Source organism: Flavobacterium kingsejongi, from assembly GCF_003076475.1.
In the GTDB taxonomy this organism is placed as follows: Bacteria; Bacteroidota; Bacteroidia; order Flavobacteriales; family Flavobacteriaceae; genus Flavobacterium; species Flavobacterium kingsejongi.
Genome location: NZ_CP020919.1, coordinates 1 through 115,343 on the forward strand (window position 1 = coordinate 1; position 115,343 = coordinate 115,343).

Annotated in this window: 92 protein-coding genes, 6 tRNA genes and 2 pseudogenes; 30 read left to right on the forward strand and 70 right to left on the reverse strand. The window is 38.2% G+C overall.

Annotated features, from left to right (window positions below; all coding sequences use genetic code 11):
* Positions 1-1,428: a chromosomal replication initiator protein DnaA gene (dnaA, locus tag FK004_RS00005; protein WP_108735398.1), complete on the forward strand. Its 1,428-nt coding sequence runs from the start codon at positions 1-3 to the stop codon at positions 1,426-1,428.
* A 6-nt stretch (positions 1,429-1,434) separates the two neighbouring features.
* Positions 1,435-1,893 carry a low molecular weight protein-tyrosine-phosphatase gene (locus FK004_RS00010; RefSeq protein ID WP_108735399.1) on the forward strand — a complete coding sequence of 153 codons (459 nt, stop codon included), beginning with the start codon at positions 1,435-1,437 and terminating at the stop codon, positions 1,891-1,893.
* A gap of 158 nt (positions 1,894-2,051) precedes the next feature.
* Here the strand turns inward: FK004_RS00010 and FK004_RS00015 are convergent, their stop codons facing one another.
* Entirely contained in the window at positions 2,052-2,495 is a 444-nt protein-coding gene (locus FK004_RS00015) for a cysteine peptidase family C39 domain-containing protein (RefSeq protein ID WP_108735400.1), read from the reverse strand.
* Between the two features lie 452 nt (positions 2,496-2,947).
* On the opposite strand from FK004_RS00015, the gene FK004_RS00020 reads away from it, so the two are divergent.
* Positions 2,948-3,313, forward strand: coding sequence for a helix-turn-helix domain-containing protein (locus FK004_RS00020; RefSeq protein WP_108735401.1), 366 nt, complete (start codon positions 2,948-2,950; stop codon positions 3,311-3,313).
* A gap of 34 nt (positions 3,314-3,347) precedes the next feature.
* Complete coding sequence (locus FK004_RS00025) at positions 3,348-4,070, forward strand: SAM-dependent methyltransferase (protein WP_108735402.1); 723 nt, start codon at positions 3,348-3,350, stop codon at positions 4,068-4,070.
* A gap of 53 nt (positions 4,071-4,123) precedes the next feature.
* Here FK004_RS00025 and FK004_RS00030 read toward each other — a convergent pair whose 3' ends face one another.
* The 4 genes from FK004_RS00030 to dapF form a co-directional block, all read right to left on the reverse strand.
* Positions 4,124-4,765, reverse strand: coding sequence for a peptidoglycan-binding protein LysM (locus FK004_RS00030; RefSeq protein WP_108735403.1), 642 nt, complete (start codon positions 4,763-4,765; stop codon positions 4,124-4,126).
* Positions 4,766-5,076: 311 nt separating this feature from the next.
* A complete protein-coding gene (gene mltG, locus FK004_RS00035; RefSeq protein ID WP_108735404.1) occupies positions 5,077-6,117 on the reverse strand; it encodes an endolytic transglycosylase MltG in 1,041 nt (346 codons plus the stop codon).
* A 12-nt stretch (positions 6,118-6,129) separates the two neighbouring features.
* A complete protein-coding gene (locus FK004_RS00040; protein ID WP_108735405.1) occupies positions 6,130-6,663 on the reverse strand; it encodes a GNAT family N-acetyltransferase in 534 nt (177 codons plus the stop codon).
* A 2-nt stretch (positions 6,664-6,665) separates the two neighbouring features.
* Positions 6,666-7,445, reverse strand: coding sequence for a diaminopimelate epimerase (gene dapF, locus FK004_RS00045; RefSeq protein ID WP_108735406.1), 780 nt, complete (start codon positions 7,443-7,445; stop codon positions 6,666-6,668).
* A gap of 229 nt (positions 7,446-7,674) precedes the next feature.
* Here dapF and FK004_RS00050 point away from each other — a divergent pair, with 229 nt between their 5' ends.
* Both FK004_RS00050 and FK004_RS00055 read left to right on the forward strand, forming a co-directional pair.
* Complete coding sequence (locus FK004_RS00050) at positions 7,675-9,072, forward strand: trypsin-like peptidase domain-containing protein (RefSeq protein WP_108735407.1); 1,398 nt, start codon at positions 7,675-7,677, stop codon at positions 9,070-9,072.
* A gap of 152 nt (positions 9,073-9,224) precedes the next feature.
* Entirely contained in the window at positions 9,225-10,673 is a 1,449-nt protein-coding gene (locus FK004_RS00055) for a glyceraldehyde-3-phosphate dehydrogenase (RefSeq protein ID WP_108735408.1), read from the forward strand.
* A 171-nt stretch (positions 10,674-10,844) separates the two neighbouring features.
* Here the strand turns inward: FK004_RS00055 and FK004_RS00060 are convergent, their stop codons facing one another.
* The 5 genes from FK004_RS00060 to FK004_RS00080 all read right to left on the reverse strand — a co-directional run bounded on the left by FK004_RS00060 (position 10,845) and on the right by FK004_RS00080 (position 18,754).
* The gene (locus tag FK004_RS00060) at positions 10,845-13,112 is read right to left on the reverse strand and encodes an aconitate hydratase (protein WP_108735409.1); all 2,268 of its coding nucleotides are present in this window, start codon (positions 13,110-13,112) and stop codon (positions 10,845-10,847) included.
* Positions 13,113-13,496: 384 nt separating this feature from the next.
* Positions 13,497-14,450 (reverse strand): AAA family ATPase, encoded by a 954-nt coding sequence (locus FK004_RS00065; RefSeq protein WP_108735410.1) that lies wholly within the window; start codon positions 14,448-14,450, stop codon positions 13,497-13,499.
* An 89-nt stretch (positions 14,451-14,539) separates the two neighbouring features.
* Positions 14,540-15,970, reverse strand: a complete 1,431-nt coding sequence (locus FK004_RS00070; protein ID WP_108738689.1) for a peptidylprolyl isomerase — start codon at positions 15,968-15,970, stop codon at positions 14,540-14,542.
* Positions 15,930-16,748 carry a hypothetical protein gene (locus tag FK004_RS00075; RefSeq protein ID WP_227871734.1) on the reverse strand — a complete coding sequence of 273 codons (819 nt, stop codon included), beginning with the start codon at positions 16,746-16,748 and terminating at the stop codon, positions 15,930-15,932. The genes FK004_RS00070 and FK004_RS00075 overlap by 41 nt, the downstream gene beginning before the upstream one ends.
* Before the next feature lie 29 nt (positions 16,749-16,777).
* Entirely contained in the window at positions 16,778-18,754 is a 1,977-nt protein-coding gene (locus FK004_RS00080; RefSeq protein ID WP_108735412.1) for a peptidylprolyl isomerase, read from the reverse strand.
* 338 nt (positions 18,755-19,092) lie between these two features.
* Here FK004_RS00080 and FK004_RS00085 point away from each other — a divergent pair, with 338 nt between their 5' ends.
* Positions 19,093-20,682: a peptide chain release factor 3 gene (locus tag FK004_RS00085; protein WP_108735413.1), complete on the forward strand. Its 1,590-nt coding sequence runs from the start codon at positions 19,093-19,095 to the stop codon at positions 20,680-20,682.
* Between the two features lie 169 nt (positions 20,683-20,851).
* Here the strand turns inward: FK004_RS00085 and FK004_RS00090 are convergent, their stop codons facing one another.
* From FK004_RS00090 to FK004_RS00180, 19 genes and pseudogenes are all read right to left on the reverse strand, one after another.
* Complete coding sequence (locus FK004_RS00090) at positions 20,852-24,778, reverse strand: fibronectin type III domain-containing protein (RefSeq protein ID WP_170108532.1); 3,927 nt, start codon at positions 24,776-24,778, stop codon at positions 20,852-20,854.
* 516 nt (positions 24,779-25,294) lie between these two features.
* Complete coding sequence (locus tag FK004_RS00095) at positions 25,295-25,600, reverse strand: DUF3467 domain-containing protein (RefSeq protein WP_108735415.1); 306 nt, start codon at positions 25,598-25,600, stop codon at positions 25,295-25,297.
* A 5-nt stretch (positions 25,601-25,605) separates the two neighbouring features.
* Positions 25,606-29,910, reverse strand: a complete 4,305-nt coding sequence (gene rpoC, locus FK004_RS00100; RefSeq protein ID WP_108735416.1) for a DNA-directed RNA polymerase subunit beta' — start codon at positions 29,908-29,910, stop codon at positions 25,606-25,608.
* A 62-nt stretch (positions 29,911-29,972) separates the two neighbouring features.
* Complete coding sequence (rpoB, locus tag FK004_RS00105; RefSeq protein ID WP_108735417.1) at positions 29,973-33,785, reverse strand: DNA-directed RNA polymerase subunit beta; 3,813 nt, start codon at positions 33,783-33,785, stop codon at positions 29,973-29,975.
* Between the two features lie 128 nt (positions 33,786-33,913).
* Positions 33,914-34,282 (reverse strand): 50S ribosomal protein L7/L12, encoded by a 369-nt coding sequence (rplL, locus tag FK004_RS00110; protein WP_108735418.1) that lies wholly within the window; start codon positions 34,280-34,282, stop codon positions 33,914-33,916.
* 60 nt (positions 34,283-34,342) lie between these two features.
* The gene (gene rplJ, locus FK004_RS00115; RefSeq protein ID WP_108735419.1) at positions 34,343-34,852 is read right to left on the reverse strand and encodes a 50S ribosomal protein L10; all 510 of its coding nucleotides are present in this window, start codon (positions 34,850-34,852) and stop codon (positions 34,343-34,345) included.
* A 25-nt stretch (positions 34,853-34,877) separates the two neighbouring features.
* Entirely contained in the window at positions 34,878-35,567 is a 690-nt protein-coding gene (gene rplA / locus FK004_RS00120; RefSeq protein ID WP_108735420.1) for a 50S ribosomal protein L1, read from the reverse strand.
* 13 nt (positions 35,568-35,580) lie between these two features.
* Positions 35,581-36,018 (reverse strand): 50S ribosomal protein L11, encoded by a 438-nt coding sequence (rplK, locus tag FK004_RS00125; protein ID WP_108735421.1) that lies wholly within the window; start codon positions 36,016-36,018, stop codon positions 35,581-35,583.
* 65 nt (positions 36,019-36,083) lie between these two features.
* On the reverse strand, positions 36,084-36,635 hold the full coding sequence (gene nusG, locus FK004_RS00130; RefSeq protein WP_108735422.1) for a transcription termination/antitermination protein NusG: 552 nt from the start codon (positions 36,633-36,635) through the stop codon (positions 36,084-36,086).
* Between the two features lie 10 nt (positions 36,636-36,645).
* Positions 36,646-36,843 carry a preprotein translocase subunit SecE gene (secE, locus tag FK004_RS00135; protein ID WP_108735423.1) on the reverse strand — a complete coding sequence of 66 codons (198 nt, stop codon included), beginning with the start codon at positions 36,841-36,843 and terminating at the stop codon, positions 36,646-36,648.
* A 16-nt stretch (positions 36,844-36,859) separates the two neighbouring features.
* Positions 36,860-36,930: transfer RNA gene (locus FK004_RS00140), tRNA-Trp, on the reverse strand.
* A 61-nt stretch (positions 36,931-36,991) separates the two neighbouring features.
* Positions 36,992-38,179 (reverse strand): elongation factor Tu, encoded by a 1,188-nt coding sequence (tuf, locus tag FK004_RS00145; protein WP_108735424.1) that lies wholly within the window; start codon positions 38,177-38,179, stop codon positions 36,992-36,994.
* Positions 38,180-38,232: 53 nt separating this feature from the next.
* Positions 38,233-38,304, reverse strand: a tRNA-Thr gene (locus FK004_RS00150).
* A 57-nt stretch (positions 38,305-38,361) separates the two neighbouring features.
* Positions 38,362-38,442: transfer RNA gene (locus tag FK004_RS00155), tRNA-Tyr, on the reverse strand.
* A gap of 32 nt (positions 38,443-38,474) precedes the next feature.
* Positions 38,475-38,548 (reverse strand) — tRNA-Thr (locus FK004_RS00160).
* Positions 38,549-38,637: 89 nt separating this feature from the next.
* A complete protein-coding gene (hpf, locus tag FK004_RS00165; RefSeq protein ID WP_108735425.1) occupies positions 38,638-38,940 on the reverse strand; it encodes a ribosome hibernation-promoting factor, HPF/YfiA family in 303 nt (100 codons plus the stop codon).
* A gap of 30 nt (positions 38,941-38,970) precedes the next feature.
* Positions 38,971-39,867, reverse strand: a complete 897-nt coding sequence (locus FK004_RS00170; protein ID WP_108735426.1) for a tyrosine-type recombinase/integrase — start codon at positions 39,865-39,867, stop codon at positions 38,971-38,973.
* Between the two features lie 70 nt (positions 39,868-39,937).
* The gene (rpsU, locus tag FK004_RS00175) at positions 39,938-40,132 is read right to left on the reverse strand and encodes a 30S ribosomal protein S21 (protein WP_108735427.1); all 195 of its coding nucleotides are present in this window, start codon (positions 40,130-40,132) and stop codon (positions 39,938-39,940) included.
* 71 nt (positions 40,133-40,203) lie between these two features.
* Positions 40,204-41,061, reverse strand: a pseudogene (locus tag FK004_RS00180) (alpha-amylase domain-containing protein); the annotation flags it as partial.
* Between the two features lie 152 nt (positions 41,062-41,213).
* On the opposite strand from FK004_RS00180, the gene FK004_RS00185 reads away from it, so the two are divergent.
* Positions 41,214-42,425, forward strand: coding sequence for an IS256 family transposase (locus tag FK004_RS00185; RefSeq protein WP_108735429.1), 1,212 nt, complete (start codon positions 41,214-41,216; stop codon positions 42,423-42,425).
* Positions 42,426-42,457: 32 nt separating this feature from the next.
* On the opposite strand, the pseudogene FK004_RS00190 reads toward FK004_RS00185, so the two are convergent.
* The 6 genes and pseudogenes from FK004_RS00190 to FK004_RS00215 all read right to left on the reverse strand — a co-directional run.
* A pseudogene (locus FK004_RS00190) lies at positions 42,458-42,967 on the reverse strand (alpha-amylase family glycosyl hydrolase); the annotation flags it as partial.
* Between the two features lie 213 nt (positions 42,968-43,180).
* On the reverse strand, positions 43,181-44,323 hold the full coding sequence (locus tag FK004_RS00195) for an acyl-CoA dehydrogenase family protein (protein WP_108738690.1): 1,143 nt from the start codon (positions 44,321-44,323) through the stop codon (positions 43,181-43,183).
* A gap of 16 nt (positions 44,324-44,339) precedes the next feature.
* A complete protein-coding gene (locus FK004_RS00200) occupies positions 44,340-45,206 on the reverse strand; it encodes a ComEA family DNA-binding protein (RefSeq protein WP_108738691.1) in 867 nt (288 codons plus the stop codon).
* A 36-nt stretch (positions 45,207-45,242) separates the two neighbouring features.
* Entirely contained in the window at positions 45,243-45,470 is a 228-nt protein-coding gene (locus tag FK004_RS00205) for a PspC family transcriptional regulator (RefSeq protein WP_108735431.1), read from the reverse strand.
* Positions 45,471-45,511: 41 nt separating this feature from the next.
* Positions 45,512-46,783, reverse strand: coding sequence for a DUF2851 family protein (locus tag FK004_RS00210; RefSeq protein WP_317046958.1), 1,272 nt, complete (start codon positions 46,781-46,783; stop codon positions 45,512-45,514).
* 94 nt (positions 46,784-46,877) lie between these two features.
* Positions 46,878-47,366 carry a 3'-5' exonuclease gene (locus FK004_RS00215; RefSeq protein WP_108735433.1) on the reverse strand — a complete coding sequence of 163 codons (489 nt, stop codon included), beginning with the start codon at positions 47,364-47,366 and terminating at the stop codon, positions 46,878-46,880.
* 483 nt (positions 47,367-47,849) lie between these two features.
* On the opposite strand from FK004_RS00215, the gene FK004_RS00220 reads away from it, so the two are divergent.
* Positions 47,850-49,529 carry a GLPGLI family protein gene (locus tag FK004_RS00220; protein ID WP_108735434.1) on the forward strand — a complete coding sequence of 560 codons (1,680 nt, stop codon included), beginning with the start codon at positions 47,850-47,852 and terminating at the stop codon, positions 49,527-49,529.
* Positions 49,530-49,603: 74 nt separating this feature from the next.
* Here FK004_RS00220 and FK004_RS00225 read toward each other — a convergent pair whose 3' ends face one another.
* The 9 genes from FK004_RS00225 to FK004_RS00265 form a co-directional block, all read right to left on the reverse strand.
* Positions 49,604-50,965 (reverse strand): pyridoxal-phosphate dependent enzyme, encoded by a 1,362-nt coding sequence (locus tag FK004_RS00225; RefSeq protein ID WP_108735435.1) that lies wholly within the window; start codon positions 50,963-50,965, stop codon positions 49,604-49,606.
* 175 nt (positions 50,966-51,140) lie between these two features.
* Entirely contained in the window at positions 51,141-53,075 is a 1,935-nt protein-coding gene (locus tag FK004_RS00230) for a putative porin (protein WP_108735436.1), read from the reverse strand.
* Positions 53,076-53,219: 144 nt separating this feature from the next.
* Positions 53,220-54,680 (reverse strand): SusD/RagB family nutrient-binding outer membrane lipoprotein, encoded by a 1,461-nt coding sequence (locus tag FK004_RS00235; RefSeq protein ID WP_108735437.1) that lies wholly within the window; start codon positions 54,678-54,680, stop codon positions 53,220-53,222.
* A gap of 16 nt (positions 54,681-54,696) precedes the next feature.
* The gene (locus tag FK004_RS00240; RefSeq protein WP_108735438.1) at positions 54,697-57,873 is read right to left on the reverse strand and encodes a SusC/RagA family TonB-linked outer membrane protein; all 3,177 of its coding nucleotides are present in this window, start codon (positions 57,871-57,873) and stop codon (positions 54,697-54,699) included.
* 577 nt (positions 57,874-58,450) lie between these two features.
* Positions 58,451-60,304 carry a S8 family serine peptidase gene (locus FK004_RS00245; protein WP_108735439.1) on the reverse strand — a complete coding sequence of 618 codons (1,854 nt, stop codon included), beginning with the start codon at positions 60,302-60,304 and terminating at the stop codon, positions 58,451-58,453.
* A 66-nt stretch (positions 60,305-60,370) separates the two neighbouring features.
* Positions 60,371-60,658: a hypothetical protein gene (locus FK004_RS00250; RefSeq protein ID WP_108735440.1), complete on the reverse strand. Its 288-nt coding sequence runs from the start codon at positions 60,656-60,658 to the stop codon at positions 60,371-60,373.
* Between the two features lie 72 nt (positions 60,659-60,730).
* Positions 60,731-61,180, reverse strand: a complete 450-nt coding sequence (locus tag FK004_RS00255; RefSeq protein WP_108735441.1) for a hypothetical protein — start codon at positions 61,178-61,180, stop codon at positions 60,731-60,733.
* A 16-nt stretch (positions 61,181-61,196) separates the two neighbouring features.
* Complete coding sequence (locus FK004_RS00260) at positions 61,197-62,684, reverse strand: RagB/SusD family nutrient uptake outer membrane protein (RefSeq protein WP_108735442.1); 1,488 nt, start codon at positions 62,682-62,684, stop codon at positions 61,197-61,199.
* A gap of 14 nt (positions 62,685-62,698) precedes the next feature.
* Complete coding sequence (locus FK004_RS00265; protein ID WP_108735443.1) at positions 62,699-65,740, reverse strand: SusC/RagA family TonB-linked outer membrane protein; 3,042 nt, start codon at positions 65,738-65,740, stop codon at positions 62,699-62,701.
* A gap of 195 nt (positions 65,741-65,935) precedes the next feature.
* Here FK004_RS00265 and FK004_RS00270 point away from each other — a divergent pair, with 195 nt between their 5' ends.
* Complete coding sequence (locus FK004_RS00270) at positions 65,936-66,547, forward strand: ribonuclease HII (protein ID WP_108735444.1); 612 nt, start codon at positions 65,936-65,938, stop codon at positions 66,545-66,547.
* Between the two features lie 8 nt (positions 66,548-66,555).
* Here FK004_RS00270 and lipB read toward each other — a convergent pair whose 3' ends face one another.
* Positions 66,556-67,275: a lipoyl(octanoyl) transferase LipB gene (gene lipB / locus FK004_RS00275; protein WP_108735445.1), complete on the reverse strand. Its 720-nt coding sequence runs from the start codon at positions 67,273-67,275 to the stop codon at positions 66,556-66,558.
* Positions 67,276-67,528: 253 nt separating this feature from the next.
* Here lipB and lysS point away from each other — a divergent pair, with 253 nt between their 5' ends.
* Both lysS and FK004_RS00285 read left to right on the forward strand, forming a co-directional pair.
* Positions 67,529-69,235 (forward strand): lysine--tRNA ligase, encoded by a 1,707-nt coding sequence (gene lysS / locus FK004_RS00280; protein ID WP_108735446.1) that lies wholly within the window; start codon positions 67,529-67,531, stop codon positions 69,233-69,235.
* A gap of 151 nt (positions 69,236-69,386) precedes the next feature.
* Positions 69,387-69,722 carry a hypothetical protein gene (locus FK004_RS00285; protein ID WP_108735447.1) on the forward strand — a complete coding sequence of 112 codons (336 nt, stop codon included), beginning with the start codon at positions 69,387-69,389 and terminating at the stop codon, positions 69,720-69,722.
* 97 nt (positions 69,723-69,819) lie between these two features.
* Here the strand turns inward: FK004_RS00285 and FK004_RS00290 are convergent, their stop codons facing one another.
* The 5 genes from FK004_RS00290 to FK004_RS00310 form a co-directional block, all read right to left on the reverse strand.
* Positions 69,820-70,752: a glycerophosphodiester phosphodiesterase family protein gene (locus FK004_RS00290; RefSeq protein WP_108735448.1), complete on the reverse strand. Its 933-nt coding sequence runs from the start codon at positions 70,750-70,752 to the stop codon at positions 69,820-69,822.
* 167 nt (positions 70,753-70,919) lie between these two features.
* Positions 70,920-71,879, reverse strand: coding sequence for a transporter family protein (locus FK004_RS00295; protein WP_108735449.1), 960 nt, complete (start codon positions 71,877-71,879; stop codon positions 70,920-70,922).
* 5 nt (positions 71,880-71,884) lie between these two features.
* Positions 71,885-72,931 carry a cytochrome-c peroxidase gene (locus tag FK004_RS00300; RefSeq protein ID WP_108735450.1) on the reverse strand — a complete coding sequence of 349 codons (1,047 nt, stop codon included), beginning with the start codon at positions 72,929-72,931 and terminating at the stop codon, positions 71,885-71,887.
* Positions 72,932-72,989: 58 nt separating this feature from the next.
* Positions 72,990-73,799, reverse strand: coding sequence for an MbnP family protein (locus FK004_RS00305; RefSeq protein ID WP_108735451.1), 810 nt, complete (start codon positions 73,797-73,799; stop codon positions 72,990-72,992).
* 105 nt (positions 73,800-73,904) lie between these two features.
* Positions 73,905-74,279, reverse strand: a complete 375-nt coding sequence (locus FK004_RS00310) for a hypothetical protein (protein WP_227871644.1) — start codon at positions 74,277-74,279, stop codon at positions 73,905-73,907.
* A 122-nt stretch (positions 74,280-74,401) separates the two neighbouring features.
* Between FK004_RS00310 and FK004_RS00315 the strand changes: the two genes are divergently transcribed.
* Positions 74,402-74,863: a hypothetical protein gene (locus FK004_RS00315; protein WP_108735452.1), complete on the forward strand. Its 462-nt coding sequence runs from the start codon at positions 74,402-74,404 to the stop codon at positions 74,861-74,863.
* Positions 74,864-74,939: 76 nt separating this feature from the next.
* Positions 74,940-75,263, forward strand: coding sequence for a hypothetical protein (locus FK004_RS00320; protein ID WP_108735453.1), 324 nt, complete (start codon positions 74,940-74,942; stop codon positions 75,261-75,263).
* A 98-nt stretch (positions 75,264-75,361) separates the two neighbouring features.
* Here FK004_RS00320 and hemL read toward each other — a convergent pair whose 3' ends face one another.
* The 4 genes from hemL to FK004_RS00340 form a co-directional block, all read right to left on the reverse strand.
* Positions 75,362-76,648, reverse strand: a complete 1,287-nt coding sequence (gene hemL, locus FK004_RS00325) for a glutamate-1-semialdehyde 2,1-aminomutase (RefSeq protein WP_108735454.1) — start codon at positions 76,646-76,648, stop codon at positions 75,362-75,364.
* Positions 76,649-76,827: 179 nt separating this feature from the next.
* Complete coding sequence (locus FK004_RS00330) at positions 76,828-77,733, reverse strand: glucosaminidase domain-containing protein (RefSeq protein WP_108735455.1); 906 nt, start codon at positions 77,731-77,733, stop codon at positions 76,828-76,830.
* Positions 77,720-78,631 (reverse strand): 1-aminocyclopropane-1-carboxylate deaminase/D-cysteine desulfhydrase, encoded by a 912-nt coding sequence (locus FK004_RS00335; RefSeq protein WP_170108533.1) that lies wholly within the window; start codon positions 78,629-78,631, stop codon positions 77,720-77,722. The genes FK004_RS00330 and FK004_RS00335 overlap by 14 nt, the downstream gene beginning before the upstream one ends.
* A gap of 54 nt (positions 78,632-78,685) precedes the next feature.
* Positions 78,686-79,027: a hypothetical protein gene (locus FK004_RS00340; RefSeq protein ID WP_108735456.1), complete on the reverse strand. Its 342-nt coding sequence runs from the start codon at positions 79,025-79,027 to the stop codon at positions 78,686-78,688.
* Positions 79,028-79,054: 27 nt separating this feature from the next.
* Between FK004_RS00340 and FK004_RS00345 the strand changes: the two genes are divergently transcribed.
* From FK004_RS00345 to FK004_RS00355, 3 genes are all read left to right on the forward strand, one after another.
* Complete coding sequence (locus tag FK004_RS00345) at positions 79,055-79,240, forward strand: C1orf53 family protein (RefSeq protein WP_108735457.1); 186 nt, start codon at positions 79,055-79,057, stop codon at positions 79,238-79,240.
* A gap of 60 nt (positions 79,241-79,300) precedes the next feature.
* Complete coding sequence (locus FK004_RS00350; protein WP_108735458.1) at positions 79,301-81,343, forward strand: urocanate hydratase; 2,043 nt, start codon at positions 79,301-79,303, stop codon at positions 81,341-81,343.
* A 72-nt stretch (positions 81,344-81,415) separates the two neighbouring features.
* Complete coding sequence (locus FK004_RS00355; RefSeq protein WP_108735459.1) at positions 81,416-81,964, forward strand: DUF4136 domain-containing protein; 549 nt, start codon at positions 81,416-81,418, stop codon at positions 81,962-81,964.
* Positions 81,965-82,080: 116 nt separating this feature from the next.
* Here the strand turns inward: FK004_RS00355 and FK004_RS00360 are convergent, their stop codons facing one another.
* On the reverse strand, positions 82,081-82,914 hold the full coding sequence (locus tag FK004_RS00360) for a hypothetical protein (RefSeq protein ID WP_108735460.1): 834 nt from the start codon (positions 82,912-82,914) through the stop codon (positions 82,081-82,083).
* A 207-nt stretch (positions 82,915-83,121) separates the two neighbouring features.
* Positions 83,122-84,063, reverse strand: coding sequence for a hypothetical protein (locus FK004_RS00365; protein WP_108735461.1), 942 nt, complete (start codon positions 84,061-84,063; stop codon positions 83,122-83,124).
* Between the two features lie 330 nt (positions 84,064-84,393).
* On the opposite strand from FK004_RS00365, the gene FK004_RS00370 reads away from it, so the two are divergent.
* From FK004_RS00370 to FK004_RS00385, 4 genes are read left to right on the forward strand one after another with little or no spacing between them, the layout of a single operon-like run.
* Positions 84,394-86,151 carry an aromatic amino acid hydroxylase gene (locus tag FK004_RS00370; RefSeq protein ID WP_108735462.1) on the forward strand — a complete coding sequence of 586 codons (1,758 nt, stop codon included), beginning with the start codon at positions 84,394-84,396 and terminating at the stop codon, positions 86,149-86,151.
* Between the two features lie 49 nt (positions 86,152-86,200).
* A complete protein-coding gene (locus tag FK004_RS00375) occupies positions 86,201-87,301 on the forward strand; it encodes a hypothetical protein (protein ID WP_108735463.1) in 1,101 nt (366 codons plus the stop codon).
* A gap of 11 nt (positions 87,302-87,312) precedes the next feature.
* Positions 87,313-87,873 (forward strand): LemA family protein, encoded by a 561-nt coding sequence (locus tag FK004_RS00380; RefSeq protein WP_108735464.1) that lies wholly within the window; start codon positions 87,313-87,315, stop codon positions 87,871-87,873.
* 13 nt (positions 87,874-87,886) lie between these two features.
* Positions 87,887-88,231, forward strand: a complete 345-nt coding sequence (locus tag FK004_RS00385; protein WP_157955990.1) for a hypothetical protein — start codon at positions 87,887-87,889, stop codon at positions 88,229-88,231.
* A gap of 2 nt (positions 88,232-88,233) precedes the next feature.
* Here the strand turns inward: FK004_RS00385 and FK004_RS00390 are convergent, their stop codons facing one another.
* Genes FK004_RS00390 through alaS form a run of 3 tightly spaced genes read right to left on the reverse strand, consistent with a single transcriptional unit; the run spans position 88,234 to position 92,548 of the window.
* The gene (locus FK004_RS00390; RefSeq protein ID WP_108735466.1) at positions 88,234-88,845 is read right to left on the reverse strand and encodes a DUF4230 domain-containing protein; all 612 of its coding nucleotides are present in this window, start codon (positions 88,843-88,845) and stop codon (positions 88,234-88,236) included.
* 49 nt (positions 88,846-88,894) lie between these two features.
* A complete protein-coding gene (locus tag FK004_RS00395) occupies positions 88,895-89,860 on the reverse strand; it encodes a GSCFA domain-containing protein (protein ID WP_108735467.1) in 966 nt (321 codons plus the stop codon).
* Positions 89,861-89,920: 60 nt separating this feature from the next.
* Positions 89,921-92,548, reverse strand: coding sequence for an alanine--tRNA ligase (gene alaS / locus FK004_RS00400; RefSeq protein WP_108735468.1), 2,628 nt, complete (start codon positions 92,546-92,548; stop codon positions 89,921-89,923).
* 239 nt (positions 92,549-92,787) lie between these two features.
* Between alaS and FK004_RS00410 the strand changes: the two genes are divergently transcribed.
* The 5 genes from FK004_RS00410 to FK004_RS00430 are packed head-to-tail and all read left to right on the forward strand — an operon-like array spanning position 92,788 to position 95,971.
* Positions 92,788-93,765 carry a M23 family metallopeptidase gene (locus tag FK004_RS00410; RefSeq protein WP_108735470.1) on the forward strand — a complete coding sequence of 326 codons (978 nt, stop codon included), beginning with the start codon at positions 92,788-92,790 and terminating at the stop codon, positions 93,763-93,765.
* Positions 93,765-94,094: a MerR family transcriptional regulator gene (locus FK004_RS00415; protein WP_108735471.1), complete on the forward strand. Its 330-nt coding sequence runs from the start codon at positions 93,765-93,767 to the stop codon at positions 94,092-94,094. Before FK004_RS00410 ends, FK004_RS00415 begins: the two co-directional genes overlap by 1 nt.
* A 58-nt stretch (positions 94,095-94,152) precedes the next feature.
* Positions 94,153-94,737, forward strand: a complete 585-nt coding sequence (locus FK004_RS00420; RefSeq protein ID WP_108735472.1) for a LemA family protein — start codon at positions 94,153-94,155, stop codon at positions 94,735-94,737.
* A gap of 11 nt (positions 94,738-94,748) precedes the next feature.
* Entirely contained in the window at positions 94,749-95,186 is a 438-nt protein-coding gene (locus FK004_RS00425; protein ID WP_108735473.1) for a TPM domain-containing protein, read from the forward strand.
* Positions 95,186-95,971 (forward strand): TPM domain-containing protein, encoded by a 786-nt coding sequence (locus tag FK004_RS00430; protein ID WP_108735474.1) that lies wholly within the window; start codon positions 95,186-95,188, stop codon positions 95,969-95,971. The genes FK004_RS00425 and FK004_RS00430 overlap by 1 nt, the downstream gene beginning before the upstream one ends.
* Before the next feature lie 154 nt (positions 95,972-96,125).
* Here the strand turns inward: FK004_RS00430 and FK004_RS00435 are convergent, their stop codons facing one another.
* The 4 genes from FK004_RS00435 to der form a co-directional block, all read right to left on the reverse strand.
* Positions 96,126-97,664, reverse strand: a complete 1,539-nt coding sequence (locus FK004_RS00435; RefSeq protein WP_108735475.1) for an IS1182 family transposase — start codon at positions 97,662-97,664, stop codon at positions 96,126-96,128.
* A 203-nt stretch (positions 97,665-97,867) separates the two neighbouring features.
* The gene (locus FK004_RS00440) at positions 97,868-100,675 is read right to left on the reverse strand and encodes an outer membrane beta-barrel protein (RefSeq protein WP_108735476.1); all 2,808 of its coding nucleotides are present in this window, start codon (positions 100,673-100,675) and stop codon (positions 97,868-97,870) included.
* A 551-nt stretch (positions 100,676-101,226) separates the two neighbouring features.
* A complete protein-coding gene (locus FK004_RS00450; protein WP_108735478.1) occupies positions 101,227-103,542 on the reverse strand; it encodes a hypothetical protein in 2,316 nt (771 codons plus the stop codon).
* Positions 103,543-103,652: 110 nt separating this feature from the next.
* Positions 103,653-104,963 carry a ribosome biogenesis GTPase Der gene (gene der, locus FK004_RS00455; protein WP_108735479.1) on the reverse strand — a complete coding sequence of 437 codons (1,311 nt, stop codon included), beginning with the start codon at positions 104,961-104,963 and terminating at the stop codon, positions 103,653-103,655.
* A gap of 577 nt (positions 104,964-105,540) precedes the next feature.
* Here der and FK004_RS00460 point away from each other — a divergent pair.
* A complete protein-coding gene (locus FK004_RS00460; protein WP_108735480.1) occupies positions 105,541-106,038 on the forward strand; it encodes a hypothetical protein in 498 nt (165 codons plus the stop codon).
* 83 nt (positions 106,039-106,121) lie between these two features.
* Here the strand turns inward: FK004_RS00460 and era are convergent, their stop codons facing one another.
* Entirely contained in the window at positions 106,122-107,006 is an 885-nt protein-coding gene (gene era / locus FK004_RS00465) for a GTPase Era (RefSeq protein WP_108735481.1), read from the reverse strand.
* Positions 107,007-107,123: 117 nt separating this feature from the next.
* On the opposite strand from era, the gene FK004_RS00470 reads away from it, so the two are divergent.
* Positions 107,124-107,196: transfer RNA gene (locus FK004_RS00470), tRNA-Met, on the forward strand.
* A gap of 76 nt (positions 107,197-107,272) precedes the next feature.
* Positions 107,273-107,345: transfer RNA gene (locus FK004_RS00475), tRNA-Met, on the forward strand.
* A 254-nt stretch (positions 107,346-107,599) separates the two neighbouring features.
* On the opposite strand, the gene FK004_RS00480 is transcribed toward FK004_RS00475, so the two are convergent.
* From FK004_RS00480 to FK004_RS00490, 3 genes are all read right to left on the reverse strand, one after another.
* Positions 107,600-108,304: a M23 family metallopeptidase gene (locus tag FK004_RS00480; protein ID WP_108735482.1), complete on the reverse strand. Its 705-nt coding sequence runs from the start codon at positions 108,302-108,304 to the stop codon at positions 107,600-107,602.
* 2 nt (positions 108,305-108,306) lie between these two features.
* The gene (locus FK004_RS00485; RefSeq protein WP_157955991.1) at positions 108,307-109,035 is read right to left on the reverse strand and encodes a hypothetical protein; all 729 of its coding nucleotides are present in this window, start codon (positions 109,033-109,035) and stop codon (positions 108,307-108,309) included.
* Between the two features lie 96 nt (positions 109,036-109,131).
* Complete coding sequence (locus FK004_RS00490) at positions 109,132-110,277, reverse strand: helix-turn-helix domain-containing protein (RefSeq protein ID WP_227871645.1); 1,146 nt, start codon at positions 110,275-110,277, stop codon at positions 109,132-109,134.
* A gap of 626 nt (positions 110,278-110,903) precedes the next feature.
* On the opposite strand from FK004_RS00490, the gene FK004_RS00500 reads away from it, so the two are divergent.
* Positions 110,904-111,740, forward strand: coding sequence for a hypothetical protein (locus FK004_RS00500; protein ID WP_108735484.1), 837 nt, complete (start codon positions 110,904-110,906; stop codon positions 111,738-111,740).
* Positions 111,741-112,114: 374 nt separating this feature from the next.
* Here FK004_RS00500 and FK004_RS00505 read toward each other — a convergent pair whose 3' ends face one another.
* The 3 genes from FK004_RS00505 to istA form a co-directional block, all read right to left on the reverse strand.
* Complete coding sequence (locus FK004_RS00505; protein ID WP_108735485.1) at positions 112,115-112,696, reverse strand: hypothetical protein; 582 nt, start codon at positions 112,694-112,696, stop codon at positions 112,115-112,117.
* Positions 112,697-113,033: 337 nt separating this feature from the next.
* Positions 113,034-113,771: an IS21-like element helper ATPase IstB gene (istB, locus tag FK004_RS00510; RefSeq protein ID WP_056251131.1), complete on the reverse strand. Its 738-nt coding sequence runs from the start codon at positions 113,769-113,771 to the stop codon at positions 113,034-113,036.
* A 16-nt stretch (positions 113,772-113,787) separates the two neighbouring features.
* Positions 113,788-115,335 carry an IS21 family transposase gene (gene istA, locus FK004_RS00515; RefSeq protein ID WP_108735486.1) on the reverse strand — a complete coding sequence of 516 codons (1,548 nt, stop codon included), beginning with the start codon at positions 115,333-115,335 and terminating at the stop codon, positions 113,788-113,790.
* Positions 115,336-115,343 lie beyond the last annotated feature (8 nt).

Genomic DNA, 115,343 nt, shown 5'->3' on the forward strand with positions numbered 1-115,343 from the left:
ATGACTAAAACTGCTGAATCGGTATGGGAAAACTGTCTCCTTTTTATAAAGGACAATATTCAGGATCAGGCGTACAAAACCTGGTTCGAACCAATCAAATCCGTTGAGCTGACTGATAATGCTTTATATATTCAAGTTCCTAGTAAATTCTTCTACGAATGGCTCGAAGAGCACTATGTAAAATTATTAAAAGTGGCATTGACGAAAGAGCTTGGCAAAAGTGCAAAGTTACTTTATAAAATCAAAATGGAAAACACTTATGGCAATAAACAACCGTTTACGGAACAATTGCCAAGTGCCCACCGTTCTCCTGTAAAACCGCAGGAAGTTGATGTTCCTTTACACAATAAAAACCCGGAGTTAAAAAACCCATTTATCATTCCCGGAATCCGCAATGTAAAAATTGAGTCCCAGTTAAATGCAAACTATAGCTTCGATAACTTCTTAGAAGGAGATTCCAACCGTTTAGCCCGCTCTGCCGGTATGGCTGTAGCCAACAAACCGGGAGGCACTTCTTTCAATCCCCTACTGATTTTTGGCGGTGTCGGATTAGGAAAAACACACTTAGCACATGCTATTGGTGTGGAAATCAAAGACAAATACCCGGACAAGACCGTATTGTATATTTCTGCCGAAATATTTACACAACAATATATTGAATCCGTAAAACGAAATACACGAAATGACTTTATTCATTTCTATCAGCTAATTGATGTACTGATTATTGATGATGTGCAATTCCTATCCGGAAAAGCCGGTACCCAGGATGTATTTTTCCACATCTTCAATTACCTGCACCAGAACGGAAAACAGGTCATCCTGACTTCCGACAAGGCTCCGGTCGACATGCAGGACATCGAACAGCGCTTGCTTTCCCGTTTCAAATGGGGGCTTTCTGCCGAATTACACCAACCGGATTACGAAACCCGTATTTCCATACTAAAAAACATATTATATCGTGATGGGGTAGAAATCCCGGATGAAATCATCGAATATGTAGCCCGAAATATCAAATCAAACGTACGTGAGCTGGAAGGTGCCATCATCTCCCTGATCGCCCAGTCTTCTTTCAATAAAAAAGAAGTAACAATTGATTTAGCAAAACAGGTAGTAGAAAAATTCGTCAAAAATGTAAAACGTGAAATCTCTATCGATTATATCCAGAAAGTAGTTTCTGATTATTTTCAGCTGGATGTAGACACGTTACAATCCAAAACCCGAAAAAGACACGTCGTACAAGCGAGACAACTGGCTATGTTTTTTGCTAAGAAATTCACCAAGTCGTCTTTGGCCAATATCGGTTCCCAAATTGGAGATCGTGACCATGCCACTGTACTTCATGCCTGCAAAACAGTAGACAATCTGGTTTCTACAGACAAGCAGTTCAAGAAATTCGTGGACGACATTCATAAAAAATTATCACTTTAACAGACCATGCCGGTTAGAATACTCATGGTGTGCCTTGGAAACATCTGTCGATCTCCTTTGGCAGAAGGGATTTTACAGTCCAAACTACCCAGGGAACACTTTATTGTAGATTCTGCCGGAACCGGTAACTGGCACGTAGGCAAGCAACCCGACTCCCGCTCCATCGCTATCGCAAAAAGTAAAGGGCTCGATATCACCCACCAACGAGGACGCCATTTTAACGTGGCGGATTTTGACCGGTACGACCATATCTATGTGATGGATTCCAGCAATTACAGCGATGTCTTACAGCTGGCTCCAAATGCACCAGCCAAAAACAAAGTCAACATGATACTGGACGAGTTATTCCCCAATGAAAATGTTGATGTCCCGGATCCCTATTATGGACTTGAAAATGGCTTTTCTAATGTTTACAATATGCTCGATGAAGCTTGTACACTGATCGCCACGAAGCTATTACAATAGCACAAGTCATAAATTCAAAGAAGTATTTACTACTACACAAAATAGAAAAGCCATCTTTTACAAGATGGCTTTTCAACGAAACAAATATAAAAAAAATCTCCTACTACACTCTTTATCAAGGGCATTACCATGCCTATTAACCCATCAATTCCTATATACTATCTTAACAGCAAGGGAACACCATTGGGAATTGCATTATTTTGACAGACGAGCAATACCAGCACTCCAGACCATATTCGGTTAAAACCTGCCAAAGAATAGGGGATTAATTTACCAAAAGCCGGATCCATAACCGTTAGCCTGTTATCCTCAATTTTATACACTATAATATAGTGTAGGTTATCACCTCTCCACACTTGAGCTACTGCAGGAAGCCGCATTCTGTTTATGGTATGAACGGTGCTTTTCACCTTCTTTCCTTTAAAGCCGACTTTACCAGCCCGCAAGAGCAATTCCGGAATATTCATGTCAATATTTCTGATAGCTTTACTATCACTATTGCATACAATGGTATGATGCAAATTATAATAGCTCCCTAAAGACTCCAAACATGCCGAAATGCAATCTTTTTCTTTATTCTGTTTAACTGTTATTGGCTTCATGCTATTCCTTAAATTGCTACAAAATAATCCTTACCGTTATTTTGACTGCATTATAAACATCTATTATAATTTACTTGTTAAGCCCACCCGACTTTCACAATAATAATCTACAATTCAAAATTCCATTTTTACACAATAGTACACAACAACTTTTGCAGCTTAATTATAACCTGCGCTATATAAACATTAACCAAAGATTATAATTAAAGTTTAAATTGTGTTTTATAGCAGTATTACAAATACACAAAAACGACTACCTCCTTTTTTATCACGCCATAGCGATTAAAAAAGCTTTAAATCACAAAATAGGTAATTCAAAGCCTCATCCCAATTATATGGATATATCCTAAATATAAAACATTAATACAACACTTTAAAAATAATTAGATACTAATTATCATATTTTTTAAAATAAAATTCTATTTTTACAAAAAACATAACTTTTTTTAAGCATGGAAAGGATAACCGAAAAGATCAGGACATTACGCCTTCAACGAGGCTATACCTTAGAGTACATGGGGCAATTACTTCATATTTCGCAGCCCGCTTATTCTAAGTTGGAAAAGAACGAAACCAAACTTAGTGTAGAACGTCTCATTGAAATCGCCCGCGTACTGCATATTCCTGTAATTGAATTATTAGAAGTAGCTGATTTTTCAGAGACACAAGACACGGCAGCAGTTTCTTTTTATGAGAAACCTTATTATGACAACCTCCATATCTCCGGAAAAATAGAAGAACTTTACGAGGCACGGCTAAAAGACAAAGACCTTATGCTGGAACAGCTGAAAAAGATTATTGAGGATTTATCGAAATAGTACTAACTTTACCGCATCCATTAAAAATAAAAAAATGAAAGCCACACCGTTTAAAGGAAAACTTTATTTAATCCCGATCACCTTAGGAGAATCTGACCCTCTGGATGTATTACCCCAAACGGTAAAAAGAGCCATTGATTTTATTGATGATTTTATTGTGGAAAATGAGAAAACAGCCCGAAAATTCATCAAAAGCATCGCTCCGGAAAAACCACAACCCTCACTACGCCTTAGTACATTAAACAAACATACCGAGACTTCGGAACACGAGCAGATGATCAAACCCTGCCTCGAAGGAAAAAATATTGGATTGATGTCTGAAGCTGGCTGCCCTGGCGTTGCCGATCCCGGAGCTGTAATCGTAAAAATCGCACATGAAAGAGGCATACAGGTAGTACCTTTAGTTGGTCCTTCCTCTATATTATTAGCCATGATGGGATCCGGCATGAATGGCCAAAGTTTTGCTTTCAACGGCTATCTTCCGATTGATAAATCTGAAAAAAAACAGGCTTTGAAAACTTTTGAAAAATTATCTTTGGATAAAAACCAGTCCCAGCTTTTCATAGAGACACCGTATCGCAATAATAAGCTCATAGAAGACCTGCTACAGGCCTTACAGCCTTCAACCCTGCTTTGTATTGCCTGCGACCTTACATTGCCCACAGAATACATTAAAACAATGAAAGTTGCTGAATGGAAAAAAACAAAGGTGGACCTACACAACCGTCCTGCCATTTTTATTATCCATAAGACCTAAAAAAAAGCCCCTTACTAAATTCGTAAGGGGCTTTTTTGTATGCTGCGCTAAAATTACAACATGTTCACTTTAGCATTTCGATTGGGAATAATACCAGAAGTATCATAGCCACCAAATTTCTTCATATAGGTTTTTATGGATGTTCCAAAACCATCTTTTTTATGCTTTTTACCATTACTTTTCAGGTAACTCCTTACAGAGTTGGCCCCTAAAAGATGGGCTGAAGCTAAAATACCGGACTCTGTAACTTTTACTCCATTAATGACCTTTCCTTCATAAATATCAATTTCACGCTTTAATTCGTGCTTATTGATCGCTAAAAGAGCTTTAAAAGCCTTCTCCTGTAAAAGAGGCGAATTTAAAAAGAGATTTGCATTTGTAATACCAACTGCTCGTAATGCAGACATTCCGAATTGGTATTTCCCCATATAGCCAAAAGTATTGACTAATTTATACTGTCCTTGTGACTCTTTGTATGCCACGGCCTGCTTAAAGCCGGTATACGTTTTTCCTGTAAAAGGAACAGTCACCTGTTTTGTTTCAATTTCCTCCTTTGAAGGCACGGAGACTTCTAATTTCTCACTCTCCGACACATGAAACCATTCGTTTTTCTCTGCACCAACATTATGAAATCCCAAACTTGAAAAGCCGGTAACTGTCATCAGTCCTGCATAGTAAATCCATTTTTTAATCATATTTCAATTTTCTCATGACGCTGTCCCCCCATGAAATTACTAGGGTGCAAATATAACACAAATATAATGAACCTGAAAATCAGCATGTTAAATTTTTCAGAAAGTCCCTAAGAGACTATTTCTCATTCGATTGCCTCAAAATTCAGACGCCCTTCCACCCCCCCTATATTTTTTTAAAAAAAATACTATTTTTTACAATTTCTTTACTTTACCCCCATCGCTACCATTCAATAATTGCAGTATGGAGATAAAAAAAGCCTTACTGATTTTTAAGTCAGTAAGGCTTTTTTCTGTAAAATAGTAAATAATAATTATCTTTTTACGCCCTGCTTGTTGATCCAGGCGACATATTTTTGCCTGTTCGCTTCATGTTGGGCTGGCGTTACAGCAAATTCATGGTACCCAAAATTGGTTACACTGGCACAGAAATAGATATAATTATGCTGTTCCGGATTTAAAACGGCGTCAATCGCTGTAATATCAGGCATAGCAATTGGACCAGGGGGAAGCCCTGCATATTTATAGGTATTATACGGAGAATCGGTTTCCAGGTCTTTATACAGTACCCTTTTTATTACCTGTTGAAAATCGCCACTATTTTTCTTTACCGCATAAATCACCGTAGGATCTGCTTCGAGTTTCATACCCGATTTCAAACGGTTCAGGTATACCCCGGCCACTCTCGGACGCTCATCTTTTTTTACCGTCTCTTTATGTACTATTGAAGCCAGCGTACTGGCCTGTAAAGGAGTAAGGTTTTGGGCTTCGGCTTTTTGAATACGTTCTGGAGTCCAGAAATTACGGTATTCTTTTGCCATTCTATCCCTGAATTTTTCAGCAGAGGTATTCCAGAAAAATTCATAGGAATTCGGGATGAACATACTCAGTACATTCTCTTCTGTAAATCCGTTTTCCTCCAGAAATTTTTTATCTTTTACCGCATTCAGCAGACTTAAGCTATCGGCTTCAATCTGACTGCCTACGCGGCCTACAAAATCTTCCAGTGTTTCCTGATTATTAAAAGCGAGTTTTACCGGCAGGCTTTGGCGTAAAGAGTTGATGATATCATTGCTGTTCATCCCCTTTTTAAGCAAAAACTTACCTGCTTTCACATTGCTATCATAACTTTTCTTCTTGGCGACCATCATAAAACGATCCATATTCTCCACGTAGGGCGACACTAATTTTTGCACATCCGAAAAAGTAGCATCTGTAGGGACATACACATAGGTTTCCGCTTCCTCAAACTTGGTGTTGGCGGAAAAAATATCCCTATAAATCATATAACCATATACTGATGCCGCAGCAACAATAACGACCAGGGCAATCAGTACAATTTTTTTTAAGTTCAAAGCCAGCTAATTTTAGTTGTTAATATTTATGAGTTGGTATAGAATTTCATCCGTATAGCCGGTTGCAACCCGGTTCCATTGTTTTTTAATTCCAATTTTTTCGAATCCAAAATTAGTAAAAAGCTTTATACTAATTTCATTCTCACTGCTGATATTTGCAAATAATTGATGTAAATTTAAATGGCTGAAGGCATACTGAACCAACAACCCTAAAGCCTGGCTTCCAATCCCCTGATTCCGGTCTTCCCCTTTTTGGATAACAATACCAATTCCCGCCCGTTGGTTTCTTGGATCATACTCAAAAAGATCAATCAACCCTATGGCCTTAAAACTATTATTTTCACAAATGGCCAGCCGTAATTGCCTGGCTTCATAAATATCCTGTTGCGCATTTTCCAGGTATTGCTTAATCAGGAACCTGCTGTAGGGTGTTTGCGTGTTGCTTACTTCCCAAACGGCCTCATCATTTTCTATTGCATATACAAATTCGAGATCTTCCGGCTCCAATGCACGTAGGTAGATTGTCTTTCCCTGTAAGGTTATCATAATTAAATCGTAATGGTTCCTTCGAAAACAAATTTCGCAGGTCCTTTTAAGAACACCTGCGTAAAAGTCGTTCCATCCTGTTCGAAAGCGACTTCCAAAGTCCCACCCGGAGTTTCAAGCTGGACAAGATTTGCATCGGTTTTCCCGGTAGCTTTCATTGCAATAGCCACTGCAGTTACGCCTGTTCCACAGGAAAAAGTTTCATCCTCTACACCTCTCTCATAAGTACGAACAGCAAAAATGGCATCGCCTATCTGATTCACGAAGTTAATATTACTTCCAGCTGCACCATATAATGCACCATACCGAATCGAAGCACCGTATCCTTTTACATCCAATCCCTCAAGATCATCTACTATTTCAACATGGTGAGGAGAACCCGTATTTAAAAAAACATGCCCTTCATAATGGTCCACAGCCGTTACGTCTTTCATTTGCAACGACACAATTCCTGTTCCACTTACGGTAGCATGATGCATTCCGTCCACTGCCTCAAAAGAAGCCTCATTTTCTATGACACCCAATTGTTTTGCAAAAGCAACCAAACACCTGCCGCCATTACCACACATACTGCTTTCATTACCGTCAGAATTGAAATATACCATCCTGAAATTTTCCGTGGGATGGTTTTCAAGTAAAATCAATCCATCTGCACCAATTCCAAATCGTCTGTCACAAAGGTGTTCAATAATCCTGCTCTCCTTTGGAAATGACAGATTCCGGTTATCGATCATAACGAAATCATTCCCTGTTCCCTGATATTTATAAAATGTAATATGCATCTTTTTTATATTTAAAATAATCGCCCTGGCCTACAAAGCTTCAGCCCAGCACTGTTACTAACAAATGCTGTTCTACGTAGCACTAACTTACATTACTGTAGCGAACAATAGTACAAAAGTACAAATATTAATGCTTCGTTAATCATTGTTAATCGTTCGTTAAACTGATTTTTACAGGACAAATATTTATATAATTTTACTGTTAATTATTTAAATTATCATACACACCATGAAAAGATTTTCGAGTTTATTCTTAGTAGCACTGTTAAGTGGCGCTACTACTTTGGGAGCTTATAAACTATTATTTGATGAAAATGCGGTCTTTTCAGACACTTCTAAATCAATGGTCACTACTGCTTCCGGCAACTATACCAGAACTGTAGGACTTTCACCTGAAACACTGGATTTTACCGATGCAGCAGACAAAGCGGTACATTCTGTCGTACACATTAAAAACCTTTCCTATGTCACCCGTTCGAATCCTATGATGGAGTTTTTTTACGGCTATAAGGGCGGGCAGCCACAAGCACAGGTTGGAACTGGATCCGGAGTAATTATTTCTGCCGATGGGTATATCGTAACCAACAACCATGTGATCAATAATGCTTCAGAAATTGAAGTTACCCTGAATAATAAAAAAACCTATAAAGCGGAATTGATCGGAACGGACTCCAAAATGGACATTGCCCTACTTAAAATCCATACTAATGATAAATTGCCCTATAGCACTTTTGGGGATTCAGATGCTATCAGGGTAGGCGAATGGGTTTTAGCTGTTGGCAATCCCTACAACCTTACCTCTACTGTAACTGCCGGAATTGTTTCTGCAAAAGCACGAAATTTAGGCTCTCAAGCCAATGACATGCAATCTTTCATCCAGACTGATGCGGCTGTAAATCCCGGAAACAGTGGTGGTGCATTAGTCAATACCCGTGGGGAACTGATAGGGATCAATACTATGATTTCATCCATGACAGGTTCCTATGTCGGCTATTCTTTTGCTGTACCGTCCAATATCACCAAAAAAATAATCGATGATATATTGGAATTTGGCAATGTACAACGCGGCATCCTTGGTGTTGAAGGCGGAGAGCTCAACGATAAAGCATCCAAAGAATTAGGAATCTCAGCCACACAAGGCTTTTTTGTAAATAAGGTCACCCCAAAATCAGGGGCTGCAATTGCAGGCATCAAAAAAGGAGACATTATCACCAAATTGGATAATACCGCTATTTATTCCTATGCAGATATTGCTGCATTCCTAAACACTAAACGTCCGGAAGATGTCGTGCGCGTCACTTATATCCGCGATGAAAAAACGTTGGTAACTCCAGTTACATTAACGAAAAATGAATTTTTAGCTTATGATTACAACGGATTACAATTGGAAAATCTGGACAGCAGCGAGAAGAAACGATTCAACCTGAATTATGGTGTCAAAATAAAAGAAACTACAAATCCAAGTTTTGAAGAACTGGCAGGTAAAATCATTCTTACAATAGACAATCAAAAAGTAAAAGATATCGAAATGGTTTCGGCTATACTAAGCCGCAAACAGGAAAATTCTCTTACAAAAATAGAATTACTTAATCCTAACGGTCAAATCGAGCGCTATATATTCAGGTAAAAGAAACTAAATCCCCCGTCAATGAAGCCAGTTGTAACGACTGGCTTTTTTTTATAGAAAATTTTTACAAAAAAGCTTTACGAAAACGTTTGAAATCTATATTTTTGCAGCAAATTTAAAAAAAGCAACACACACACCTTTTTACTTTTACTATGAACAATAACGTTTTGTACGAAAAAGAACTTTCATTTCAGGCTGATCGACGCCGGGCAGGAGTGGAATTTATTAAGATCATAAGTGACTTATGGTATGATAAATCGATCGAATTGGTTTTTTTCAGAAACCAACTGATTGACCGCAATGTAAGTGACATTATCAATCTTCATGAATATGCAGGGGAATTTGTAGGAAAACCAATTTCCGTATTTGATTCTGTTGAAATTGCGCAAGCAATTATGGCCCTGGACCTGCCACAATCAAAACTTGACATTGGTAAATTAACGTACGAATACCATCTCCAGGATGACAAGTACAATGATGCTACTGCTTTTGTAATCGACAAACTTCGAAATGCAAAAGATTTTAAGCACAATAAGCCGAAAGATGTTATCCTGTATGGCTTTGGAAGAATCGGTCGCCTTTTGGCCCGTGAACTGATGTCCAAAACAGGAAAAGGAACGCAAATGCGCCTTCGTGCCATCGTCACCCGGGACAAAAATGACGCTATAAATTTAGAAAAACGCGCTTCGCTATTGCGCTATGATTCTGTACATGGTGATTTCCATGGTTCTGTGCATGCAGATCCTGAAAATAACGCACTGAATATTAATGGCACTACTGTGCACATGATTACAGCGGGTAGCCCGGAAGAAATCGACTATACTTTATATGGTATTGAAGATGCCCTGGTTATAGACAATACCGGTGCTTTTACAAACGAAGAAGCGCTGAGCCGTCATCTGGTTTCCAAAGGTGTAGACAAAGTTTTATTAACCGCACCCGGAAAAGGAATCCCAAATATTGTTTACGGTGTAAACCACAATGAATACAATCCTGATAAAGTATCTATTTTTTCTGCTGCATCCTGTACTACCAATGCTATCACTCCCATCCTGAAAGCGATCGAAGATACATTGGGTGTTGTTAAAGGACACCTAGAAACGATTCATTCCTATACCAACGACCAGAATCTGGTAGATAACATGCACAGCAAATACCGTCGCGGAAGAGCAGCTGCATTAAACATGGTCATTACCGAGACCGGAGCCGGAGCTGCTGTTGCCAAAGCACTACCCGTATTGGCCGGAAAATTAACATCCAATGCGATCCGTGTACCTGTGCCGAATGGCTCCCTTGCTGTCTTAAATCTCGAAGTATCACAAAATACCTCGATCGAAGAGATCAACAATATCATGAAACGCTATGCCCTGGAAGGCGAATTGGTAGAACAGATTAAATATTCCCTTAACAACGAACTGGTATCTTCCGATATTATCGGTACATCAGCTCCCTCAATCTATGACAGTAACGCAACTATTGTTTCCCCGGACGGGAAGAATATTGTTTTATACATATGGTATGATAACGAATACGGATACAGCCATCAGGTAATACGCCTGGCACGCTATATTTCTAAAGTACGTCGTTACTCTTACTATTAGCAGGCACTAAGGCACTTTTTGACATTAAGATGCTTAGTTTTTTGATTTAAAGTTAAAAGTCCGCTCCAAAAGAGCGGACTTTTGTATTTATAAACCCATCCTGAGATTATTGCCCATAAAAAAACTCCCTGTCTGCACAGGGAGTTTTTTGATATGTATCACACATTCTACTTATGCATTTCCAGCAGCAGCAATTAAATTCAAAGCAGAGCCTGCTTTAAACCAACCGATCTGTCCTTCATTATAAGTATGGTTTGCCAGAATAACATCTTTGCTACCATCTTTGTGCTGTAATTCAATTGTTAATGGTTTGCCTGGTGCAAAATCAACAAGATCTACAAAGTTAAAGCTATCATCTTCCTGAATCAGATCGTAATCTGCTTCATTTGCAAAAGTCAATCCTAAAAGACCTTGTTTTTTAAGGTTGGTTTCGTGGATACGCGCAAAAGATTTTACCAAAACTGCTTTAACTCCTAAAAAGCGAGGCTCCATAGCAGCATGCTCACGGGAAGAACCTTCACCATAGTTATGATCGCCCACAACTACTGTTGGCATACCTGCAGCTTTATATTCTCTTTGTACACCTGGAACAGTACCATATTCACCAGTCAATTGATTTTTTACCAAGTTTGATTTTTGGTTAAAAGCATTGATTGCACCGATAAGCATATTATTGGAGATATTATCCAAATGCCCTCTGAAACGCAACCATGGTCCAGCCATAGAGATGTGATCCGTAGTACATTTTCCAAAAGCTTTGATCAGTAACTTAGCTCCGGTAATATTTTTACCATCCCATGGGTCAAAAGGCTCCAACAACTGTAAACGCTCTGAAGTAGGACTTACCACAACCTGAACTCCGGTACCATCTTCTGATGGCGCCTGGAAACCAGCATCTTCAGCAGCAAAACCTCTTGGCGGAAGCTCATTTCCTGTTGGCTCGTCCAATTTAACTTCTATGCCATCCTCATTAATCAAGGTATCTGTAAGTGGATTGAAGCTCAAGTCTCCGGCAATAGCCAAAGCAGTTACCAATTCCGGCGATCCAACGAATGCCAATGTATTAGGGTTACCATCGGCACGTTTGGAGAAGTTTCTGTTGAAAGAGTGAACGATTGTATTACGTTCTTCTTTTTCAGCACCTTCTCTGTCCCACATTCCAATACATGGCCCACAAGCATTAGCAAATACTGTAGCACCAATTTTGTCGAACGTTTCAATAAATCCGTCACGCTCGATTGTATAGCGTACCAACTCAGAACCAGGAGTAATGGTGAACTGAGATTTTGTTTTTAAATTTTTATCCGCTACCTGCTTCGCTAACGAAGCTGCTCTTGAGATATCTTCATAAGAAGAGTTCGTACAAGAACCAATTAAACCTACCTCAATTTTCAAAGGCCAGTTATTTTTAAGTGCTTCTTCTTTCATTTTTGAAATTGGAGTAGCCAAATCCGGTGTAAAAGGACCGTTTAAGTAAGGCTCCAATTCAGAAAGATTGATTTCGATTACTTCGTCAAAATATTTCTCTGGATCAGCGTATACTTCATCATCACCTGTCAGGTATTTTGCAATTTCATTTGCAGCATCAGCCACATCTCCTCTATCTGTAGAACGCAGGTAACGATCCATAGATTCATCATAACCAAAAGTTGAAGTTGTAGCTCCAATTTCAGCTCCCATGTTACAGATTGTACCTTTACCAGTACAAGACATTGCGCGTGCGCCTTCACCAAAATATTCTACTACTGCTCCAGTTCCACCTTTTACAGTAAGAATTCCGGCAACTTTAAGGATAACATCTTTTGGGGCAGTCCATCCGGATAATTTTCCAGTCAGCTTGATCCCGATTAATTTAGGAAATTTAAGCTCCCATGCCATTCCGGACATTACATCCACTGCATCAGCACCACCAACTCCGATGGCAAGCATTCCTAAACCACCTGCATTTACGGTATGAGAATCGGTTCCGATCATCATTCCTCCAGGGAAAGCATAGTTTTCCAATACTACCTGGTGAATAATTCCCGCTCCAGGTTTCCAAAATCCAATTCCATATTTATCCGATACTGAAGAAAGGAAATCAAATACTTCATTACTTTGCGTTTTTGCTCTGGCCAAATCGGTCTTTGCATCTACTTTTGCCTGGATCAGGTGATCACAATGTACCGTAGTAGGTACTGCAACTTTACTTTTTCCTGCGTGCATGAACTGGAGTAAAGCCATTTGAGCCGTAGCATCCTGACAAGCTACCCTGTCCGGAGCGAAATCAACATAATCTTTTCCTCGTGTAAAAGCCTGAGAAGCTGATCCTTCCCAAAGGTGGGAATATAAAATCTTTTCAGTCAGTGTCAACGGACGCCCTACAAGTTCACGTGCTTTATCTACACGCTCTGTCATAGATGCATACGCCTTCTTAATCATTTCAATATCAAAAGCCATAATGTTAACTTTTTTATTTAATTTTTTTGTTATATTTCGTGTGCTGCAAATTTAAGCATTTCAGCTGTAATTTGAACTATTTTTAGTAAAAGAGCGAATTCAGGGCGTTATTATTGTTAAAAAATGATTTTGAATGATTATTATTAAAAAATATTTGAATTATATCTAAAATATTGCATAATCCTTAATTTAAAATCCATTTTTTATTAAATTCGGAATTTAGCGTTTACAAAAAAAGGCCCTTATAACTAAGAACCTTTCTAAATAATGGACTTACTATTTCAACAGCCTGAAACAGGAGCCAAAATTATGAATTTCTGAAATAAAACGAGTTTAATTATGTGATTGCTATTTTAAGCTACAACGCCTGTTAATCCTCAAATATCAGAACAATTTCTCAATGATTTTCTCTTCTGAAATCCCTTCGGCTTCGGCTTTATAATTTTTTATAATACGGTGTCGTAAAATACCAATAGCTACTGCCTGAACATCTTCAATATCAGGGGAAAACTTACCATTAAATGCAGCATGTGCTTTTGCAGCCAATATTAGGTTCTGTGAGGCTCTTGGCCCTGCTCCCCAATCTAGGTAATTGCGTACAAATTCATTGGACAGTGGATTGTCGGGACGCGTTTTACTCACCAAAGTTACTGCATATTCAATTACATTATCGGCAACTGGGATTTTACGAATCAACTGCTGGTATCCAATAATTTCTTCTGAAGTAAACAAAGGGTCCACTGTCACATCCGAAACTGAAGTAGTGCTTTTAACCACCTGAACTTCTTCTGCAAAAGAGGGATAATCCAATTTTATTGCAAACATAAAACGGTCCAACTGGGCTTCCGGAAGCGGATAAGTCCCTTCCTGCTCAATTGGATTTTGTGTCGCTAATACGAAATAAGGCAATGCTAATTTATAGTGGTGCCCAGCTATAGTCACTGCCCTTTCCTGCATCGCTTCCAATAAAGCAGCCTGTGTTTTGGGCGGTGTACGGTTGATCTCATCGGCGAGGATAATATTCGAAAATATAGGCCCTTTGATGAATTTAAACTGTCGGTTTTCATCCAGGATCTCACTTCCCAAAATATCGGAAGGCATTAAATCCGGTGTAAACTGGATACGTTTAAAATCAAGCCCTAGTGCCTGAGAGATCGTATTCACCATCAACGTTTTTGCCAATCCGGGAACACCAACCAAAAGCGCATGCCCTCCGGAAAAAATACTGAGTAAAATCTGGTTGACGACATCGTCCTGACCTACAATTATTTTTGCAATTTCCCTTTTAAGCTCTTTTTGCTTTTGAACCAGATTCTGAATAGCAGCTACGTCTGACATATTTTAATGTTTGTTTACAAGTACAATTATAAAGAACTTTTTCCAATAAAAGAGTAGTGCTTCCTAAAAAAGAAGCACTACAGATATTATTATTTTTTAAGCCAGTTGTTTGCAAAATCACAGTCTTTATATTGCCCGTTGATTTTGATATAGGTTTCTTTGATCTTTTCTTCGGACCATTTTGCAATCGCCTTGATCTGTTTTTCCTTCAATGCCAATTCCTTGATTTTGATATAATCCTGTGAATAATCAGCTGTATGCTCGTTGTAACGATTGGTTACTGTAATCAGTTTGTATTTTTTTCTACCCAATTCATCTTCTTCCAATATTGGGTAGGATACTTCTTTGTCTTTCAGGTCAGAAACCTGGCTGTATAACTTAGGATCCATTTTGGTCAGTTCGAAACGGGTATCCTGAGTTTTAGGATTCAAAAGTACACCACCATTGGTTTTCGTTTCTTTCTCATCTGACTCACTTCGGGCTGCATCAGCAAATGTAATCGCGCCACTCACAATTTTCTCCCGAATTTTCTCCGCTTTTTCTTTTGCTGCTTTTAGTGCATCATTATTCACTTTTGGCACTAATAATATGTGTCTTAAATCAATATCTGCGCCACGGATTTTTTCTACATAGATGATATGATAGCCGTGTACTGTAGCAAAAGGTTGTGAAATCTCGCCTTCAGCAAGACTAAAAGCTACATCTTTAAATTCCTTCACAAAAGGTGTCTTTTTATTCATTCTGTAAAATCCACCATTTGATTTTGACCCGGTATCTTCCGAGTATAAAACGGCCTTACTGAAAAAGCTACCATTGTTTTCCAAAATATCTTTTCGGAACTCATTTAGCTTGTCAATTACTTTTTGTTTATCGGCCTGGGTCACTTCCGGTTCGATAACAATTTGCGAAACTTCCATTTCAGCTCCGAATACCGGTAATTCAGCCTGTGGTATCTTCTTGAAAAAAGCACGTACTTCTTCCGGAGTAATCTCTACCGCTTCCACAATATTTTTTTGCTCTTTAGAGGCCAGTTTATCCATTTTGATAATTTCAAAAAGTTGGCTCTTCAGGTCTTCTTCATTACTTTTCTTGAAATACTGCACTACTTTTTCCATAGAACCAATTTGGCTCACCATGTAGCTTAATTGCTGGTCCATGGTCTCATTCACTTCAGCATCTTTTACAATGATACTATCCTGAATCGCATGGTGTGCATATAATTTATCTTCCAATAGTTTCCCCAGCAACTCACAACGGGTAATACCTTCTACCGAACTTCCACGGGAAGTAATTTCCAGATACGTCTTATCAATATCAGAATCTAATATTACATAATCCCCCACGACAGCAATTACACCATCAATTTTTTTTCTGGGTTCTATTTTCTTTACCACATTAGCTTCAGCCACATCTTCCTTAATTACTTCCTGCGCAGTTGCGCTACAGAAAGCAAAAATCCCCATCATCAGAATCGCTCCTCTATTTATTATAGATTTCATATTTATCATTTTTAATCGCATCATCAGTTATTTCTTTTTCAATTTTTTTTATCAGCTCCAGCTTTCTTTTATTCAATACGATTTGTCGTAAAGTTGGTTTTATATATTCGAAAGGACTGATCTGATTTTTATCCAGCACCTTCACTATTTTAACAAGATAGACATTCAAGGAATCCTGTTGTTGTATCGACTTTCCGGGAATAATATAATTCCCTCTGTTTTCGGGTGTTATAAAGGGCAGCTTACGGTAGACCTGGTTCATCTCGACCCAAACAGAGTCATTCAGCGCGTATCCCTTATACTGAACAGCATAACTATCCAGTAGTTTACGGTCTCCTTTTCCTAAATTAAATAGTTTATTTTTTATCGTCTCGAACTTCGGATGATCTTTCGGCAAATTTATATAACGTAGTTTTATTAACGTGGTATTTGCCTTAAAATTTTCCTTATTCGCATCATAATAATCCTTTAATTCTTTGGGAGAAACAGCGGTATCAACCCTTTCCTTTACGACCTCTTCTATATATGCTTTTGTGTAAAGGTCAATTTTATACTGTTTTATAAGATTATCAAATTCTATGATTTTCTCATCACTCAGATTCATTTCTGCCGCATCAATCAGCAATTTTTGCGTCGCCCATTTATCGATAAAATTCTTTACAATCACCAGGCTATCTTCCTTAGAAGTACCGGTAGGCACGAGATGTTCAACATCTTCCTTGTACAAATAGGAATCATTGGCTTTCGCAATGGCTTCTGGCTTTACGTCTTTATTACAAGACACCAGTAACACACACATTCCAATTATGTAGCTTCGTTTTAGCATTTCTATTTCTTGGCCTGCATGGTTTGTTTTACACGTTCAAAAACGGGTCTTTCCACCTGAATTGTCGCTTCTTTCTTTAAATCTCCTACCCAATTTTCTTCCAGGAATTGCTGGTAATCATTGATTACTTTTCCTCTGGTTTCCTCGAGTGTCTTTGGTCCTGCCGGTAGTATCTTATTGATTTTGGCCACAAAATAGTATTCTCCTTCTTTTACCACATCCGACACTCCGGTTTTAGGTTTTAGATTTTTCGGCAACGCGTGATTTCCTTCTTCAAAAACGCCTGAATTGATCATTACATTTACCTTATCTGTAGCATCCAGTTCTTTTTTAATAAATTCGGCCGTTTTATTTTGTTTCAATAATTTGCGGGCTTTCTTGATTACTGCTTCATCTGTAGAAGACGCAATGATAACATCCTCTCTCATTTTCCATTGATAATTCGCAGCATGCTCCTTATAAAAATTCGCAAGTCCTATTGTATCTGTTTTTGCTTTTTCCCAGATTTCCTTTTCCATTAATTCAAATAACAACAGTCCATCACGGTATTCTTCCATCACAGCATTGAACTCAGGATATTCATTTTCGAGATTTTCATTATAATAGATGTTCAATTGCTGATCGACAAACTTATCATACAACTGACCTATCAATTTACTAAGGGGTTTCAGTGTACTTTTAGCAATTTGTTCATTTTTAAGAAAAGCTACAAAGACAGTTCCGTTAATTTGCTTGTCCTGAATGGTTACTAATGGCTTCGCATATTCTGCGGGATCACCTGGCATTTTCCATTCGTCGCCATAAAAAGAATCGGTGATTGCTTTTGAAATTTTAGCGTACAACCCGGGATTTGTCACAACTTTATATTTCTTACGCAATGTCTCGTTCAGAGAATTGGTAATCAGTCGGGAGCGATCATCTTTACGCACTTTATTTTCTAAATCTTTTTCAGCTTCTTCCAATGTTTTTACCGGATGTTTTTCTATCAGTTTAACGATATGCCATCCAAACTGGCTTTCAAAAGGCTTGCTGTAGCTATTAGGAACTGTTAGCCCAAATGCCACCTGCTCAAATTCTTCAGAGCTGAGCTGTCCGGAACCAAAACGTGATAAAAGTCCGCCTTCGGGAGCAGAAGACCGATCTTCAGAAAACTGACGCGCCAGATCTTCAAATTTTTCACCCTGATTTAATTTTTGGTAGATATCATCAATGGTGCTTTTTGCTTTTTCAGCTGTAGTCGTCGGATTATTAGCCGGCTTCATAATCATGATATGGCTCACGGTAACTTCGCCACGATTATCACGTATGTCTTCTACCTTAATAATATGATAGCCAAAACGTGTTCGTACCGGTTGTGATATCCCCTCTTTTTTGGTTTTATAGGCAGCACTTTCAAAAGGATATACCATTCTAAAAGCGGAGAAATATCCTAATTCGCCTTTATTATCTTTCGCAGACGGGTCCTGTGAATGCTTCACTGCCAGATCTTCAAATTTCTCTCCGTTAACGGCACGTTTCCGTAGGTCTGAAATTTCTTTAAAAGCTTTAAGAGTATCTGCCGGAGCCGCATTTTCATCTACCAGAATCAGAATGTGCGCTGCTTTAATTTCTTTAAGCGATCGATTGTAGCCTTCCTCAATAAGTTCTTTGGTAACTTTCGTATCGGTCACATAATCTTTAGAAAGTTGTGTCCTGTAGGATGCCAGCTCAGCCTGGTATTGTGGGTTATTTTGCAAACTAAGTTTGTTTGCTTTATTAATTTTTAGCTTATAGGCTATAAAAAGATCGAGGTAATGATTGATGTCTTTTTGGGATTCGTCCTTAACAAGATCTAAATTCTTATTATAAACCCGGGTAAATTCATCAGTATAATAGGGTTTGTTATCTATGGTAAATAAAACTTCTTTTTTACTTTCCTGGGCATAAGCCGCTATATTCAAGGATATTGCCAAACCAAAGAACAACTGTTTTATTTTCATCAGTATAAATTTATCTTTTACTTTAAAATTAATAGTTAGAGTATCCCTTTCATAAACGCAATAGCAACCCAATTATTTGCAATCAACAAAAATAACAATTCGAAAACATTATACAACTATACGGCATCGTATTAACAAAAAATTATACAGCAGCTGAATGCAAGCTATTTATAGGCTAAAAGGCGCATCTAAACGAAGTAAGCAGGCCAGCCGCTATTGTAAATATGATACCTGGGTTTAAAATTTGAAACCCCCACACTTTCAGCATCCCAAATCACTGAAGTAATGGATTTCTGAAATAATAAATGTATTTTTGCACTCGTTATAAAAAATATGCCATGACATTTATTGAAGAAATAAATAGAAGAAGAACTTTCGGGATTATTTCCCACCCGGATGCCGGTAAAACAACGCTTACAGAAAAACTGCTTCTATTTGGAGGTGCTATTCAGGAAGCGGGTGCGGTAAAAAACAATAAGATCAAAAAAGGAGCTACGAGTGACTTTATGGAAATCGAACGCCAAAGAGGTATTTCGGTAGCCACCTCTGTATTGGCTTTTAATTATAAGGATAAGAAAATAAATATCCTGGATACGCCCGGGCACAAGGATTTTGCCGAAGATACCTTTAGAACCCTGACTGCTGTTGACAGTGTGATTGTCGTGATTGACGTTGCCAAAGGTGTCGAAGAACAGACGGAAAAGCTGGTAGAAGTATGCCGCATGCGTAATATTCCAATGATTGTTTTCATCAATAAACTGGATCGTGAAGGTAAAGATGCCTTTGACCTGATGGATGAAGTGGAACAAAAATTAGGATTAACAGTAACTCCCCTGAGTTTCCCAATAGGAATGGGGTATGATTTCCAGGGAATTTATAATATCTGGGAAAAGAACATCAATATTTTTAGTGGCGATAGCCGAAAGAACATCGAAGAAACGATTGCTTTTTCTGATGTCCAAAATCCGGAGCTTGAAAAAATAATTGGCGAAAAACCAGCAGTACAACTGCGGGAAGAATTGGAACTGATTGATGAAGTATATCCTCCTTTTGATCGCGACGCTTACCTGGACGGAAAACTTCAGCCTGTATTTTTTGGTTCGGCACTTAATAATTTTGGTGTACGGGAATTGTTGGATTGCTTCGTACAGATCGCTCCATCACCACGCCCAAAAGAATCAGAAACCCGCCTGGTAGATCCAAAGGAAGAGAAAATGTCAGGATTTGTATTTAAAATCCATGCAAATATGGATCCCAAACACCGTGACCGTCTGGCTTTTATAAAAATTGTTTCCGGTACATTCGAACGCAACAAACCATACATGCATGTTCGCCTGAACAAGAACCTTAAATTCTCCAGCCCCAATGCCTTTTTCGCAGAGAAAAAAGAAATTGTAGACATCTCCTACCCTGGTGATATTGTAGGCTTGCACGATACCGGGAATTTTAAAATTGGCGATACCCTGACAGAAGGCGAAATCATGAGCTTTAAAGGCATCCCAAGCTTCTCACCGGAGCATTTCCGCTATATCAATAACGCAGATCCTATGAAAGCCAAACAACTGGAAAAAGGCGTGGATCAGTTAATGGACGAAGGTGTGGCCCAATTATTTACTTTGGAGATGAACAACCGTAAAGTAATCGGAACGGTTGGTGCCCTTCAGTATGAGGTAATTCAGTACCGTCTGGAGCACGAATATGGCGCTAAATGTTCGTATGAGAACTTCCCGGTACATAAAGCGACCTGGGTAAAACCCAATGATCCTAAAAGTGCTGAATTTGCCGAATTCAAACGCATCAAACAAAAATTCCTCGCCAAAGACAAATATGGCCAATTGGTTTTCTTAGCGGATTCTGATTTTACCATCCAAATGACTCAAACCAAATATCCGAATGTAAAACTATTCTTTACTTCAGAATTTGATTAAATACCATTTTCAATACGTTTAAAAGCGGCCCCTAATCAATTAGAGGCCTCTTTTTTTTGCTTACAGCACCAGAAAGCATGAACAACTATTCCACAACACTATTACAGATCAATTGATACCAATAAAAAAGCCTCCCGAAGGAGGCTTTTAATAATATAAATGCAAATTATTATTTCTTCACCACTTTCACGGTTTGGATTTTTTGATCTGCTTTGAATTGTATGATATACGTTCCGGAAGGAAGTCTACTCATATCAATTGCTGCAGTAGTCGCATTAGGAGCAACAGCAATTACGCGTTGTCCAATCATGTTATATACTTCCACAGTGGTAATCTCGCTATTGTATGACACATTCAATACACTAACAACGGGATTCGGATAATATTTCAATTCTTTAATATCAAACGAATTTGTTTTTAATGTAACCGTAACTGTAACTGCAAAAGCTTGAATACTTGTACATCCATTTACAGTCTGAGTTGCATAATAAATAGCACCATTCACCAATACGGCATTTGGAGCCAACGGATTAACACCTATCTGAAGATCGGCTAATGAAGCGTACCAAAGTACATTCGTTCCTACTACAACCAAATCTTCAACCGTAGCATCTTCCGGCGCAACAGCACTGATAACCTGAGTAGATTCTCCTGTTGGAGCTGGTGTAGTTGTTACAGTAAGAGCAGCAGTTCCTGCTACAGCAGAACATCCTGCAGTACTCATTCCATTAGCTGTAATTGTAGTAGATCCAGTAGGTTTAGCATACACTGAAATTGAAGGCGTACCACTTACATAAGGAATAGTCCCCGCGGCATCTGTGAATAAATCATTCGTTCCTGTAGAAGACCATGTAATAGGTGACATTGCATTATAACCAAATTTCACATTGAACCTTTTATTCGATGCAGACACGGCAGCTCCTGCGTCGATACCATAGCGATACAAAACAGTATTACCAGTTGTTTGCGTATAGAATGTTTCAGTGTTATACAATGAATCAATACCAATTTGCGATACTTCTACCACAATATTAGAAATACCATCCCAAACATATGGAGTTGTAAATGTTATTGTATTCCAACCAATAGCATGAGTATAAGTAGCAGGGCCATACACTGTAGCAAGCCCGGTTGTTACAAAATTTGTATTTGGAAATACTGCATTAGTCGTTGTTCCAATTTTAACTGTGAAATTTGTATTATTCGCAGCACTTCCTACACTTGTAATATTGTAAGCTATAGATAAAATTGGTCCGGCTGCAATTCCGGCTGCATTTAAATCAGCAGCAGTATAAATTGTTTGGTATACCAGTTTTGGCCTTCTGTTACAAAACGCAGTCAACTCTTCTGTCTCCGTTGTTTTAGTCGTAGCATTTCCAATCGCTGTAGGTGCTGGAGGCACTGCACCAGATGCAGTAAGCAATTGCACTGTTCCGGTACAAAGTTCTGCAGAAGATGGTGTTACAACTATAGGAGTTGGAATACCATTTACCACAACACTTACTGTGGCTGTAACTGTACAACCTGTAACAGTATCTGTCGCCGTAACAGTATAAGTTGTTGTCGCTGTAGGCGAAACCACCACTGAAGTTCCACTGCCAGCAGCATTACTCCATGCATACGTATAGTTTGCATTAGCACTTGTTGCTGTTAAAGTAACTGTACTGCCAGCACAAATAGACGAAACAGATGAAGCAGCAGCAATTGCCACAGGAGCTGTAACAGTCAAAACAGCATTAGGATTTGTTGTCGCATTCCAAAAACCGTTATTCGAGGCACCATATCTAAAAGGACCTCCATTCAATTGAAATCTACTGGCAAAATAATAGGTTCCAGCAGGTAAGTTTGATAATGTAACTTTAAAGTCATCATTGTTTCCTACATTAGCAGTAAATGTCGCTGTAGTAAATGCTGTTTCCGGCCATGTAGACGGATCTGTATTTGTTGTAGAATATCCTATCCATGAAACCAAACCAGGAGCCTGACCAGCAGGATCTGTTACTCCAGCTTCATAAGCCTGTGCATGAACATCTACTGATTGACACGTTCCAATTGCAGATACCTGAGTTGCATTTACATTGAATGAAAATAAATTTGCTAAATCTACAGTATCCGTTGGGGTAATTTCTACTTTAAAATTATCTACCCCTAAATCATAAGAACTAAATCCTGCACTTGTAATTCCTTTTATAATGATATAAACAGAAGAACTTCCATTAAAAGTCGCTGGCACATCTATTAGGTAATTATACCATCCTGTAGCAGCTACCGTTGGTACTATAGTCGTTTTCGAATAAACCGAAAGCAATTGTGTTGCGCCAGTAAGTGATGGCGTTGTGTTAGCATATATTACATATTGATCTCCGACATCTGCAGATGCATGCCGATGCAAAAATACATTTACTCTGCTGGCAGCTGTTACTGAAGTATAACTTATCGGCATAGATACCAATAATGCTTCAGAGGAAGTATAATCTTTTTCCATAAAACCTGCTCCGGCATAAGGAGCCGTAATATCTCCACTTGAACCACTTATTTGTATCCAACTCTGAGTACCTGTCACAACAGAAGTATTCCAACATGATGGAATTCCTGCCGTATTAAATCCTTCTAAAACTGTAGGTAGTGCAACAGCATTACAAGGGGTACTAAAAGAAGAAACAGTCGTCCAAACGCTAAAAGCACCGAAACCACAATTAGATCTCACATAAAAAGAATATGCTGTAGTAGCAGTAAGACCTGTAAAGTTTTGAGAAAGGGTAGCTGTAGTTCCCCCAGAAACTAAACCAGTCGCACCACTTCCTGCAGCACCACTGGTACGCAATTCATACTCGTACCCACCAGATGGAATAGGATTTGAGGCCGTCCAAGCTACTGTCCCTGAATTAGGAGTAATATTAGAAACAACTATTCCAGTAGGCACAGTACATGAAGCCAGTGTTTTAAAACTCCCTGTTGCTGAATATCCATTTCCGGTACCTGCTGCATTTGGAATATGAGAATAAATCGAACTCACAGCACCATTAGAGGCTTGTACCCTAACCTGATAACTCGTTAGCTCAGACAAACCTGTTAACGTAACTGAATTGGTCATAACTGGATTCCCACTCCAGTCAGTCCAGTCGCAACTCCCAGGTAATCGATACTGTACATTATATTGTGTAGCCCCTGTAGGAGCGGTCCAATTTACTGTAGCACTACTTGTCGTGATTCCTGTAGCCGCAGTAAATGTACGCACAGGGCCCTGATTAGCAGGAGTCCAGGTATAAGAAAGACCCGCTGGAATCTTTACAGCAACGTTATCTGTTCCTGAAAAAAGTAAAGTACTCGCATTACTAAACCCTGTAACCGCTTTTGACCAATCGCAAGTAGTATTAGATGGTACATTTAAGGCATATAAATTATTGACATTTGTTGCATAATTAATGCTATTTCCCCTAATTCCAACTTGTGGAGTTGTACCGCTGGTAACAACACCTGGATTAGTATTAGTTCCATAAACAATATTTATAGCACCTGTCGCATAGGTAAGCCTAATCTGGAAATTCAGACGCTCTGAGGTTCTATTATAATAGTTAGCATGGTCTGAATATTGTACCACAAACTCAGCTCCTGTATTCAAATAGCTGATTAGCGGCGTAGCGCCAGTAACAGTAGATGCTCCGGCATCCTGACCAAATGCAGCAATAGCCCCAGTAGTTGATTCTAATGTGGAAAGCGGTGCATATGTTGATGACGATGGAGCTACCCCGAATGTGATAAATCCATTAGTACTGATATAACATGTGGTTACATTTACCCCCCCAAAAGGAAATGTCCCTCCCATAGTTATTGCTGCCGAAACAGAATTGTCATAGGCTCCAGAGAACACAGTAGTACCTCCTGTGATAGGCACGTACGTATTACCTGTAGTAGCTGCGAATGAATAATTCGCAATATTTGTCTGTGCATTGATTTTAGCAGTAACGCTAAAAAACAGCACCAAAAGGAAAGCCAAAGAAACAACGTTTCTAAACTTTCCGAAATCATTAACCAACGCCTGACCGGATTTGTCAGAACGAAAGCCTGAAAGCCATCCTGTAAAAAGATGTTTCATAGTTTTGTAGTTTTTAATCATAAATGAAAATTATTAGGTGAAATATTGAGGAAAAATATAACATATAATTAACATACAAGAATAAAAAACACAAAATAATTAACGTATCCGTAAAAAAAGCAATTGAGAGATGAAGTATGATTGAAAATTTAAAATATTTGATAATAATTTAATAATCACCTTATATATGGCATTTTTTTTACACAAAACGCAATTAACACTTTTCATATAACACCATTCATTTGTTAAAAACAAAACACGAATACTACAATTATACACGAAGTTTACTGACAAATGCAACAATTTAAAAAAAATACAATTAATTTACAGACCTGTTTATCCAGTAAAAGTAGCAAATCAAAAAAAGATATAATTAGACGCTGGTAAAATACAATATTTTCTTACTAAGAACACATTGATTTCAGTCGTAAGTATAAGGAATAGTTTCTCGTTAAACGTAGAATAAGGTTGTGTAAGAGCAAAAAAAAACCTCTCATTTCTGAGAGGCTTTTTGAATTATGCTTGTCCGGTAGGACCGAAGTTAAGCGGAATAGGAGGCTGTTCGGTATCTTTAATTTCACCATGGGCACTTTCGAAACGGTGTATGTTTTCTCCAATGGCTTTCAACAGTCTCTTAGCATGCTGAGGAGTAAGAACTATTCTTGATTTTACTTTCGCTTTGGGAATACCAGGCATGATACTCACAAAATCCAGTACAAATTCCGTAGCTGAATGGTTGATGATTGCCAGATTGGAATAAATCCCCTCTGCTGTCTTCTCATCCAGTTCGATATTAATTTGTTGTTGTTTAGAATCGCTCATAGTAATTAATAATTAAATTCCTCTTTTGTTGCTAATAACTCGTTATATTCTTCTTTAGAACCTACCAATATATTGTCATATTCTCTCATACCGGTACCGGCAGGGATTCTATGTCCAACAATAACATTTTCTTTAAGACCTTCAAGACCATCTACTTTACCTGCTACAGCGGCTTCATTCAATACTTTCGTAGTTTCCTGGAACGATGCTGCAGAAATAAATGATTTCGTCTGAAGTGATGCACGTGTAATACCCTGAAGTACCGGAGTTGCTGTCGCTGTGATAACATCTCTTGCTACTACCTGATTTTTATCCGTACGTTTCAGCAAGGAGTTTTCATCACGTAATTCACGTGGTGAAATGATCTGGCCTGGTTTCAGGTTATCAGAATCTCCTGCGTCTTCAACCACTTTCATTCCGTATAATTTATCATTTTCAACGATAAAGTCTCTGGTGTGTGCCAGTTGATCTTCTAAGAACAGGGTATCACCCGGATCCTGGATTCTTACTTTACGCATCATCTGACGAATCACAACTTCAAAGTGCTTGTCATTGATTTTTACCCCTTGCAAACGGTATACTTCCTGAATCTCATTTACCAGATACTGTTGAACAGCAGCAGGTCCCTGGATTCTTAGGATATCATCTGGAGTAATTGCTCCATCAGACAATGGCACACCTGCTCTTACGAAGTCATTTTCCTGTACCAGGATCTGGCTTGAAAGTTTCACAAGGTATTTCTTGATTTCACCAAATTTAGATTCAATCACAATCTCACGGTTACCTCTTTTGATTTTTCCAAAAGAAACTACTCCATCAATTTCAGAAACCACAGCTGGATTCGAAGGATTACGCGCTTCTAAAAGCTCTGTAATTCTAGGAAGACCTCCTGTAATATCCCCAGCTTTTGAAGAACGACGTGGGATTTTTACCAAAATTTTACCCGCTTTAATTTTCTCCCCGTTATCCACCATCAAGTGGGCACCAACTGGTAAGTTATAAGAACGGATCAATTCACCATCTTTACCGTAAACCAATAAAGTAGGAATCAATTTTTTATTTCTGGCTTCAGAGATTACTTTTTCCTGGAAACCTGTCTGCTCATCGATTTCAACCATGAACGATTGTCCCTGTTCGATATCTTCGTAAGCAATTTTACCGGTAAATTCAGAAATAATAACTCCATTATAAGGATCCCATTTACAGATTACAGTACCTTTTTCAACAACATCCCCGTCTTTAACGTTGATATTAGATCCGTAAGGAATGTTATGCGTATTTAAGACAATACCCGTTTTAACGTCTAACAATTTCAATTCTGTAGATCGTGAAATTACGATATCAACAGCATTACCTTCGTTATCCTCACCTTTTACTGTTTTAAGATCTTCGATCTCCAGTCTACCGGCAAAACGTGTTACAATACTTGATTCTTCAGAGATACCCCCCGCAACCCCACCAACGTGGAATGTACGAAGTGTCAGCTGTGTTCCTGGCTCCCCAATAGACTGGGCAGCAATTACACCTACAGCTTCTCCTTTTTGAGTCATCTTACCTGTAGCAAGGTTTCTACCATAACATTTGGCACAAATACCTTTTTTCGCCTCACAGGTTAACGGAGAACGTACTTCCACTCTTTCGATTGGAGCCGCGTTGATTAGTTTTACAAATGCTTCAGTGATTTGCTCACCAGCAGGAACTAAAACTTCACTATTCAATGGATTAATTACATCTTGCAATGCAACACGTCCTAAGATTCTTTCTCCTAATGATTCAACAATCTCTTCATTCTTTTTCAATGCCGAAACTTCAACACCTCTAAGCGTCCCACAATCTACCGTGTTCACGATAACATCCTGAGAAACGTCATGAAGCCTTCTTGTTAAGTACCCCGCATCCGCCGTTTTTAACGCCGTATCCGCAAGTCCTTTACGTGCACCGTGAGTAGAGATAAAGTACTCAAGGATCGAAAGACCTTCCTTAAAGTTAGAAAGAATCGGGTTTTCAATAATCTCACCACCACCGGCAGTCGATTTTTTAGGCTTAGCCATCAAACCACGCATACCAGTCAACTGACGAATCTGTTCCTTAGATCCCCTCGCCCCAGAATCAAGCATCATATATACAGAGTTGAAACCTTGTTGGTCTTCTCTAATATTTTTCATTGCTAATTCCGTAAGCTGTGCATTCGCAGAAGTCCAAATATCAATAACCTGGTTATAACGTTCGTTATTGGTGATAAGACCCATGTTATAATTCACAGAAATACCATCAACTTGTTCTCTGGCATCTGCAATTAACTGTTGTTTTTGTTCCGGGATTCTAATATCCCCTAATGAGAAGGACAAACCACCTCTAAAAGCGAATTTGTATCCCATATCTTTCATATTGTCAAGGAAAGCCGCAGTTGTTGGAACGTTGGTAACACTTAAAATATGTCCGATAATATCTCTAAGGTTTTTCTTAGTCAATACATCATTGATATATCCTGCTGCTTCTGGCACTACTTCATTAAAGAGTACACGTCCGGCAGTAGTCTGGATAATTTTATATACCAATTCTCCATTGTCATTGAAATCTTTTGCACGAATTTTTACACTGGCATTCAATTCCAGTCTTCCTTCGTTCAATGCAATATTTACTTCTTCAGCAGAATAGAAAACAAGGCCTTCACCTAAAATTTTATGTTCTGGAGTAGACAAACGTTCTTTGGTCATGTAATACAGACCCAAGACCATATCCTGGGATGGTACCGTAATTGGTGCTCCATTCGCAGGGTTAAGGATATTGTGAGAAGCCAACATTAATAATTGAGCTTCCAAAATCGCCTCAGGCCCTAAAGGAAGGTGAACCGCCATCTGGTCACCATCAAAATCCGCATTAAATGCCGTACATACCAATGGGTGAAGCTGAATCGCTTTTCCTTCGATAAGTTTAGGCTGGAATGCCTGGATACCCAAACGGTGCAATGTAGGAGCACGGTTAAGTAATACAGGATGCCCTTTAATTACGTTTTCAAGAATATCCCAAACTACAGGCTCTTTTTTGTCTATAATTTTTTTAGCAGACTTCACTGTTTTCACAATTCCTCTTTCGATCAGTTTACGGATCACAAAAGGTTTGTACAGCTCAGCAGCCATATCTTTTGGCAAACCACATTCGAACAATTTCAATTCCGGTCCAACGACGATTACCGAACGGGCAGAATAATCCACACGTTTACCCAAAAGGTTTTGACGGAAACGACCTTGTTTACCTTTCAGGGAATCAGAAAGGGATTTCAACGGACGGTTTGATTCTGTTTTAACAGCAGATGCTTTTCTTGTATTATCAAATAATGAATCTACCGATTCCTGAAGCATACGTTTTTCATTACGTAAGATTACTTCCGGAGCCTTAATTTCCATTAATCGTTTCAAACGATTGTTACGGATGATTACTCTTCGGTACAAATCATTTAAATCGGATGTTGCAAAACGCCCACCATCAAGCGGCACCAAAGGTCTTAATTCTGGTGGAATAACCGGAACAACTTTCATGATCATCCATTCCGGACGATTTTCCCTGTTCAGGTTAGATTCACGGAAAGACTCTACAACTTGAAGTCTTTTCAGTGCTTCAGTTTTACGTTGTTTTGAGGTTTCATTATTAGCACTGTGGCGTAACTGGTATGACAACTCATCCAGGTCAATTCGAGCCAATAAGTCCATAATACATTCTGCTCCCATTTTGGCAACAAACTTATTAGGGTCAAAATCGTCAAGATATTGGTTATCCTGTGGAAGGCTATCTAAGATATTCAGGTATTCTTCCTCAGTTAAAAAGTCAAGTCGTTGTAATGATTCTCCTTCAGCATTTTTTGCAATACCAGCCTGGATTACTACATATCTTTCGTAGTAGATAATCATGTCCAGTTTCTTAGACGGCAAGCCTAAGATATAACCAATTTTATTTGGTAAAGAACGGAAATACCAGATATGAGCAATAGGCACAACAAGATTAATGTGACCTACTCTGTCTCTACGTACTTTTTTCTCCGTAACCTCCACACCACAACGGTCACAAACGATTCCTTTGTAACGGATTCTTTTGTATTTACCACAAGCACATTCAAAATCTTTTACGGGACCGAAAATTCTTTCACAGAAAAGACCGTCGCGCTCCGGTTTGTGCGTACGATAATTGATAGTTTCAGGTTTTAGAACCTCACCTCTTGACTCCGCCAGAATAGATTCCGGAGATGCCAGTCCAATAGAGATTTTGCTAAACCTTTTTATCGTGTTTTTATCTTTATTATTTTTATTCATCATAATCGTAGTCGATTTATAAAAAACATTAAAAATTGGGAGCAGCAGAACCACTCCCAAGTGAATTAATCTTCTAATCTAATATCCAATCCAAGACCTTTAAGTTCGTGCATTAATACATTGAACGATTCAGGTAATCCTGGTTCCGGCATAGATTCACCCTTAACGATTGCTTCGTAAGTTTTAGCTCTACCGATAACATCATCAGATTTAACCGTTAGGATCTCTCTTAATGTACTGGATGCACCATAAGCTTCAAGAGCCCAAACCTCCATCTCTCCAAAACGCTGACCACCAAATTGAGCTTTACCACCCAATGGTTGTTGTGTAATAAGAGAATACGGTCCGATAGAACGTGCGTGCATTTTATCATCAACCATGTGCCCTAATTTCAGCATATAAATTACACCGACAGTAGCACGTTGGTGGAAACGCTCACCAGTTCCTCCATCATAAAGGTAAGTATGTCCAAATCTTGGAATTCCAGCCTCATCTGTCAATTCATTAATCTGGTCTAATGTAGCACCATCAAAAATTGGAGTAGCATATTTTCTACCTAATTTCTGTCCGGCCCATCCAAGAACAGTTTCATAAATCTGACCGATATTCATACGTGAAGGTACCCCAAGTGGGTTCAACACGATATCTACCGGTGTTCCATCTTCCAGGAATGGCATATCTTCGTGACGAACAATTCGGGCAACAATACCTTTATTTCCGTGACGTCCTGCCATTTTATCCCCTACTTTCAGTTTACGTTTCTTAGCGATGTAAACTTTAGCCAGTTTTAAAATTCCTGAAGGAAGTTCATCCCCCACTGTAATGGTGAATTTCTCTCTTCTCAGTGCTCCCTGAAGGTCATTCAGCTTAATTTTGTAGTTGTGGATCAGGTCATTCACCATTTTATTGGTTTCATCATCTGCTACCCACATCCCTTTGTTAAGGTGTGCGAAATCTTCAACAGCATTCAACATTTTTTGGGTATATTTCTTACCTTTTGGTAATACTTCCTCACCCAAATCATTCATTACACCCTGAGATGTTTTTCCGTTAACGATATTGAATAATTTGTCAACCAGCTTATCTTTCAGCTCTACGAATTTTACTTCGAAGTCCATTTCAAGTTTCGCCAGGCTATCTTTATCCTGTGAACGTTTACGTTTATCTTTTACCGCTCTCGCAAATAATTTTTTGTCCAAAACCACACCGTGTAATGAAGGAGATGCTTTTAACGAAGCATCTTTTACATCACCTGCTTTATCCCCGAAGATTGCACGAAGCAATTTCTCTTCCGGAGTAGGATCTGATTCTCCTTTTGGTGTAATTTTTCCGATTAGGATATCGCCAGGTTTTACTTCAGCACCAATCCTGATCATACCATTCTCATCTAAATCTTTGGTAGCTTCTTCACTAACGTTTGGAATATCATTCGTTAATTCTTCGTTACCCAATTTAGTATCTCTAACTTCCAATGAATAGTCATCAACGTGTATAGAGGTAAAAATGTCATCACGAACTACTTTCTCAGAAATTACGATTGCATCCTCAAAGTTATATCCCTTCCATGGCATAAACGCCACTTTAAGGTTTCTACCTAAAGCAAGCTCTCCATTCTGGGTAGCATATCCTTCAGAAAGTACTTGTCCTTTAATTACCCTATCCCCTTTTCTTACGATTGGTTTCAGGTTAATAGAAGTACTCTGGTTGGTTTTTCTGAATTTGATCAAATTGTAGGTTTTGTCATCTGAGTCAAAACTTACCATTCTTTCTTCTTCTGACCTGTCATATTTAATGGTGATGATATTAGCATCCACATATTCTACAACCCCAGGACCTTCTGCATTAATCAATACTCGGGAATCAGACGCTACCTGGCGCTCAAGACCTGTACCCACAATTGGGGCTTCTGGTCGTAGCAAAGGAACCGCCTGACGCATCATGTTTGATCCCATCAACGCACGGTTAGCATCATCATGTTCCAGGAAAGGAATCAATGAAGCCGAAATCGATGCGATCTGGTTCGGAGCAACGTCAGTATAATCAACAACATTCGGATCCACAACCGGGAAATCGCCTTCTTCACGGGCAATAACCTTGTCGGCAGTAATCTGTCCGTCCTCAGTCATTTCAATATTTGCCTGAGCAATCATCTTACCTTCTTCTTCTTCTGCACTTAAATATACAGGAGTAGAAACCAAGTCAACTTTACCATTGGTTACCTTACGGTATGGTGTTTCGATGAATCCCATTCCATTCACTTTAGCATACACTCCAAGAGAAGAGATCAAACCAATGTTTGGTCCCTCTGGTGTTTCAATAGGACATAAACGTCCGTAGTGTGTATAGTGAACGTCACGTACCTCAAATCCGGCTCTTTCACGGGAAAGACCACCAGGTCCAAGGGCAGACAATCTTCTTTTGTGCGTAATCTCTGCTAATGGATTCGTTTGGTCCATGAACTGAGATAACTGGTTTGTTCCAAAGAAAGAGTTAATTACCGATGATAATGTTTTAGCATTGATCAAATCGATAGGTGTAAACACCTCGTTATCTCTAACGTTCATACGCTCTCTGATGGTTCTCGCCATACGGGCCAAACCGACACCGAACTGAGCAGAAAGTTGTTCACCAACTGTTCTTACACGACGGTTTGACAAGTGATCGATATCATCAATCTCTGCTTTAGAGTTGATCAATTCGATCAGGTATTTCACAATGGTAATGATATCTTCTTTGGTAAGCACTTGCTTTTCCATTGGAATATCCAAACCAAGTTTTTTGTTCATTCTGTAACGACCTACTTCACCTAAGTTGTAACGTTGGTCAGAGAAGAACAATTTATCGATAATGCCACGAGCGGTTTCCTCATCAGGCGGTTCAGCATTACGCAACTGACGGTAAATGTGCTCAACAGCTTCTTTTTCAGAGTTTGTTGGATCCTTTTGAAGCGTATTGTGGATAATGGCATAATCAGCCTGGTTATTATCCTCTTTATGCAACAAAACGGTTTTCACATTAGCATCGATGATTTCTTCCACATTATCCTTATCGATGATAGTATCACGATCCAGGATAATCTCATTACGCTCGATAGAAACTACCTCGCCAGTATCTTCATCTACGAAATCTTCATGCCATGTATTCAATACACGGGCAGCTAATTTTCTTCCGATATATTTTTTAAGTCCAGTTTTAGAAACTTTAATTTCTTCAGCAAGGTCAAAAATCTCAAGGATATCCTTGTCTCTTTCAAACCCAATTGCCCTGAACAATGTAGTAACCGGTAATTTTTTCTTTCTATCGATATAGGCGTACATAACGCTATTGATATCGGTAGCAAATTCAATCCATGATCCTTTGAAAGGAATTACTCTGGCAGAATATAATTTTGTTCCGTTTGCATGAAACGATTGTCCAAAGAATACCCCTGGTGATCTATGCAATTGCGATACAACAACCCTTTCTGCACCATTGATCACGAATGTACCACTTGGTGTCATATAAGGGATTGTTCCAAGATATACATCCTGAACTATCGTTTCAAAATCCTCGTGCTCCGGATCGGTACAATACAGTTTCAGCCTGGCTTTAAGCGGCACACTGTATGTAAGTCCTCTCTCAATACACTCTTGGATTGTGTAACGTGGTGGATCTACAAAGTAATCAAGGAACTCCAATACAAATTGGTTTCTGGTATCGGTAATTGGAAAGTTTTCCATGAAGGTGTTATAAAGACCTTCGTTGCCTCTTTCATCGGATTTAGTTTCAAGTTGAAAGAAATCTTTAAAAGACTTAACCTGAATATCAAGAAAATCCGGATAGTCAGGAATATTTTTGGTTGAGGCAAAATTTAATCTTTCAGTCTGATTTGTTATCATCAATGGACAAAATTTTGATTAAAAAAATTGATAAAAAAAACGCATAAAATATAATATACGAAAAATGGTTTAGGCCTTTGGGCGTTTCTGCCCAAGGCCTAAACCTAGTTCTTAAAACCTAGTGTAACTTACTTAAGTTCAATTACAGCTCCAGCTTCTTCTAATGATTTTTTAAGACCTTCAGCCTCATCTTTAGAAATACCTTCTTTTACAGGTGCAGGTGCAGAGTCAACTAAATCTTTAGCTTCTTTAAGACCTAATCCTGTTAATTCTTTAACCGCTTTTACAACAGCTAATTTAGAAGCTCCAGCTTCTTTAAGGATTACTGTGAATTCTGTTTGCTCTTCAGCAGCAGCATCTCCACCACCAGCAGCAACTACAACAGCTGCAGCAGCAGGCTCAATACCATACTCATCTTTTAATATTGTTGCTAATTCGTTAACTTCTTTAACTGTAAGGTTAACTAATTGTTCTGCGAATTGTTTCAAATCTGCCATTTTTTCTATCGTTTAAAATGATTTGTAAAATTATAATTTATTAAGTGCGTTCTGTTTGGCTTATTCAGCTTCAGTAGCAACTTCTTCTTCTTTCGAGAATTGGTTTTGAAGAGCTGCAATAACTCTTTGCGCCGGTGATTGAAGTAATCCAATGATTTCCCCAATAACTTCTTCTTTCGATTTCAGCGAAGCTAATGAATCTAATAAGTTATCACCAATATAGATTTCCTGGTTGATATAAGCCCCTTTGAAAACTGGCTTATCCGATTTTTTACGGAAATCTTTGATGATTTTTGCAGGAGCATTTGCTACATCTGCAAAAAATATAGAAGTGTTACCTTTTAAAACAGATGGTAAATCTCCATAGTCTTTATCGGAAGCACCCATAGCTTTTTCAAGCAAAGTGTTCTTAACTACTTCTAATTTTATCCCTGCTTTAAAACAAGCTCTTCTAAGGTTTGAAGTTGTCTCTGCATTTAGTCCGGAAATATCTGCTACATAAACAATATTTGAACCAGCTAACTGTGCAGTTAAATCTTCAATCGCGATTGATTTTTCTTCTCTAGTCATACTAAAAATTTTTAACTACCAATTATTATACTGCCTTTGGGTCTAATGCAATAGCAGGACTCATGGTGCTTGAAAGGTGGATACTTTTGATGTATGTTCCTTTAGCAGCAGTTGGTTTAAGTTTAAGTAATGTTTGAATAATTTCGTGGGCATTTTCAGTAATTTGTTCTGCTCCGAAAGAGATTCTTCCGATACCTGCATGAACAATACCAGTTTTATCAACTCTAAAGTCAATTTTACCAGCTTTTACTTCCTGAATAGCTTTAGCCACATCCATAGTAACAGTTCCTGTTTTAGGGTTTGGCATTAAACCTCTTGGGCCTAATACTCTACCTAAAGGACCTAATTTACCCATAACAGCTGGCATAGTGATGATCACATCAATATCAGTCCAACCATCTTTAATTTTTTGAAGGTAGTCATCTAAACCTACGTGGTCTGCACCAGCAGCTCTAGCTTCAGCTTCTTTATCCGGAGTAACTAACGCAAGAACTCTTACATCCTTACCAGTACCGTGAGGTAAAGTAACCACACCTCTTACCATTTGATTCGCTTTTCTTGGATCTACACCCAATTTAACCGCGATATCAACAGACTCGTCAAATTTTGCAGAAGCAACCACTTTAATTAATGCAGAAGCATCTTTCAAAGAGTATAGTTTATTCTTTTCAATTTTTGATGCAGCCTCTTTTTGTTTTTTTGTCAATTTTGCCATTTCTTTTTCTTAATTAAAAAGGAGCGTCTCCAGTTACAGTTATACCCATAGATCTAGCTGTTCCAGCGATCATGCTCATAGCAGACTCAATAGTGAATGCATTCAAATCAGCCATTTTATCGTCAGCGATAGCTTTAATCTGATCCCAAGTTACACTTGCGATTTTTTTACGATTTGGTTCCCCAGATCCAGATTTTACTTTTGCAGCTTCTAATAATTGAATAGCAGCAGGTGGCGTTTTAACAACAAACTCGAAAGATTTGTCTTTATACACAGTGATTTGCACTGGTAAAATTTTGCCGGGTTTATCTTGTGTTCTAGCATTAAATTGCTTACAGAACTCCATGATATTAACACCAGCAGCACCTAAAGCAGGTCCAACCGGTGGCGATGGGTTCGCTGCACCTCCCTTAACTTGTAGTTTAACTACTTTACTAATTTCTTTAGCCATTTCTTAAAATTTAACACGTCTCTCTTGGAAGCGATTAACGTGGTTTATTATATATGTAACAAAAATTATACTTTTTCAACTTGCATAAAACTCAACTCCAATGGTGTTTTTCTTCCGAAAATCTTAACCATCACTTCAAGTTTACGCTTTTCATCATTGATTTTCTCAACTGTTCCATTGAACCCGTTGAAAGGACCATCAACCACCTTAATTGTTTCCCCAATATTAAAAGGAATTGAATGACTGTCTGTTTTCACAGCTAACTCATCCACTTTACCTAACATCCTGTTCACTTCAGACATCCTTAAAGGAACTGGATCACCACCTTTAACTTCACCTAAAAAACCAATAACTCCTGTAATTGATTTAATAATATGAGGAATTTCTCCTGTAAGAGCAGCTTCAATCATAACATAACCAGGAAAGTATACTTTTTCTTTACTGATCTTCTTTCCGTCTTTTACTGTAACCACCTTTTCAGTAGGGACAAGTACTTGAGAAATATAATCAGACATACCTAATCTATTGATTTCGGTCTCAATATAAGCCTTAACTTTATTTTCCTGTCCACTTACAGCTCTTACAACGTACCATTTTTTCACACTACTATCTGTCATTACACGAATATTAAGAATTTATCCAAGAAAAGAAACCAGCTATTGCTTTTGCAAAAACCACATCTACTCCCCAAGTCGCAAGAGCAAATAGTATTGAAAAAACCGCAACTATAATGGTTAATCGTTGCACTTCAGCCCATTCCGGCCAAGTAACATTCGTTTTTAATTCCCCGAAAGCTTCGCTAATGTAATTACCAACTTTTGCCATGCTATTTATTTTTTTGCACGGGCGGAGGGATTCGAACCCCCATCAACGGTTTTGGAGACCGCTATTCTACCCTTGAACTACGCCCGTATTAAAAGCCAGTAGAATCATAAAAACCCTACTGGCTTCAATTTATTTAGTACCTAAATAATTACTCAACAATTTCAGTAACCTGTCCTGCGCCTACAGTTCTACCACCTTCACGGATAGCGAAACGTAAACCTACGCTTAATGCGATTGGGCTTAACAATGTTACATCAATAGTTAAGTTGTCCCCTGGCATAACCATCTCAACACCTGTTGGTAGCATGATAGTTCCAGTTACGTCAGTTGTACGTACGTAGAACTGTGGACGGTAATTATTATGGAATGGAGTATGACGTCCACCTTCTTCTTTTTTCAAGATATAAACCTCAGCTTTGAATTTAGCGTGTGGCTTTACTGATCCTGGCTTAACGATAACCATTCCTCTTTTGATAGATTCTTTATCAACACCTCTTAAAAGCAAACCTACGTTATCTCCAGCTTCACCTCTGTCAAGGATTTTACGGAACATCTCAACTCCTGTAATAGTAGAAGTCAATTTATCAGCTCCCATACCAATGATTTCAACAGCATCACCTGTATTAGCAATACCAGTTTCGATACGACCTGTAGCAACAGTTCCACGTCCTGTAATTGTAAATACATCTTCAACCGGCATCAAGAATGGTTTTGCAGTATCCCTAATTGGCTCTTCAATCCAGCTATCAACAGCAGCCATCAATTCAAGAATTTTTGGTACCCAAGCAGGATCATTATTCAATCCACCTAAAGCAGACCCTTGAACTACTGGAGTATTATCTCCATCATAGTCATAGAAAGACAATAAATCTCTGATTTCCATTTCTACTAATTCCAACAACTCAGCATCATCAACCATATCCACTTTGTTCATGAATACAACCAATCTTGGAATACCTACCTGGCGTCCTAAAAGGATGTGCTCACGAGTTTGTGGCATTGGTCCGTCAGTAGCAGCTACAACGATGATAGCACCATCCATTTGAGCAGCACCTGTAACCATGTTTTTCACGTAATCCGCGTGACCTGGACAGTCAACGTGTGCATAGTGACGGGTAGCAGTTTCATACTCAACGTGAGATGTATTAATTGTAATACCTCTTTCTTTCTCCTCTGGAGCGTTGTCGATTTGATCAAACGATTTTGCCTGACAGTAACCTGCATCTGATAATACTTTCGTAATAGCAGCAGTTAAAGTAGTTTTTCCGTGATCCACGTGTCCAATTGTACCTATATTTAAGTGCGGTTTGGAACGGTTAAAATTCTCCTTTGCCATTTTACTTAATTTTAATCTTAGTTATATATTAGTGTTCAAATTCTTACTTGTTGAGCCAATGTCGGGAATTGAACCCGAGACCTCTTCCTTACCAAGGAAGCACTCTACCCCTGAGCTACACCGGCAATCCTCTGATCTCATCAACTCTTCACTTTCGATCCGATTCAAAATAATCAGTTTTGTGGGGAGAGCAGGATTCGAACCTGCGAAGTTCACACAGCAGATTTACAGTCTGCCCTCGTTGGCCGCTTGAGTATCTCCCCAACTTTTATATTCTTTGCTTCTCAAAATTAAGAGCCGATAGAGGGACTCGAACCCACGACCTGCTGATTACAAATCAGCTGCTCTAGCCAGCTGAGCTACATCGGCGAATAGAATAAAAAAGTCCGCTATTTCTAACGGACTGCAAATGTATATCTTTTTGTTTCTTTTTCAAAATATTTTTGAAAAAAATTCAATTATATGTGTGTTCTTATTTTTTCTTTTCGTTTCAACAAAACTCTTTCTAATGAACTAGAGGCTAAATCCGTACCTTCCTCAAAAGTTTTACATTGCTTTTTAACAATAAACTCGTCACCGGGGACATGAATCTTAATCTCAATAATTTTATTTTCTTTATCACTTGTATTCTCAACCTTCAAAAAAACATCGGCAGAAACTACTTTATCATAAAACCGTTCTAATTTATCCATTCGCTCTTGAATGAATCCTAAAAGTTTTGCATCAACATTAAAATTGACAGCTTGGACATTTACCTTCATAATCAAATTTTTAATTGTTTAACATTTGAATCATTTCTTATTTCTGGGATGCGCATCACCATAAACTTTTTTCAATTCCGCCAGGCTACTGTGAACATAAATCTGAGTAGAAGCCAAACTGGAATGTCCTAATAATTCCTTTACCGAATTTAAATCTGCCCCATTGTTCAGTAAGTGAGTCGCAAACGTATGACGTAGGATATGCGGGCTCTTTTTTACCTTCTCTGAGACTTTACTAAAGTAATCATTTATTAATCGATAGACAAAAGAATCATATAATTTAACGCCCTTTAACGTTACAAACAAAAACTCGTCATCCACAATATCCAATAGCTTTTTACGTTCCGAAAAATACATTTCAAGCTCCCGAACCAATACCGGCAACAGCGGCAGGATGCGTTCTTTATTTCTTTTGCCCAATACTTTAAGCGTATGATTCGACAGATCAACGTATTTGACTTTCAATCCAATTAATTCCGCCCGACGCATTCCCGTCGTATACAACAAATCAATAATCAGTTTATCCCGCCTTCCACAGAAGTCATCCGTAAATTCTAATTCCTGAAAAACATCCGACACCTCATGCTCCGAAAAAGGAATTTGTAGTTTTTTAGGCGCTTTCAAGGCTCTGTGTTTTGCCAACGGGTTCAAATCGATCTGTTTTGTCTTCAACAAAAAACGATAGAACGCTTTCAGGGATGCTACTTTCCGGTTCACAGAGCTGTTCGCCATACCACCATCCACCAAAGAAACGATCCAGCTCCGGATCTGACTGTAATTAGCCTCTTCCAGACTTTCCTGTTCGAATTCCGAAATCAGGAATTGCTGGAAAAACTCCACGTCCCTCCCATAAGCATTCACCGTAAGTAGCGAATAATGCTTCTCCAGTTGCAGGTAATCCCGAAAAGATTGTTTGTTATTTTGCATAAAAAAACCGTTAGTCGCAAAGTTATTAAACTTTACCTACTAACGGTTTATATTATAAAGAGAATAAGTATTAGTTCTCTAAATTGTCTCTCATGTTCTGAATGTAAGCAGCTTTTTGAATTTGTGCTCTTTTCGTAACTGAAGGTTTTATGAAAGCCTGACGTGATCTCAGTTGTCTTACAACACCTGTTTTGTCAAATTTTCTTTTATAGCGCTTTAATGCTCTATCGATATTTTCTCCGTCTTTAATTGGTATAATTAACATAATATAACACCTCCTCTCGTTAAGGCTGCAAACTTATAACTAATTTCCGGAATACAAAATAAAACCACCAATTATTTTTTAGACCACACCGTATAGCTTCTTGGCGGCGCCTGAACCTTTACATATTTGTCCGATTGTGTAACCGGCTCCCACGAAGAATTCCCGGTATAATCTTTTATTACTGCACCGGCCCAATTGGTTTGTACCCAACGTTCCTGCCAGGAATCACTATTGTTAATATACACCACCAGTCCATTGCTCGTCCCATAACCGTTTCTTCTTGCTACATACTCATCCGTATCTGTATACAATAGTGTTGTATTCCCCGATGCCAGGTTATTATGCACCCAAATCAGGTTATTCAATTTATTTTTATCCAGCCATTCTTCATAATCACGGTAAAATAATGTCGGATACCCTTCGTGCGTCAGGATATAAGCATACGCCAGCAGCTTATTGGAATAGATTTCGTCTGTATCATGATTCGCTACAAAAGTTACCGCCCGGGACGAATTTCTTTTCCAAAGCATATCATTATTCAGGCTATTCAGGTTATTTCCATTAAAGGCATCACGCATGGCATAATAACAGGCGAAATCGAATGCACTGGCTTCTGCCTGGCTCGTCCACCAGTCTAAAGTATTCACATTTCCATCCCAATATTCCCCCACGGTAAAACCGCCAACGGCATTTTTCCAGTTTTTCACTACCGAAGGATCAAAGCCTTTTACAAAATCAAAACGCCATCCATCAAAGCCCATTACGTTTTTATAATATTTGGCTACCGAATTCGCATTGCCCCACAGCCAGTCCTGCACATAGGGCTTATCATGGCACAAATCAGGGAAACCACCAAAAGAACCACTGTCTGAATTGTGCACATCATTCGGATGAAAATCCAGTGCCGATCGAATGAACTTACCGGAAGCAGGCTGAAAATTAGGGAGTAGTCGTTAGATTGTGTAAACGTAGAAATTGATTTTAATTTGATTTGAGATTTTAAGGCTTAGCCAAAAAACAACAGATCATTAAGTATAGAATTTAAAAGAACTACATTTAAATAATTTAAAAAGAGCGGATTATGATCGAAGATGGTAAATTACCCAAAGATTTTGCAAAGCAATTTAAAAACAAAGAAGACTTCCATACTTTTTTTCAAGACCTGTATAAACAAGGCATTGAACAGCTACTCCAGGGAGAATTGGATGCTCATCTGGGATATGAGAAGCATAATATTGACGGATACAATACAGGCAATAGCCGTAATGGTTCTTTCTCAAAGAATATAAAATCAGAGACTTTGGGCAATATGGTCCTGGCTATTCCCCGGGATAGAAATGGTGAATTCGAGCCTCAGGTCATCGGAAAAGGCCAATCGATGAGTGAAAAGATTGAAGATGCTATTTTAGGAATGTACAGTCGTGGAATGACCCGTAGTGATATTGTAGAACAAGTTAAAGAAGTTTATGGGATATCAGTAAGTGAGTCCACGATTTCGACCATCTCTGATAGAATACTGGCTGATGTTGATTTATGGACTAAAAGGGCTTTAGAACCACAGTATCTGATTGTTTGGATGGATGCTGTGCATATGAAAGTAAGAACAGATGGGAAATATGAAAACCATGCAATTTACATTGTAATCGGACTAAAAACAGATGGTAAGAAAGAAGTATTAGGAATGTGGCTAAATAAAGAAGAGTCGGCTTCATTTTGGATGACTGTACTCTCTGACATAAAATCTCGTGGAGTAAAGGATATTCTCATTGCCTGTACAGATAACCTTACCGGATTTACAAAAGCTATCAGAGGTGTTTTTCCAAATACAGAATCCCAGCTTTGCATTGTTCATCAAATAAGGAATAGCCTTAAGTTTGTAGTAGTTAAGGATAGAAAAGCATTTTGCAGTGCAATGAAAGAAGTATATACTGCAATAAATCAGGAAGAAGCCGTTTTAGCTCTGGCTGAATTTAAAAAAAACTGGGAAGCAAAATATAAATATGCCGTTTGCTCCTGGGAAAAGAATTGGGAAAATCTCATGCCTTTTTTGGCCTATCCTGCTGAAATCAGGAAAATAATGTACACCACAAATACAATAGAAAACTTAAACAGGGGAATTAGAAAATATACCAAAACAAAAGTGCAGTTCCCAGATGAAAAAAGCGTCAAGAAATCAGTCTATTTAGCAATACAAAATTGTGAAAAAAGCTGGATAAATGCAATACCAAGCTGGGGATTAATCATGAATCAGTTCTTGGTCATATTTGGAGAAAGGTGTAATATTAAACACTAAGAACTGTTTACACAAAATTTCGACCAGTCTCGAAAATTAGTGTAAGTAGTCCCTCCGGTAAACGGATTGGCTTCTGAAGCTCCACCACTATTATGATTAATAACGATATCTGCAATCACACTGATATCGTTGGTATGCGCGGTGGCGATCAAGGTCTGTATTTCTGCTAAGGAACCAAAGCGGGTCTCGACACTCCCCATCTGATTGTAACTTCCAAAATCATAGTAATCAAAGGGATCATATCCCATGGAATATCCTCCATTCTGGGCTTTGGTCGCAGGCGGTAGCCATATGGCATCAATTCCGGCATTTTTCCAGGCAGGGATTTTAGCGTTCACCGTATTCCACCAGGTTCCTCCCGCAGGTACATCCCAATAAAAGGCCTGCATCATTACTTTTCCGCCAATAGAACGGGAAGCTAAATCGCCATTTCCTGCTACAGTAGGATCCGTAGCTGTGGCCTGAGTGTCATCAATAAATTCTTCCCGGCTACAACCGAATAGAAAGCAGACAGCCGCAGCTGTCAAAAGTAGGTTTTTCATATATTTTGGGGTTAAATTTTATCCAATCTACAAACTTTAACCTTGTTTTTTACAAATACCGAATAGCGCCACTTCACGAAAACGTTATAGTGTTAATAAATAATTAAAATAGCATTCTTTACACCCTATGATTAATTCTAAACTTTTCTTTTTAACGCATAAAAAAAGCCGTTAGCAATTGCTAACGGCCTTAAATATATTGTAGTAGCGTATTTAGTCTTTCAACAGGTTTCTGGAAATAACTACTTTCTGGATTTCTGTAGTTCCTTCTCCGATCGTACATAATTTAGAATCCCTGTAGAATTTCTCTACCGGGAAATCTTTGGTATATCCGTAACCACCATGGATCTGTACTGCTTCATTGGAAACCTTTACACATACTTCCGAAGCAAACATTTTTGCCATAGCCCCCAAAGTGGTTACCGGTTTATGGTTGTTTTTCAGGTAAGCCGCTTTATGCAACAGCAATTCTGAAGCTTCAATTTCAGTAGCCATGTCTGCTAATTTAAAGGAGATCCCCTGAAAACTGCTGATAGGCTGACCAAACTGATGTCTTTCTTTGGAATACTTTAAAGCAGCTTCATAAGCTCCTTTCGCAATTCCTAAAGAAAGTGCCCCAATCGAAATACGGCCACCATCCAGAATTTTCATAGCCTGAATGAATCCCTGCCCTACTTCACCCAATCGGTTGGCATCCGGAACACGACAGTTATCAAATACCAATTCGGCAGTTTCGCTGGCACGCATTCCTAATTTATTTTCTTTTTTTCCAGAGGTAAATCCTGGCATTCCTTTTTCGAAAACGAAAGCAGTCATTCCTTTAGAATCTCCTTTTTCTCCTGTACGTACAATTACAACAGCAATATCACCAGAGATGGCATGCGTAATGAAATTTTTAGCCCCATTTACGATCCAATGGTCTCCATCACGTACTGCAGTGGTATTCATACCTCCCGCATCCGATCCGGTATTGTGTTCTGTTAATCCCCAGGCTCCAATAAATTCGGCAGTTGCCAATTTTGGAATCCATTTTTTCTTTTGCTCTTCATTACCGAAAGTCAACAGGTGATTCGTACATAATGAATTGTGTGCTGCAACTGAAAGTCCTATCGATGGGTCTACTTTTGAAATTTCTTCAACAATGGTAATATACTCATGATATCCTAATCCGGAACCACCTAATTCCTCCGGAACTAAAACTCCCATAAAACCCATCTGCCCCAGTTCTTTAAAAAGTTCTACTGGAAATATCTGATCTTCGTCCCATTTCATAATGTTAGGACGGATATTTTTTTCTGCAAAATCCCTGATGGATTGCGCTATCATCGTTTGCGCTTCGCTTGTTTCGAAATTCATTTTTACCTTATTTTTTTTAGAATTCCAAATATAAGGCAATATAATTTAACTTTTCAACAGGAAAGCCGTTTATTTTTGTTAAATCCTCAATATTCAAAATGCCATTATTCATACTTCTAAAAGTCACTATTTCTTTGGAAAGGGGATAGCTGAAATAGGGAAAAAGTGCCAGTTCTTTAAGGCTCGCAGTATTGATGTTTATTTTCCTCAGCGGTGGACCTGCCATCACCTTAAAATGCTTTCCCAGTTCCCGAATGACTTCAGCCGAAAGACCTCTAATGCCTTCTAACTGTTCCAACATTGCAAAAGCACCCAACACTTCTTTCTGTTCCAGAATCCGCTTTGACAATGCCGGTCCTATCCCCTTTACTCCCATCAGTTCTTCCTGCGTCGCTGTATTGATATCCACCATTGAAAAAACCGGGTGATCCTTTTTAGGCACGACTGAAAAAGAGGCCTTTTTTTTATTTTTACGCCAATCGGGAAATTTAAATAAAGGAGTGATTTGTTGTAGCAGGCTATCGGAAATTTGAGTTAGCTGCTGGAATTCTTCCGGGCTATTCACATAACGGCCAGTTTTCCGATAGTCCAGTAAGCGGTCAATTTCTGCAGGTGTCATTCCCAGTTGGTAGCCTTTGAAGTCCGAAATGTAATTGGGATTAAAAGGCAAGATTGCAGCCTTTATTTTAGCTTTTTCTATTTTCTGCTGCTCAATACCGGGCTGCAAGGCGAGCCATTGCTCCTGTTCGGCATCTGGTGCTTCTTTGAACGTAGTATCGGAAAAGAAATACCCGAACTGCAAGGCAATAATCACCGTAAAAAAAAGCAGTATCCCGGATCGTTGTTGCCGGGTATATTTTAGATACATATATTTTGTAGTCATTCCAGTAGTATTTGTACTGGCCATGAACAATTGCAGTTACAGGTCGAACACCGAACTTCGCTTGGTGTAAAACATGTCTTTCAGCTTTAACCAGAATGCCAACGTAAGGTATACTCCAAACCAAAGCCCGATGGTAACAAAGGAAATATAGATGAAGAAAAGGCGCACACTACTGGCACGCATCCCCAGTTTATCTGCAAGACGGGAAGAAACCTCAAAACCATGCTTTTCAAAGAAATGACGTATGTTCGTAATAAATCCCATTGTGACTGTTAGTTTGATGGCCGTAAATTTAATAAAAAAAATTATCCTTTTAAGAGTTCTATCCCAATAGCGCATTCCAAACAGCGCTTTCTTTCACAATACTCTTTCTTGAGCTGTAACAAAGCCTGCGATTCATAAGCTGATTGGGCTTTTATTTTAAATTCCAGGAACTTATCCAGCACCGCATTCTTTTCCGGAGCCATTGCCGACAACAGGCAGATGCTTTCTTCTGTACAATCGCGCCCATTTTGGAGTGCATAGGTAAACTGTAAAGGCACAATTGTATTGATGATAATCAGTTCCATAAAAGCATCCGAAAAGACTTTCTTTTTAGGAGGGCTAAGCCGGTCAAACTGGTAATGGGTTTTCCAGTACGGCGAGACTGCGACCTCAAGTATGGCTTTAATTTGTGTAACGGTATCACAACAAATGAGTTTGGAAAATAAATTGTGGTGCCTGTGGTATAACTGGGCCAGCTGAGACAACCGGATGGTGGGGAAATTATCGGGACGGTGCCGGAAAAATGCTACCGGGTCAATGTGTACGTGTGCCAATTGGTATTTGACAGACAAATACATCCAACGGTTTTGTAAGGACTTGTAATACTGATCTTCTTTTTCATCCGCTAATAATCCGGCGCGGCCCAACAGGAGGGCTTCCAGGTTTTCATACTCAAAAGCTTCCTTACGGATTATGGTAAACGGAATGGAACGGGCTATTTTTAAAAACAGATCACCATTGGTATTCAGTCCGAAATTTTTAGCCAATATCCAAAAAAGCACAGCTTCCCAATCATTGCCAGAATGCTCCGCCAAGGCCGTAATGCTGACGGACTTTCGTTCCAGGCGCTCAAAAAAAAGGCGTTCCTGCCAATGCATCAATGTAAACTGAGGGATGGACTCGAGCTGTTTCTCACAATAAATCCATGATTTCCCCGCAGTCAATGCTTTATACCGCATTAGAAGATTTGGAGCAATGTACTTTTTGATTTCGAGAACCGGAATTTCGGAATTATCCTTTCGGTAGACTTCGGTGTCATGTTCCCACACGACATGCAGGATTACATTTTCATAGGCAACATCGGTTTCGTGGGCATGTACATACCAATCCGAGGATTTTAAATGTATTTCGATGTTGCCTGCCCAAATCTGATCGTCAATCATGATCTGCGCATTGAAAAAATCAGGGCCGGAGCCTGAATGGTCTTCGCCTGAATTTAAAATCACAAGTGTTTCACCGACTGTAGTAACTAAATCTGAAAAATTAAATTTTTTAAATTTCCATACATATTGTAAAAAATCTTCTTTCATCATGAACGAATTTGAACGTTTATAAAAAAAGGGGTCTTTAAAGTTACATAAAAATGTATTAGAAGGTGATTATTAGATTTTTATATTTAAAATTTATTTATTGCAACAGATACAGTTGTGCACATGCACGGGCATCGGATAAGGCTTCATGGTGGTTCAACACAATATTGTTTCGTTCGCTGCAGGCTTTCAGATTGGCTGGTTTATAGCCTTTGGCTTTGTATATTTTGCAGGTGCATTCCCAACGGTCGGCAATTTCGAGCTCATCATAATACAAGCCGTAATATTTCATGGTCTTCGTTAATACATTCCGGTCGAAAGCTTCGTTATGGGCCACTATTGTTTGCCCAAACAAACGCTTCTGTATTTCAGGAAACAAATCATCAAATAATGGCTTATCCCAGGTTTCAATAGGTTTGATCCCATGAACCATGATATTACGATACCAATATTCATTTTGTGGTGGCTGGATCAGTGTATAATATTCATCGGTAATTATTCCATTTTGAACGGTCACTATGCCTACTGCGCAGGCACTTTCCGGATGACCAGTAGCCGTTTCAAAATCGATAGCGGTAAAATTCATTCTTTTTTCTTTTACCGGGCAATTTACAACTCTTATCGTATGCGGTCAAAGGGAGTGCGCATTTTATTTATAGTCCCGGAATATAGGACTACTTAATAGTGCGCTTTTACTTTCTATGAGTGTGTTTACTATTTCGGTAGGCGTGTGTTTACTTTCTATAGGTGTGTTTACTATTTCGGTAGGTGTGTATTTACTTTCTATAGGCGTGTTTACTATTTCGGTAGGCGTGTATTTACTTTCTATAGGTGTGTTTACTATTTCGGTAGGCGTGTGCTTACTTTCTTTAGGCGTGTTTACTATTTCGGTAGGCGTGTATTAACTTTCTATAGGCGTGTTTACTATTTCGGTAGGTGTGTATTTAATTTCTATAGGGTGTGTTATTGTTCCGGTAAGTATAAACTTCTAAAAAAGGGAATCGCTATAATCCCCCATAGTATTGTACCGTTTATTATATTTGTTTTTTCAACTTTCTAATTCCTTACAATGAAACCTACACTTCTATTCTTCCTTTTAATTTTTGTTGGCTTTTCGGCCACAGCCCAGAAAAAAAGTAAAACGATACAAGTCACCTATACCAAAAGTTCTAATGGAACCGTCATTGAAAACCAGGACCCTATACTTCTTCTAGCCTCAGGGACTACCAGCCTGGTGACAACGGAAAAAATACTGCAAAAGAAAGCGGGTTTCCCTATCGAACAGACCTACACTTTCTATCCTAAAAACACCACTTACCAGGTTGCCCAATTGAAAAACGAAAAAACAATCCTGGTTGCCGACAGTACTGCTTTGGAAAAACAAAAGTTTGAACTGCTGCCGGACACGAAGAAAATACTGGGTTATCCTTGCAAAAAAGCTAAAATTAGTATCAACTCCAATACTATTGAGATCTGGTACACGAATGCGTTACCTCAAAAAGGCGGCCCTTCAGTCTTAGGTCAAAACTTAGGCCTTGTGCTTGAAGTGAACCGAAATGGAAACTATCAGGTATTGGCCACAAAAATTGAAATCCTAAAAAAAACTCCTGCGGTTCTCACCTTACCGGCTGCCACTACGCCAACCGTGGATGTACTGACCTATCGCGATATTTTATGGAAAAGCAAATTCCAAACGATTCCTATTTTTGAAAACGAAATCATCAACTTCTCCGATCAATCGAAATCCAACGATTCTATTTTGCGTTTTGCGAATGGCACCATACTGGTCAAAAAAGTAAAACTACCCAAAATAAAAAATGGCAGCCTTGTTTTTGCTGCGGTGACAGAGCAATCCAATGGGGATGCTTATGACCGTACGGGATCGGTATTCGTGATTCCTATGGAAGGCTCCGTCTCTTTTTTAGATGGCCTGCAAAAAGGAATCAGCAGCCTGCCGGTTTACGACAATGGTAATGGGAAGAAATACCAGGGCATTGCCAGAACCGATAACTATACTCCCTTATTAGAATTAATGCGCTTTTTTACGCCTTTTGGCATCCACCAGTACAATTCCCTAAAACTAAAAAACAAAGTGTGGCAGGATAGCGTTTTGTACCGTCAGGAAATCTCAGAATTGATCCCGGCATTGAGCGGGCAGGAAGTCTATATTGGAATGACTATAGGCAATTATGATAAAGGCGGGCACAAAGTAAGCCTTGACCTTACCATTCATCCCGACGAAGAATCCGCTATTCGTGCTGACACTTTTGTACTGCCACTTTTTAATACTACGAATGTTATGGAAATGGCCGGCCAGGAATATGGTACTTTATTCAATACGCCAAAAGGGCTGGAAGTTACATTCCAACTGAAACAACCTTTGAAAAATGCACGATTGCGTTATATCACTACGGGCCATGGAGGCTGGGAAAACGGAGATGAATTTATCCCTAAGAAAAATACTATTACACTGGATGGAAAAACGATATTTGACCTGGCGCCATGGCGAACGGATTGCGGTTCCTACCGATTGAGCAATCCTGCTTCCGGGAATTTTGAAAACGGATTATCCTCTTCGGACTATAGCCGTTCCAATTGGTGTCCCGGTACAGTGACCAATCCGTACTGGATCGATTTAGGGCCGATGGCTGCCGGTAGTCATACGATTACGGTAACTATCCCACAGGGCGCAAATGAAGGGGGCAGTTTCAGTTCCTGGAATGTTTCGGGTGTATTGATTGGAGAGTAAAAAAATAACCTCTGGCATATACCAAGGGTTATTTTTTATCAGTACAAAACTATCTAATTAGTTTTCTTACTTCCTTATTTTATAGAACCGATGATATCGTATTTGGTAATGATATGGTGTTTGCCATTTCCTAAATCCACCAATACGGCCTGATTGTCTTTGCTGAACAATTTAGAGACTTCTTCTATTGAAGTACCCAGTTTTACAATCGGATATGGTTTGCCCATTATTTCGCGAATGGGTTTATCTGCTACATCTTTATCGGAAACATAACTCTGGAATAAATCTGTTTCATCTACTGAACCTACAAATCCATTGATATCAATTACCGGGATTTGTGAGATTTTATATTTACGCATTCTTTCAATGGCATGGGATACCAATTCTTCGGTACGTACAATTACCAATGGTTTATCAATATGGTCTTTGATTACATCTTCGGCTTTTTTGATTTCCTCTTCCAGGAAACCTCTTTCGCGCATCCAGTCATCATTGAACATTTTTCCAACATAACGGCTTCCGCTATCATGGAAAAGCACCACAACAACATCTTCCGGTTTGAAGTGCTCTTTTAACTGCAGCAATCCTTTGATGGCTGCTCCAGCTGAATTCCCTACAAAAATACCTTCTTCAAGTGCCAGTTTACGGGTGTATACTGCCGCGTCCTTATCGGTTACTTTGGTAAAACCGTCAATTAATGAAAAGTCAACGTTTTTAGGCAAGATGTCTTCTCCGATTCCTTCTGTAATGTAGGAATAGATTTCATTTTCATCAAAAATTCCGGTTTCATGGTATTTTTTAAATACAGAACCGTAGGTATCAATTCCCCAGATTTTGATATTTGGATTTCTTTCTTTCAGATATTTTGCCACACCAGAGATTGTTCCTCCTGTTCCTACACCTACTACAAAATGAGTAATCTTACCTTCTGTCTGTTCCCAGATTTCCGGAGCTGTCTGCTCATAGTGCGCAATAGCATTGGATGGATTATCGTACTGGTTTACATACCATGCGTTTGGCGTTTCTTCTGCCAGTCTCTTTGAAACAGAATAGTACGAACGTGGATCGGTTGGTTCTACATCTGTTGGACATACAACTACCTTTGCTCCTACGGCACGCAGGATATCCATTTTTTCTTTTGATTGTTTGTCGGAAATCACGCAGATAAGCTTATATCCTTTTACGATAGCTACCAAAGCCAGTCCCATTCCGGTATTTCCGGACGTTCCCTCGATGATGGTTCCTCCTGGTTTTAAACGCCCGTCTGCTTCTGCATCTTCAATCATTTTTACAGCCATCCTGTCTTTTACAGAATTACCCGGATTAAACGTTTCTACTTTAGCAAGCACGAGGGCTTCAATATCTTCTATCGTTTTATTTAGTTTTACCAAAGGTGTATTACCAATAGTCTCTAAAATATTTTTTGCGTATTTCATATTTAAACTGTCTACAATTTTTCGCTGCAAAGATAAGAAGTTGATATGATTTAGACGTTATTTTTTGCCATTACTCCTATTATTCCCATCGGACCACCTGGGAATCCCCGGGCTGTAAATCAAAAAAGCCAAACAGTTTGTACTGTTTGGCTGCTGTATAGTATATGTCAATTGCCTATTTGAAGAAATTCCAAACCAGACCAAACCGTACAATAAAATCACGGTAAGGATAGTTGGGTGCTGAATAAAAATCATATCCTGAAAGTGCCGAATTAAAATGTTCTGCTTTCAGGTAAATGCGGGTTTGCCCGACTTCGGCATTAATAAAGAAATCGAACATCGGAAAATCCCCAATTTGTTTTTCCTGCTGTACATAAAACTCCCCAATCAGCGGGTTATAATCATTAGCATAGTATTTTGAAAAATAGCTAAAGGTAATCCCGGTCTGGATGTACATTGCTTTTTTGAAAATAAAATCAGAATAATAAATCGTATTACGGGTCACCAGTTGTGGCACGTTTAAGATCTTATCGGACTGATCTGTTTTCTGATATAATACGGTGTTGTCCAAAGCCCACTTTCCGAATTTGAATTCTTTGGCTACTTTGAAAGCCATATAATTAATCACCTTATTGTATTGGAATGGTTTTACAATAAGCGAATCAATGCGGGCTTGTGTATTTTGAAAATAAAGGTAATCGTTTAGGGTAGTCAATTCTAATGATGCGGTCGCCCATTGCGTCTTCGCCTCTACATGCAGTGAATTGATCTTCTGGTTCTTAAAACTATTGGACCAGTTGTATTCGGTGTAACCACTTTGATACAGGCTATAATTGTTATCCGGTAGCTTACTGATGTTCTGGTATCGGAATGTAAAATGATTCTTATCATCCAAACGATACACTACCGAAGCATCCAGGTTTGAAATGGACTGGGTGGAAATGGATCTGGAATATAAAAACTTACCATTCCAATTGTTTTTCTGGTAACGGTACTGCCCACCAACACTATTGATTGTTGTGCCTAATTTATTTGGGATTATAAGCCCTGTTCCATCAAAGATAGCCCTGTTGTAATAATAGTTGTATCTAAAATCCTCTATAAAAAACTGCACTTCGCCTATAGTACTATTCTCATAGGTGGCTCCTACTTTATTATAAAACCGATTGTAGCGGGTTTTATCTTTAATATTGGAAGAAACATAGGAAGGTCCAAAACGCGTACTTATGGTAGGCTGCGAGAATTCGAACGATTTATTTTCAAAATTCATCTGGTGGGTAATCCGTAAATTATTATCGCCGCCTTCTTTATTGATCCTAAAGGAATGGTCGATAAAATACCGGTTTCCTTTTAGCATGGAAGAGGCATCATCAAAATAAACATCCAATCGGGCCCTTTCGGTAAACGGATCTTCGCCACTTTCAAAATTGGCAGTACTGAGGATTCCCCCATTTTCATCATTGTACAAATCCTGCGCTGTAAAGTGTGCATTGAGCAGGTAGCGGTTTTTATGGGATTTATAGCTCGTTGTAAACCGGAAGTTTCCGTTACTGGAAACCTGGTTCACATATTTACCCACGGAACGCAGTCCTTTATAGGCAATTGAAAAATTCAGTCTTTCGGAAGTATTCAGGGTCAGGAATGCATCCAGCATTTGCCCCTGTTCCATAACGGTCTTAAAATAGAGTTCGGTAAACGGTGTCGCTACCGAATAGTATTTGATATCCCGTGTTTCGAGGTAATTAAAATGTTTGGCTTTGAATCCAAATTCCGGATAAGGGGAAAAGTTGGTCAGTTCAAAATCAAGTGTATTATAGGTTTGTCCTTCATTTGCAAAAGGAAGCAACCCAAAATTATCTTTACGCAGGCAATTGAATTTATATTCTTTCTGAATGGTGAGTGAAGTATCCACAAATGTGGTATCCCTATCTATAGTGATAATCCGGTATAAGTTAATAGGTGCTTTTTCGGCATTTTCCTTGATCCTGGCCTCTTTCGCTTTTTGGAAGGTGCTTTTTTCTGCTTTTTTATCCTCCCCCGCATTTTTATTTTGAGCCATCAAAATAAAAGGGAATAACAACAGTAAAGCCAATACTAATTTCTTTATCATAAACAGGATAACATTTTGGACAAAGGTAATTTTTTTTACATAAAAAAACCCATCAAAAAAATCTTGATGGGTTTTGACTGTAAATGCAGCCTGATGTGGGTTTAAAGGAATGTTTATGATGTTATTACTACACCAATAATCCTTTTATCGGGTTCCGCCTGCCCACCATACTTTTTCGGTGTAGACATAACTTCCGTCCCCATAAGCGGCCTGTACATTCGGGTTTCGTGATACATCAGAATTCCCGTAGGATAAGCGTTGTGGAAACTTATTCGGCGAAGGATGTACCAAAGGAATAAAATCAGCATTCCCCATAGCGTTCAGGCGTCGGATATCATTATAGGCTTCTACGGCTTCATTTTCATAGAATGAAATGTATTTTTCCAACATAATTTTCTTCAACAAATCATTTCCGGTCAAGGTTCCCAAACTGGCAAAATAGGTTGACGCCTGTTCTGGTGTAAAAGTTACCCTTTGTGTTTTTGTAAATGCAGCAACGAGTGCTTTATCCAAGGTTTCCAAAGCTGCCGTATCCTGTCCTAATCTCGCCTGTGCTTCTGCTTTCAAGAATAGCAGTTCATGGTAGCTCATCATATAAATAGGATTTGACTCACTCATTAATGCGGAAATGGAATACAGGTTCTGTCCTTCTAAAGGATTCTCCTGTGCGTTGTCCAATGGTTTCACTTCGAAAACACCTGATCCCGGAGTCGTTTCCAGTTTCGTAAAGAATGACTCTGTTCTTGCATCTGCAGGACCATTTGCCAGCATCTTCTCATAAAAACTCTTCGACACAAATAATGCAGAACGATCCCTGTGGAAACGTGCAAAAGGATTTGGTACCTGAGCGTTTACAAATTTCATTTCTTCTGACTGCGCTGCAAAGGAAGCATCCGCATACGCAATTACTGCGGCATAGTCGGCTGTCCTGTGTGACAAACGCATGGTATAACGCGCTAACAAACCATTAGCCGCCTTAATCCAGTTTTGCGCTTCCCCTCTATAGATAGGATCCTGATTTCCTAAACTGGCATAACCTGTAGTTTTACTAAGCTCCAGAATTCCTTCTTCCAAACCGGCAATCACCTCATTGTAGATGTCTTCCTGCTTGTCTAATTTGGGCTGTTTGTTCGCTATCGGCTGTAGGGCTTCAGAATGTGGAACATCACCAAAAAGATCCGTCAGCATTGCTAAATTATAGGAATATAAGATTTTTGCAATTCCCAGTGTATGATAGTTTCCTGCTTCTTCCCCGGTACTGCATTTATCAATGATAATCTTTAATGTACGCAGCTGGATGTAGCTGGCGTTCCACATATTGTTGTAGGTTGCCGACAACTGTGGCTCCCCGGATCGAATCTGTGCGCGGTACATCTGATTGTGCCCACCACCGTGCAATTCGGTATAGACCCCCGTGTAGAATGAAAGATCCGCTCCGGTTAGTGAAAAAGCAGAGGCTGTCATTACATCGGTAATGATCAATCGGCTTGGTACATTAATCGGATTATTTGTATTCTCATTAATCTCATCCATCTTGTCCTCTGAACAAGCCTGGAAGAGGCAGAGGCTTAAAAGCCCTGCGGTTATGTATTTTATTTTCTTCATTGTATTCGCTATTATGTTAAAAGGAAACATTTAAACTGAAACCCATACTTTTTGCCTGTGGGATTGACCATTGTTCAAATCCTCCAGCCATATTGTTGTTTCCCTGTGATGATTCCGGATCAAGGTTTGGTAATTTAGACCATAACAGAATATTTCTGGCAAAAGCTGAAATCCTAAGATCTACCATCTCTTTCATTAGTTTTGGAAAGCTATAGCCGATCGTAACTTCTCTCAATTTCACAAAACTTGCATCATACACACTGTTTTCGGTAATACCATTCAGTCGGTCTTCCAGTCGTAACCGGTCTGTTGATCCCTGGACAATGACATCATTTTTAGAACCATCTTCTTTTACTCCTGGAAAAACATAAGGCAAGTCACGGTCTCCTGTACTGGAATCCACACCATAGTAACTCAGCAGGTTATTGGTTCCACTGTACATTTTTCCACCATTTTTCCATTCGAACGTCGCTCCAACAGATACTCTCTTGTAGGTAAATTGTGTAGAACCACCCAATACAAATTTAGGCATCACTTCCCCTAACACTTTTTCCTCTCCTAAAAGCGGCATTCCGTTAGCATCTACTATAATATTGTTATGCTCATCCCTGACAAAACTGGTTCCGTAAATTACCGGGAAACGGTCTCCTTTACTTACACGGATCTGAGGCGTAACAAAACCACCCAGGGTAATATTATCCACACCATCTGCCAATTCATCCACATAAGAATCTGCTTTGGAGAAATTCACATTAAAGTTCCAGTCAAAATCTGTTGTTTTCACCGGATTGGCAAAGAACATTACTTCATGTGCAATAGTGTGTAGTTTTCCACCATTCGTTACAAAAGAGGAAGCCCCTGTTGAACCTGCCAATGGCACGGCAAAAATCTGATCGGTTACATTTTGTCTTGAAAAAGCATAATCAATACCGATCCTGTTATTGAAGAACTTCAGGTCTACTCCCACTTCATACGATTTTGTATTTTGTGGTTTCAGGTTTGGATCATACAATACTGAATTCGGTATAAAAGAACTTGTATCTCCTAATGGATATTGTACCGGAACTCCCGACCAGAATCCACCGCCATAACTCGGTCTTCTGTAGTAGTCTTTATAATAATCACCTGCCTGGCCTACTTCAGCTATAGCACCTCTAATTTTCGCAAAGGAAAGTATGGAATTATCTTTTAATCCTTCGATCTCTGTCAGCACAATCCCTAAGGATACGGATGGATACACAAAAGAGCGATTCCCTCTTGGCATGCTCGATACAATATCTTTACGGATGGTTCCATTCAAGAAAATCATGTCTTTATAGGAAAAACCAGCATTTCCAAAAAAGCCCACTGTGCGGTATTGCCTTCTGGTTTCCTGCGAAGTTACTGTTCGTGCATTTTCAATGGTTTGCCAGCCTCCAAAATTAAGTGCTGAACCTTCATCATTGTAACGTTTGCTATTTTCATGATTGTACTCATTCCCCACCAAAGCATCAAATTTCAAATCTTCGGTGATGTCCATACTATAATTCACTGTCAGTAAGGAATTGATTACATCGGTAGTAACGCCATATAAATTAATACGGCTGGAACCACCGGTAAGATCATGCTGGTGTCCAAATTCGTAAACATCCCTGTAATTTGTCGTATAGGAATCGATACCGGCCTGGTATTTAAACGCTAACCTTTTATCGCCATCGGCACTAATAACCGGTTTGTACTGAATGTTGGCATTACCATAAAAACGGTTTGTTTTTTCACTGAACTCATTGTGTTCTGCCGCCCAATATGGATTATTGAATACATTCTTTCTAAAAAACACCTGCTCATACGGATTGGTAGCAGATGCTGAACCATTCCCTTTCAGGTCATAACTCCGCGGTGCAGCGAAAACTCCAGGTAAAGGAGAATCATTTCCAGAAGAGGCTTTATTAATTTTAGTCTGTACATAATTGGCAGAAAAACCAGTAGACCATTGGTCATTTAGCTTGGTATCCACCACTGCTTTCAGCGTGTAACGCTTCATTGCAGTACCCGGCATAAATCCTTCCTGTGTGGCATTACCGAATCCAAAAGAGTAATTGGTTTTTTCAGTAGCCTGGCTTAGGTTTACGGAATTATTAATAGTATGCCCTACCCTAAAATAATCATCTATATTATTTGGTGCTGATGGTTTCACCCATGGATCCAGTCCGGCACTTGCCCTTTGTGGCACATAGTACATTCCCGGACGCAATACTCCACCATTGAAAGAATTTGAGACATTCCCCCCATAGGTAGGATCATTTGGCAGTTCGGAGATCTTAGGTCCCCAACTGGTGGACGAATAAGGATTAAACTGGCCTTGTGCTCCCTGTGCATATTCATTCTGCAATGTCGGTTTCTTAGAGATCGTCTCAAAGCTTACAGAAGTAGCATAACTGATAACGGGCTTTCCTCCTTTTGCCAGGCCTTTTCCACTTTTGGTTGTAATTACGATAACTCCATTTGAAGCACGTAATCCGTATAAAGCTGCTGCTGCCTGACCCTTAAGTACTGAGATACTTTCGATATCATTAGGGTCGATATCGACAGCTCTATTAGCTACATCGGCACCGGTAACACTATTCCCGGTATTATAGTCTGCTGTTGAAGCAACGGGCATTCCATCGATTACATATAAAGGGGTATTATTCCCTGTAAATGACCGCGCACCACGAATGTTAATCTGTGATGAAGCTCCCGGTGCCCCGCTGGAAGGCGTGATTTGGACCCCGGCTAATTTTCCTTGTAAAGCCCCGGACAAGCTGTTATTGGACGCCCTGTTTAAGTCGGCCCCTTTCACTTCCTGTACAGCATAAGCTACTGCTTTGGCACTTTTCTTTATTCCAAATGCAGTAACCACTACAGCATCCAATTCATTCCTGTCGGAATCCATAGCATGGTTGATTGTCGCGGAAGACCCTACTTTTACGGTTGCTTCTTTCATTCCAATAAAAGAGAAAACCAATATGTCCCCTTCCTGTGCCTTGATGGAATATTTACCATCAAAGTCTGTCTGTGTAGCTCTGATACTACCCTTAATTAATACATTCACACCTGGCAATGGCAAAGTGCCATCTGTAACTACCCCCGTAACTACTTTTTGCTGTGCAAAAGAAATCTGAACCATTAATGCTAAAATTAGCGAAGCGATCCATTTGAATTTTGACCTCATAATTTATTTGTATAAGTTAATAAAAACCCAAACCTATACAAATAAATCACAAAAGAATATCAGATTACGACATACCTCTCCTGCCCGTTTCGCCGACGTGATAACCTCCCAAGAAAGGATTTTAAATCCTGAGATCTTTTTAACCTTTCTACTTCGATTACTATCCGATACTATTAAATAAAAATGATAATTTGAATAAAATCATAAAAAAACATTGCACTATTATTAGTGATTGAGGCTAATAATTTTTATTTACTACAATTGTAGATTATTGTATTTTGCTTGAGACTGGAAATATTGTGTTAAAATCCACAATACGTCAACTGTTTGGAATGTTAAAATAAATAGTATTTAATCCTTATTTTTCGTACAGCTAATTATACACCATGATCTGAGACTTAATAGACCTATAATGTAATGTCAAATTATCGGTTGCCAAAGTGATCTATTATTCCGCACTATACAGTAGAAATCAGAACTGTTTTTTTTTAAGACTATAAAAAAAGCCCTCATACAATGAATGCATGAGGGCTTATCTATTAAATTTTTCGATGCAAAAAGCATCCCTAATTCATTTCTATTTCTTAACGAATTTCTTAGTTATTGATTTATCTTCAGAAATAAATTTCACGAAGTAAACACCACTTCCTAATTGCGAAACATCGATTTGTTTTGCTTCAGCATTCAATTTGTTCACGACTACTTTTCCTGTAATATCGTATACAATTACATCTGATAAAATAAGATTCTGAGGTAATGTAAAATTTAATCTATCATTTGCTGGATTAGGATAAATAAATATTGATTTATCTGCCGACACATCATTGATTCCCAATGTTCCACCTGAAACATTTCCGATCATAGAATATTCCTGAGATCCTCCTGCCAAAGTTCCTTTATGAGTTACCTGAATAGTATATGTTCCAGGTTGCGCATTATAAATATGAACTTTTTCGATATTATCAACATCATTGTCTGAATTCTGAGTAGCTTTACTAACGGGTAATAATGGATTTAATTTCCAAGGGTAATATGTTGTACCGTTATTCGTTATTTTTAAATCTAAATTATTTACCAATCTTGCTGTTCTATCATCTGGTGTATTATTATTTACCTGCCCCTCCGGATCGGTCCATGTAATAGAAACTTCAATATCCTGAGCCTGATTGATCGTGATTACTTTCGTAAAAGTTTCATTATTCAGTAAATTTCTTTCATCAATAAAAGTACCGGTTCCATTATCACGAATAAGGAGAGCTGCTTTTTCTCCATCGGCTAAACCCCAACCCATTCTATAATCAGGACCTTTTCCCGCACCTGCTTCTTTAGCAGTATGACAGATTAAACCCCTTACTGTTGCTGCTTTCATAAAATGTGAATTTACAGTATTATAATAATCCTGCAACAATACCACTAATCCTGTAATTCCAGGCGTAGCCATAGAAGTTCCGCTCATTGTACCATATGAAGTATCAGAAGTACTGATAGTAGAATTCACATTAACACCTTTTGCTGAAATATCTGGTTTAATACGCCCATCATCTGTAGGTCCAAAATTTGTAAAATTAGATACTATAACACTGTTCGCGCTTACATAATTATCCACATTTGAAACTGCAGCAACAGTTAAACCATTTTTGCTAGTCCCCATACCCGTTAATAAATCATAACCGTTTTTGGCAGTAACTTGACTTATTGACGTAGTTGCTCTATCATTTCCGGCTGCAGACACAATTAAATAATATGGAAAAGTATGCATAATCTCATCCATTGTAGCGGAAGTATCATCATATTTTCCAAACCTCCAATTTGCCAATGTTTCCGCTTGGTATCCATAAGAATGATTTGAGACCAAATATCCTCCTTGAGCAAATCCTATCATTTCCGAAACATCATTAGTCCAGTTATTTGTTCTGGCAGAAGCATTGTAAGCAATACCTCTTCTGTCAGGACTAATACCAGTAGCCAAAATGGTTCCAGTTACATGCGTAGAATGATCACTTAATGTAGCGGTAAAACCATCGGTGATAGTAACTTTATCAACAAATTCCTGATGGGTTGTCCGTACGTCTGCACCATCCCATACACCAGCAACCATACCTGAACCGGTTATATTAAGATTTAATCCTCCACCGGGATACAACTTATTAGCGCTAATTGTGCGTGAGGCACCAGCGTTACCAATAGTAAAAAAAACAGGCTCACCATTAAAGATACGCTGTAACGATTTTTGCTCAGAGTCAACAACTTTAAACTGACTCTTATAATTTGCAATCATTTTTGCCTGCTCCTGTTGAAATAACTCAACCTTGGATTTAAGTTTTTTAATATTTCCTTCATTATAGGCAGCAATGATTTTGCTACGTTGCTCATTATTTTGAGCAAACACAAAGCCAGGAAATAACAATAGTAATAAAATATTTTTTTTCATGATCTAAATAAAGAAACCTTTCACGACAAGTCGTGAAAGGTTTTGTTAAAAATTATATTCCCATCCTTATGGTACTGGTGTAAACACACATGTAGTTATAAATGAACCAGTAAACAATCCCTGAGATAAGTCAATTGTAATCTTACCCGTAGCCTCATCAAATGTTCCAGTTCCTCCTGTATCATAGGTCCCTGTATCAGTTCCTGTAAAAACAACTGTATCATCACAATTAATTTTTATATTTCCTGGATAAAGATATCTATTTAAATAAGCATTGTTCCCTGTAAGAGCAGCTACAAAAGCAGGTCCCCAAGAAGAAGTTATAGAAAAAGTATTATCAGCTCCTGTTGCCACTAAAGTAACCTGATGGCTTGGCGCAGCATCACCTTAAACATCAACAGTTACATTATAAAGTCCCGCAGCACCTTACGTACAAGCTTGTTGTAGAATAATTGTGTGCTCTGATAAAGCAGGATCAACATGTGTACCTGCAACATCCGTAAGATCTAAAACCAAACGGAATATTTGGAAAGCAGGTATAGCATCATAATGCCCTGTAACCTTGATATAACCATTATTAGCACCTGCTGGTACAAATAAAGAAGTACTTTCAATAGTATACATTGCAGGAGTAGCAGTTGACTTAGCTGCATTAACTGACACTGCAATTGTTCTATCAACACTGGAAACTGTAGTAACATCAACTCTTACTTCAGCAACACGCGATCCATCATCAAAAACACCATAATTTTGTCCAACCGCCCCGAAAGCAGATTGAGCGAATCCATTTTGATTATCGAAGATAACCTGATCTTCATCACAGCCTGTAAAAAGTGCCAGTAACGAAAGGATTAAAAAAAGTTTTATATTTTTCATAATTCAATTTAAAAAATTAGTAACCAGGATTTTGCTGTCCTCTAATTTGAGGATTCGCAGTAAGTTCTGTTGTAGGAACTGGTAATGTCCATCTATGATCTGTGTTAGAGAATGTACAAGAATTGTTAAATTCACAATCTTTAGGATCTCTATCAATAGTAACACCCGCTTTAACAGCCAAACGTTTTAAATCAACATAACGGTGACCTTCGAAAGCCAATTCTTTTCTTCTTTCTTGCAAAATACCAGCCCAAGCTTGTTGTGCATTTGCAAAAACAGGAAGTGTAGGAGGTGCAGAATTTGGATTATAACGAGCTTCCATTACTTCATATAACACAGCAGCAGCACCAGCATAATCTCCAGCAGCAGCTCTTGCCTCAGCTTTGATGAAATACATCTCAGAAACACGGAATACTTTAATATCTGCTAATAAATTGGTATTTTCTGTACGTGTATATTTACCAACCGGAAGAATATCATCTGCTCTATAATTTGGAGTATTTTGATAATCCTGAGCTGGCTGACCAGAAGGGTGCATTACAACTTTATAACGAATATCTCTCGCTGCATCATATAAATTAAATAGAGAACGTCCAATTTCAAAAAACGGTGAACCTGTCACAGAAGCATTTACACTTGCCCAGATACTACCTACTTTAGCATCATTTATTGAACGAGATAATTTAAAAATAACTTCTCCATTTTGGCTATCATTCCATATCGCAGGATACTCTGTATAAGAAGAAAGCCCAACTGTACCCATTACTTGATCAGCATACATTTCTGCAGTAACATAATCCTCTCTAAAAGCAGCCATCCTTGCTCTAAAAGCATTGATAAAATTATTAGAAATAAAGAAAGCAGTATTGTCTCCTGAAGAATATAATGTTTCATCAAGGTTATCAACAGCAAAATCTAAATCTGAATTGATCAGAGCAAAAACTTCACCATTAGTACTTCTTGGAATTGTAGGTGAACCGTATACTGGTGCATCTTCGAAAAGCATTACTCCTAAAGCAGAATCATCTGCTAAATCAGTAGAAAAATAAGACAACAATTGAAAATAAGCAAAAGCTCTGATTGCCTTAGCCTGAGCTAAGATATGATCAAATTTTTCTTGATCATCATCAGAGTTAATTGGAACACTTTGTGCTCCAATTAATAAACGGTTGCAATTATTGATACAGCTATAATAAGAAGACCAAATAGAGTTAGGTCCGTCTGATCCTGTATTTAATACATAAGAATAACTACCATCATTGATTCCTTGGCCACCATTACTTACACCCAATCCAACTTCGTCAGTAAAAACTGTAGAAAAGGAAATCGTGTTTTCATAATTTAATCTTCCATATACTCCTGCAAGATTCAATTCTAAACCTTGTATTGAGGTAAATGTTGCCTCAGGACTTGTTTGCCCTGGTTGTGTAATATCCAGTGCATCATCACAGGAGGAAGCAAAGATTCCTACCAATAATAATAAACAAATTTTTATTTTTTTCATAATACGTTTTTTTTTTAAAATTGAACTTCTAACCCAAAAGAAAGAATTTTTGGAGTTGGATATTGGTATTGGTCAGCAGCTCTTGTACTTTCTGCATCCCAACCACGCCATTTAGACCAAGTCACATAATTTTCTGCCTGGCTAAAAATTCTCAAATGTTTAATAAATGTTTGATCTAAAAACCTTTGTGGAAAATCGTATCCTACTGTCAAACTACGAAGTCTGATATAAGAAGCATCTTTTAAGTTTCTGTCAGAAAAAGAATCTAATGCTAAGTTAGTTGCATTCAAACTAGGAATATCAGTAACTCTGTTAGTTGGAGTCCAAGCTCTTAAAAGATCTGTAGAAACATTAAACTGTCCTAAGTTAGACGGATCTTGCAAACCAGATAAATCATAATCATACCTGTCAATATCAGCAACAAAAGTGAATTGAGTAGCAATAAAAAATCCTTTGTAAGAAGTATCAAATCCAAATGCACCCTGATAAACTGGCAAAGCAGATTTACCTGTAAATACCCTATCACTGTCGTTTGGATTTTCAGTCAAAGCACCATTTTTGTCATAAAACAAAAGGTTACCATTTGCTGGGTTAACCCCTGCATATTTAACTAAATAGTATTGATTCAAAACATCACCTTCTCTGTTAGCCGTTAAGCCACCATCCCATACCAAACCGTTTTCGCTTGGTAATTTCACTAACTCATTTTTGTTATAAGAACCATTACCGTATACAGAAAATTTAAATCCATCAGTAGCATTTCGTACTACATCATATCGAACACTTAATTCAATACCTCTGTTTCTCAATGAACCAAAGTTATCATTGATTTCAGTAAAACCAGTTACCGCAGATAATGGAACCCCTTGGTACAAATCTTCTGTTTTCTTCTCATAAACGTCAACACTACCACTTAATCTACTTTGGAATACTTCAAAATCCAAACCAATATTAGCTTGTTTTACAGTTTCCCATTTTAAATTTGGATTTCCAATCTGTACAAAAGCGTATGCATTAGCATTATTATATGAGTTACCAAAATTACTTAAGTTGTAAGGTAAGCTAACCCCATTAAATCCGTTTTGACCAACGATCAATTGATTACCTGTAGTACCATAAGAACCTCTTAATTTCAGCATATCAAATACTGAATTTTCCATAAAGCTCTCATTATTGATATTCCAACGTCCAGAAACAGACCAAAAAGTAGCCCACTGATTATCTCCTGTAAATCGGAAAGATCCATCACGTCTGATTGTTGCACCAATGCCATAAGTAGAATCGTAATCGTAATCAGCAGTACCAAAATACGAGAACATACCACTTTCAATTTTAGAAGCTCCTACTGTAGGAACATAAAACTCAGGTGTTTGTGGATTAAAACCTACAAAACCACTGCCGTTTCCTGGAGAATATGTAATAGGATCTAAACCATCCTGTCTGTAATTAAAAGACTTATAATGTCCTTTATTATATTCTGTATAAGCCCCAAGGTCTAAAGTATGCTTTTCATTGAATGTCTTACTATATTTTAAACTTGTAACAGCAGTTATTTGTACGTCTCTAGTAAATCCTTCACTTTGAAAACCAAGGAATTCATTATCAACCTGGAACAACAAAGAGTTGAAAGAAGTTGGACTTTGAGATGTTAAGCTATTATTTTGAGTATAATCAACACCAATTCTGGTTCCTAAATTCAAACCTTCTGCTAATTCATAGCCTAAAGTTCCGCTCAAAATTAATTTTAACTCTTCTGTACGAGCAATGAAATTATCATTACTCAATTTATCCAATAGAAATAATGGCGTTAAGGCCAAACTACCACTTGTATTATATAAATCTAATAATTGTGCACTGTTCACATATTCATTTGGTGATATATATGGCAATGAGTTATTAGCTCCTAATACATAATTCTGATTTACACCACCTGTCCCAACGTTAGTTGCTTCATTTCTTCTGGAGTAGTTTACAGTTACATTTGTAGAATAAGTAAATTTCTTATTATCTGATCTTCCGTTAAGGTTATTTCTAAAATTGAAACGGTTCAGATCAGTTGTATTAAGAATACCTTCCTGCCCTAAATAAGCAATAGAGGTAAAAGAAGATAAATTTTTACTTCCTGAAGTAAGGTTTAACACATGGTTTTGTGAAACTCCTGTTCTAAAAAATACATCTTTCCAGTTTGTATTAACATTAGCTAACGCATTAATTTGATCATCTGTTTTACCAAACCCTCTTCCAACACCGTATGCTCTTTCTGTTCTTAGTAAGTCAGCAGAACCCATTGTATTGTACTTATTTTTCTGTAATTCAGTTAGTCCATAAGTAGATTGGTATTTTATTTCTAATGCAGAATCGAAACTACCTTTTTTGGTTGTTACAACAATTACACCATTTGCTCCTCTATTACCATAGATAGAAGTTGCCCCAGCATCTTTAAGAACTGACACAGACTCAATATCATTAGGGTTAATAGTCCTGAAGTTGTCCACATTCAAAGGCACACCATCAATAATATACAACGGCTCAATATTACCATTGATAGAACCAGCTCCCCTTAAGATAACCGTACTATTAGATCCTGGCTGACCAGAACCTGTAGTAATATTCAGACCCGCAACCTGACCTTGTAAAGTCTGAATAAAGTTTGCATTTGGACGCCCTTCAATTTTTCCTGCCGAAACAGTAACAACTGCATTATTCGACTTGGCTCTTGTTGTTTTTTTGTACCCTTCAACAACAACCTCACCTAAATCTTCTGCATCTGGCTCCAATGCTAAGCTAACAGTACTTGAAGCTCCAACACTTACAGATTTAGTCTTCATTCCTATAGAACTAAAAACCAAAACCTCACCTTGATTAGCTGATATAGAATATCTACCATCAACATCGGTTTGAGTACCTCTTGAAGTACCCTTAACAAGCACACTTACACCGGGTAAAGGCAATCCCCCTTCGGTGATTACACCAGTAACAGTTTTCTGTTGTGCGAACGAAAACTGCATTGAAAACGCTAATAAAAGCGTAAAAATCCATTTGAACTTCGATCTCATATTAAATTTATTTGAGTTAGTTATCTGGCAAACTTCTTAATAATTTCTTAAATAACCAAATATTAACACCTAATAATACTTTTGATCTGTGTTAAAAAAAAAGCACCAAACTTAAGGTTATCCTACAATCTCATTCAAAATATGTGATAATGTCTAAGATGTTCACTCAAATTTTATATTTTTACCAAAAAAAAGATGCTTTTAAAATGTTACAGTAATTTAACATTAGAAGCCGGCACCGATGAGGCCGGGAGAGGTTGTTTGGCAGGACCGGTTACTGCAGCCGCTATTATTCTGCCGGAGGATTTTAAAAATGATCTCCTGAATGACTCCAAACTACTTTCAGAAAAAAACAGGGATTTATTGAAACCAATAATCGAAGCAAGTGCTTTGTGCTATTCCGTGACGCATATTGAACCTTCTATAGTAGATGAAATCAACATCCTGAATGCGTCGATACATGCGATGCAGGAAAGCATTAAAAAATTACAGCCTATACCTAACTATATTATTGTAGACGGTAATCGCTTTAAGCCGGTAGATAACATTCCGCACAGCTGTATCATCAAAGGAGACAGCAAATATTTAAGCATTGCAGCAGCCTCCGTATTGGCCAAAACCTACAGGGATGAATATATGAACATGATTCATGAAGAATTCCCAATGTACAATTGGAAACAAAATAAAGGCTACCCCACCAAAGAACATCGGGAAGCCATCAGAAAATATGGCACTACAAAATACCACCGTATGTCATTCCGCCTTTTACCCGAGCAATTAACACTCGAGCTTACGGAAGCAATTTAAGCTCCTGATTACTCCGTTTTAGCCATTTCAATAAACTCCGCTTCAAACAAAGTACTGAAATGCTTCAGCAATTTTGATTTTACTTCTGCCTCATCAACCTTTTCGACACCTAATTCTATATTTAAGGACGCAACTGCTTTACCGCGGATACCACAAGGGATGATATGATCAAAATAACCCATATCAGAATTCACATTGAATGCAAAACCATGCATAGTAACCCAACGGGAAGCACGGACTCCCAAAGCACAAATTTTTCGCGCAAACGGTGTGCCGGCATCCAGCCAAACTCCAGTTTCCCCATCACTCCTTGTTCCGGTTATTCCGTATTCTGCCAAAGTCAGTATGATCACCTCTTCCAAAAAGCGAAGGTATTTATGGATGTCTGTAAAAAAATTCTCTAAATCCAAAATAGGATAGCCTACGATTTGACCCGGGCCATGGTACGTAATATCCCCACCTCTGTTGATCTTATAAAAAACAGCTCCTTTATCTTTTAGTTGCGTTTCGCTTAGGAGCATATTATCCATACTTCCACTCTTGCCTAAAGTATACACATGCGGATGTTCCACCAACAGCAAATAGTTCGGCGTTTGCAGTTCCAATGCTTCTCTCCGGTTTTTGATTTTTAGATCCACCACACCCTGGAATAATTTTTCCTGGTATTCCCAGCTCTCTTTATAATCCTTACGACCTAAATCTTCTAATAAAATTTTTTTATTACCCATCACAAATCCTGATTTTGTAGTCCCACAAAGTTACAAACTAAAACAGCACAAATTCAACATCCGGCTAAAAGTCTGTTTTGTCTTATACTACTTACAGAAAAGCTTTTTTATAAAACAAAAAAACATCAATTATAAGCTCTTAAAAAGTAATATGACAAATAACTATACCTCCAAAATACATGGATGCAAATACTAACAAAATGTATAAAATAAAATAAAAACTGTATCTTTGCAGCCTTAAAATTAATACACTATGCAACTTTCAGAACAAGAAATCGTCAGAAGAGAAAAACTGAGCCGATTAAAAGAACTCGGCATCAACCCCTATCCCGCCAATTTGTTTCCGGTAAACCATACCTCAAAGCAAATCAAGGATACTTTTGAAGAAGGAAAGAAAGTTATTGTAGCAGGAAGAGTAATGAGTACCCGTATTCAGGGAAAAGCATCATTTGCCTCCTTACAGGATAGTGAAGGAAGAATTCAGATTTACATCAACCGTGATGAAATTTGTCCTGACGAAGATAAAACGCTTTATAACGAAGTGTTCAAAAAACTAATTGACTTAGGGGATTTTATCGGTGTTGAAGGAGAGTTATTCACCACACAGGTAGGTGAACAATCCATCCGGGTAAATACATTCTCCCTGCTAAGCAAAACATTGCGCCCACTTCCACTTCCAAAAACGGATACTGAAGGAAACATACACGATGGATTCACCGATCCTGAATTGCGTTACCGCCAAAGATATGTTGACCTTGTTGTTAACCCACAGGTAAAAGAAGTATTTATCAAAAGAACAAAACTGTTCAATGCGATGCGTAACTTTTTTAACGACAAAGGCTATTTCGAAGTTGAAACACCAATATTGCAATCCATTCCAGGTGGTGCAGCAGCACGCCCATTTATAACACACCACAATTCACTTGACATTCCTTTATATATGAGGATTGCCAATGAATTGTATTTAAAACGACTTATTGTAGGTGGTTTTGACGGGGTTTATGAGTTTTCTAAAAATTTCCGCAATGAAGGTATGGACCGTACTCATAATCCTGAATTTACAGCAATGGAAATTTATGTAGCTTATAAAGACTACAACTGGATGATGGAATTCACCGAAAACCTTTTGGAACATTGTGCTATCGCAGTAAATGGTGTGGCAGATGCTACATTTGGCGAACATAAAGTAAGCTTTAAAGCTCCTTATGCCCGCGTTACCATGACCGATGCAATTAAGCAATTTACCGGTTTTGATATTTCAGGAAAATCGGAACAGGAAATATTTGAAGCTGCAAAAGGCATGGGTATTCCTGTAGATGCCACAATGGGGAAAGGAAAACTAATAGATGAAATATTTGGAGAGAAATGTGAAGGCAATTTTATCCAACCTACCTTTATAACAGATTACCCAAAAGAAATGAGTCCGCTTTGTAAAGAGCACCGTGATAATCCGGAACTTACAGAACGTTTTGAACTGATGGTGTGTGGAAAAGAAGTTGCGAATGCGTATTCTGAGCTTAATGACCCTATTGACCAAAGAGAACGTTTTGAAGCCCAGTTACAACTTTCCGAAAGAGGAGATGATGAAGCGACACAATTCATTGACAATGACTTCTTAAGAGCGTTAGAATATGGAATGCCTCCAACTTCAGGCCTAGGAATCGGAATGGACCGACTGATTATGTTCCTGACTAACAATGCCTCTATCCAGGAAGTATTGTTCTTCCCACAAATGCGTCCGGAGAAAAGAACGGTTCAAATTGATTTGACGGAAGAGGAAAAAGCAATTATTGACCTCTTAAAAAGCAATGCTAACGCCATGCCGCTAAATCTATTAAAAATACAATCCGATTTAAGTGGCAAAAAATGGGATACCGCTATGAAAGCACTTTCTAAACACGGGATTTTAAAAGTAGTTGTTGACGGCGAGAACAAAACTGCCGAATACCACGAAAAATAATCGATATCTAAAGGAGAAATTCAATGAATTTCTCCTTTTTAATTTAATACCGCTATTGATTTCACAATCAGGCGAAAAACAATTTTGTTTTTATGGTAAAATAAATTAGATTTGAAACCCTAAAGATCAAACAAAAAAACACAATACAATTATGAAAAAAACATTCGCTATCCTTGCATTTTTATTTGCAATAACAATCAGTGCAACCGCACAGGACACTAAACCAAACGCTGCTACTTCCACTAAAAATGATTTGATTGAACTGAATAGCTACCTTCATCTTGATGAAAATACTCAAAAGACAGTAACCAATACGATTTATCGCAAGAATAAAATCCTGGCTGAATCTAAAATTACCGAAAGTGATAAAAATACCATTATCACCGAAACTCAGGCTGCTCTTGCAAAACAATTATCTCCTGAAGAATTACAAAAACTAAAATCAAACCCTGAATTATACAGAAGATTAACTCAGGAAATAAAATAAGGTATTCCCTTCTCAGTAATCATAACAACACTTACTCTGAGGTTCAATACAATTAATTCAAAAAAAGTCCCGGAAATCCGGGACTTTTTTATTGCTCTTATTTGACTTCTATAATATGTCTGGAAGTCAATCCCCGCTCTTTCATTAATTTCAGAAGTGCGGCTCCGGCTTCCTGATTACGATCTGTCGAAAGTACATCTGCGCCATTTTCTACCAGTTTTGCATACAAATCATCACCATTTGTTTTGGCCCTTTTATCTAAATTCCCCATAGTACCCAATATGCAGCTTATTCCACGGGAATGCAGGTATTCATATACTTCGGGTTTAGGTTCCGAAACCCCTACAAAAGCAATCATTTTTTCAGCTTTAACACCTAATTGTTCCATACGCTCTACATCTTCTTTACCACGTGCAGAAACTGAAATCATAAGATCCGGTGCAAGTGCCGCAATTTCTGCAGCCTGGTTCGCATTATAGGTAATAATAACCACATAAGATTCTGCCTTATTTTTCCGGACAGCATCAACAATCATTCTAAAAGGCACACCTTTCTTAATATCGAGATTTAGAATCACTTTGTCCTTACTCCACTGCAAAACCTCGTCAAGTGTCTCTATCTTATACTCTGTAACTTTTCCTTCCGTATCTTTAAGTCGTAGTTTTCTCAACTCTTCAAAAACATAATTCTCGATTTTTCCGGTTCCTGTTGTTGTTCTGTCCAGTGTATTATCATGCATCATTACCAAAACCGAATCTTTACTTAAAGCGATATCCGTTTCAATAACAGCGGGATGAAAACGCGTGGCATTGCTAAAAGTTGGTGTACAATTTTCAGGATATCCTACCGTTGGCCCACCACGATGCGCACTGACCAGGGGAATGGAATGCCCTTTATCATAGCGTAGAAAAGCCTGAAGTTCTGCTGTAGTCTTGAATTTCAAAAGGTATCTGGATGGCTGTTTTGCACCACCACATCCTACAAGTGCCATCGCAATGGCGATTCCGAAGATGCGCAATTTATATAACATAGCTTTATTATTTTTGACAAAAGTACAATTTCCATAGCAACCCAACAGGCGCTACAGCCGCTTTATGAAATTTTTTACAGCATTAAAAAAAGAATCCCAATTTCAATAAAAAAGAGCGCATTCTGACGGACAGAATGCGCTCTTTTCTTAATTAGAGTACATTATTCTTATAAGCTATAATTCAAATTCACAGACCATCTGTAGTCCGCTTTCACCAAACCTCCGGTCAGGTTTTGATTAATAGGTAACATCGCATTGAGCCCTAACGAAAAGCGGTCTCTCCCAATCTCCATTCCAATTTTACCAAAGAAGATATCGCCAGAAGTCGTTTTCAATGTATTATGTCCATATTCTTTATTACTTTCGGTTACTTCACCTGCAATCCCTAACTGTGGAACATAACTCATTTTAGCCGTAGAAAAGGCATAAAATAATGTGCTCCCATAATTAAATTGATTTCCAAACTGGTAATGATCTGCGTTTTCGGTTTTAATGGTGTAATTCAACATCGTATTCAGTCCGAGATTGTCTTTCCGAACGATATATTCCGTCGCAAGTACATAGTCCCAGCTTCCTGTTCCTACCTGAAAACTGGGATTAACACTACCATTATTCTCCTTATTATATTTCCCTGTAGGCGCTTTCACACCACCACCCAACTGAACAGTATGTTTAAAAACAGCTGTATCCCTGGTGGTTTCAAAAACGGTATATAAGGCCATCACCGTAATATCTCCTAGTCCACTGATCGATTGTGCACCAGTTGTTTTTTCATTTTCATGAAAATGATAGGGCACCAAAGCAGTAATCTGAATCTTTTTTGAAACTGGAATTCTTCCCCAGGCCTGAACGGTATTAAAAGTCTGGTCGATCCAGGGTGAATTATTAAAAATTCCGTCCCGGGTACTGTAACTTTGACGGATATAGCGTAGCCCCACAAAATTCTGGTTCAGCATTGAACTAAATCCCATACTTCCCCCACTTGCTGAGCAGCCACAAGTATCACAATCGTCATCATCAAAAAACATCATTTTCTGAAAATGATATTTTGCAATTGTATCCATGCGCTCATGGCTAAAAGCAAGAGTTGATAGTAAAATCGTAACTAATAAAATATATTTTTTCATTGTAATTAGGTTTGAAAATAAAATAGCGGATTCACTATATATTCTTCGTCAGTTAATGTTTTCAAAAATGCAATTAACGCTTCTTTTTGTTGCTGATCCAATGGTATTCCCAATTGGCCATCCTGATTCAGCAACGGATCGAGTGTATCAGAATGCAACATTCCGCCCGAGTAAAAATTAAGCACCGATTGCAAAGAGCCAAATCGCCCATCATGCATATAAGGCGCTGTCAAAGCTACATTCCTAAGACTTGGAACCTTAAATTTATAGCGATCATACTCGAATCCCGTCACTACCTCCCTACCCTTATCATTCAAAAAAGGATTCGGTGGCAAGCCGTTATTCCGAAAGGAACTATCTGTAAAAAGATCGGTGGTATGGCAGGAAGCACACTTTTGTGTAAATAATTCCTTACCTGTAAGCTCCTGTTGGGTCAAGGTAGCTCCGGGTTCATTACGCACATAACGATCGTATCGGGAATTGGCAGAAACCATCATGGTCATAAATTGCGCCAATGCTTTCAGCATATAATTAGAACTGATTTCAGCACCGTTAAAGGCCTCTGCAAACAGTTTTTTATACTTCGCATCCCCTTTGAGCTTTTGCACAATATTCTCCAGCGTCTCATTCATTTCCACAGGATTATGGATAGGGACTATTGATAGCATTTCAAGATTCGCTGAAGCCCCATCATAAAAGTAAGCCGTTTGAAAAGCCATATTCTGGATGGCGGGTGCATTGCGTATCCCTTCGAGATTATTAACACCATGACTGAAATCATGCCCATGATGTGTAAATGCAGTAGCTTGCTCATGGCAAAAAGAACACGAAACTGTACCATCTGAAGATAGCCTGCCGTCATAAAACAACTTTCTCCCTAATTCAAATCCTTTTGTAGTGGGAGGATTATTTGCAATAACATAGGCTAAAGGCGGAAAATTGGAAGGAACCTGAAAAGCCATTGGCGTATCAATTTCAGTATATTCCGCAGCATCATCGTTCTGGCATCCTATGAAGCAGAACGTTACCAAAAGAAACAGTAGTTTATTCATCTTATTTGAGTTTATCCTTACGAAACCAAAGGGCTCCGTAAGGATGATAAACTACTTTTTAGTGTCCGTTTGCATGTACGTGATCCACCACAAACATTCTGGTAGTATTTCCGGCAATTGTAATTAACGCCTGGCCTCCCATAATACTGGCTGACGTATTGGCCACGTTCATATAATCGGATAGTTTCAGTTTGGCCTCTCCATCCAGGATTTTATTCGCATCCACAATCAAATGAACTGCCGGAGAAGCATCTGTTCGCACTTTTGCAGTAGTAGGGAAATCAAGGGTAATCTCACGGTAATTATCGGTTGCAGAATTACTCCCCTGATGCACCATAAATTCTTTTTCACCCGAAACTAACGGGGAAGTGAACGTACCCTGGAAATTTATAAAACGATATCCTGTCGACCAGGTCCAGGTAAGATTATTCGCTGCAGCAACATCCCAGAAATCCTGTTGTGCAGTTTCTCCTTGCCCGTAACGATCCTGATCCACACCAAGTCCAAAACGAATCTTCACATAATCTCCAGATGGGACATTTACCAGATGTACTGTGGTAAGCTGCTCCCCTTCATTAATAATAAAATAACTTTCATTTTTAGGATATACTTTTTCAGTCCCATCAGCACTAATGAGCACAAAATTAGATACGATATAAGAAAACCGTGAAATCTTCAGCGTTTCACCATTGGTATTCAGATAGTTTGTATTGAGTATCAGGTCATCTCCATTAACAGAATTATCAAATTCAATCTCCATTTTTCCGGTACTTCCTTCAACAATAGGAGTATCATCATCACTGCTGCAAGAGAACATAAGGGTACTGATAGCCACTACAGCTATGATATTTTTTAATTGTAATTTCATTTCTTAAAGTTTATTTTTAAATTTTTTGAATGCATAGTCATGCCTTTGAGCAGTACATACGGCCAAGGCATAAATCATCATTAACTGATGTAAAACAGATTTTTTTTAAGAAATAAAAATGGGTGGGTGGAAGATCGAAAATAAATCAGCCGGAGCATAGAGGTTCTCACGGCTCAAAGGTGTTTTGATACCGCTATCGTTGCGAAATACGATACAATTATAATCTGGAATTTCATGTGCAAAAAGTAAATTCACCTCTACGTTTGAATTTTTCTTTTCTGATGAAGACGGTTTTTCATTTTCCGAAGCTTTTGCAAGCTCTTTCATCAAATGGCACTTTCCATTACAATGCATTTCCGGCTTTGCTTTATTCACACAAAGCACAGTAGCAATATAATCATAATTGGCAGCATACTGCAAAACCGGAATAACGGGTTTTAGCACAATTAGCAAAGAGAATATGATTATGATTTTTTTCACGGTGGCAAATTTAGTGATCAAAAAACAATTATTTTATATTAATCCAATTTAAATCTCACATCGATTAAACCTTTTCCTTTTTTCAATGTCTTATCCTCACGAACAATTAAAAAATAAAGATTATGAAAAAATGGTTAGTAGGCGCATTATTGATTGTCGGAATGACAACATTTGCACAAGAAGCAGTAAAAAATACCGCAACCAATGACGCAAAACCAAAACGGGAGCAACTTAATCCGGAACAAAGAGCACAGCGACAGTTACAAAAACTTACTGCAACGTTAAACCTGACTGCGGCACAACAAAAAGAGGTTGAAAAAATCCTGATCGCACAGAATGAAAAAAGAGAAGCAAATTTTGCAGTACACAAAGCGGACAAAGACAGTAAAAAAACACTGACTAAAGAGGAACGCCAAGCACGGAAATCTGAAATGGAAGCTAATCGAACTGCTGTAAAAGAGCAGTTTCAAAAAATCCTTACTCCGGAGCAATTGGTAAAGCTTGATAAATTAAATTCAGAAAAACGCCAAAAAAGAGCAGAAAATCACAAAAAAAACGAATCTTCTACCAATAAAAAGGTTTAGATTTAAGAAAATAGTTTTGTGTTGACTGATAAATTAATTAGATTTGAAACACAAATTATCTAACTAACTTATTATCATGAAAAAAATAGTCACGCTATTAGTACTTTTCTTTGCTGTTACTTTTTCTGCGAATGCACAACAAGAAAATAGTATTGATACTTCTGTAAAAAAAGATGTATATGCCGCTATGGAATACATTAAGATAACACCGGAAAAACAAAAGGATTTACAAAAAATACTTTTTGACAAGTACAGAAGACTGGAAGACAAAACGTTGAGCGACGAAAGAAAAAATTTGATTGCTGAATCCACTCTTCGCAAGATAAAAAGTATTTTTGATACTACTGAAATTCAGAAATTGGAAGCTAATCCAGAACTACTGAATCGCTTAATAAAATAATGCTCATTTTAGAGGCTGTCGCAATAGACAGCCTTTTTTATAAAAAAAAAGAGCCTTGGAATTTATATTTCAAGGCTCTTTTTGCTTACTGTAAACGATTAGAAAGTCGCTGCAACCTTCCCTACAGCTTCAATAGTATAATCAAGATCTTCGTAGCTTAATGCATCAGTTATAAACCAGGTTTCATAGGCCGAAGGTGCAATGTAAATACCTTCTTTCAGCAATCCATGGAAAAACTTTTTAAAAGTATCGTTATCTCCGTTTTTAGCGCTCTCAAAATCTGTCACGGGTCTTTCATCAAAATGTACAGAGATCATCGATCCTACACGGTTTATAGTGTATTTAATACCATACTCCTGCAATTTCTTGTCGATTCCCTTTTCTAAGTATGCTGTTTTTTCAGCTAAACGGTTAAAAAGTGTAGCGTCATTGTGTATTTCCTGCAGCATAGTAAGTCCAGCTGCCATCGCCAACGGATTACCCGAAAGTGTCCCGGCCTGGTATACTGGCCCAAGTGGTGCCAAATAATCCATAATTTCCTGACGGGCGGCAAATGCTCCTACAGGAAGCCCGCCCCCAATCACTTTGCCAAACATCACGATGTCCGCCTGGATACCGAACAGTTCCTGTGCACCACCTTGTGCCAATCGGAAACCAGTCATTACTTCGTCAAATAGTAATAGTATACCATTTTCAGTACACAAAGCCCGTAATCCTTCCAAAAAACCTTTTGCTGGCGGCACACATCCCATATTTCCTGCGACAGGCTCAATAATGATTGCGGCAATTTCACCTGAATTTGCCCGAATGATATCAGCCACATTTTCGAGGTCATTGTAGCGTGCTAACAATGTATCTTTTGCAGTTCCAGCTGTAACACCCGGACTATTGGGCGCTCCAAAAGTAATCGCTCCGCTCCCCGCCTGGATCAGGAAAGAATCGGAATGACCGTGGTAACATCCGGAAAATTTTATAATTTTATCTTTCTTTGTAAAACCCCTTGCCAATCGTACGGCACTCATACAAGCTTCTGTCCCCGAATTTACAAAACGAATCTTATCGATTCCGGGAACCATTTTTACAGCAAGTTGTGCGATTTCAGTTTCCAAAGCCGTTGGCATACCGAATGAAGTACCCAGTTTGGCCCGTTCCACAACAGCATTTACAACCGGCTCATAGGCATGGCCTAAGATCATCGGACCCCAGGAATTTATATAATCGATAAGACGATTGCCATCTTCATCATAAAGATAAGCACCTTTTGCCTTCTGGACAAAAATGGGTGTTCCGCCTACTGACTTGAAGGCTCTTACCGGAGAATTTACGCCACCAGGAATGACTTTTTCTGCTTCAGCAAAAAGCTGGCTACTTCTTTCGTATAACATAGTTTTGTTTTTCAAATTTCAAAAAAGCAAAGTTACAAAGAGCTACAGTTTTTTTAGGAGCAATTTTAAAAATTGTTTTTAGTTGTACTATCGGCTACCATACAGTACTAAAAAACCCTGAAAGCTCTATTTATCCCAGGGTTTGTTTTGTATCGGACTATTTGAAGTAAATAGTAATATTATATTTTAAGGTTTTGCCCTATTGCGATCGCATTATCAGAAAGGTTATTTTTCTTTTTCAGTTCATCGACAGTAGTATTGAACTTTTTCGATATGGAATAAAGCGTATCACCCTGCTGTACTTTGTACGTAATATCGTTTGAAGCTATTTCAGGCGTACTTGTAATAATTGTAGTGGTTTTTGTTTCCGTTTTTACCACAACAGGCTCTTCTTTATAGGTTTTTCCCATTACCTGCATATCATATTTTTGCAATTGATAGCGCTGGATTAATCCAATTAATTTTTCGGGATATTTAGGATCAGTTGCATAACCCGCAGCCCTAAGTCCTTTGGCCCAGCCTTCGTAATCATCTTTTTTAAGCTTAAAAAGCGCTGCATAACGGCTTCTGCCGGTCAGGAATAAGGCGTGGTCTTTATAGGATTCTCCTGGATCAGTATATTTTCGGAAACATTCCTGTGCCGAGTCATCATCATGCCGTACACTTTCGCCTTCCCATCCGGTGTGGCATTTAATCCCAAAATGATTGTTGGCATTTTTACTTAAGGTACCTAATCCTGAACCTGACTCTAAAATTCCCTGCGCCAGAATGATACTCGCCGGAATGCCATATTTGCTCATATTTTCTTTTGCTATCGGACTAAACTGGTCGATATAGGCATTTACAATTTCATTCGTCACAGTCGTTTTAGAGGTCGAAACGAGTACTTCAGAACGGGAAGTCTCCGTTTCTGATTTTTGGTTTGCGGCTGATCTTTTTGTCGTCGCGACAGACGTTCGCTTATTGCGGACCAATTCCTTTTTCGGTTGTGCACTACTCCCCTTTTTAACTTTTGATTTTCCGGAGCCACAACTTGAAAGAATCAGGATAATAAAAAGAAGTGAAATTTTTTTAAGCGTTGACATTGAGTATCGGTAGTTTTTTAGTTTGTAATTTTTTATTCATTCCGGCAATTCCCTGTAATCCTCCGGTATGGATCATCAATATTTTGGAATCTTTAGGAAAAAAGCCTTTGGTAATTAAGTCTATAACGCCAAAAACCATCTTTCCAGTATATATTGGATCCAAAGGAATCTTATTTTGATTATAAAAATCATTTATAAAAGCGATCAATTCAGGAGTTACTTTACCATAACCTCCAAAATGATAATCGTTTACAAGCATCCAGCGGTCATTTTTAGCAAATTTTTCAATTTCCTCCTTTAGAAATTCCCCTTTTAAAGCGGGAAATCCAAGGACTTGCTGGTGCATTACCGAACTATTAATAAGCCCTGCAATAGTACCTCCGGTTCCGACTGCACAGCAAATATAATCAAAATCACCGTCTTTATCCGTCAGGATCTCTTCACAACCCTTCACAGCTAATATATTAGTCCCTCCTTCAGGAATAACATAAGCCATTCCCCACTTTTCCTGAAGCGGCTCCAGAAAATCTGTTTGGTCTTTTTGACGGTAATCGGATCGGGAGACAAACTGGAACTGCATACCACATGCTGCAGCAAAAGCAAGTGTAGGGTTTTGTGTTATTTCGGATGCTAATTCTTCGCCCCGGATTACCCCTATCGTTTCAAAACCATAGTATTTCCCTGCAGCAGCAACTGCGGCAATATGATTGGAATAGGCTCCTCCAAAAGTCAGCAGTCGCTTTGCACCGGATTCCTGAGCTGCTAAAATATTATATTTGAGCTTCCTGTATTTATTCCCGGAAATAAATTCATGAATCGTATCTTCCCTTTTTATATGGAGGAATACTCCATGATTTGGAAAATCGATCAGCTGATTTGGAATTTCTGCCAGTACCATTAGCTTTTTTAATTTTCACAAAACTACTATAATTATCCAAGTGCCCCTACAATATTAAGAATCTATTGAATTCCTGTACTTCAAAAAAGCCCAAAAAGGCCTTGTTTTTAAGTAGCTCATGTTATTTTCATTCCGATACGCCTCACGCTCAAAACCAATCGCCCGATAGGCCTTATGGGGATCACGGTGGCGGATCAGCTTAATGCAAAATTCGAAAAGGTACCAAACAAAAAAAGGAAGGATCAATAACTCCGCCTGCTGTCTCAAATGGATTCTTTCATGGTTGAGTATCACAGGGTCGTTACAGTATTCCCGCTTCTTTAGGATTACAAAAGGATAAATTGTAATTCCTGCAAAACGTTTCGGCAGAAAATATTTTGATACAATTAGAAACATTGCCTCTAAAGTTTATAAATTTGTAGAATGGACCGCCAAAATAATGAAAATAAACTAAAGGAGGGAGAAGATTTTTATTACTCTCCCGAAGGCTATAAAGTATTTACTGAAAAATTTCATTTAAAAAGAGGGTATTGCTGCAAAAATGGCTGCCGTCACTGCCCGTACGGCTTTAGCCTCACAGATCCCGAAGGACGAAAAAAAAAGCGTTAATAATAGCCATCACTTACATTTTACAACTGATTCAAAAGCACTATAAACAGATACAACAGTATGAACAAAACACAAATAGCATCCGATACTATTTCTGATACAGACACCAGATCGCTTTTTCACGAGCAAATCAGGCAGGGTATTCCCGCTATATTACCGGAACCAAAAACTTATGATACTGCTATTAATCACGCACCAAAGCGTAAAGAAATTCTTTCTCCAGACGAAAAAAAGCTGGCTTTACGAAATGCCCTGCGTTATTTTCCTGCGGATCAGCATGCTATTTTAGCCAAAGAATTCCTGGCAGAATTAGAGACCTACGGCAGAATCTACATGTACCGATTTCGCCCGGATTATAAAATTTTTGCAAGGCCAATTTCAGAATATCCCGGAAAATGTGAACAAGCAAAAGCTATTATGCTAATGATCCAGAATAACCTGGATTATGCGGTAGCACAACACCCACATGAATTAATCACTTATGGCGGAAATGGTGCTGTTTTTCAAAACTGGGCACAATACCTGTTGGTCATGAAATACCTTTCGGAAATGACCGAAGAACAAACATTAGTAATGTACTCCGGGCATCCAATGGGTCTTTTCCCATCACATGCAGAAGCCCCCCGGGTAGTCGTAACCAACGGAATGGTAATCCCAAATTATTCCAAACCCGATGACTGGGAAAAATTTAATGCTCTTGGTGTCTCCCAATATGGACAGATGACCGCAGGCAGCTATATGTACATTGGCCCACAAGGAATTGTACACGGCACTACTATCACAGTATTGAACGGTGGCCGGAAAATTTCCAAAAATGGCGAAGGATTAGCCGGAAAACTATTTGTAACATCTGGCTTAGGTGGTATGAGTGGTGCGCAACCCAAAGCAGGAAACATTGCGGGATGTATTACCGTATGTGCTGAAGTGAATCCAAAAGCCGTACAAACACGCCATTCTCAGGGCTGGGTAGATGAAGTCCTTACAGACCTCGACAAACTGACCGTCAGAGTACAACAGGCAAAAGCCCAGAAAGAAACAGTTTCTATTGCCTACCAGGGCAATATTGTAGATGTCTGGGAAAAGTTTGATACCGAAAATATTTATATTGATTTAGGCAGTGACCAAACCTCATTGCATAATCCTTGGGCAGGTGGCTATTATCCTGTAGGAATTTCCCTGGAAGAAGCCAATACTATGATGGCCGATAAACCGGAATTATTCAAAGAGAAAATACAGGAAACCCTTAGAAGACACGCAGCAGCCATCAATAAGCACACTGCAAAAGGCACCTATTTCTTTGATTACGGAAATGCTTTCCTTTTAGAAGCTTCCCGTGCCGGTGCTGATGTATTTGCACCCAATAAAATTGATTTCAAATACTCGAGCTATGTTCAGGATATCATGGGCCCTATGTGTTTTGATTATGGATTTGGCCCGTTTCGATGGGTTTGTGCTTCCGGAAAACCAGAAGACTTAGCAAAAACTGACGCCATAGCCTGTGCGGTATTAGAAGAAATGTCCAAAACTGCTCCAGTAGAAATCCAGCAACAAATGCAGGATAATATTCAATGGATCAAAGGCGCACAGGAAAACAAATTAGTAGTAGGATCGCAAGCCAGGATTCTTTATGCTGATGCGGAAGGCCGTATAAATATAGCCCGTGCCTTTAATGAAGCAATTGAAAAAGGGGAAATTGGTTATATCATATTAGGGCGTGACCATCATGACGTTTCCGGAACAGATTCACCATACCGCGAAACTTCTAATATTTACGATGGCTCCCGATTTACCGCTGATATGGCAATACAAAATGTAATTGGCGATAGTTTCCGGGGCGCTACCTGGGTGTCTATTCACAATGGCGGTGGCGTCGGTTGGGGCGAAGTAATTAATGGTGGATTTGGTATGGTTCTTGATGGAACAAAAGCAGCATCCAGACGCCTGGAATCCATGCTGTTCTGGGATGTCAACAATGGAATTGCCAGAAGAAGCTGGGCCAGGAATGATGAAGCCATCTTCGCAATTAAAAGGGCTATGGAAACGCAACCTTTATTAAAAGTTACCATCCCTACTATAGTAGATGATGCTATTCTGGATTTTTAATCACAGTCCTATCGGTTGAATTTTAAATGCCGGAAATGAAACAAAATAGTTAACACAAACACATTTGGGAATATGAAAGCTCTAAAATTTACACCATTAGTATTGTTTTTCATTCTCGCTTCCTGTGCCTCAGTAAGAGTACAAAGCGATTATGACAAAAACACCGATTTCTCACAATACAAAACTTTCGCATTCTACAAGACCGGAATCGATAAAGTAGAAATCTCTGATTTGGATAAAAAAAGGATATTACGCGCCATTGACGAACAACTTACCGCCAAAGGTTTTTCAAAAAGCGACAATCCGGACTTATTGATCAATATTTTTACCAAATCCCGCGAACAGGTAAACGTAAGCCAATTCAATGCCGGTTGGGGCTACGGATGGGGATGGGGATGGAATCCCTGGATGTGGGGCGGAAACTACACGACAGTAAACACCTACAGCGAAGGAACATTATACATCGACCTTATTGACGGAAAGAAAAAAGAATTGATTTGGCAGGGTGTTGGTGAAGGCGTTTTAACACGGGATACCAGTAAAAAAGAGGAACGCATTAATGAGTTCGTAACACGAATCCTGGCGCAATTCCCTCCTGAAAAGAAAGAAGCCAAGAAATAATCACAACTATATTACACAAAAGAAGCCGCTTAATTGCGGCTTCTTTCTTTTATAATAAGAATTATTAAATTAAACACCACCCTTCAATCGGCATAGTTTCAATTTAAAATAATGCATTACTTTTTATTCAAATATGCTTTTTTAGCTCCATTTTTTAATGAAGAAGAGTGAATTCTTTTTATCGGCTGAACAGTTGTTTTTCCAGCTGGCGTACTTGCATTATAAAACAAATAATCACCACTAAAATTACCCACAACAGTTTCTCCACCTACAAATACAGCATCATAAGTATAAGTCCAATTTTGAGGATCACCTGCTACTTGTGGCACATTGATAGTCGTAAGATTAAGATTTAAAGCCGTCAAACTTTCTTCATCACCTTCTAACTCATCTTCTCCAATAATTCCATATAAAAATTGTGATCCCGGTGTAGCACCAAATACAAAATTAGCTGCAGTTGGATACTCCAACGTCACAGCACCAACTTGTGGTGTAGTAAAATACACATCCATTTCATTTTCTGTTAGTGCATTATACCCTGCTGCAATCCAGTTATTCATACTATTCTCATCCGTTCCTAAATATACTAAAATTGAAGTTTCAGTATTGTACACTGTACCATTAACCACAAACGAATTAAGTGGCGCAGTCACTTTTACAGTAATGTCTGCACTAGTCAATGTACCATTAACTGCACGAATCGTATAAGTCCCACCTGTTGGCGGTGTAAAAACGTTACTACTAATCGCTACATTATTTACAAAAAACTGTGAACCAGCCGTAACATCTACTGCTAAGTCAGTTTTTACTGTTAATGTAAATGTTTCTCCAAAAACGACTGTCGGAACATTCGATGTCAAAACAATTGATGAAGCTACATCATCGTCACTACTACAAGAGGTAAAAAAAGTACTACCCGCTACTGCTAAAAAGAAGAAAATTTTTTTCATACTGAAAATTTAAAATTTAGTTATTAGAACATAAAAGTAATTTTACGGATTTAATCTGCAAAATTTTTAACACCAAACAAGATATAAAACAAAAAAAACAATAGAACAATCTTTGCTTTACTTATTTTCGCTTACAATACTATATATTTTTATACCATAAAAAAAGCCGCCAATTGGCGGCTTTTATTTAAAATAATTTAAATTAAATTATTTTTTAGCTAAATGCATTTTGCCTTTAGACAATTTTACATTTTTAGGAGCTACGTTCATTTTAGCTGCTTTCGCACCTGTAGCATCGTAATATCCTGTAGTACCACTGTACTGTCCTTGAACTACTTTACCATCATTCAATGTTACTGAATAAGTAGCTGCTAAATTAGATGCAGTAGATGTATCCGTTGGAAATTGTATTGCAGTAATATTCAAACTTACATCAGCAATCAAAGCTGCTCTCTCGTCAGCATCTTCAGGTAATAAAGCTACATTATTTGAGATTACATATGCATCTAGCAAAGTAGGCAATGTAGTCGAATTCCAAGAGAAGTCTGCTACCGTAGGAAAAAGAATCGTAAATGTCGGCTCACCATCTGCATCTTGACCTGTCGGAACGATTGGCAAAGCAAAAGTTAAGTATAAGTCATTTGGATAAGTTGCTGAATTACCAGAACCTACTTCTTTGTAAGGATTAAAGTCCCATAAAATCAAATACTGTCCTGCTGTACCCGCTTCATATATACCTCTAAATCCAAATCCAACAACTGGCGTTTCATAGTTTGTATTATTTAAAACAAAAGAATTACTAGGAGATACAACTGGAGCTGCAGTAACTGTAACTGTAACAACAGCACTAGTTAAAGTACCATTCTTTGCTTTAACACTATAAGTACCAACTGCACTTGGAGTATAAACATTAGAAGTGATTGCTACATCATTTACAAAGTATTGAGATGTAGTTGTTACATTAGCTGCTAAGTTATCAGTAACTGTAAATGTAAAAGATCCACCCAACGCTACAGTTGCAACATTTGAAGTTAATGTGATAGCTGTTGCTCCTGGAGTTACTGGTGTTCCGTCATTTGAATCGTCATCACTACTACAAGAAGTGAAGAATGTTCCAGCTACCGCCAGGAAAAGAAAAATTTTTTTCATAATAAAAATTTAAAGATTAGTTAATTGACCGTAAAAATAATTTTTCCAATTGTATTTACAAATATTTTAACATTAAAAATATAACATCCCGAAAAGCCAATTCAACAACCATTATTCAGCAATTAACACAAAACAATAAAACATTAACATCATATTTTTACTAAAAAGAAAAAATCAATAAAACAAAATAAAACATACGTAATAAAATCACAAAAACAAATAACTTTGTTCAATCAATATTAATTTAGCGATTATTTTTTTAAATTCATTTATTCTTAAAAAAATAAAAATAGTGTACTTTTACAGCAATCCAACATTCAGACTTATAAAATGAAAACATTTGAAAGCAATCCCTTATTAGATCGTTTACCAAAACACTTAAAACAATTTATAAAGCCGCAGGATTATGATGAATATACACCTATTAATCAGGCTGTATGGCGCTATGTAATGCGTAAAAATGTTGATTACCTTTCAAAAGTTGCCCATGAATCCTATTTGATAGGGCTTAAAAAAACAGGTCTAGAAACAGAACATATTCCCAATATGTATGGTATGAACCGCATCTTAAAAGAAATTGGATGGGCTGCTGTGGCTGTAGATGGTTTTATACCTCCTAATGCATTTATGGAATTCCAGGCTTATAATGTCCTGGTAATTGCCTCTGATATCCGACAACTGGAACATATTGAATACACACCCGCACCAGACATCATCCACGAGGGAGCCGGGCACGCACCAATCATTGCAAATCCGGAATATGCCGAATACCTTAGGAGATTTGGTGAAATTGGCTGTAAGGCTATTTCCTCTTCCCGCGATTATGAAATGTATGAAGCGATCCGACTACTTTCGATATTAAAAGAAGCCGAAGGAACTCCACAAAATGAAATTGACGCTATTGAAAAAAAGGTGGAAGATTTGCAGAATAATATGGGGGAACTATCCGAAATGGCACTTATCAGAAACCTGCACTGGTGGACTGTTGAATATGGCCTTATCGGTGACCTCAACAATCCTAAAATATATGGCGCAGGGCTACTTTCTTCAATAGGAGAAAGCGCCTGGTGCATGACCGATAGCGTGACTAAAATACCGTATAACATTGACGCAGCATACCGCAGTTTTGATATCACCAAACCACAGCCCCAATTGTATGTTACCCCAGATTTCGCCCATCTAAACTCTGTTTTAGAAGAATTTGCCAATACCATGGCTTTACGAACCGGCGGCCTAACAGGAATACAAAAACTGATACAATCCAACGCGTTGGGCACGATTGAATTGAGCACCGGAATTCAGGTTTCAGGTGTTTTTACAAATGTCATTGCCGAAAACAACAAACCGGTGTACCTGCAAACTACCGGTAAGACAGCACTATCCTACAGAGAGAAAGAATTAGTCGGGCATGCCACATCCTATCATTCAGAAGGTTTTGGAAGCCCTGTAGGCAAACTAAAAGGCATTAATCTTGCTATCGAAGACATGAGCCCGCGGGATCTTCAGGCGTATGCAATATATGAAGGGGAACGTGTTACGCTTGAGTTTGAAGGAAATATTACAGTATCCGGTAAAATCATTACAGGCACCCGAAACATCCAGGGAAAAATTATCATTATCAGCTTTACCGATTGCACAGTAAAACACAATGAAACGCTTTTATTCCAACCTGAATGGGGCATTTACGATATGGCCGTGGGTAAAAAAATAGTCTCTGCCTATTCCGGACCTGCAGACATCAACAGTTTTGACCTGATTACTCATGTCCCTTCCAGTACCACTATTAAAGCTCAAAAAAACAGCAAGCGGGAAGAACTGGAATCATTATACCAGAACATCAGAAACATCCGCGAAGGAAAAACACCAGTTATGTCCATCGCCGAAACATTTAATGCCGTGAAGCAAAATCACCCTAAAGACTGGCTGTTATCCTTAGAAATATCTGAATTACTAAACAAAGACAACGATACTGAATTACTCCAGAAGGTACTTATCCATTTGGAAAAATTAAAACAAACCCGACCTGAAATTGCACATTTGATTACCGGCGGTTTAGAACTTATTTTCGAAAATGAAAATGTAAACTAAACGGTACAATAATATCCAAAAGCATTAAAAATAACTATCGCAAAATACCATGAGCGAATTCCTGAACTATTTTAATACTTTTGAAACGGATATCCCAATTGTGGTGTTCCTGATGCTATTCAGTTGCGGGATTGCGATATTTCATACCGTTATATTATCTGGAATTTTATCCCTAAAACTCCGGCCCAAGTGGTTATTTTTTGCATTAAATCCTACTTTAATAGGCTGCACCTATTTGATATTTCATCACGGTTATGCCCTACTCACTTTTACCATCTTATTCCTTTCGGTATTTGTTTTGGGGCTTATTGCCATGATCATATCGACGATACGTGACAATCGGAAAAAAGTGCATTATCCGCAAAAGAACCCAAAGCCCTTGTGGAAAAAAATATGGATTGGCACCGCTGCGATTGTATTTATCATTGTGTTTTTCCTGTCCGGCCCTTATGCCATCTTAATCATAATCGTATCCGGAATTGTATTGGAAATGTTACCCAGTTCCAAAAATCGCTTTCTAAAATACCAGGCCATACTTCCTACTTCAAAAATAAGATCGGCAGCGATGGGCCTTATTGAAATCGAAGGGACTGCCATCTCCAAAACACCACTCGAGTCCCGCATCCTTAAAAAAGCCTGTATTGGTTATAAATATGTGATTGAAGACATTACCAAAGACAAAGACGGTGATTATAATTATTCGGAAGTGTTCTCAGAAACCATTTGCGAACGTTTTTATATTCGGGATACTACCGGGCAGATTGAGGTCAATCCTGAAAAAATTGAATTCATCTGGATGCCGCTCGACGAACAGTATTCTTCCGGAAGCAATCGGTATTCACAGTACCTCCTGAAAGAAAATGATGAAGTCCTGATCATTGGAAAAGCTTCCTTAGAAGGCAATACCCCAATTATTGAACATGAAAACATCAAAGATGTTTTTGGGATTACACTCCAGGAAAAAATCAATCATTACAATACTTATAAACCGCTACTCAATTCCTTTTTTTATTTTACAGCAGTATTTGCGCTGTTCATGGCCTTATTGCTCATCATGCCGATAACAATCAAAGAAGGCATAGTCACTATCGAAGTAAGTTCCAATATGTTTAACTGGAATGATTTTTTCTCTAATTTTAAACCATTCTAACCCTATCCCCTATGAATCCCATAATCACTATTATCATCCTTATATTACTGGCAACAGGAATCATCAGCGTGGTGGTTGCTGCCTATAACAAACTGGTGATGCTGAAGTTCAACACACAAAAAGCCTACGCCAATATCGATGTGCTCCTCAAACAAAGGGCTGATGAAATTCCAAATTTGATTAAGGTGGTAAAAGAATACATGAACTACGAGGAAAAAGTACTGACACAACTCACTCAATTGCGGACGCAGTTCCTAAACTCCAATGATCCAAATGAAAAAATAGAGCTTTCCAATCAGATGGACAAAACCATGAAATCGGTATTTGCTGTCTCCGAAAACTATCCGAACCTTCAGGCGTCTGCTACCTTTTCAGAATTGCAAAAAAGAGTTTCAGACCTCGAAAATGCACTTTCTGACCGTAGGGAGTTTTTCAATGAAAGCATCAACATGTACAATATTGGCATTTCGGAATTTCCAAGTGTACTACTGGCAAAAATATTCGGTTATAAAGAGAAATCGTTACTGCAGATTTCAGAACAAGAAAAACAATATCATGGAGTTCAGTTTTAAGCTATACGATTTCATGAAAGACATTGATAGCAACCCACAGACAGTAGTCATGTGGGCTGCTTTTGGGGTACCATTAACCATGCTGGCTCTCACTTTCCCGCTTTTCCTTTTCCGAAAAATGGGTCTTTATCCAGTGCTCAAACCCTATTACAGCGTCCTCTATCTATCATTAGGAATCTCGTGGATTCTGGGCTTTATAACCCAAATGGTTTTATTTTTCACAGAAATATCCGGCGTTCGGATGGCCTTGATCTGGATTGTGATGTTTTTCGTTTACTTTACATTTTGTGTTTTCAAACGCAGGCAGCTGAATAGTTGGCTTGATGCGCTTTCAAAGGCCAAAGCAAATAAACAGTAAACCTACAGTTGCAATTGCAGGTCACTATCCGTTTTGACTTCAGTACCATTATACTCAAGCTTCCATCCCATTGAGTTGGTAAGGATCAATATTTTAGACAACTCACTTACCAAACGATTTTTCGCATTGGTTTTCAGGGTCGACTTTTCTATTTTCAGTTTTAGCTTCTCTTTGACCTGTGTGTTGATTTTATTATAGTCATCCCCGGTAAAAGGATTTAATTTACTCTGATTGACATCGTAGAATTTTATATCCGGGCTGATTTTAATTTCCTCTTTCGGAATGGAAGTAATGGTAATCGTTTTATCTTTTTCATTAATATCGTAAGTAACCTGCCGTAAATCATAGGCTACTGTAACATCTGCATTCACAACAATTAATGCCTTTTTCTCAAAAGTCAGCACATCCAAGAAGTATTTCTGTTGGTCTTTATACGTCAATACTTCCGAAAAATGCCCTTCTGTCACAACGAGCTTCCCGACATTTACAATCTGCTGCTGAATCAGGTTAGTATCACTTGTTAAAGAAGAACCGTCTTGTTTTTTAAATTCACAAAATCGGAATAACAATACGACTAAAACCACTGCAGCAACACCTATAATAATTTTTTTCATTTACCTTTTTTTATAAATTTAAAGAAAAATAATCTGCCTCAAAATGCATTTAACTTTTCGGAAAGACGATCTGGGGATACTCTGATTCCAGTTGACTCATTTTGCGGTGGAGGTCTTTTACAAATTTATGATGGCTTTCAGAACCGGAATAAAACGGCCTGTGTGCTAAACTTTTCTGAATCGCATCAACTCTTTTCATCAACGGATAACAGGTTTCCGATATTGACGCCTCCTGGAATTTGCTCCAGATATAATCAATGGCCAATGCACTCGGGTGAATCATGTCTTCAGCATAGAATCTATAATCCCGTAATTCATCCATCATCACTTCATAACTTGGAAAATAGTACGTTTTGTTTTCAAAAAGCGGCTGATGTAACACTGCCTGCAATGCCGCAATAAGATGTGCTTTGCTTCTTTGATTCTCCACAAAACCATCTTTGCTATGCCGGACAGGTGAAATGGTAAAAATAACCTGCGCATTGGGATTCATCTCACTAATAGCTCTAATGCTATCTTGAAGATTATCAATGATTGCCTCAATGCTTACTATTTCTTTTTTAAAGTGCTTTTGCGGCACTTTATGGCAATTGGCGACAATTTCCCCACTATCATTATTTCGATAAACCCAAGCCGTCCCTAACGTAATAATTACATGTGATGCAACTGTTATAGTAGCATGCGATTCCAAAATACGCTCGTTTAATACATTCAGTAGCTGCTCCTGGTCGGGATGGCTCAATTCAGAATGAACGTCGAAAGAATGCCAGCACTCGTTATGAAAAAACAATTCCTTTTCGGTAATCTTTTTTTTCTCTGAAACTATAGTAATGAATTTGTTCAGTGCTTCGGGGTGAAATAAAATCCCAAATGGATTCAGTGTTGTACTGAACTTAAAATGCCGGAGCTTCTCACTGATGTTTACTGCAAAACAAGAACCCAAAGACACCACTCTGGAATCATAATCAATTGGGTGATTATTTTTAAGAATGGGTATTTGGGTTCTGAAATCCATACTATGACAACGTTTAAAGACCGAAAGACAAATTGCATTTCGATCTATAGTGTAGGTTATTTATTTGATAAAATCCACTGCTTTGGATAATGCTTCCTTAATTCCTGCTGGATTTTTTCCACCAGCGGTTGCAAAAAACGGTTGCCCACCGCCACCGCCCTGGATGTACTTGCCTAATTCCCGAACAACCTGGCCGGCATTGAGGTTTTTCTCCGCTACCAGTTCTTTGGAAATGTAACAGGTCAGCATTGGTTTTCCTTCTTCAGCCGTAGCCAGTACCAGAAATACATTGGTTCCCAGATTTCCAAGCTCATACGCCAGGTCTTTGGCACCATTAGCATCCAGATCCACTTGCTTCGCTAAGAACTGTACGCCATTGATTTCCTGGATTTCCTGTACAAGTTCGCCTTTAAGGTTTTTTGCTTTTTCTTTCAGCAAAGCTTCCACCTGCTTTTTCAGTTTGGCATTATCGTCCTGTAATGCTACCACTGCTTTTACGGTATCCTGTGGGTTTTTAAGTGTTTCTTTAATCTCCTTTAATGTCTGTTCCTTTGTCGCAAAAAATTGCTTCACCCCTTCATCAGTGATTGCTTCGATACGACGGATTCCAGCCGCAACGGCACCTTCACTAACAATTTTAAAGTGCCAGATATCGGCTGTATTTTTTACGTGGATTCCCCCGCAAAGTTCCATGCTGTCTCCAAATTTGATCGCACGTACTGTATCACCATATTTTTCTCCAAAAAGTGCCATGGCACCTTCTTCCACTGCTTGGGCAAAAGGAATACTTCTTCTTTCCACTAACGGCAATTGTTCCTTGATTCGGGTATTGACAAAATCTTCCACCTGCTGCAATTCTTCATCGGTTACTTTTGCAAAGTGAGAAAAGTCAAAACGAAGGTGGTTCGGGCTCACCAAAGATCCTTTTTGCTCTACATGAGTTCCCAGGACACTGCGTAATGCCTGGTGCAGCAAATGTGTTGCAGAGTGATTCCCGGCAGAGTCACGTCGTAATTTACTATTGACCACTGCTACAAAACTGGCTTCCGGATTTTCAGGAAGTTCTTTCGTCAGGTGCAGGATCAGGTTATTTTCCTTTTTAGTATCCAATACTTCAATAGCCTGGTTTGCGGTAAATAAGGTTCCTTTATCACCAACCTGACCTCCGCCTTCCGGATAAAATGGCGTATTGTCCAAAACAATCTGGTAAAGCTTACCGTCTTTCTTGGAATCTATTTTTCGGTATCGTGTAATTTTAACTTCTTTCTCTAATTCGTCATATCCTACGAATGTTTCTGTATTTCCTTCTATCAGGATTGTCCAGTCATCTGTAGAAGTTTCAGAAGCAGCCCGGGAGCGTGCTTTTTGTTGTTGCATAGCAGCTTCAAAACCAGCCTCATCCAGTGCCAAACCTCTTTCTCTGAGGATTAATGCTGTAAGGTCAATCGGGAAACCGAAAGTATCGTACAATTCAAATGCCTTTTGTCCGGAAACTGTTTTCTCTTTCGTTGAAGCAATAACATTTTCAAGCAATTGCAATCCCTGGTCTAATGTCCTTAAGAAAGAATTTTCTTCCTCACGGATCACATTCTGAACTAAATTTTTCTGGCTTCTGATCTCCGGGAACGCATCGCCCATTTGCTCGCTTAAGGTTTCCCCTAATTTATAAATAAAAGCTTCTTTTGTATCTAAGAATGTAAAACCATAACGGATAGCACGACGTAAAATCCTACGGATCACGTATCCTGCTCCGGTATTGGAAGGCAGTTGCCCATCGGCAATCGCGAAGGCTACCGCACGTACGTGATCGGCAATAACGCGTATGGCAATATTGATTTTCTCTTCGGCATCATCCTTCGCTTTCATGGTGTATTTCGCACCAGTAATACTTTCAATTTTCTGAATCAGCGGAGCAAAAACATCCGTATCATAATTGGACTGTACGTGTTGCAATACCATACACAAACGCTCAAATCCCATTCCGGTATCTACATGCTGTGCAGGTAGTTTTTCTAAGGATCCATCTGCTTTACGGTTGAATTCCATGAATACATTATTCCAGATTTCCACTACATGTGGATGATCAGCATTTACCAACTCTTTCCCCGGAATCAGGGCTTTCTCTGCTGCAGAACGAATGTCCACATGGATTTCACTACAAGGCCCACAAGGTCCCTGCTCACCCATTTCCCAGAAATTATCTTTTTTATTCCCCAACAGTATCCTGTCTTCCGAAATTAAAGTCTTCCAGATATCGTAAGCTTCCTGATCAAAAGGCACGTTTTCTTCTTCGCTACCTTCAAAAACAGTAACATACAAAATGTCTTTATCGATTTTATAAACCTCGGTCAATAATTCCCAGGCCCAGTGAATGGCTTCTTTTTTAAAATAATCACCAAAACTCCAGTTCCCGAGCATTTCAAACATCGTATGGTGGTAGGTATCAATTCCTACTTCTTCCAGGTCATTATGCTTTCCTGAAACACGAAGACATTTTTGGCTATCGGCTATTCTCTTGCTTTTAGGCGTCGCATTCCCCAGAAAGTACTCTTTAAATTGTGCCATTCCTGAATTATTGAACATCAGGGTCGGATCATCTTTAAGCACGATAGGGGCGGAAGGCACAATGAGGTGGCCTTTGCTATGGAAAAAGTCGAGAAATTGTTTTCTAATGTCTTGTGATTTCATGGTTTTATTTTGAAAAATTGAAATTTGTATGCATTGGGCTTTTCATCGTTTTAGTAAGCCTGTGGGCGGAAAATCTTTACCATCCACTGCGCTTCTTGCCTGCTGAGATGCCTTTATATAGTAATAAAAACAAAAAATTGGCTTTAACAAATGAAACATTTATTAAATTTGTTTTGAACTTATTAAAAACAGAAGGTAATGCTTTCCTAATGCGCTGCAAAAATAGCATTTTTTGAAATATGAAGAAGGTAAAATATTACTATGATACGGAAAATCTGGCCTATAGAAAAATACAGCCTAAAAAAGGAAAAAAGTTAAGTGTTATCTTACTATTCCTGGCTTCTTCGGCATTATTTGGTTTTTTGTGTTTCGTAATCCTGTTGAATACACCCTATTTCGAAACTCCGAAAGACCGGTTACAATCACGGGAGATTGACAATTTAAAAATCCGGTATGCGCTACTCAATAAGAAAATGGATCAGCTGGATGCGGTACTGGAAAATATTGAAGAGCGGGATAATACCATTTACCGCGTTTTCTTTAATACCACTCCGATACCAGAAGAACAACGCAAAGCAGGTTTTGGCGGAATTAACCGCTATAAGGACCTCGAAGGCTATAACAATTCAGAACTGGTCATAAATACCACAAAACGGGTTGACATATTATCCAAAGAACTGGTGATCCAATCCAAATCACTGGATGAGATTCTGAAACTGGCAAAAGACAAAGAGAAACTGCTGAGTGCAATTCCAGCCATCCAGCCGATAAAAAATGAAGACCTAAAGCATATGGCGTCTGGTTTCGGTTACCGTACAGATCCATTTACAAAAGTCAGGAAGTTCCATGCGGGAATGGATTTTTCTTCCAAAACAGGTACACCCGTTTATGTAACAGGCGATGGTGTTGTGGAGCGTGCTGACAATACTGCCTCAGGCTATGGAAACCACATTGTTGTACGTCATGGTTATGGTTATGAAACGTTATACGGACATTTGAGCAAATACAAAGTAAGAGCCGGAGAACGTGTTAAACGTGGGGATATCATTGGCTATGTTGGAAGCACAGGACGTTCTGAAGCACCACACCTCCATTACGAGGTACACAAAAATGGTGAAGTCGTCAATCCATTGAATTTTTATTACGGAAATATCTCCGCAAAAGAGTACCTTGTCATATCAAAATTAGCTAACCAGGAAAACCAATCACTCGATTAATGCAATTAGACTTACCAGAAAAAAGATATTACAGTATTGGGGAATTGGCGAAGGCCTTTCATGTCAATGCATCGCTCATTCGCTTTTGGGATAAGGAATTTGATATCCTGAAACCCAAAAAGAACGCCAAGGGCAACCGGATGTTCACCCCCGAAGACCTGAAAAATCTCCAACTGATTTATCATTTGGTTAAAGAGCGTGGATTTACACTCGAAGGAGCCAAAACACACCTGAAAGAAGGACAGAAGAAAACGCTGGACAAGTATGAAATCATACACAAACTGGAATCTATCCGGGCACAATTGAACAATATTAAAAACCAGCTTTAAGCTGTTGTTGGAAATACCGAGCATACAAAAACAAAAATCAACTTAAAACTAGAAGAAAATGAGAAAATGGTTAATCCCTGTAATTGTAATTGTAGCTATAGCGGCCATTATTGGCTTTTGGGCTGTAGGAATTAAGAATGGTGCTGTTGCCAAAAACCAAAATGTCTCCAAAACCTGGGGCGATGTACAAACGGCTTACCAACGCCGAAATGATTTAATTGGGAATCTGGTTAACACGGTAAAAGGAGCCGCTGATTTTGAAAAAAGCACGTTAACTGCTGTAGTTGAGGCACGAGCCAAAGCCACTTCTGTTAATGTAAATGCCGACAACCTGACTCCGGAAAAACTGGAAGAATTCAACAAAGCGCAAAGCGGAGTTTCTTCATCACTTTCCCGCCTTCTTGTTTCTGTTGAAGCTTATCCACAATTGAAAGCAAATGAAAACTTCCTGAAATTGCAGGATGAACTTGCCAGTACTGAAAACATGATTCAAACCAGCCGTGTACGCTATAATGAATCGGTGGTAGATTATAATTCCTATATCCTGACATTCCCGAATTCAATGTTTTTAGGAAAATACAAAGAGAAAGCATATTTCAATGCTGTTGAAGGCGCTGAAAAACCAGTAGAGGTAAAATTCTAAAAAACGAAACTATGTCCAAGGTAGAAGATTTTCTGAGCGCTTCGGAAGAAGATGAAATCGTAAAAGCGATTCAAACAGCCGAAAAAGAAACTTCTGGCGAGATTCGGGTACACCTTGAAAAGAGCACTTCCATTGACCCTTTTGACAGGGCGATGGAAGTTTTTCATTTTTTAAAAATGGATGAAACCCTCCTTAAAAATGGCGTACTCTTCTATCTGGCTATTGAAGACAAAACATTTGTCATTTATGGCGATAAAGGAATTAATGATGTCGTAACCAATGATTTTTGGGATTGTACCAAAGATTGTATGGTTGCTCATTTTAAAAATGGAAATTTTAAGCAGGGGCTTGTTGATGGCATCTTACGCGCAGGGGAGCAGTTACAGCGCTATTTCCCAAGCCACGCAGACGATACCAACGAGTTGCCTGATACAATCTCAAAAGGATAATGATAACAGCACAGCATCTCAAAAAACACACTTTCCTGACAGTATTACTATTGTTTGTAGGATTACAGTCGGTGTTTTCACAATTTACCATTCCGCCTAAACCGGCACTACAGACCAGTGTATATGATTATGCCGGGCTCCTGAGTGCCACGGAAAAGGCAAGCCTTGAAGAAAAACTAATCCGGTATTCCGATACCACTTCCACACAAATTGTAGTAGCTATCGTCCCCACCATCAATGGGGAGAGCATTGGCGAACTGACCCCAAAATGGGCTCATCAATGGGGCATTGGCCAGGCAAAGGAAGACAATGGTGTTTTTATCCTTCTCGCCTTAAAAGAGCGGTCCATTTGGATTTCTGCCGGATATGGTGTTGAAGACCGTATCACAGCAGGTATAGGCGGGGAAATTACGCGGAATGTCATTATCCCGGAATTCAAAGCCGGTAATTATTACAGCGGACTGGATAAAGGTACCGATGCGATCTTCAGCGTCCTTAAAGGCAAATACAAATCGGAAAGAAAAGCAGACCCGTCCGAATCTTCGGGTGGGGGCATTCTGGTTCTGATCATCGTTTTTATTATTTTCTTGGTGATTATCTCCCGAAAAAACAATGGCAACAATGGTGGTACTGGTGGTGGCGGTTTCGACCTTGCCAGTATGATTATCCTCAGCAGCCTTGGCCGTGGTGGCGGATCTTCCGGTGGAAGTTTCGGCGGCGGTGGATTTGGCGGCGGCTTCGGCGGTGGCGGATTCAGCGGCGGTGGTTCCGGCGGTAGCTGGTAATTACTAAATGTAAAAGACAAAAGTAAGGGGCGAGGATAAATCTCCCTATTATACAAAAAGAAGCCGTCTCAAAACAAATTTTGAGACGGTTTTTTTATTTGATACAATTTTGGATTTTAACTATCTAGATTTTAACGGGAGTAAAAAATTGCCTTTATGCTGCAATTTTCTTTCTTAAGTTATGACCTAAAGCCATTAATCCGAATTCTAATTCTACTTTTTGAAGTCCTTTTAAAGAAAACCGTCTAAAACCGTTATTATGCTTGAGTTGAGCGAATACAGGCTCTACATCGGCAGAGCGTTGCTTTCTTCTTTGTATTCCTATTTCACTTAGTAGTAATTCCCTTGCTTGTTGTTTATGTCTTTCAAGGTTGTGGTTTCGCTCGATGCTTCTGTTTCCCTGAGCTTTAAAACATTGACCTCGAAGTGAACAGCCTTCACAGTTTTTGGCCTGATAATGCGATAAGGTTTGGGTGTATCCTGTAGTTGTTGTTTTCTGGTTTTGATATGTTTTATGCATTTTTTGTCCCATTGGACATACATAATAGTCTTCTTCTGGATTGTAATAGAGATTTTCCTTGCTAAAAGCCTTGTGTTTCTTTTGGTAGTTTTGATCTTGTTCTTTTTCAAAAGTATTATACTTCACAAAAGCTTTGAGTTTCTTCTGTTTCAGATAATCGTAGTTTTCTTCACTTCCATAACCTGCGTCAGTAGTTATTTCTTTTATCTTTTTAAATACTTTTTTACCAAAGGTTTGTTCCAAATTTTCTAAATGAGGCTGGAGTGTTTTAGTATCGGTCGGATTTTGATGGATGGTATAATGAACAATGATCTGATTTTGTGTAGATATTTGAGTATTATAAGCTGGTTTGAGCTGTCCGTTTAACATATGGTCTTCTTTCATTCGCATAAAAGTAGCCTGGGTGTCAGTTTTGCTGTAACTGTTTCTTTCTCCCAGAATAGCTTCTTGCTTTTCATACTTTTCAAGATTGGAAGTAAAATTATTTTTTATGTAGCGTAATTTAGCTTTTGCTTTAGAACTGGTCTTTTCATTACCAGAGAGTTTGGCATCTATTTTAGCTACAGTTTTCTCAATTACCTCTTTGCTGATTTCTTTGAACTCTGTTGGTTCCGGGTTGGGGTCATCTTCATTGTCGATACTTTGGGCATAGTTCCATAATTCTTCCAACTGGGTGAGCATTTTTGCTTTATTGGTTTTTATGCTCTTACCCCACACAAAAGTGTACCTGCCGGCCTGAGCTTCTATTTTTGTTCCGTCGGTATAAATTTGTTTTAGATTCACCAGTCCTTCTGAGGCCAACATCAAAACTACCTGCTTGAAGATTTCTTTAAAACTCTCTTTTAGTTTATCACTTCTAAATCTATTAATTGTATTATGATCAACAATAGTCATAGAAGTAAGCCACATAAAATTGATATTCTCACGAAGTGCAAGTTCTATCTTTCTCGAAGAATAGATATTAGTCATATAAGCATACAACATCACTTTGAGTAACATCTTTGGATGATATCCAGGATTACCTTCTTTACTGTACGCTTTTAAAAGAGGCTGGATATTAAGGGATTCCACAACTTGATCAACTATTCGAACCGCATGTGTATGTGGAATTAAATCATCAAACGAATAAGGTAGAAGCATCGTTTGTTGTTGGTTATAATGTTTGAATCTCATATATAATCAGCTGTTTATCACTGATTAAATTTACAAAATTGCATATAAAAATACAAACTAAAAAAAAAGAAGCTGACTCAGTTTTGAGACAGCTTCTTTTTATTAGATCAAATTAGTATTGTAAAAATAGTTAAGAGTACAATGATGATTACCGCATCTTTTTTTACATTTCACTTCTTACCTTTTACTTCTTACCTATAAAATTAATCCATCCAGCGTCTGGATTTGCGCTCTTTTCCTTTACCGCCAAACTTATCTAACTTGTAGGTCAAAGAGAACATCAGGTAGCGCTTTAATACGATGTTTTCCTCATCACGGATTGATGTTGCAGTAATTGTACGGGTAGCACTCTGGTTCTGGTTGAGTAAATCATACACTTTCACTTTAGCCAATAGTTTATCGCCTAAGAAATTATACCCCAAACTACTATTCCACAGGTAAAAGTCTTTCTTGAAACCATCGGCAATATTGGAATTGTAATTGTATCCGAAATCATTCCCAAAAACTACGTGTTTCGGCCAGTAGGTTGTCGTCTGGATGTTGAATTTATGCAGCACATTACTGGTCTTTTCCAATGTATAGTTGGTATATTGCGTATCGCTATACGTAAAATTATAGGTCGGGTTGATCGAGAATAACTCTCCGTAATCGTAGTTAAAGCTCACTCTTGGCGTCAATCGGAGTGCCTTCGCATCAAACAGCTCCCCATTGGTATACCCTATACTTTTCGAATATCCGGCACTCAGTCCGATGCCAAATCTATAGGAGTGCGCCTCATGTTTTATCGACTTATTCCAATTCCCTCCGAACCAGGTAGAATACGATCCGGAAATATTCTCATAAGTTGTCGTTCTTTTTCGGCTTTCATCATATACCGTAGAAGATACTACCTGATTGTCATAGAATGTCCCTCCACCATACAGGCTGTATCCCGACTTAGTTGCATAATCATAATCCCGGAAACTGATATAGGTATAATGGCTCTTGTTCGGATTTACATCAGGATTACCAATATAAGTATTCAAAGCATCCGATAAATCCTCTACTGGCAGAATCTGGTTTGCTGTTGGAAAATCGACAGTATAAGTATAATTTGCCCAAAGTGATTTCGATTTACTGAATCTGTAATTGATATAGGCATTGGCACTCGGCAGTACATAATCCTTATTCAGTACAGTTGCCTGCCCAAGATACAGGGAATTATTTTCAAATTTAGTAATGGATGTACCTGCTGATACCCCAAAATACATTTTGTTTTTTTCGATATTAATCCCAGCCGACGGTGTAACGGTATTTGTGGCTGATGACAAATAGTTGGACAATAAATCATTCCGGTCAGAATAGCTGCCACTCAACCCATCAAAATCGAAAGCGTTTTTATCGGTGATCGTTTTTTGCCTGTTGTATTCTACCGCTATTTTCAATCGTACCGAATCCACTATAGGTTCCATATATTCAAATGATGCCGAATAGGAATCTTTAATTCTACGGTTAAAAATAGTCTGGTTCCGGTTATCTTCACTTACCTCATCGATGACCCCATCATTATCGGTATCCCGGAAAAAGGTAGTTGCCGAACGATTCAGGTTACTGGTTTCGTCTTTGCTATTTTCATTATCAAAACCTAAACTAATGGATCTTCCTTTTCGTTTCAGGGTTTTAAAGTAATAAATCTGGTTACTGAAACTGGTATTATCGGTCTCATCAAATGTATTTGCACTACGCTCATTCAGCCTTAGTCCATTTTCATCTTCCGAAAACTCATTGGAATCACTCCTGAATTTTGAATTCGCCTTTACAAATTTTGGCGACAGGTAAATTGTAGACGTAGAATCAATTTTATATTCAAAATTGGTATTGAAATTATGGGCGTATTTATCATCTACTGTTTGGGCATCCGATTCGGTCGTATAGTTTCCGCCCGGCAAAAGATTGACCTGTCGGGTGCGGTTGGTATTTTTAGCATTGGCATCCGTATAGAAATAACTTCCGTTAAAATCCATATCTTTTATGAATTCATCGGCATAATTAAGCCCGACCATATTGGACTGGGTAATTCCTTTGCCCCCGCCAAAATTCATTCCGTTAATCCCAAAACTTCCATTATCAGAGGTATAAATGGAATTGTTCCGGCCACCTCCCATACTATCAAAAATTTCATTCATCGAAAATCCTGTGGAATTGATATTATTGGAAGAAGCCAATATGCTTATTTTTTGTTTTCCTTTGAAATAGTTTGCCAACAGACTACTTTCATACCGGTCGTCGGTTCCATAACCGCCCATCACCTTTCCAAAGAATCCTTTGTTCTTGTCTTCGTCTATCGTCAGGTTGATACTGGCATTATTGGATGCTGCTTTCACTCCGGAAATTTCTTCTTTTTTGGTTTTAGAATCGGTTATCTGCACTTTATTAATGATGTCTGAAGGCAGGTTCTGGAGTGCAATCTTACCGTCTTTATCAAAAAAGGGCTTCCCATTTACCAATATCTGGTTTACTTCCTTTCCATTCACCGTAATTTTTCCATCACTATCAATTTCTACACCGGGCAATTGTTTTAGCAACGCTTCAACATTGGCATCGGGACGTACTTTAAACGAGGAGGCATTGAATTCAAGTGTATCGTTTTTAATCCGAATCGGTGGTGCTTCACTTTTGATGATGACCTCATCCAGGTTGGTAGCTTCATCTTCCATCAGGATCTCCGCTGCATCAAGATTGGCATTCAGGTCGGGATACCGCTTAACATAGGTTTTGTATCCTAAACTGGAAACCTTCAACAGTATCGGATTGGCCTGTTTACGGACTGAAATGGAAAAGCTTCCGTTTTTTTCGGTAATCGAATAATCGACTACAGCGGAATCTTTGACTGCAACAACATATACTGTGGCTGATTCGATGGGCTTGTTACCCTCTTTGCTGTGTACTTTCCCTTTGATCTGAAAGGAATTCTGGGAATAGGCACTACAACTTAATAGTACTAAAAGAAGCGTAAGGTGAAAACGTGGCATAAAGTATAATTAACTGTTTTTGTTTATTTAACAGCTAATTAACAGGATTATTATGTAGTACAAATTTATTTTAAAAAACATTTAACATATAAGAAGCTGAAATTGTTGTAAAAAACATCTTCTGGAGCTGTACTTCTGAAAAGTAATGTACCGCTACCCTACTTCAGCCTAAAAACATTCAGCCTAACAAATAAAAAAAACTGTCTACCATTATCGACAGCCTCCTGCACGTTCGCTGAGTCCGTCCACTGCAGTGGATAGCTTCCTGCACACTCGCTGAGTCCGTCCACTGCAGTGGATAGCTTCCTGCACACTCGCTGAGCCCGTCCACTGCAGTGGATAGCTTCCTGCACACTCGCTGAGCCTGTCCACTGCAGTGGATAGCTTCCTGCACACTCGCTGAGCCCGTCCACTGCAGTGGATAGCTTCCTGCACACTCGCTGGGTCCGTCCACTACTTTCAATGGGATGCTTTTTATGCAAAATACAAAAAACCCCCGATACATTTTAAAAATGCACCGGAGGTTTTGACCGTAATAATTAGTTTATGGTCTATTTGTAAGTACCTGCTTTCATTTGTGTAAGCACCTGTTTAATTTCTGAAAGAGTTTGTTCGTCCACATAGCGGTCTTCATTATAAGGACCACTGTTGTAGGATTCTGAAACCTGTACTGCCTTTTGCTGCGTTTTTATCGCTTCGGTAGTATTCCCGCCCTTATACAGCAATTGCGCCAGGGTATCGAGGTAATACGGATTATCTTTACTAATGATCAAGGAAAGTTCCGACCAGTTTTGGGCTTTTTTTACATAACTGTCCAGTTCGGGGTGTGACACCACAAACCAGGCCGCATTATTCATCATCGTAGCAAACTGGTTTTTATATGAAGACCAATCAATATAGCCATTTCCTCCGTGCTCCTTATCAACGGTATAAATTGCATCAATAGCGTTAATCACCCTGGTTTTATCATCAAAATTACTGGTAACAAACCCCTCAAAAGCATTCAGGTAGTGCTCTTGAGTTTCACTATTTTCAGCATAGGTATTCAGTGCACTGAAATAGGCTACTGCAAAAGAATTCTTGTTACTGGTTTTAGCAAAATACTGGTTTACGAGTGTTAATGCTCTCTCCTGGTACTCTGTTGCTTTTTCATAATCGGACATGGAATAGAGTATCCTTTGAAAAACATCCTGGACATTTCGATATACACCTGTAGTCTCCTGTTTTCCTGATTTCTCATTTTCTTCAATCTGTGGCAGGAATTTCAACAGGTACTCTGCAACTGCAAAGCCGGACTGATCGGATTGCACCTCATCTTCTCCAAAAATAACTTTGGCATAGCCATTGCCATCCAATTCATTTTTCAGAATGGCAACATACGTAAAATCGGGTTTAGTGTCCGACTGATGCGTTTGTACCAGTTTCTGAAACAATACCGCCAACTCGTCTTTGGTTAGTTTAAAATCCTGTTCAGAAGCCACTTTTTCCCCTAAATCATTATAGGTCACCTGTACATACGGACCATCATACGGATCTGAATCGGTAACTGCTTTAAAAAAAGACTGAAGTTCCTGCGTGGAATATTTTCCGGATTTTAATTTCACCGCCAATGCATTAATCTGATGGTGTGCTGTAATCTGCTTGTAGTAATCGTTAGTAGAAGTCAGTTTATACCGTACATCCAATACCGCATCGCCGGTGGCCTGCGTTATAAGCTCTCCCTTATCATTTACAATCAGCAATGCCGGAAAACTTTTGACCTTAAATGCCTCAATTGTTTTTTTGTCTTTTGCAGTTGCCAAATAATAATCAAACTTATTGATTTCCTTTAACCTTTCGGCATCGCCATAGCTTGAATATGTAAGGTTGCTACGGATCTCTTTGATAAAGGCATCAAAATCTTTTTGTGCATCTGGATTTTTACTATCGGCATATACCACCAGGAGTTTACCGGATTTTTTAGCCTGCTTTAGTGCTGCTGCATAATTTTTGGCCATCGGTAGCTCTACTAATTTTTCTTCGGCAGCATCACCCGAAACTGTAGCATCGGTAGCTACTGTATAAGCATCATAGTCCTGAACCGGTTTTCCAGGGTAGGTCCAATTGGCAATTACTTTTTCTTCGGATACCGGCAATTGTCCCGCATTGGAATTCGCCTCAGTTGCAGTCCCAGATTCTGATTCTGGTACAAGTGTCATGGTCAGTTTATCTTTTCCTTCACCTACCCTATAAGAGCTGGTTTCTTTGTCATAATAAAATTTAACCGTTACGGGCTTTGAAGTGTAGGCATTAAAATCAATTGCAACTTCCGAAACTGTTGCTGGAATTGCGTATTTAAATAACGTTGCTTTCCCGTCATAGTCATCTTCTCTTACCAACACCAACGATTCCGTGGCATCGATTTCAAAAACAACGGGAGCAGCAAGACTCTCATCCGAGTCTGAATCAGATGGAGTCGGCATATATTCCGACAGGCTTTTAAACTTTTCTGACAAGGCACCTTTACCAAGGGTACCGATAAAGATTTTGTCTTTACTGTAATAGAATCCTCCATACGAATTCATTGTCACTTGTATCTTTCCGTTTGTGCGTGGTGATTCCTTAGTTTTTACTTCAAAAGTGGACCGCTGGTTTTCTCCAAACAACGCAAAGCTGATCGTATCTTTGGCTTTTACATATTTGCCATAAGCAGCGACAAATTCATATTGTCCATCTTTAAGAAAGCGGAGTTTAAATTTTTCTTTTCCGGAGCTTGCGATAAAAGTAGTTCCTTCGACGGGCAATGACTGCGCTGCAGCAGATTGCATCCCCATAAAAGTCGCAACAGTGGCAAGTAGGATTCCTGTAGTGTAGTTTTTTCTTTTCATATACTGTAAGCTTTAAAATAAATGCAATACGATTGGGTTTTTCATTTACAAAAAAAGCAAAATCCAAGGAATGAATTTTGCTTTTTCTATATAAATATATTGTAATTTTTTTATTTCTCTCTGATGTAAATCTCGATAGGCACTCCTGAAAAGTCCCAATGTTCCCGGATTTTGTTTTCAAGAAAACGCTTATACGCTTCTTTTACATACTGTGGAAGATTGGCAAAGAATACAAATTGCGGGGTTGGTGTTGGCAACTGCATGCAATATTTAATCTTTACATATTTCCCTTTCAATGCTGGTGGTGGGTAATTTTCAATAACCTTAAGCATGTAGTCGTTGAATTTTGAAGTCGAAATACGTTGCTTTCTATTTTCGTGTACCTTAACGGTTTCCTCCAATGCTTTCAACAAACGTTGTTTTGTCAGTGCAGAAACGAAAAGAATAGGCACATCCGTAAAAGGCTGTAATTGCTCTCTGATTTTCACTTCATAATCTTTAGTAGACATCGTATCTTTCTCTACCAAATCCCATTTATTCACTAAAATCACTACTCCTTTTCTGTTTTTTTCAGCCAGCCAGAAGATACTCTGATCCTGTCCTTCAAAACCACGGGTAGCATCGATAATCAGGATACAAACATCAGCATGCTCAATAGCCCTAACCGAACGCATTACGGAATAAAACTCTAAATCTTCTTTTACTTTTGCTTTTCTACGGATTCCGGCAGTATCTACCAGGTTAAATTCAAACCCAAAACGGTCAAATTTGGTATCGATAGAATCTCGTGTGGTCCCGGCAATATCGGTAACGATATAACGGTCTTTCCCGATCAGTGCGTTAATAAAACTGGATTTACCAGCATTTGGCCTTCCCACAACTGCAAAACGTGGCAATTCCAATTCTTCCTGAGTTGGTTCTGGTTTTTCCGGAAATGCATCAATTAATGCATCCAGCAAATCCCCAGTTCCACTTCCTGAGATACTGGCGAAAGTATAATAATCCCCTATTCCAAGATTGTAAAATTCTAAGGCATCCTTTTCACGCATGGCGTTGTCTACCTTATTTACAGCAAGTAATACCGGCTTGGTAACCTTACGCAATAATTTCGCAACGGTTTCATCCATCGGTGTAATTCCTTCTTCGACATCGACAACGAAAATAATAACGTCAGCTTCATCAATAGCCAGTTCTACCTGTTTTCTGATTTCTCCTTCGAAAATATCATCTGAACCTTTGATGTAACCACCAGTATCGATTACCGAAAATTCCTTTCCATTCCATTCGCTTTTTCCATAGTTACGGTCACGGGTTACCCCGCTTACAGAATCTACTATAGCTTCTCTTCTTTGTATCAATCTGTTAAAAAGAGTTGACTTTCCTACATTGGGCCTTCCTACAATGGCAACGATATTGTTCATAATGCTTTTTCAAATATTTTGCAAATGTAGTGTTTTCGAAGGATTTTTTGTATTATTTTTTCGATATATCCACAATTACCACTACAAGAATGGCTATCTCTCATCTTATTACAACTAAAAACAAGCTTTTTAAAACGCTATTAGCGACCGTATTTTACCAGCCCACTCCCCGTTATCTTACAACAAAAGCTCTTCGCTTTTGAATTCAAGAAAACAGTTATACCAGCATAGCAAGCAGGCATAATATAGCGATAATCGCCAGGGACCATAAAATCCTAATTACGATTTTCATCGCGCTGCAAGGCGTGTTCCCTATCAATTTCCCATTTTTTCCATTCACATAAAAATGATATCGTTTGTCTTTGTACTGATAGGTACTCACATAGACTGGCAATTAGGATGTGCTTGAATTGGATGTCGTAGCAATTCGTTTCATAGGTATCAACAATCTGGCACTTCCTGAATTAAAAATTAATTCTCAAACACTTAGCAGTGCCTCAAAATATGTTTAACTATTTGTTAGTATTCTACGAATGGTATATTTATTAATTTTAGGGCTGTTATTTCGCCATCCTCTATGAATCTTGAAAACAATATAAAACTCAGGCAGCAATTTGAACGATTTTCGTTACAATCTGCTGCAGCTATAAAATCAGTTTCGGAAATCCTCAAGAACAAGTATGATCCGGATTATAAAATTAATTCTGTCGGAAAATATATTTGGTTAAGTATGGGACTTCGCAAGCGGGAATATTGGTCTCCTACCTTACGGCTGGAGCTTCTGGAAGAGAACGACAATCGCACTACCATAAAAATCCTTTACGGGCCTGACCCAATACTTTGGGCTATTTTTGTGGCCATCCACTTTATACTGATCCTTATTTCCATCATTTTTGCTATCATCATTATTTCCAAATGGCGTGCCGGCCTCCCTATCGCCTTTGATGCCTTTGTTATTTTTGTCTGCATCAATATCTGGCTGCTCTTATATTGTATCGGCAGGCTCAACAAACGAAAAGGCAGCGCACAGCTACAACAACTCATGACGATAATGGAAAAAATAATTACCCCTTAATTCCAATACTGCATTCCGCATAACAGAAAAACCCCTGAATAGTAAACTATCCAGGGGTTTTTCGTAATCTAAAATGATGTTTTTTATTTATTGTTATACCCAAAGCGGCGCAACTGATTCGAATTGCTTCTCCAGTTCTTATTTACTTTGACATACATTTCGATGTGAATTTGTTTTCCAAAGAATTTCTCCAGATCGGCACGTGCCTCAATACCTACTTTTTTAAGCGCTGCTCCTTTATGCCCGATGATGATTCCTTTTTGGGTATCACGCTCCACCATAATCAGCGAGCGGATGCGGATGATATTCTCATCTTCAAAAAACTCTTCGGTTTCAATTTCTACTGCATACGGAATTTCTTTACTGTAGTTCAGTAATATTTTCTCCCTGATTGTTTCATTTACGAAAAAGCGTTCCGGTTTATCCGTTAAAGTGTCCTTAGGATAAAAAGGTGGCGAAAGTGGCAACAGGTCAATGATACGGGAAAAAACTTCCGGCACATTGAAATTCTCCAGGGCCGAGATCGGAAAAATCTCTGCATTCGGTACTTTTTCAGCCCAAAATGCAACCTGCTCTTCCAGTTTTTCCTGATTGGAAGTATCAATTTTATTCAGCAGCAGCAATACCGGAATTTTGGCATTGATAATTTTATTAAAGAAGGCCTCATCTTTCAGATTCTGCTCCCCAATCTCTACCATATATATCAGGATATCGGCATCTTCAAAAGCGGATTTCACAAAATCCATCATTGAAGCCTGCAATTCGTAAGCTGGCTTTATGATACCGGGTGTATCCGAAAGGATCACCTGGAAATCCTCGCCATTCACAATCCCTAATATCCTGTGTCGGGTTGTTTGTGCTTTAGACGTGATTATAGACAGCCTTTCTCCGACGAAGGCATTCATGAGTGTGGATTTTCCAACGTTTGGATTCCCGATTATATTAACAAAACCTGCTTTGTGTGACATTTAAAAAATATTTATCCTGCAAAGGTAATCATATCAGGTCAATAGAAGAAATAAAATATTTTTTTCATTTTTTTGTTGCAGAAGTCAATATTAGACGTATCTTTGCACCCGAAACATCGCGGGATAGAGCAGTAGGTAGCTCGTCGGGCTCATAACCCGAAGGTCACTGGTTCGAGTCCAGTTCCCGCTACTACCGAAACCATTAATGCAAGTTAGTGGTTTTATTTTTTTTATAGCAGAAATTGTTATATCTTTGTATCCTATATCGCGGGATAGAGCAGTAGGTAGCTCGTCGGGCTCATAACCCGAAGGTCACTGGTTCGAGTCCAGTTCCCGCTACTAAGTAAAACCATCAAAGCAATTTGATGGTTTTTTTATTTTTATTACTTTCCTTAATTCTTGAATATCGAAATCAAACTAAAAAAACCTGGTCGGCATTTTATCTATCACCTCGATAATATGTATGCTATTCTTAACACAATTTAGTGTAAGACGCTTCATAATATTATAACAACCCTCAATAACTGGCTACATATTTGAATCCTTCCCATCGCTACGAGAATAAATAAAAAACCTGATAAAATTATTATTTTTTAATTTTTCCTCACTATTTGAGAAGTAATCGGCTCTCCCCTTTCTATAAAAACATCGTTGGCATAGTAGTTAAGGAATTGCACAGGAAGCCCAACACCGGTTAAACGAGACGCTGTTGTCTGCAAATGATAATGCAAATGTGGCCCATTAGAATTACCGCTGTTTCCAACTTGACCTACCATTTGACCTCGGAGGACATTGTCTCCTTCTGCCACTATTATAGAATTCTTTTTGAAATGAACCATACAGGAATATTCGCCGTTTAAATGGTCGATCACAATATAGTTACCCCAAACTTGCTCTTCGTTAAGAATCCCAGGAACATTGTCTTCTACATTATTCACAACAGTTACGATCCTTCCGTCTCCAGGGGCATTTAAACGCTTACCGAAACAATAATAATTTTCATTTTTTGTTCCATCTCCTGTAAAAATCATTTTCCCATTTACCCTTTGCACGACGTCCATTGCATATCTTTGATGGCGATAAGGAGCAAAATGATGATTTTCTTCTAGCGACTTCCCTCCCGCATTGATATACCATTCGCCATCGAAAGGCAACTCCAATACTGTTTTTGTATTATAATTTAAATAAATATCTTCGTCGTATTTACCTTCATCTCCCATCAGCGTATCAACGCAAGAAGTCAATAAAAGAACAATAGCGAATATCAAAGTGTAGACTGTATATTTGAAAAGTTTCATACTTAAAATTTATAGTTAATACCCAGATTTATTTGATGTTGCAATTCTCTATAAGCACTTGGCACCTGGAGTCGAGCGTAATTAAAGTTATACGTTGCCTTTACATCAAAATGATCTGAAAGTTTGTAGCCATATTCTAAATCCCATACAATAGTTTGATAATTGTCTAACGTATAAAATTTGCCTTCGGCATTGTTAGCTCTTAATAATACTACAGGAAGCGTTAGTTTTGATGCTAAATATTGCTTTTCATCCAATTGATAGCTAAATCTGGCTTTGATTCCAAATTCTTGATAAAAAGTAAAATAATTCTCATTATGAGCCGGAGAATAATCACCATTAAGATAAGTAGAAGTAGTAGTTTGCGACTGAAGACCTAAGTGTACCGCAAATTCATTTTTGCTATAAACTTGTTTGAGATAGGAAAAACCAACTCCAATTTTAGAATAATCTGTGTTTAGGTTGGATAACAAATCTGTTTTTAATTCCGCTTTAAGATAGTCCAGTTTAACTTCAAATAAGTTTTGTTTTTTACTAGTCCGGGTATAGCCTAATTTATAAATCAGACCTTCATACTCATACATTGCTACCGGCGCAAATTCAAGATTTTTTAAAAAGCCAAAATCATTTCCTACTGAAAATTCCAGTTGGTTATTTTTTTGAATGGTTTGTGATTGGACAGATACCGCAGACAAAATCGCAGTAGTGAACATGAGTCGATTTAATTTCATATAAAGTTGAGATGATTAAGTTGATTATCATGGGCAAACCTAAATGAAATAAAAAATGGCAAAGTCCGAATAGCTTAAGACTGAAGAAATCCGAACTTATTTATTCGTATTACGAAAGCTGTTCGGAGTCATTCCAGTAGCTTTTTTAAAGGCGTCATAAAATGTCGTCTTTGAAGTAAAACCTGATTCTAACCCTATTGCCAAAAGACTGTAATTTTCAAAGTCGGAATCAAAAATCATTTTCTTAACTGCTTCTACGCGGTAATTATTTATAAAGTTGGCAAAATTATCTCCCGTGATCGCATTGACTAATTGAGAAACATATCCTGCACTTATTCCTAATTGTGCTGCAACTTTTTCTCTGTTTAATGTGCTGTCCCTATAAATTTGATGAACTTCACAAAGCGTTTCCAATTTTTTAAAATAAGGATTTTCTTTTGTGAATAAATCTAAATTAGCTGTTTCGATTTCTTTTTTAAAAATTACATCTTTAGAAAATCCCTCAGTAAGCAACACAACACTCTTATTCAATAATGCCTCTATTCCTTGCTTGTTATCGGCTAATCTGTATTTAAAAACTCCGTAATAAGCCGTAAAATGAATTAGAAATGTAGCAAATAGCGCCAGAATCCGCATACAAAACGAAAGATCATATTCAAAAAACAGCGCTATTAGAACCGCAATTATCCAAGAAAGTAACAATGTAAAAACCAAGGACCACAGAAAAGCTATCCATTTCTTTTCTTGTTTATCCTTTGAAAATTTAATGAAGCTGAAGGTATAGACAGCCATAAAAGGTATAAATATTAGAATAATATAAAAATCAAAGTCTTTTAAAGTTTCGATTACTGTCTTAAGAACAATTGGAATCTTAAAAATATGCGCCACAACCTCACAATCATAAATAATATTTGCCAAGGCTGAATAGAGGAAGGGCACAAATAACCATCGGATTTTTTTCGAATTTCTAATAGGATGATTTACCTGATGTATAACAAACATAAAGATGAAAACAGGAAAAAGAAAGGCCCATTCAATATCATCAAGAAAAAGCAAGAAAGGTACAATCTTGTAACTATCTAATATTTCAAAAACAAGATTAGCGATTAGAAGCGATAGGGTAAATATTGCATAAGCTAAATATTTATTTGCATTGCTCTTAAATAGTGGTGATTTTAAAATAATTGTGCCCAGCACCATTCCCTGGAAAATTGCCGTGTTAAAAAAAGCTGTAAAGATCAATCTATATAGTAGTTATTTAGTTACGTCGTTGCTTCTGTTTTTTAGTTTATTGCCTCTATTTTATTTGACGAAACTATACTTAATTCATTTCATTTACTGTTAAAGGAATTACAATTAAAACGAATGAAAAAGCAATTAATACGATCTGAATTACAAATTATCACCCTACGATTCCATAAAAATCTTTGACAAGCTTGTTAGATATTTGAATGCTTCACGCTACTAAGTAAAACCATCAAAGGAATTTGATGGTCTTTTTTATTTTTGACTGCTTTTTGTAAAGGTGTGTTTTTTTTATCTTATAAAAAAGAATTAAAGCTAGGAAAGGATTATGGAATGTACAGTTTCAGGCACACATTTATTACCAAACTTTATAGAGAGTTAGTAAAAAGAAGTACGCCCTTTGAGGCAAAAAGTAAATTAATACTCATAACCGGTCACGCTTCTATGAGCGCCATTGAAAAATATCTGCGTGATATTGACACAGAACTTCCTGATGATTATTCAAGTCTACTTAAGAAGCAGTAATATTAAAAAGAATATTTTGTGGTTTTTATAATAAAAATATTATAGATTGCAAACGTTTGCGCAAACAAAATCATATTTAATAATTAAATCAATATAATATGAAAAAAGCACTTTTATTACTTACTGTTCTGATTGGACTAGGATGCTCAAATTCAGAATCAGAAATTGAAAATTTATCGAACGTAAATTCTAATAGATTAGCAGTTAATACTCGTTTTCATCCATCTAAATTTGATTTTATTGGGACACAGCATAATGATATTATGCTTAAGCTGGAAAAAGCATTGGTTGAAGGAAGCACGACACCAACCGAATTCCAGCTTTACGCTGACAAGACTATATATAATGAAGTAGAGGGGCTTTATACAAATCCAGATGATTTATCTTTAGCAAAAAATCTCATTTATACTAATTTGCATACAAAACCTTTATTAGAAGTTACTCCTGCATTTGGATATAACGACGATAAGCGTCTATCGGTTCAAGCCAAAAAATACTTGAATGTTTTACAAAATATTATGATGGAAGATGACGCAGAGCTTACACACATTGTATCAAACATCAGTTCTTTAGAAATGGATGCTTATAATGATACTAAACTAAGCAATGAGGATTTGTTAGTTTTGTTTCCTGCGACAAGTGTTGCCAAACACAGTATAGCTTACTGGAACGATCATTATGACATTTGGGATAGCATACTAAATGATAAAGATATGCATATAACAACTGCAAAAACAAAACCAGGTAAAGCGATTGCAGTGGTAGCAACAGCTGATGTTGGTGGTGCTGTTTCCGGCGCTTTAGGTGCTTGGGCAGTAAATGTGTGGGTAGGTCCTGGTCAAGCAGCTTATGCAGCCGCTATAGTTAGCACTGCTGTTAGCTGTTCTGCGGCGGCTACTATTGGTTTTCTGGCAGAAGCTATTTTTAATTGGTAACAATGAAAAAAAAAATTAAAATCTTTATTATTTCAATAGTCGTTTTTGGATTAGTAGCATTGGCAATCGACAAAATATTTCACGTCAATGTTTATATTCCAATGGTCGCGGCAGCTACGTTTTTTGCACTGATAACGCTAAAGACAAAAAACAAACAAAAAAATTAGATCTCTTTTAATACTACGACCGCACTAACGGTCGTAGTTATTAAAATATTCGATTTTCTAAATATCCCCAGTTTTTAAAATGCTCTTTGGCGGCTTCCAAATCATCCCAAATACAAATCTAACTTCCCATAAAGCCAATTGTACAAATACCTTATAGTAGCTGTTAGTATTAAATCTTACTTATTTTGTATACTATCTGTAAAAAGATCAATATTGGTCAATTTCTTTCCATTCTTTAGCATTGCTATCTTTGAATCGAACCAATTTAAATTCTTTAAAATCCTTTGTTTTATACTCTAAATGATATATCAAAGTATCGTCAGTAATAATTTCAGGCATGGAGCTAAACGATGTTGCTACCACTTCTATTAAGTAAAAATTGTCTTTTAATTTCTTTTCAACAAATGCAAAACTCCACAAATCATACCCATAAGTAAACTTAGATTGCCCAGGAACGTAACTGTTCAGTTTTTTCAAAAAAATGTGGTCTTTAGGTATTAACTCCACTTTTTGCACTTTGTCTTTTTTTATAAGATAAGTTTCGTGCCAGGAGTACTCCCCGTTTTGCCCAGTCCACGAAATTACTTCGCCAGGAATATCCTCATTCAGTTGCGGTCTTTCTTTGAGTCTGAACATTGTTTTTTGAAAATCTAAGAGTACGTTTTCAGTATAGTTTTTATGCGTGAACCTTGCCTGTAATTGTTGTAACGTATAGGTTCCAGTAGTGCTTTGAGCATAGGAGACAAAGTAAAAAGTGATAAAAAGTATAAAAGTAAATGTGTTTTTCATTAAATCCAGCTTTATTAATTATGTAATTAGTTTTTACCCAGTACGCCACAGACCGTCAACTTATTTATGTGTGGTAATTATTACACCTAATTTATTCCCAAATATATTTTCATTATAAATCATCAAGAAACCTACTACTATGATGGATGTTTTTTTATTCTTTAAATAGTTTTATATTGCAAATTCCGGTTATATTGATCACCCCATTCCGTTTTAAAGTGAGCACCTGATTCCAGTTCAAAATGACCACCTAATTCCGGTGCAAAGTGAGCACCTCCGTTTTGATTAAAAACTATATTTTTTCATCTGTTAATTAGTATTCAAATATAATAAAATATCACTCTTTGTTTATTCCTCTTTTCTTTCTCATGGATTCTCCATGTAATTCAAGCCTATGAGATTGGTGTATAAGTCTGTCTAATATTGCATCGGCTATCGTTTTTTCTCCAATTATATCATACCAGCCTTGAACTGGTATTTGTGATGTCACGATTATAGAGCCGTTATTATGCCTGTCCTCTATGATCTCTAAAAGAGTAATTCGGTTATGGCTGTCAAGTGCCTGGAGTCCAAAATCATCAAGTATTATAACATCCTGTCTTTGTATTTTGGTAAGTTCCCGTAGATAAGTACCATCTGCTTTAGCCATTTTTAGTCTAGCGAACAATTTTGAGGTATTAAAATAACTTACCTTAAAACCCTGTATACAGGCTTGATAACCTAATGCAGTACCTAAATAACTTTTACCGACACCGGTGCTTCCAGTGATTAAAATGTTTTCGTTTTTCTCTATAAATTCGCATTCTGCCAGACGCAGTACCATGTTTCGGTCCAGGTTACGTGATACATCAAAATTGATACTTTCAATATTTGATTTGTAATGGAATTTGGCATTAGTGATACTTCGTTCAATACGACGATTGTACCTTTCATCCCATTCTGCATCAATAATCATCGATACAAACTGGTCAAGGGTATAATGATCTGTTTTCCCGCTTTCAATGGCTGTTTTAAAAGCATTAAACATGCCATAAAGCTTCATTTGTTTCATTTTGGTTACTGTGGATTCATTCATTTTTTCAAGATTTAATTTAGTTATAATAGTGTTTTCCTCTTATGTTACTGTGATCGGGAAGTTCCTGCTCAGGTTCTTGATCAAAATCAATATGATCCAAGTTGTTTTCTAAAATGTTTTGTATGGTCTTAAAATTGTAAATTTTAAAATCAAGTGCCCGCCTGCAGGCATTTATTAATCGCTGTCTGCCTACCTTTTTTTCAAAATTCAGTATTCCTAAACAGCTTTTATAAGCCTGTTCTGGATGATTTCTGCTTTCGATTATCTGCATTATATATTCTCCTACTGACTCATCAATATTATTAGCCCATTCAATGAAGCGGGCAGCACTCCATTGGGCTACAAATTGATGTGTACTGGCTAAATGCTCAGGAGTTGTTGTATAGACATAAGGTTTGTAGTTTCTTGGATGTACAGCTATTCGATTGTATTTATAATAAATCTCTACTGTTGATTTGGTATATAACAGCTTGGCTTTCTTCTTTACATATTGATACGGAACGCTGTAATAGTTTTTGTCCTGGCTTAATTGAACATGACCGTTTTGCATTACTGTTGCAAAAGACTGGTATTTAATTTCAAAACGATCTTGTGGGAGTGGACGCAGTTTTTCTTTCTCGTCTTCTAAAAATAATTCAAAGCGGGAATAAGGGCGTCCTGTCAGTTTTCTGTTATTGTGAGAGTCAAGTAAATCCCAGATCTGCTGGTTTAATTCTTCCAGAGAAAAGAACTTAGTTTCTTTTATGGTTACATAAATCCTTCGATATAATATCTTAACAGCTCCTTCAACTAGTGACTTGTCTCTGGGCCTGTAAGCTCTGGCAGGTAAAATTGTGGTTTCGTAATGTTCTGCTAAATCAGCCAGGGTTTCATTGATTGTCGGTTCAAAACGACTGCTTTTTATTACGGCAGATTTTAAATTATCTGGAACAATGGCGGCAGGAGTGCCTTCAAAAAAGCGCATGGCATTTTCTACCGAGTCAACAAAGTTTTCCTTTTGCTGGCTCATGGAAGCTTCAGCATACGTGTATTGGCTAGCGCCCAATATTGCTACAAAAAATTGTACTTCTTTGACTTCTCCAGTATCTATATCAATAATTGAGAGTGTCTTTCCGGCATAATCAACATACATTTTATCACCAGCCTTATGGTTCATATGCATGACCGGATTAACTCGTTTGCCCCATATATTGTAATGATAATGAAATTGTGAAGTTCGATAACCATCAGGATTTACAGCAATATATTGTTCCCACATATGCTGTACGGTAACGCCAACTTTTTTTAGTTCACGTTCCATTTTAGGAAAAAAATCATAAAGTGTCTGTAATCTCGGGCTAATGGCCTCTACACTAGTCTGGGAGAATAAAAGTTCCAGCTCTGCATCGGTTTTTTGGTCGATTAATTCAAAGCTTAATTCGAGAACTTCAAATAAAGAAATATATTTCTTTACCGTATTTCTTGAAAGGGATAAGTAGCTACTTATAAATAACTTACTCTTTCCATTACAATAGAATTTAATTACTTTTCTAATTTTACTCATGTCTGTTATTTTGTTTGCCATAATCCGTA

Excerpts from the sequence above, each read along its gene's own strand:
- dnaA (WP_108735398.1), top strand. The coding sequence starts at position 1 with ATGACTAAAACTGCTGAATCGGTATGGGAAAACTGTCTCCTTTTTATA.
- FK004_RS00010 (WP_108735399.1), top strand. The coding sequence starts at position 1,435 with ATGCCGGTTAGAATACTCATGGTGTGCCTTGGAAACATCTGTCGATCT.
- FK004_RS00015 (WP_108735400.1), bottom strand. The coding sequence starts at position 2,495 with ATGAAGCCAATAACAGTTAAACAGAATAAAGAAAAAGATTGCATTTCG.
- FK004_RS00020 (WP_108735401.1), top strand. The coding sequence starts at position 2,948 with ATGGAAAGGATAACCGAAAAGATCAGGACATTACGCCTTCAACGAGGC.
- FK004_RS00025 (WP_108735402.1), top strand. The coding sequence starts at position 3,348 with ATGAAAGCCACACCGTTTAAAGGAAAACTTTATTTAATCCCGATCACC.
- FK004_RS00030 (WP_108735403.1), bottom strand. The coding sequence starts at position 4,765 with ATGATTAAAAAATGGATTTACTATGCAGGACTGATGACAGTTACCGGC.
- FK004_RS00040 (WP_108735405.1), bottom strand. The coding sequence starts at position 6,663 with ATGATAACCTTACAGGGAAAGACAATCTACCTACGTGCATTGGAGCCG.
- dapF (WP_108735406.1), bottom strand. The coding sequence starts at position 7,445 with ATGCATATTACATTTTATAAATATCAGGGAACAGGGAATGATTTCGTT.
- FK004_RS00050 (WP_108735407.1), top strand. The coding sequence starts at position 7,675 with ATGAAAAGATTTTCGAGTTTATTCTTAGTAGCACTGTTAAGTGGCGCT.
- FK004_RS00055 (WP_108735408.1), top strand. The coding sequence starts at position 9,225 with ATGAACAATAACGTTTTGTACGAAAAAGAACTTTCATTTCAGGCTGAT.
- FK004_RS00060 (WP_108735409.1), bottom strand. The coding sequence starts at position 13,112 with ATGGCTTTTGATATTGAAATGATTAAGAAGGCGTATGCATCTATGACA.
- FK004_RS00065 (WP_108735410.1), bottom strand. The coding sequence starts at position 14,450 with ATGTCAGACGTAGCTGCTATTCAGAATCTGGTTCAAAAGCAAAAAGAG.
- FK004_RS00070 (WP_108738689.1), bottom strand. The coding sequence starts at position 15,970 with ATGCGATTAAAAATGATAAATATGAAATCTATAATAAATAGAGGAGCG.
- FK004_RS00075 (WP_227871734.1), bottom strand. The coding sequence starts at position 16,748 with ATGTGTGTGTTACTGGTGTCTTGTAATAAAGACGTAAAGCCAGAAGCC.
- FK004_RS00080 (WP_108735412.1), bottom strand. The coding sequence starts at position 18,754 with ATGAAAATAAAACAGTTGTTCTTTGGTTTGGCAATATCCTTGAATATA.
- FK004_RS00085 (WP_108735413.1), top strand. The coding sequence starts at position 19,093 with ATGACATTTATTGAAGAAATAAATAGAAGAAGAACTTTCGGGATTATT.
- FK004_RS00090 (WP_170108532.1), bottom strand. The coding sequence starts at position 24,778 with ATGAAACATCTTTTTACAGGATGGCTTTCAGGCTTTCGTTCTGACAAA.
- FK004_RS00095 (WP_108735415.1), bottom strand. The coding sequence starts at position 25,600 with ATGAGCGATTCTAAACAACAACAAATTAATATCGAACTGGATGAGAAG.
- rpoC (WP_108735416.1), bottom strand. The coding sequence starts at position 29,910 with ATGATGAATAAAAATAATAAAGATAAAAACACGATAAAAAGGTTTAGC.
- rpoB (WP_108735417.1), bottom strand. The coding sequence starts at position 33,785 with ATGATAACAAATCAGACTGAAAGATTAAATTTTGCCTCAACCAAAAAT.
- rplL (WP_108735418.1), bottom strand. The coding sequence starts at position 34,282 with ATGGCAGATTTGAAACAATTCGCAGAACAATTAGTTAACCTTACAGTT.
- rplJ (WP_108735419.1), bottom strand. The coding sequence starts at position 34,852 with ATGACTAGAGAAGAAAAATCAATCGCGATTGAAGATTTAACTGCACAG.
- rplA (WP_108735420.1), bottom strand. The coding sequence starts at position 35,567 with ATGGCAAAATTGACAAAAAAACAAAAAGAGGCTGCATCAAAAATTGAA.
- rplK (WP_108735421.1), bottom strand. The coding sequence starts at position 36,018 with ATGGCTAAAGAAATTAGTAAAGTAGTTAAACTACAAGTTAAGGGAGGT.
- nusG (WP_108735422.1), bottom strand. The coding sequence starts at position 36,635 with ATGACAGATAGTAGTGTGAAAAAATGGTACGTTGTAAGAGCTGTAAGT.
- secE (WP_108735423.1), bottom strand. The coding sequence starts at position 36,843 with ATGGCAAAAGTTGGTAATTACATTAGCGAAGCTTTCGGGGAATTAAAA.
- tuf (WP_108735424.1), bottom strand. The coding sequence starts at position 38,179 with ATGGCAAAGGAGAATTTTAACCGTTCCAAACCGCACTTAAATATAGGT.
- hpf (WP_108735425.1), bottom strand. The coding sequence starts at position 38,940 with ATGAAGGTAAATGTCCAAGCTGTCAATTTTAATGTTGATGCAAAACTT.
- FK004_RS00170 (WP_108735426.1), bottom strand. The coding sequence starts at position 39,867 with ATGCAAAATAACAAACAATCTTTTCGGGATTACCTGCAACTGGAGAAG.
- rpsU (WP_108735427.1), bottom strand. The coding sequence starts at position 40,132 with ATGTTAATTATACCAATTAAAGACGGAGAAAATATCGATAGAGCATTA.
- FK004_RS00185 (WP_108735429.1), top strand. The coding sequence starts at position 41,214 with ATGATCGAAGATGGTAAATTACCCAAAGATTTTGCAAAGCAATTTAAA.
- FK004_RS00195 (WP_108738690.1), bottom strand. The coding sequence starts at position 44,323 with ATGAATTTCGAAACAAGCGAAGCGCAAACGATGATAGCGCAATCCATC.
- FK004_RS00200 (WP_108738691.1), bottom strand. The coding sequence starts at position 45,206 with ATGACTACAAAATATATGTATCTAAAATATACCCGGCAACAACGATCC.
- FK004_RS00205 (WP_108735431.1), bottom strand. The coding sequence starts at position 45,470 with ATGGGATTTATTACGAACATACGTCATTTCTTTGAAAAGCATGGTTTT.
- FK004_RS00210 (WP_317046958.1), bottom strand. The coding sequence starts at position 46,783 with ATGATGAAAGAAGATTTTTTACAATATGTATGGAAATTTAAAAAATTT.
- FK004_RS00215 (WP_108735433.1), bottom strand. The coding sequence starts at position 47,366 with ATGAATTTTACCGCTATCGATTTTGAAACGGCTACTGGTCATCCGGAA.
- FK004_RS00220 (WP_108735434.1), top strand. The coding sequence starts at position 47,850 with ATGAAACCTACACTTCTATTCTTCCTTTTAATTTTTGTTGGCTTTTCG.
- FK004_RS00225 (WP_108735435.1), bottom strand. The coding sequence starts at position 50,965 with ATGAAATACGCAAAAAATATTTTAGAGACTATTGGTAATACACCTTTG.
- FK004_RS00230 (WP_108735436.1), bottom strand. The coding sequence starts at position 53,075 with ATGATAAAGAAATTAGTATTGGCTTTACTGTTGTTATTCCCTTTTATT.
- FK004_RS00235 (WP_108735437.1), bottom strand. The coding sequence starts at position 54,680 with ATGAAGAAAATAAAATACATAACCGCAGGGCTTTTAAGCCTCTGCCTC.
- FK004_RS00240 (WP_108735438.1), bottom strand. The coding sequence starts at position 57,873 with ATGAGGTCAAAATTCAAATGGATCGCTTCGCTAATTTTAGCATTAATG.
- FK004_RS00245 (WP_108735439.1), bottom strand. The coding sequence starts at position 60,304 with ATGAAAAAAAATATTTTATTACTATTGTTATTTCCTGGCTTTGTGTTT.
- FK004_RS00255 (WP_108735441.1), bottom strand. The coding sequence starts at position 61,180 with ATGAAAAATATAAAACTTTTTTTAATCCTTTCGTTACTGGCACTTTTT.
- FK004_RS00260 (WP_108735442.1), bottom strand. The coding sequence starts at position 62,684 with ATGAAAAAAATAAAAATTTGTTTATTATTATTGGTAGGAATCTTTGCT.
- FK004_RS00265 (WP_108735443.1), bottom strand. The coding sequence starts at position 65,740 with ATGAGATCGAAGTTCAAATGGATTTTTACGCTTTTATTAGCGTTTTCA.
- FK004_RS00270 (WP_108735444.1), top strand. The coding sequence starts at position 65,936 with ATGCTTTTAAAATGTTACAGTAATTTAACATTAGAAGCCGGCACCGAT.
- lipB (WP_108735445.1), bottom strand. The coding sequence starts at position 67,275 with ATGGGTAATAAAAAAATTTTATTAGAAGATTTAGGTCGTAAGGATTAT.
- lysS (WP_108735446.1), top strand. The coding sequence starts at position 67,529 with ATGCAACTTTCAGAACAAGAAATCGTCAGAAGAGAAAAACTGAGCCGA.
- FK004_RS00285 (WP_108735447.1), top strand. The coding sequence starts at position 69,387 with ATGAAAAAAACATTCGCTATCCTTGCATTTTTATTTGCAATAACAATC.
- FK004_RS00290 (WP_108735448.1), bottom strand. The coding sequence starts at position 70,752 with ATGTTATATAAATTGCGCATCTTCGGAATCGCCATTGCGATGGCACTT.
- FK004_RS00295 (WP_108735449.1), bottom strand. The coding sequence starts at position 71,879 with ATGAAAAAATATATTTTATTAGTTACGATTTTACTATCAACTCTTGCT.
- FK004_RS00300 (WP_108735450.1), bottom strand. The coding sequence starts at position 72,931 with ATGAATAAACTACTGTTTCTTTTGGTAACGTTCTGCTTCATAGGATGC.
- FK004_RS00305 (WP_108735451.1), bottom strand. The coding sequence starts at position 73,799 with ATGAAATTACAATTAAAAAATATCATAGCTGTAGTGGCTATCAGTACC.
- FK004_RS00315 (WP_108735452.1), top strand. The coding sequence starts at position 74,402 with ATGAAAAAATGGTTAGTAGGCGCATTATTGATTGTCGGAATGACAACA.
- FK004_RS00320 (WP_108735453.1), top strand. The coding sequence starts at position 74,940 with ATGAAAAAAATAGTCACGCTATTAGTACTTTTCTTTGCTGTTACTTTT.
- hemL (WP_108735454.1), bottom strand. The coding sequence starts at position 76,648 with ATGTTATACGAAAGAAGTAGCCAGCTTTTTGCTGAAGCAGAAAAAGTC.
- FK004_RS00330 (WP_108735455.1), bottom strand. The coding sequence starts at position 77,733 with ATGTCAACGCTTAAAAAAATTTCACTTCTTTTTATTATCCTGATTCTT.
- FK004_RS00335 (WP_170108533.1), bottom strand. The coding sequence starts at position 78,631 with ATGGTACTGGCAGAAATTCCAAATCAGCTGATCGATTTTCCAAATCAT.
- FK004_RS00340 (WP_108735456.1), bottom strand. The coding sequence starts at position 79,027 with ATGTTTCTAATTGTATCAAAATATTTTCTGCCGAAACGTTTTGCAGGA.
- FK004_RS00345 (WP_108735457.1), top strand. The coding sequence starts at position 79,055 with ATGGACCGCCAAAATAATGAAAATAAACTAAAGGAGGGAGAAGATTTT.
- FK004_RS00350 (WP_108735458.1), top strand. The coding sequence starts at position 79,301 with ATGAACAAAACACAAATAGCATCCGATACTATTTCTGATACAGACACC.
- FK004_RS00355 (WP_108735459.1), top strand. The coding sequence starts at position 81,416 with ATGAAAGCTCTAAAATTTACACCATTAGTATTGTTTTTCATTCTCGCT.
- FK004_RS00360 (WP_108735460.1), bottom strand. The coding sequence starts at position 82,914 with ATGAAAAAAATTTTCTTCTTTTTAGCAGTAGCGGGTAGTACTTTTTTT.
- FK004_RS00365 (WP_108735461.1), bottom strand. The coding sequence starts at position 84,063 with ATGAAAAAAATTTTTCTTTTCCTGGCGGTAGCTGGAACATTCTTCACT.
- FK004_RS00370 (WP_108735462.1), top strand. The coding sequence starts at position 84,394 with ATGAAAACATTTGAAAGCAATCCCTTATTAGATCGTTTACCAAAACAC.
- FK004_RS00375 (WP_108735463.1), top strand. The coding sequence starts at position 86,201 with ATGAGCGAATTCCTGAACTATTTTAATACTTTTGAAACGGATATCCCA.
- FK004_RS00380 (WP_108735464.1), top strand. The coding sequence starts at position 87,313 with ATGAATCCCATAATCACTATTATCATCCTTATATTACTGGCAACAGGA.
- FK004_RS00385 (WP_157955990.1), top strand. The coding sequence starts at position 87,887 with ATGAAAGACATTGATAGCAACCCACAGACAGTAGTCATGTGGGCTGCT.
- FK004_RS00390 (WP_108735466.1), bottom strand. The coding sequence starts at position 88,845 with ATGAAAAAAATTATTATAGGTGTTGCTGCAGTGGTTTTAGTCGTATTG.
- FK004_RS00395 (WP_108735467.1), bottom strand. The coding sequence starts at position 89,860 with ATGGATTTCAGAACCCAAATACCCATTCTTAAAAATAATCACCCAATT.
- alaS (WP_108735468.1), bottom strand. The coding sequence starts at position 92,548 with ATGAAATCACAAGACATTAGAAAACAATTTCTCGACTTTTTCCATAGC.
- FK004_RS00410 (WP_108735470.1), top strand. The coding sequence starts at position 92,788 with ATGAAGAAGGTAAAATATTACTATGATACGGAAAATCTGGCCTATAGA.
- FK004_RS00415 (WP_108735471.1), top strand. The coding sequence starts at position 93,765 with ATGCAATTAGACTTACCAGAAAAAAGATATTACAGTATTGGGGAATTG.
- FK004_RS00420 (WP_108735472.1), top strand. The coding sequence starts at position 94,153 with ATGAGAAAATGGTTAATCCCTGTAATTGTAATTGTAGCTATAGCGGCC.
- FK004_RS00425 (WP_108735473.1), top strand. The coding sequence starts at position 94,749 with ATGTCCAAGGTAGAAGATTTTCTGAGCGCTTCGGAAGAAGATGAAATC.
- FK004_RS00430 (WP_108735474.1), top strand. The coding sequence starts at position 95,186 with ATGATAACAGCACAGCATCTCAAAAAACACACTTTCCTGACAGTATTA.
- FK004_RS00435 (WP_108735475.1), bottom strand. The coding sequence starts at position 97,664 with ATGAGATTCAAACATTATAACCAACAACAAACGATGCTTCTACCTTAT.
- FK004_RS00440 (WP_108735476.1), bottom strand. The coding sequence starts at position 100,675 with ATGCCACGTTTTCACCTTACGCTTCTTTTAGTACTATTAAGTTGTAGT.
- FK004_RS00450 (WP_108735478.1), bottom strand. The coding sequence starts at position 103,542 with ATGAAAAGAAAAAACTACACTACAGGAATCCTACTTGCCACTGTTGCG.
- der (WP_108735479.1), bottom strand. The coding sequence starts at position 104,963 with ATGAACAATATCGTTGCCATTGTAGGAAGGCCCAATGTAGGAAAGTCA.
- FK004_RS00460 (WP_108735480.1), top strand. The coding sequence starts at position 105,541 with ATGAATCTTGAAAACAATATAAAACTCAGGCAGCAATTTGAACGATTT.
- era (WP_108735481.1), bottom strand. The coding sequence starts at position 107,006 with ATGTCACACAAAGCAGGTTTTGTTAATATAATCGGGAATCCAAACGTT.
- FK004_RS00480 (WP_108735482.1), bottom strand. The coding sequence starts at position 108,304 with ATGAAACTTTTCAAATATACAGTCTACACTTTGATATTCGCTATTGTT.
- FK004_RS00485 (WP_157955991.1), bottom strand. The coding sequence starts at position 109,035 with ATGAAATTAAATCGACTCATGTTCACTACTGCGATTTTGTCTGCGGTA.
- FK004_RS00500 (WP_108735484.1), top strand. The coding sequence starts at position 110,904 with ATGAAAAAAGCACTTTTATTACTTACTGTTCTGATTGGACTAGGATGC.
- FK004_RS00505 (WP_108735485.1), bottom strand. The coding sequence starts at position 112,696 with ATGAAAAACACATTTACTTTTATACTTTTTATCACTTTTTACTTTGTC.
- istB (WP_056251131.1), bottom strand. The coding sequence starts at position 113,771 with ATGAATGAATCCACAGTAACCAAAATGAAACAAATGAAGCTTTATGGC.
- istA (WP_108735486.1), bottom strand. The coding sequence starts at position 115,335 with ATGGCAAACAAAATAACAGACATGAGTAAAATTAGAAAAGTAATTAAA.